The organism is Streptomyces sp. JN8 (assembly GCF_055808075.1).
In genome coordinates this window covers 168,483-280,891 of sequence record NZ_CM147852.1, presented here as the reverse complement: position 1 = coordinate 280,891, position 112,409 = coordinate 168,483, and the positions used below count along the sequence as shown (strand labels likewise).

At 73.0% G+C, this 112,409-nt stretch carries 102 protein-coding genes, 3 pseudogenes and 1 riboswitch (2 of these 106 cut by a window edge); of the genes and pseudogenes, 53 read left to right on the top strand and 52 right to left on the bottom strand.

All coding sequences use genetic code 11. The features are described from left to right. Positions 1–620 carry the 3' portion of a hemolysin family protein gene (locus tag ACY0MR_RS01350; protein ID WP_473558451.1) on the top strand. The gene continues 697 nt to the left of window position 1, outside the view, so 620 of the gene's 1,317 nt are visible here — the last part of the coding sequence; its start codon lies beyond the left edge, outside the window; it ends in the stop codon at positions 618–620. Further along, the gene (locus ACY0MR_RS01345) at positions 617–1,636 is read left to right on the top strand and encodes a hemolysin family protein (protein ID WP_388800399.1); all 1,020 of its coding nucleotides are present in this window, start codon (positions 617–619) and stop codon (positions 1,634–1,636) included. The genes ACY0MR_RS01350 and ACY0MR_RS01345 overlap by 4 nt, the downstream gene beginning before the upstream one ends. A 60-nt stretch (positions 1,637–1,696) precedes the next feature. Here the strand turns inward: ACY0MR_RS01345 and ACY0MR_RS01340 are convergent, their stop codons facing one another. Both ACY0MR_RS01340 and ACY0MR_RS01335 read right to left on the bottom strand, forming a co-directional pair. Further along, positions 1,697–2,248, bottom strand: coding sequence for a DinB family protein (locus tag ACY0MR_RS01340; protein WP_473558447.1), 552 nt, complete (start codon positions 2,246–2,248; stop codon positions 1,697–1,699). 185 nt (positions 2,249–2,433) lie between these two features. Then, positions 2,434–3,690 carry an extracellular solute-binding protein gene (locus tag ACY0MR_RS01335; RefSeq protein WP_361856633.1) on the bottom strand — a complete coding sequence of 419 codons (1,257 nt, stop codon included), beginning with the start codon at positions 3,688–3,690 and terminating at the stop codon, positions 2,434–2,436. Between the two features lie 397 nt (positions 3,691–4,087). On the opposite strand from ACY0MR_RS01335, the gene ACY0MR_RS01330 reads away from it, so the two are divergent. From ACY0MR_RS01330 to ACY0MR_RS01305, 6 genes and pseudogenes are all read left to right on the top strand, one after another. Further along, positions 4,088–4,624: a DM13 domain-containing protein gene (locus ACY0MR_RS01330; RefSeq protein WP_473558444.1), complete on the top strand. Its 537-nt coding sequence runs from the start codon at positions 4,088–4,090 to the stop codon at positions 4,622–4,624. Between the two features lie 257 nt (positions 4,625–4,881). Beyond that, a complete protein-coding gene (locus tag ACY0MR_RS01325; protein WP_473558442.1) occupies positions 4,882–5,541 on the top strand; it encodes a glyoxalase in 660 nt (219 codons plus the stop codon). Between the two features lie 38 nt (positions 5,542–5,579). Next, the gene (locus ACY0MR_RS01320) at positions 5,580–6,014 is read left to right on the top strand and encodes a YdeI/OmpD-associated family protein (protein ID WP_473558439.1); all 435 of its coding nucleotides are present in this window, start codon (positions 5,580–5,582) and stop codon (positions 6,012–6,014) included. A 306-nt stretch (positions 6,015–6,320) separates the two neighbouring features. After that, entirely contained in the window at positions 6,321–6,875 is a 555-nt protein-coding gene (locus ACY0MR_RS01315) for a hypothetical protein (RefSeq protein ID WP_388800413.1), read from the top strand. Between the two features lie 156 nt (positions 6,876–7,031). Next, positions 7,032–7,625 (top strand): annotated as a pseudogene (locus tag ACY0MR_RS01310) (ATP-binding cassette domain-containing protein); the annotation flags it as partial. Between the two features lie 222 nt (positions 7,626–7,847). Next, positions 7,848–8,948, top strand: a pseudogene (locus ACY0MR_RS01305) (SpoIIE family protein phosphatase); the annotation flags it as partial. Between the two features lie 33 nt (positions 8,949–8,981). On the opposite strand, the gene ACY0MR_RS01300 reads toward ACY0MR_RS01305, so the two are convergent. The 4 genes from ACY0MR_RS01300 to ACY0MR_RS01285 form a co-directional block, all read right to left on the bottom strand. Next, positions 8,982–9,209, bottom strand: a complete 228-nt coding sequence (locus ACY0MR_RS01300) for a hypothetical protein (RefSeq protein WP_473558436.1) — start codon at positions 9,207–9,209, stop codon at positions 8,982–8,984. Between the two features lie 44 nt (positions 9,210–9,253). Then, positions 9,254–10,177: a serine hydrolase gene (locus ACY0MR_RS01295; protein WP_473558433.1), complete on the bottom strand. Its 924-nt coding sequence runs from the start codon at positions 10,175–10,177 to the stop codon at positions 9,254–9,256. A 271-nt stretch (positions 10,178–10,448) separates the two neighbouring features. After that, positions 10,449–12,050, bottom strand: a complete 1,602-nt coding sequence (locus tag ACY0MR_RS01290; RefSeq protein WP_473558431.1) for an FAD-dependent oxidoreductase — start codon at positions 12,048–12,050, stop codon at positions 10,449–10,451. A gap of 148 nt (positions 12,051–12,198) precedes the next feature. Next, positions 12,199–12,708, bottom strand: coding sequence for a hypothetical protein (locus ACY0MR_RS01285; protein ID WP_473558428.1), 510 nt, complete (start codon positions 12,706–12,708; stop codon positions 12,199–12,201). Positions 12,709–12,898: 190 nt separating this feature from the next. Between ACY0MR_RS01285 and ACY0MR_RS01280 the strand changes: the two genes are divergently transcribed. Both ACY0MR_RS01280 and ACY0MR_RS01275 read left to right on the top strand, forming a co-directional pair. Then, a complete protein-coding gene (locus tag ACY0MR_RS01280) occupies positions 12,899–13,069 on the top strand; it encodes a hypothetical protein (RefSeq protein WP_473558425.1) in 171 nt (56 codons plus the stop codon). A 184-nt stretch (positions 13,070–13,253) separates the two neighbouring features. Then, on the top strand, positions 13,254–13,856 hold the full coding sequence (locus ACY0MR_RS01275) for a hypothetical protein (RefSeq protein WP_403314451.1): 603 nt from the start codon (positions 13,254–13,256) through the stop codon (positions 13,854–13,856). Positions 13,857–13,880: 24 nt separating this feature from the next. Here ACY0MR_RS01275 and ACY0MR_RS01270 read toward each other — a convergent pair whose 3' ends face one another. Then, positions 13,881–14,543: a hypothetical protein gene (locus ACY0MR_RS01270; protein ID WP_473558422.1), complete on the bottom strand. Its 663-nt coding sequence runs from the start codon at positions 14,541–14,543 to the stop codon at positions 13,881–13,883. Positions 14,544–14,664: 121 nt separating this feature from the next. After that, positions 14,665–16,794 carry an RICIN domain-containing protein gene (locus ACY0MR_RS01265; protein ID WP_473558419.1) on the bottom strand — a complete coding sequence of 710 codons (2,130 nt, stop codon included), beginning with the start codon at positions 16,792–16,794 and terminating at the stop codon, positions 14,665–14,667. A gap of 618 nt (positions 16,795–17,412) precedes the next feature. On the opposite strand from ACY0MR_RS01265, the gene ACY0MR_RS01260 reads away from it, so the two are divergent. Beyond that, the gene (locus ACY0MR_RS01260) at positions 17,413–19,956 is read left to right on the top strand and encodes a glycoside hydrolase family 9 protein (RefSeq protein ID WP_473558416.1); all 2,544 of its coding nucleotides are present in this window, start codon (positions 17,413–17,415) and stop codon (positions 19,954–19,956) included. Between the two features lie 401 nt (positions 19,957–20,357). Here ACY0MR_RS01260 and ACY0MR_RS01255 read toward each other — a convergent pair whose 3' ends face one another. The 3 genes from ACY0MR_RS01255 to ACY0MR_RS01245 form a co-directional block, all read right to left on the bottom strand. Continuing rightward, complete coding sequence (locus tag ACY0MR_RS01255; RefSeq protein WP_473558414.1) at positions 20,358–21,431, bottom strand: sugar ABC transporter substrate-binding protein; 1,074 nt, start codon at positions 21,429–21,431, stop codon at positions 20,358–20,360. A gap of 442 nt (positions 21,432–21,873) precedes the next feature. Next, positions 21,874–22,296 carry a hypothetical protein gene (locus tag ACY0MR_RS01250; RefSeq protein WP_404080848.1) on the bottom strand — a complete coding sequence of 141 codons (423 nt, stop codon included), beginning with the start codon at positions 22,294–22,296 and terminating at the stop codon, positions 21,874–21,876. A 341-nt stretch (positions 22,297–22,637) separates the two neighbouring features. Continuing rightward, positions 22,638–23,471: a class I SAM-dependent methyltransferase gene (locus tag ACY0MR_RS01245; protein ID WP_473558413.1), complete on the bottom strand. Its 834-nt coding sequence runs from the start codon at positions 23,469–23,471 to the stop codon at positions 22,638–22,640. Between the two features lie 61 nt (positions 23,472–23,532). On the opposite strand from ACY0MR_RS01245, the gene ACY0MR_RS01240 reads away from it, so the two are divergent. The 6 genes and pseudogenes from ACY0MR_RS01240 to ACY0MR_RS01215 all read left to right on the top strand — a co-directional run bounded on the left by ACY0MR_RS01240 (position 23,533) and on the right by ACY0MR_RS01215 (position 30,199). Beyond that, the gene (locus ACY0MR_RS01240; protein WP_388800443.1) at positions 23,533–24,168 is read left to right on the top strand and encodes a TetR/AcrR family transcriptional regulator; all 636 of its coding nucleotides are present in this window, start codon (positions 23,533–23,535) and stop codon (positions 24,166–24,168) included. 678 nt (positions 24,169–24,846) lie between these two features. Next, a pseudogene (locus tag ACY0MR_RS01235) lies at positions 24,847–27,183 on the top strand (AbfB domain-containing protein); the annotation flags it as partial. Next, on the top strand, positions 27,172–27,681 hold the full coding sequence (locus tag ACY0MR_RS01230) for an AbfB domain-containing protein (protein WP_473561644.1): 510 nt from the start codon (positions 27,172–27,174) through the stop codon (positions 27,679–27,681). The pseudogene ACY0MR_RS01235 and the gene ACY0MR_RS01230, both read left to right, overlap by 12 nt. Before the next feature lie 265 nt (positions 27,682–27,946). Beyond that, positions 27,947–28,666: a FadR/GntR family transcriptional regulator gene (locus ACY0MR_RS01225; RefSeq protein ID WP_388800446.1), complete on the top strand. Its 720-nt coding sequence runs from the start codon at positions 27,947–27,949 to the stop codon at positions 28,664–28,666. Next, complete coding sequence (locus ACY0MR_RS01220; RefSeq protein ID WP_473558409.1) at positions 28,663–29,496, top strand: sterol desaturase family protein; 834 nt, start codon at positions 28,663–28,665, stop codon at positions 29,494–29,496. The genes ACY0MR_RS01225 and ACY0MR_RS01220 overlap by 4 nt, the downstream gene beginning before the upstream one ends. Position 29,497: 1 nt before the next feature. Next, complete coding sequence (locus ACY0MR_RS01215; RefSeq protein ID WP_403314463.1) at positions 29,498–30,199, top strand: lysoplasmalogenase; 702 nt, start codon at positions 29,498–29,500, stop codon at positions 30,197–30,199. Between the two features lie 43 nt (positions 30,200–30,242). On the opposite strand, the gene ACY0MR_RS01210 is transcribed toward ACY0MR_RS01215, so the two are convergent. The 6 genes from ACY0MR_RS01210 to ACY0MR_RS01185 all read right to left on the bottom strand — a co-directional run bounded on the left by ACY0MR_RS01210 (position 30,243) and on the right by ACY0MR_RS01185 (position 39,196). Next, the gene (locus ACY0MR_RS01210; protein WP_388800452.1) at positions 30,243–31,355 is read right to left on the bottom strand and encodes a type IV pilus twitching motility protein PilT; all 1,113 of its coding nucleotides are present in this window, start codon (positions 31,353–31,355) and stop codon (positions 30,243–30,245) included. Further along, complete coding sequence (locus tag ACY0MR_RS01205; protein ID WP_473558407.1) at positions 31,352–35,230, bottom strand: hypothetical protein; 3,879 nt, start codon at positions 35,228–35,230, stop codon at positions 31,352–31,354. The genes ACY0MR_RS01210 and ACY0MR_RS01205 overlap by 4 nt, the downstream gene beginning before the upstream one ends. Further along, complete coding sequence (locus tag ACY0MR_RS01200; protein WP_473558404.1) at positions 35,227–35,751, bottom strand: prepilin-type N-terminal cleavage/methylation domain-containing protein; 525 nt, start codon at positions 35,749–35,751, stop codon at positions 35,227–35,229. The genes ACY0MR_RS01205 and ACY0MR_RS01200 overlap by 4 nt, the downstream gene beginning before the upstream one ends. Continuing rightward, positions 35,748–36,182 (bottom strand): type IV pilus modification PilV family protein, encoded by a 435-nt coding sequence (locus ACY0MR_RS01195; RefSeq protein WP_473558402.1) that lies wholly within the window; start codon positions 36,180–36,182, stop codon positions 35,748–35,750. Before ACY0MR_RS01195 ends, ACY0MR_RS01200 begins: the two co-directional genes overlap by 4 nt. After that, on the bottom strand, positions 36,179–37,390 hold the full coding sequence (locus ACY0MR_RS01190; protein ID WP_473558399.1) for a type II secretion system F family protein: 1,212 nt from the start codon (positions 37,388–37,390) through the stop codon (positions 36,179–36,181). The genes ACY0MR_RS01195 and ACY0MR_RS01190 overlap by 4 nt, the downstream gene beginning before the upstream one ends. Before the next feature lie 159 nt (positions 37,391–37,549). Beyond that, the gene (locus tag ACY0MR_RS01185; RefSeq protein ID WP_473558397.1) at positions 37,550–39,196 is read right to left on the bottom strand and encodes a GspE/PulE family protein; all 1,647 of its coding nucleotides are present in this window, start codon (positions 39,194–39,196) and stop codon (positions 37,550–37,552) included. 535 nt (positions 39,197–39,731) lie between these two features. On the opposite strand from ACY0MR_RS01185, the gene ACY0MR_RS01180 reads away from it, so the two are divergent. From ACY0MR_RS01180 to ACY0MR_RS01170, 3 genes are all read left to right on the top strand, one after another. Then, on the top strand, positions 39,732–40,082 hold the full coding sequence (locus tag ACY0MR_RS01180; RefSeq protein ID WP_388800470.1) for a competence type IV pilus major pilin ComGC: 351 nt from the start codon (positions 39,732–39,734) through the stop codon (positions 40,080–40,082). Between the two features lie 164 nt (positions 40,083–40,246). After that, positions 40,247–41,074 carry a prepilin peptidase gene (locus tag ACY0MR_RS01175; RefSeq protein WP_473558392.1) on the top strand — a complete coding sequence of 276 codons (828 nt, stop codon included), beginning with the start codon at positions 40,247–40,249 and terminating at the stop codon, positions 41,072–41,074. Positions 41,075–41,263: 189 nt separating this feature from the next. After that, the gene (locus ACY0MR_RS01170) at positions 41,264–41,812 is read left to right on the top strand and encodes a PadR family transcriptional regulator (protein ID WP_388800476.1); all 549 of its coding nucleotides are present in this window, start codon (positions 41,264–41,266) and stop codon (positions 41,810–41,812) included. Between the two features lie 141 nt (positions 41,813–41,953). Here the strand turns inward: ACY0MR_RS01170 and ACY0MR_RS01165 are convergent, their stop codons facing one another. Both ACY0MR_RS01165 and ACY0MR_RS01160 read right to left on the bottom strand, forming a co-directional pair. Continuing rightward, positions 41,954–43,942, bottom strand: a complete 1,989-nt coding sequence (locus tag ACY0MR_RS01165; protein ID WP_473558389.1) for an FG-GAP-like repeat-containing protein — start codon at positions 43,940–43,942, stop codon at positions 41,954–41,956. 287 nt (positions 43,943–44,229) lie between these two features. Next, the gene (locus ACY0MR_RS01160) at positions 44,230–45,456 is read right to left on the bottom strand and encodes a type 2 periplasmic-binding domain-containing protein (RefSeq protein WP_388800481.1); all 1,227 of its coding nucleotides are present in this window, start codon (positions 45,454–45,456) and stop codon (positions 44,230–44,232) included. Positions 45,457–45,741: 285 nt separating this feature from the next. On the opposite strand from ACY0MR_RS01160, the gene ACY0MR_RS01155 reads away from it, so the two are divergent. Then, positions 45,742–46,386: a hypothetical protein gene (locus tag ACY0MR_RS01155; protein WP_473558386.1), complete on the top strand. Its 645-nt coding sequence runs from the start codon at positions 45,742–45,744 to the stop codon at positions 46,384–46,386. Positions 46,387–46,454: 68 nt separating this feature from the next. Further along, positions 46,455–48,056 (top strand): prepilin-type N-terminal cleavage/methylation domain-containing protein, encoded by a 1,602-nt coding sequence (locus tag ACY0MR_RS01150; protein ID WP_473558383.1) that lies wholly within the window; start codon positions 46,455–46,457, stop codon positions 48,054–48,056. Positions 48,057–48,263: 207 nt separating this feature from the next. Here the strand turns inward: ACY0MR_RS01150 and ACY0MR_RS01145 are convergent, their stop codons facing one another. Further along, positions 48,264–48,965 (bottom strand): M24 family metallopeptidase, encoded by a 702-nt coding sequence (locus tag ACY0MR_RS01145; protein WP_473558380.1) that lies wholly within the window; start codon positions 48,963–48,965, stop codon positions 48,264–48,266. A 392-nt stretch (positions 48,966–49,357) separates the two neighbouring features. On the opposite strand from ACY0MR_RS01145, the gene ACY0MR_RS01140 reads away from it, so the two are divergent. The 4 genes from ACY0MR_RS01140 to ACY0MR_RS01125 all read left to right on the top strand — a co-directional run bounded on the left by ACY0MR_RS01140 (position 49,358) and on the right by ACY0MR_RS01125 (position 52,155). Beyond that, positions 49,358–49,756, top strand: a complete 399-nt coding sequence (locus ACY0MR_RS01140) for a TOBE domain-containing protein (RefSeq protein WP_361848862.1) — start codon at positions 49,358–49,360, stop codon at positions 49,754–49,756. Between the two features lie 376 nt (positions 49,757–50,132). Then, positions 50,133–50,366 (top strand): hypothetical protein, encoded by a 234-nt coding sequence (locus tag ACY0MR_RS01135; RefSeq protein ID WP_388800495.1) that lies wholly within the window; start codon positions 50,133–50,135, stop codon positions 50,364–50,366. A 93-nt stretch (positions 50,367–50,459) separates the two neighbouring features. Further along, positions 50,460–51,266 (top strand): molybdate ABC transporter substrate-binding protein, encoded by an 807-nt coding sequence (gene modA, locus ACY0MR_RS01130; protein ID WP_392864379.1) that lies wholly within the window; start codon positions 50,460–50,462, stop codon positions 51,264–51,266. A gap of 220 nt (positions 51,267–51,486) precedes the next feature. Further along, complete coding sequence (locus tag ACY0MR_RS01125) at positions 51,487–52,155, top strand: pyridoxine/pyridoxamine 5'-phosphate oxidase (protein WP_473558374.1); 669 nt, start codon at positions 51,487–51,489, stop codon at positions 52,153–52,155. 112 nt (positions 52,156–52,267) lie between these two features. Here the strand turns inward: ACY0MR_RS01125 and ACY0MR_RS01120 are convergent, their stop codons facing one another. Next, positions 52,268–52,687, bottom strand: coding sequence for a TOBE domain-containing protein (locus ACY0MR_RS01120; RefSeq protein ID WP_473558371.1), 420 nt, complete (start codon positions 52,685–52,687; stop codon positions 52,268–52,270). An 869-nt stretch (positions 52,688–53,556) separates the two neighbouring features. Here ACY0MR_RS01120 and ACY0MR_RS01115 point away from each other — a divergent pair. From ACY0MR_RS01115 to ACY0MR_RS01095, 5 genes are all read left to right on the top strand, one after another. After that, positions 53,557–54,411: a class I SAM-dependent methyltransferase gene (locus tag ACY0MR_RS01115; protein WP_451061301.1), complete on the top strand. Its 855-nt coding sequence runs from the start codon at positions 53,557–53,559 to the stop codon at positions 54,409–54,411. Positions 54,412–54,528: 117 nt separating this feature from the next. Then, a complete protein-coding gene (locus ACY0MR_RS01110; protein ID WP_404080806.1) occupies positions 54,529–55,737 on the top strand; it encodes a low temperature requirement protein A in 1,209 nt (402 codons plus the stop codon). 326 nt (positions 55,738–56,063) lie between these two features. Further along, the gene (locus tag ACY0MR_RS01105) at positions 56,064–57,953 is read left to right on the top strand and encodes a CASTOR/POLLUX-related putative ion channel (protein WP_473558368.1); all 1,890 of its coding nucleotides are present in this window, start codon (positions 56,064–56,066) and stop codon (positions 57,951–57,953) included. Between the two features lie 12 nt (positions 57,954–57,965). Beyond that, positions 57,966–58,526 (top strand): flavoprotein, encoded by a 561-nt coding sequence (locus ACY0MR_RS01100; protein WP_388800516.1) that lies wholly within the window; start codon positions 57,966–57,968, stop codon positions 58,524–58,526. A 42-nt stretch (positions 58,527–58,568) separates the two neighbouring features. Then, entirely contained in the window at positions 58,569–59,045 is a 477-nt protein-coding gene (locus ACY0MR_RS01095) for a hypothetical protein (protein WP_473558365.1), read from the top strand. Between the two features lie 210 nt (positions 59,046–59,255). On the opposite strand, the gene ACY0MR_RS01090 is transcribed toward ACY0MR_RS01095, so the two are convergent. The 6 genes from ACY0MR_RS01090 to ACY0MR_RS01065 all read right to left on the bottom strand — a co-directional run bounded on the left by ACY0MR_RS01090 (position 59,256) and on the right by ACY0MR_RS01065 (position 64,207). Beyond that, a complete protein-coding gene (locus tag ACY0MR_RS01090) occupies positions 59,256–60,449 on the bottom strand; it encodes a hypothetical protein (protein WP_473558362.1) in 1,194 nt (397 codons plus the stop codon). A gap of 148 nt (positions 60,450–60,597) precedes the next feature. After that, a complete protein-coding gene (locus tag ACY0MR_RS01085; protein WP_473558359.1) occupies positions 60,598–61,506 on the bottom strand; it encodes a S41 family peptidase in 909 nt (302 codons plus the stop codon). 100 nt (positions 61,507–61,606) lie between these two features. After that, the gene (locus tag ACY0MR_RS01080) at positions 61,607–61,960 is read right to left on the bottom strand and encodes a hypothetical protein (RefSeq protein WP_473558357.1); all 354 of its coding nucleotides are present in this window, start codon (positions 61,958–61,960) and stop codon (positions 61,607–61,609) included. Positions 61,961–62,149: 189 nt separating this feature from the next. Next, a complete protein-coding gene (locus ACY0MR_RS01075) occupies positions 62,150–62,380 on the bottom strand; it encodes a hypervirulence associated TUDOR domain-containing protein (protein WP_473558355.1) in 231 nt (76 codons plus the stop codon). A gap of 124 nt (positions 62,381–62,504) precedes the next feature. Continuing rightward, positions 62,505–62,849 carry a hypothetical protein gene (locus ACY0MR_RS01070; RefSeq protein ID WP_473558352.1) on the bottom strand — a complete coding sequence of 115 codons (345 nt, stop codon included), beginning with the start codon at positions 62,847–62,849 and terminating at the stop codon, positions 62,505–62,507. Positions 62,850–63,010: 161 nt separating this feature from the next. Then, positions 63,011–64,207: a S8 family peptidase gene (locus ACY0MR_RS01065; RefSeq protein ID WP_473558350.1), complete on the bottom strand. Its 1,197-nt coding sequence runs from the start codon at positions 64,205–64,207 to the stop codon at positions 63,011–63,013. A 393-nt stretch (positions 64,208–64,600) separates the two neighbouring features. On the opposite strand from ACY0MR_RS01065, the gene ACY0MR_RS01060 reads away from it, so the two are divergent. Further along, a complete protein-coding gene (locus ACY0MR_RS01060; protein ID WP_388800540.1) occupies positions 64,601–65,317 on the top strand; it encodes a hypothetical protein in 717 nt (238 codons plus the stop codon). Positions 65,318–65,372: 55 nt separating this feature from the next. Next, on the top strand, positions 65,373–65,996 hold the full coding sequence (locus ACY0MR_RS01055; protein WP_473558347.1) for a class F sortase: 624 nt from the start codon (positions 65,373–65,375) through the stop codon (positions 65,994–65,996). Between the two features lie 198 nt (positions 65,997–66,194). Here the strand turns inward: ACY0MR_RS01055 and ACY0MR_RS01050 are convergent, their stop codons facing one another. Together ACY0MR_RS01050 and ACY0MR_RS01045 are read right to left on the bottom strand one after the other, a co-directional pair. Then, positions 66,195–67,370, bottom strand: a complete 1,176-nt coding sequence (locus tag ACY0MR_RS01050) for a PP2C family protein-serine/threonine phosphatase (protein ID WP_473561642.1) — start codon at positions 67,368–67,370, stop codon at positions 66,195–66,197. A 284-nt stretch (positions 67,371–67,654) separates the two neighbouring features. Next, positions 67,655–68,263, bottom strand: coding sequence for a TetR/AcrR family transcriptional regulator (locus ACY0MR_RS01045; protein ID WP_473558345.1), 609 nt, complete (start codon positions 68,261–68,263; stop codon positions 67,655–67,657). Between the two features lie 119 nt (positions 68,264–68,382). On the opposite strand from ACY0MR_RS01045, the gene ACY0MR_RS01040 reads away from it, so the two are divergent. The 3 genes from ACY0MR_RS01040 to ACY0MR_RS01030 all read left to right on the top strand — a co-directional run bounded on the left by ACY0MR_RS01040 (position 68,383) and on the right by ACY0MR_RS01030 (position 72,016). Then, positions 68,383–69,885 carry an APC family permease gene (locus ACY0MR_RS01040; protein WP_473558342.1) on the top strand — a complete coding sequence of 501 codons (1,503 nt, stop codon included), beginning with the start codon at positions 68,383–68,385 and terminating at the stop codon, positions 69,883–69,885. 6 nt (positions 69,886–69,891) lie between these two features. Then, entirely contained in the window at positions 69,892–70,773 is an 882-nt protein-coding gene (locus ACY0MR_RS01035) for a carbon-nitrogen hydrolase family protein (RefSeq protein WP_473558340.1), read from the top strand. Between the two features lie 124 nt (positions 70,774–70,897). Continuing rightward, positions 70,898–72,016: a YihY/virulence factor BrkB family protein gene (locus ACY0MR_RS01030; RefSeq protein ID WP_473558338.1), complete on the top strand. Its 1,119-nt coding sequence runs from the start codon at positions 70,898–70,900 to the stop codon at positions 72,014–72,016. Here the strand turns inward: ACY0MR_RS01030 and ACY0MR_RS01025 are convergent. From ACY0MR_RS01025 to ACY0MR_RS01015, 3 genes are read right to left on the bottom strand one after another with little or no spacing between them, the layout of a single operon-like run. Next, a complete protein-coding gene (locus tag ACY0MR_RS01025) occupies positions 71,986–72,882 on the bottom strand; it encodes a sucrase ferredoxin (protein WP_388800558.1) in 897 nt (298 codons plus the stop codon). The two genes, ACY0MR_RS01030 and ACY0MR_RS01025, sit on opposite strands and share 31 nt — an antisense overlap. Positions 72,883–72,892: 10 nt before the next feature. Further along, complete coding sequence (locus ACY0MR_RS01020) at positions 72,893–74,098, bottom strand: cupin domain-containing protein (RefSeq protein WP_473558335.1); 1,206 nt, start codon at positions 74,096–74,098, stop codon at positions 72,893–72,895. Continuing rightward, positions 74,095–74,466, bottom strand: coding sequence for a BatC protein (locus ACY0MR_RS01015; protein ID WP_473558332.1), 372 nt, complete (start codon positions 74,464–74,466; stop codon positions 74,095–74,097). Before ACY0MR_RS01015 ends, ACY0MR_RS01020 begins: the two co-directional genes overlap by 4 nt. 269 nt (positions 74,467–74,735) lie before the next feature. On the opposite strand from ACY0MR_RS01015, the gene ACY0MR_RS01010 reads away from it, so the two are divergent. The 3 genes from ACY0MR_RS01010 (at position 74,736) to ACY0MR_RS01000 (ending at position 76,393) form a co-directional block, all read left to right on the top strand. Then, a complete protein-coding gene (locus ACY0MR_RS01010) occupies positions 74,736–75,338 on the top strand; it encodes a gamma carbonic anhydrase family protein (RefSeq protein ID WP_388800567.1) in 603 nt (200 codons plus the stop codon). A 126-nt stretch (positions 75,339–75,464) separates the two neighbouring features. Further along, positions 75,465–75,818 carry a hypothetical protein gene (locus ACY0MR_RS01005; RefSeq protein ID WP_473558329.1) on the top strand — a complete coding sequence of 118 codons (354 nt, stop codon included), beginning with the start codon at positions 75,465–75,467 and terminating at the stop codon, positions 75,816–75,818. 137 nt (positions 75,819–75,955) lie between these two features. Beyond that, positions 75,956–76,393, top strand: coding sequence for a glutaredoxin domain-containing protein (locus ACY0MR_RS01000; RefSeq protein WP_388800573.1), 438 nt, complete (start codon positions 75,956–75,958; stop codon positions 76,391–76,393). A gap of 126 nt (positions 76,394–76,519) precedes the next feature. Here the strand turns inward: ACY0MR_RS01000 and ACY0MR_RS00995 are convergent, their stop codons facing one another. Further along, positions 76,520–77,149, bottom strand: coding sequence for a TetR/AcrR family transcriptional regulator (locus ACY0MR_RS00995; protein WP_392864360.1), 630 nt, complete (start codon positions 77,147–77,149; stop codon positions 76,520–76,522). A 64-nt stretch (positions 77,150–77,213) separates the two neighbouring features. On the opposite strand from ACY0MR_RS00995, the gene ACY0MR_RS00990 reads away from it, so the two are divergent. Continuing rightward, complete coding sequence (locus ACY0MR_RS00990) at positions 77,214–78,824, top strand: FAD-binding oxidoreductase (protein ID WP_388800579.1); 1,611 nt, start codon at positions 77,214–77,216, stop codon at positions 78,822–78,824. Between the two features lie 188 nt (positions 78,825–79,012). Next, entirely contained in the window at positions 79,013–79,432 is a 420-nt protein-coding gene (locus ACY0MR_RS00985) for a hypothetical protein (RefSeq protein ID WP_361851020.1), read from the top strand. A gap of 6 nt (positions 79,433–79,438) precedes the next feature. On the opposite strand, the gene ACY0MR_RS00980 is transcribed toward ACY0MR_RS00985, so the two are convergent. Together ACY0MR_RS00980 and ACY0MR_RS00975 are read right to left on the bottom strand one after the other, a co-directional pair. After that, the gene (locus tag ACY0MR_RS00980; RefSeq protein WP_473558325.1) at positions 79,439–80,773 is read right to left on the bottom strand and encodes a cytochrome P450; all 1,335 of its coding nucleotides are present in this window, start codon (positions 80,771–80,773) and stop codon (positions 79,439–79,441) included. Between the two features lie 265 nt (positions 80,774–81,038). Continuing rightward, complete coding sequence (locus ACY0MR_RS00975; RefSeq protein ID WP_473558323.1) at positions 81,039–82,931, bottom strand: N-acetylmuramoyl-L-alanine amidase; 1,893 nt, start codon at positions 82,929–82,931, stop codon at positions 81,039–81,041. 277 nt (positions 82,932–83,208) lie between these two features. Here ACY0MR_RS00975 and gad point away from each other — a divergent pair, with 277 nt between their 5' ends. After that, a complete protein-coding gene (gad, locus tag ACY0MR_RS00970) occupies positions 83,209–84,573 on the top strand; it encodes a glutamate decarboxylase (protein WP_451060820.1) in 1,365 nt (454 codons plus the stop codon). A gap of 723 nt (positions 84,574–85,296) precedes the next feature. Further along, on the top strand, positions 85,297–86,163 hold the full coding sequence (locus ACY0MR_RS00965) for a lysostaphin resistance A-like protein (RefSeq protein WP_473558319.1): 867 nt from the start codon (positions 85,297–85,299) through the stop codon (positions 86,161–86,163). A 63-nt stretch (positions 86,164–86,226) separates the two neighbouring features. On the opposite strand, the gene ACY0MR_RS00960 is transcribed toward ACY0MR_RS00965, so the two are convergent. The 4 genes from ACY0MR_RS00960 to ACY0MR_RS00945 all read right to left on the bottom strand — a co-directional run bounded on the left by ACY0MR_RS00960 (position 86,227) and on the right by ACY0MR_RS00945 (position 88,153). After that, the gene (locus ACY0MR_RS00960; protein ID WP_392864355.1) at positions 86,227–86,766 is read right to left on the bottom strand and encodes a hypothetical protein; all 540 of its coding nucleotides are present in this window, start codon (positions 86,764–86,766) and stop codon (positions 86,227–86,229) included. 243 nt (positions 86,767–87,009) lie between these two features. Next, positions 87,010–87,276: a DUF4235 domain-containing protein gene (locus ACY0MR_RS00955; RefSeq protein WP_388800597.1), complete on the bottom strand. Its 267-nt coding sequence runs from the start codon at positions 87,274–87,276 to the stop codon at positions 87,010–87,012. After that, complete coding sequence (locus tag ACY0MR_RS00950) at positions 87,273–87,740, bottom strand: DUF3618 domain-containing protein (protein WP_473558316.1); 468 nt, start codon at positions 87,738–87,740, stop codon at positions 87,273–87,275. Before ACY0MR_RS00950 ends, ACY0MR_RS00955 begins: the two co-directional genes overlap by 4 nt. Beyond that, entirely contained in the window at positions 87,737–88,153 is a 417-nt protein-coding gene (locus tag ACY0MR_RS00945) for a phage holin family protein (RefSeq protein ID WP_361851036.1), read from the bottom strand. The genes ACY0MR_RS00950 and ACY0MR_RS00945 overlap by 4 nt, the downstream gene beginning before the upstream one ends. Before the next feature lie 354 nt (positions 88,154–88,507). Between ACY0MR_RS00945 and ACY0MR_RS00940 the strand changes: the two genes are divergently transcribed. The 3 genes from ACY0MR_RS00940 to ACY0MR_RS00930 all read left to right on the top strand — a co-directional run bounded on the left by ACY0MR_RS00940 (position 88,508) and on the right by ACY0MR_RS00930 (position 90,718). After that, positions 88,508–89,041, top strand: coding sequence for a DUF7822 domain-containing protein (locus ACY0MR_RS00940; protein ID WP_473558313.1), 534 nt, complete (start codon positions 88,508–88,510; stop codon positions 89,039–89,041). A 75-nt stretch (positions 89,042–89,116) separates the two neighbouring features. Further along, entirely contained in the window at positions 89,117–89,665 is a 549-nt protein-coding gene (locus tag ACY0MR_RS00935) for a GNAT family N-acetyltransferase (RefSeq protein ID WP_403314543.1), read from the top strand. A gap of 471 nt (positions 89,666–90,136) precedes the next feature. Beyond that, the gene (locus ACY0MR_RS00930; protein WP_392864353.1) at positions 90,137–90,718 is read left to right on the top strand and encodes a hypothetical protein; all 582 of its coding nucleotides are present in this window, start codon (positions 90,137–90,139) and stop codon (positions 90,716–90,718) included. A 37-nt stretch (positions 90,719–90,755) separates the two neighbouring features. Here the strand turns inward: ACY0MR_RS00930 and ACY0MR_RS00925 are convergent, their stop codons facing one another. Continuing rightward, positions 90,756–91,973: a PucR family transcriptional regulator gene (locus tag ACY0MR_RS00925; RefSeq protein ID WP_392039826.1), complete on the bottom strand. Its 1,218-nt coding sequence runs from the start codon at positions 91,971–91,973 to the stop codon at positions 90,756–90,758. An 87-nt stretch (positions 91,974–92,060) separates the two neighbouring features. Between ACY0MR_RS00925 and ACY0MR_RS00920 the strand changes: the two genes are divergently transcribed. Then, a complete protein-coding gene (locus ACY0MR_RS00920; protein ID WP_473558309.1) occupies positions 92,061–93,608 on the top strand; it encodes a flavin-containing monooxygenase in 1,548 nt (515 codons plus the stop codon). A 46-nt stretch (positions 93,609–93,654) separates the two neighbouring features. Here the strand turns inward: ACY0MR_RS00920 and ACY0MR_RS00915 are convergent, their stop codons facing one another. Then, a complete protein-coding gene (locus ACY0MR_RS00915) occupies positions 93,655–93,960 on the bottom strand; it encodes a hypothetical protein (RefSeq protein WP_392864351.1) in 306 nt (101 codons plus the stop codon). A 157-nt stretch (positions 93,961–94,117) separates the two neighbouring features. Here ACY0MR_RS00915 and ACY0MR_RS00910 point away from each other — a divergent pair, with 157 nt between their 5' ends. Next, positions 94,118–94,705 (top strand): GNAT family N-acetyltransferase, encoded by a 588-nt coding sequence (locus ACY0MR_RS00910; protein WP_473558306.1) that lies wholly within the window; start codon positions 94,118–94,120, stop codon positions 94,703–94,705. A 107-nt stretch (positions 94,706–94,812) separates the two neighbouring features. Here ACY0MR_RS00910 and ACY0MR_RS00905 read toward each other — a convergent pair whose 3' ends face one another. Next, a complete protein-coding gene (locus ACY0MR_RS00905; RefSeq protein ID WP_473558303.1) occupies positions 94,813–96,549 on the bottom strand; it encodes an amidase in 1,737 nt (578 codons plus the stop codon). 181 nt (positions 96,550–96,730) lie between these two features. Here ACY0MR_RS00905 and ACY0MR_RS00900 point away from each other — a divergent pair, with 181 nt between their 5' ends. Then, positions 96,731–97,690, top strand: coding sequence for a TetR/AcrR family transcriptional regulator (locus ACY0MR_RS00900; RefSeq protein ID WP_473558300.1), 960 nt, complete (start codon positions 96,731–96,733; stop codon positions 97,688–97,690). 172 nt (positions 97,691–97,862) lie between these two features. On the opposite strand, the gene ACY0MR_RS00895 is transcribed toward ACY0MR_RS00900, so the two are convergent. Continuing rightward, complete coding sequence (locus tag ACY0MR_RS00895) at positions 97,863–98,558, bottom strand: hypothetical protein (RefSeq protein WP_473558298.1); 696 nt, start codon at positions 98,556–98,558, stop codon at positions 97,863–97,865. A 343-nt stretch (positions 98,559–98,901) separates the two neighbouring features. Further along, positions 98,902–99,729 carry an SDR family NAD(P)-dependent oxidoreductase gene (locus ACY0MR_RS00890; RefSeq protein WP_473558296.1) on the bottom strand — a complete coding sequence of 276 codons (828 nt, stop codon included), beginning with the start codon at positions 99,727–99,729 and terminating at the stop codon, positions 98,902–98,904. 167 nt (positions 99,730–99,896) lie between these two features. On the opposite strand from ACY0MR_RS00890, the gene ACY0MR_RS00885 reads away from it, so the two are divergent. After that, on the top strand, positions 99,897–100,364 hold the full coding sequence (locus tag ACY0MR_RS00885; RefSeq protein WP_473558294.1) for a tetratricopeptide repeat protein: 468 nt from the start codon (positions 99,897–99,899) through the stop codon (positions 100,362–100,364). 51 nt (positions 100,365–100,415) lie between these two features. Here the strand turns inward: ACY0MR_RS00885 and ACY0MR_RS00880 are convergent, their stop codons facing one another. The 4 genes from ACY0MR_RS00880 to ACY0MR_RS00865 all read right to left on the bottom strand — a co-directional run bounded on the left by ACY0MR_RS00880 (position 100,416) and on the right by ACY0MR_RS00865 (position 104,706). Beyond that, positions 100,416–101,225: an ABC transporter ATP-binding protein gene (locus ACY0MR_RS00880; protein ID WP_473558292.1), complete on the bottom strand. Its 810-nt coding sequence runs from the start codon at positions 101,223–101,225 to the stop codon at positions 100,416–100,418. After that, entirely contained in the window at positions 101,222–102,256 is a 1,035-nt protein-coding gene (locus ACY0MR_RS00875) for a FecCD family ABC transporter permease (RefSeq protein ID WP_473561640.1), read from the bottom strand. Before ACY0MR_RS00875 ends, ACY0MR_RS00880 begins: the two co-directional genes overlap by 4 nt. Before the next feature lie 74 nt (positions 102,257–102,330). Next, positions 102,331–103,371: an ABC transporter substrate-binding protein gene (locus ACY0MR_RS00870; RefSeq protein WP_473558289.1), complete on the bottom strand. Its 1,041-nt coding sequence runs from the start codon at positions 103,369–103,371 to the stop codon at positions 102,331–102,333. Between the two features lie 66 nt (positions 103,372–103,437). Next, a riboswitch (cobalamin riboswitch) is annotated at positions 103,438–103,641 on the bottom strand. 771 nt (positions 103,642–104,412) lie between these two features. Continuing rightward, on the bottom strand, positions 104,413–104,706 hold the full coding sequence (locus tag ACY0MR_RS00865; protein ID WP_388801221.1) for a UBP-type zinc finger domain-containing protein: 294 nt from the start codon (positions 104,704–104,706) through the stop codon (positions 104,413–104,415). A 419-nt stretch (positions 104,707–105,125) separates the two neighbouring features. Between ACY0MR_RS00865 and ACY0MR_RS00860 the strand changes: the two genes are divergently transcribed. Next, the gene (locus ACY0MR_RS00860; protein ID WP_473558287.1) at positions 105,126–105,818 is read left to right on the top strand and encodes a methyltransferase domain-containing protein; all 693 of its coding nucleotides are present in this window, start codon (positions 105,126–105,128) and stop codon (positions 105,816–105,818) included. Positions 105,819–105,946: 128 nt separating this feature from the next. On the opposite strand, the gene ACY0MR_RS00855 is transcribed toward ACY0MR_RS00860, so the two are convergent. Together ACY0MR_RS00855 and ACY0MR_RS00850 are read right to left on the bottom strand one after the other, a co-directional pair. Further along, the gene (locus ACY0MR_RS00855; protein ID WP_473558284.1) at positions 105,947–106,936 is read right to left on the bottom strand and encodes an NEW3 domain-containing protein; all 990 of its coding nucleotides are present in this window, start codon (positions 106,934–106,936) and stop codon (positions 105,947–105,949) included. A 38-nt stretch (positions 106,937–106,974) separates the two neighbouring features. Further along, on the bottom strand, positions 106,975–108,417 hold the full coding sequence (locus ACY0MR_RS00850; protein WP_388800653.1) for a Gfo/Idh/MocA family protein: 1,443 nt from the start codon (positions 108,415–108,417) through the stop codon (positions 106,975–106,977). A gap of 282 nt (positions 108,418–108,699) precedes the next feature. On the opposite strand from ACY0MR_RS00850, the gene ACY0MR_RS00845 reads away from it, so the two are divergent. Continuing rightward, positions 108,700–109,119 (top strand): MmcQ/YjbR family DNA-binding protein, encoded by a 420-nt coding sequence (locus tag ACY0MR_RS00845; RefSeq protein ID WP_361848066.1) that lies wholly within the window; start codon positions 108,700–108,702, stop codon positions 109,117–109,119. Positions 109,120–109,167: 48 nt separating this feature from the next. Here the strand turns inward: ACY0MR_RS00845 and ACY0MR_RS00840 are convergent, their stop codons facing one another. Together ACY0MR_RS00840 and ACY0MR_RS00835 are read right to left on the bottom strand one after the other, a co-directional pair. After that, positions 109,168–110,157 (bottom strand): formylglycine-generating enzyme family protein, encoded by a 990-nt coding sequence (locus ACY0MR_RS00840; RefSeq protein ID WP_473558280.1) that lies wholly within the window; start codon positions 110,155–110,157, stop codon positions 109,168–109,170. 45 nt (positions 110,158–110,202) lie between these two features. Beyond that, entirely contained in the window at positions 110,203–111,600 is a 1,398-nt protein-coding gene (locus tag ACY0MR_RS00835; RefSeq protein WP_473558277.1) for a sulfatase family protein, read from the bottom strand. Positions 111,601–112,347: 747 nt separating this feature from the next. Between ACY0MR_RS00835 and ACY0MR_RS00830 the strand changes: the two genes are divergently transcribed. Further along, positions 112,348–112,409 carry the 5' portion of a hypothetical protein gene (locus ACY0MR_RS00830; RefSeq protein WP_404080682.1) on the top strand. The gene runs 829 nt beyond the window's last position, so only the first 62 of its 891 coding nucleotides appear in the window; the start codon lies at positions 112,348–112,350; its stop codon lies beyond the right edge, outside the window.

The window sequence follows — 112,409 nt, the reverse complement described above, 5'->3', positions numbered from 1 at the left end:
ACGCCACGCTCGACGAAGCCGTGGAGCTGATCGCCCGGCACGGCCACTCGAACTACCCCGTCCTCGGCGACCACCCCGACGACATCGCCGGAGTCCTGGGCGTGAACGAGCTCATGCGCCTGCCCGCGGCGGTCTTCGGCACCACGACGGCGGGCGAGGCCGCCAGGCGCCCGCTGCTGCTCCCCGACACGCTGCCGCTGCCGCAGGCCGTCGCGCAGATGCGGGAGCGCGACGACGAGTTCGCCGTCGTCCTGGACGAGCACGGCGGCGTCGCCGGCGTCGTCACCTACGAGGACATCGCCGAGGAACTGGTCGGGGACATCGCCGACGAGAGCGACACGGTGGTGACCCTGGCGGCCCCGGACGGCGACGGATGGCGCGTCGACGCCGGCCGGCGCCTCGACGAGATCGAGGACGCCACCGGCATCACGCTGCCCGAGGACGACGACTACGACACCGTCGCCGGACTGATCATCGACCGCCTCGGCCGCTTCCCCACCATCGGGGACCGCCTCACCGTCGACGACGTCCGCATCGAGGTCCTCAGCCTCGACCGCCACGTCCCCGACCGCGTCCGTCTCGCACGCGTCCCGTCTGCCGCCGAGGAGGCCCCGGCATGAGCTTCCCCATGGCCGTCTTCATCACCGTCCTGCTGCTGGTCGGTAGCGGCTTCTTCGTCGCGGCCGAGTTCGCGCTGGTCGCCGCCAGGCGGCACCGCATCGAGAAGGCCGTCGCCGAGGGCCGACGCGGAGCGAAGGCCGCGCTCGCCGGCATGCGCGAGCTGTCCCTGATGCTCGCGGGCGCCCAGCTCGGCATCACCATCTGCACCCTGGGACTCGGCTCCATCTCCAAGCCGGCGATCTCGCACGAGCTGGACCCCCTGCTGGTCGAGCTGGGACTGCCGACGACCCTCAGCTACGGCATCGCGTTCGCTGTCGCCATGATCGTCGTCGTCTTCCTCCACATGGTCCTCGGCGAGATGGCGCCGAAGTCCTGGGCCATCGCCCACCCCGAGCGGTCCGCGATGCTCCTCACACCGGCCTTCCGCGCCGTCGTCAAGGTGGTGCGACCGCTGCTCTGGATCCTCAACAAGGTGAGCAACGGCCTCGTCCGGATGTGCCGGGTCCAGCCCCGTGACGAGCTGACGGCCGTGCACAACCGCGAACAGCTCACGCACCTCGTGGAGGAGTCCGAGCGCCTCGGCCTCATCAACAAGACCGACTCCCAGCTCATCACCCGCTCGCTGATCGAACCGCAGACCCCCCTGGCGGAGTTCCAGACCCCGGCCGCGGACATCGTCACCGTGCCCGCCGACGCCGACCTCGACATGCTCCTCGCCCGGGCCTCCGAGGCCGACCGCTCCCGTCTGCTGGTCCGCGACGGCGACCACCTCCTCGGCTCCGTCCACGCCCGGGACGCCCTGGTCGCCCGTACCCGAGGACGCGTCCGCACGGCCCGCGACCTCGCCCGCCCCGTACCCGAACTGACCACGGCCACCACGGTGTCCGAGGCCGTCGAGCAGCTGCGCCGCCGCCGCTCCTCGCTCGCCGTGGTACGCGACGACCAGGGGACGCTCACCGGTCTGGTCAGCCTCGACGACCTCCTGGTCCGACTGATGGGGCCCCAGACGGTCTGACCGCGGCGGGTCCGCCCCGGCCTCCCCACCGGACGGGCGAGGACCCGCCCCGCCGGTGCCCTACCGAGGAGGGTCCTCACCCGTGAGCCCGTCGACGGACTCACGGATGAGGTCGGCGTGACCGGCGTGGCGGGCGTACTCCTCGACGAGGTCGAGGAGGATGCGCCGGAGGTTGGGGCGCTCGCCGTCGCTCGTGGTGAAGGCGCCGAGCTGGTCGAGCCCGCCCCTGGAGAGAGCCTCGTCGACGATGACGCGGGAGCGGGCGACCGATTCCTGCCAGAGGGCGAGCAGGCGCTCCGGGGTGTCGCCGGCGGCGGAGCGGTAGTCCCAGTCGGGGGTGCTCTCCCAGTCGACCTCGTCCCACGGGGCGCCGACGGGCGTGCCGAGCCAGAGCCGTGCGAAGTGGCTGTCCTCCACGTGCGCCAGGTGCTTGAGCAGCCCGCCGAGCGTGACCGTGGACGGCCCGAGGGACGTGTGGAGTCCGTACGAGTCCAGGCCGGAGCACTTCCAGGCGAGCGTGGCCCGCTGGCGTTCGAGTGCGCCGACGACGGCTTCCGCTTCGGTGCCGGCGAGGGGAGGTTCCGGCCATGCGTCGGCCGTGTGCTGGGTCATGATCGATGACCCTAGCGAACGGATCCGGGGGCGCGCCGAGGGCGACCTGCCACGCGGCGGATCCGTAGGAGGCGCCGCCGATCGGGCGGCCGACGCGGGAGGCGGAACCGGGGGAGGGGTGCGGCCGTCGCCGCCGGTTCCCTGGCGCCCTGACGACAGGGCCCCGACCGCTGCTCGTGCTTCGCCTACTTGTCCTTCGACGCCTCCTCGGCCTGCCGCGCTATGTCCTCCAGCACGGCCTTCGGCTCGGCGTCCGGCGCGACGGCCTTGCCTATGTTGCGCTTGATGGTGTTGCTGACCTGGAGCCAGGAAGGGTCGTCGACCGGGTAGAGCTCGGCCGTGCGCAGGGCGCTCAGGAACTGCTCGGCACTCGGGTCGTCGGCCGCGTTCTCCGACTCCTGGTTGGCGGTCACCGTCGACGGCAGGAGCTTGTAGCGTCCGGCGAACTCCTTGAGGTTCTTGTCCTCGTAGACGAAGTTCAGGAACGAACCGACCAGTTCGCGGTTGCCCTCGCGCTTGAAGGCCATCATCCAGTCGGCGACGCCCGCGGCCGGCGGGACCTTTCCGTCCCCGAGGGTGTCCGACACCGGCATGCGCAGCGTCCCGACCTCGATGCCCTTCGCCTTGGCCTCGTGGAGCAGCGAGGGGTAGCCGTTGACCATGCCGACGTCACCGCGCAGGAAGGCCGCGAAGGCGTCCTGCCGGTCGAGCTGCGCCGGGGGGACCGGGCCGGTGAGGGCGGGTGTGACCAGGTTGTCCTTGATCCAGCGGAACGTCTCCGTGTTCTGCTCGGAGGCGATGCTGTAGGCGCCGCTGCCGTCGGTGTACCCGCCGCCGTTGCTCAGCTCCCAGATCAGCGCCTCCGCGTGCGCCTCCTCGGGGCCGAGCGGGAGCGCGTACGGGTAGAGGACGTTCTGCTCCTTGAGCGCCTCGGCCGCCTCCTTCAGGTCCGACCAGGTCTTCGGGGGCTTGGCGCCCGCCTTCTCGAAGAGTTCCTTGTTGTAGAAGAGCAGCCGGCTGCTCGCCACGAAAGGCAGACCGTAGAGATTGCGCCGGATCGAGCCCGCCTCCGCCAGGGGCTGCAGGAAGTTCGACTCCGTCCTGATCGACATCACCTCGCTGGCCGCGTAAAGGCGGTCCTGCGCGACGAAATCGGAGTACGCGCCCATGAGAGCCACGTCGGGGGCGTTGTCCTCCGCGACCATGCGCGTGACCTCGCGGTCCACGTCGGCCCACGGGTAGAGCGTCACCTCGATCTTCTTGCCGGGGTGGGCCGCGCTGAAGGCCACGGACAGCTGGTCCCAGTACGCCTTGGAGCTGGTCGCCGGGCTGTTGCCGTATTCGGGGACCACGAGCCGCAGCGTCGTTCCGTCGCTCTCGGGCGAGCCGCAGGCCGTCACGAGGGAGCCCAGGATTCCGAACGCGGCCGCCGAGGCGGTCATACCGAAGAGTCTTCTTCGCACGGGTGTTTCCTCTGGATCTTTTGGACAGTGCGTCCGGAATTCTCTCCCGTACACGTCCCTCTTTCGCACTTTGTCGAACATGTGTGGCCTTAGCTCCAAGCGGGGCCATTCCCGGTGGTGTCTTCCGCTAGGAACAAGGCCCGGAACGATGCGCGTAGACCCTCCGTCATGTCCACCAGGGGCTACGGAGTGGAGCATGGACGAAGGGCGGTGCTTCAGGTCGGGCGACAGCCGGGCCACGTCGCCGCCCTCGGGGCGCATTGGCCCGGGCGGTCGGCATTCGGTTCAATGCGACCGGAACGCACCCGGCCTTCGGGTGCCACGCGGAGCGGGGAGACGTGGGATGAAGCGGGTACGTGGCAGCAGGCGCGGGCCGATGACGATCGCTCTCGTCACGGCACTGACGGCAGCCCTGGCCGTGGGGCTGTACTGGTTCCAGCCGTGGAGGCTCTGGCAGGACCGGACGGTCAGCGAAGCCCTGCCCGCCGCCACCCAGAAGCCGACCGCCGCCCCCTCGGGCGCCGGCTCCACGACCGCGGCGCCGCCGGCCGGGCCGGAGACCCTGACGGAAGGCTCCTTCATCAGCCATGAGCACGCCACCAAGGGCACGGCCAAGGTCGTCCGGCTCGCGGACGGCTCCCATCTGCTCAGGCTGGAGGGGCTGGACACGAGCAACGGACCCGACCTGCGCGTATGGCTCACGGACGCCCCGGTCAAGGAGGGCACGGCGGGCTGGCGCGTGTTCGACGACGGGAAGCACGTCAGCCTCGGCAAGCTCAAAGGCAACAAGGGCGATCAGAACTACGCGATCCCGGCCGGTCTGAGCCTCGGCGACTACTCCAGCGTCGCGATCTGGTGCGATCGCTTCGACGTGTCCTTCGGCGCGGCGGAACTCTCCGGGGCGACGGCGTAGGCGGAGGCGTGCGGGTGGGGAGGCCGGCGTACGCGGCCCGGCACCCCGTCGGGTGTACGCGGCGCGGCACCCCGCCGTACGTACGCGGCCCGGCCCCCGCCATGGGGAGCGGCCCGCCCCCGGTCCGTATGCGGCCCGCCCCCCCCGCGGTCCGTACGCGGCCCGGCACCCCGCCGTGTCTACGCGGCCCGGCCCGCCCTCTCAGGTGGTCAGGAATCAAGAAGCCCGGCCGCCGGACAGTCCCTAGCGTTGTCTGCATGGCAACCACCACTGACACCGCAGTCACCACGTCCCTCGTCTCCGTCACCCTCGAGGTGGCGGACCTCGACGCCGCCCGCCGCTTCTACCGCGCCTTCGGCGTGGACGCCTGCGTCGCCCTCCGGGCGTCCGAGGCGCACAGCACCGGATTCCGCGGCTTCACCATGGCGCTCACCGTCTCCGGCCCGGCCACCGTCGACGGCTTCGTCGAGGCCGCCGTGCAGGCCGGCGCCACCGTGCTGAAGCCCGCCGCGAAGTCCCTGTGGGGCTACGGCGGCGTCGTCCAGGCGCCGGACGGCGCGATCTGGAAGATCGCGACCTCGGCGAAGAAGGACACCGGCCCCGCCACCCGCGAGATCGACGAGGTCGTCCTGCTGATCGGCGTCGAGGACGTGAAGGCCACCAAGGAGTTCTACGTCGGTCGGGGCCTGACCGTGGCCAGGAGCTTCGGCGGCAAGTACGCCGAGTTCGCCCCCGGCCCCTCCTGCCCCGTGAAGCTGGCGCTCTACAAGCGCCGCGCCCTCGCCAAGGACCTCGGCGTCCCCGTCGACGGCACCGGCTCGCACCGCGTCGTCCTCGGCGGCTCCGCCGACGCCTTCACCGACCTGGACGGCTTCGCCTGGGAGCCCGTCGGGCCGCCCGCCCCCACGCAGGACTGACCGCCCCGTCCCGCCGGCCGAACGACAGGAGACAGACCATGAGATTCCACACCCGCGTCGAGCCGCCCGAGCCCATGCGGGGTCTGGAAGTCCCGCCCGAGGTGGTGGCCGCGCTCGACGGGGGTGCGCGGCCACCGGTGACGATCACGCTCAACGGCCACTCCTGGAAGAGCCGGGTCGCCATCCTGCGGGGCCGGCACCTGCTCGGTCTCAGCAACGCCAACCGGCGGGCCGCCGGTGTCGAGATCGGCGAGGAGGTCGAGGTGGAGCTGGAGCTCGACACCGAGCCGCGCGGCGTCGTCGTCCCCCCGGACCTCGCACAGGCGCTGGACGACGACCCCGTGGCCCGCGCCGCGTACGAGGGCCTCACCCCCGGTCGCAAGCGCGAGCACGTACGGGCCGTCGAGAGCGCGAAGAGGCCCGAGACGCGCCGCCGGCGCATCGAGCGGGCCGTCGCCGCTCTCCGGGGCTGACCCCGGGCGGCTCGCTGTCATCCGGATCATCGAGTCGGTCGACGCCCCCGCTGACCTGGATCTCCGGCTGAGGCCGCCGTTCCGTTGACGTCGGGGCCGGCGCACCCCGAGCGGACGCCCTCGCCCGCGGAGAGACGCCGCCGACCCGGCGGTGACGCACGCATCCCCGTGACGCCCGTCCGCGATCGGACCGGTCCGGCTCGCCCGGCCGGGTGTCCTCCGTCCGGACCGTCCCTGGGACGGGCGGGGCCCGGAGGGGAAGGGCTGAGGGGCATCCCAGCCCCGTCACCGTCGAGGAGTCCGCGAATGGCCCGCACGCTCGCCCTGATCCTGGCCGGCGCCACGGCGCTCGCCGTGACGCCCGCCGTCGCGGCCCCCGAACCCGGCGGCGCGGCCGCGGCCAAGGCGGTCACGTACCGGGCCACCGCCCCGTACCAGCAGCACGAGAACGGGGTGCGGGCCGGCTACAGACCCGACCAGTACTGCGTCCTCGACCGGGCCAACGGCACGGGCGCGCTGGGATACCCCCACTTCAACCACGCCTACGACAACTCGACCGACCCCGCGAAGCCCACCGCCCTCTTCTACGAGGACGACGGCAAGGGCGGCAAGCGGCTCGTCGCCGTGCAGTGGATGGTGTACGACCGCGACCAGGACCCGAAGACGGACGACGACCGGCCGAGCATGTTCGGGATGCCCTTCAAGGGCCCCAACCGGGGCAACTTCCCCGGGCAGCCCGTCCACTACGCCCTGCACCTCTGGCTGTGGAAGAAGAACCCCCACGGACAGTTCACGACGTACAACCCGGCGGTCCGCTGCCTCCCGGGGACGACCCGCCCGCAGCCGCGCCCGGCGCACTGACGGCCGGGCCGACCGGGTCGCTCCCGCCGGCCGGGGTGTGCCGCCGAACGGGGCGTTCCCGCGTGTCCCGTCCGTGCGGTTCACGGAGCCGGGACCGGGCTGGACAACCCTTGCTGGAGGTTCCCGGGGCGGGCAGCCGCGACCGGCGGCGACCGGGTGCGGACCGAGCGCGGCAGCCGCCGCCAACGGCGACCGGCGCGGGAGCCGCCGGATCCGACGAGACGCCGACAGGGTGGAGGTGGGCCAGTGCCCAGGGGGCCGTTGCTGTCCCTGCGCGGGATCACCAAGCACTTCGGCGGGGTCGTCGCCCTCGACTCCGTCGACCTCGACGTGGACCGGGGCCAGGTGCTCGGACTGGTCGGGGACAGCGGAGCCGGCAAGAGCACCCTGGTCAAGGCCGTCTCCGGAGTCGTCCCGCCGGACGGCGGGACCGTCGAGTGGCGGGGCGCCCCCGTCGAGCTGCGCCGTCCCGCCGACGCCCAACGGCTCGGCATCGCCACGGTCTACCAGGACCCGACGCTCGTCGACCGCCTGGACGTGGTCGCCAATCTGTATCTGGGCCGCGAGCTGCGCAGGTTCGGGGTGCTGCGGCAGATCGAGATGGAGAAACGGTCCCTCGCGCTCCTCGAACGGCTCGCGATCAGCCTCCCCGGCATCCGGACCCCCGTGAAGGCGCTCAGCCTGGGGCAGCGGCAGACGGTCGCCATCGCCCGGGCGCTGCTGGGCCGGCCCGAACTGGTCGTCCTGGACGAGCCGACTGCCACGCTCACCGTGGAGCAGACCTCGCGCATGCTCGACCTGATCCGTCGGCTCCGGGACCAGGGGCACGCGGTGATCATGGTCAGCCACAACCTCGACGACGTCCAGGCCGTCGCCGATCGCATCGCCGTTCTCCGGCTGGGCCGCAACGGCGGCGAGTTCGAAGCCCGGTACACCAGTCAGGAGCAGCTCGCGGCCGCCATCAGCGGCGGCCACCCCCTCGCGGTGACCCTCCAGCAGAGCCTGCTGCCACGCGGGCTGCCGGCGCAGGACGCCGTCGAGGCGGCCCACCGCTACCTCCCGGCGCACGAGGGGGTGGGAGGGGACTGGTTCGACGTGATCCCGCTGTCCGGCGCCCGGGTCGCGCTCGTGGTCGGTGACGTCGTCGGGCACGGGCTGCACGCCGCCGCCACCATGGGGCGACTGCGGACCGCCGTGCACAACCTGGCCATGCTCGACCTGCCGCCCGACGAACTCCTCACCCACCTCGACGAGGTCGTCGCCCGTATCGACGACCAGCAGACGGCCGGCGGCCGCGAGGACGCCGTCGTCGGCGCGACCTGCCTCTACGCGATCTACGACCCCGTCACCTGCCGCTGCCAGCTGGCCCGCGCCGGACACATGCCCGCCATCGTGGTGAGCCCCGACGGCACCCCCGACATCCCCGACACACCTGTCGGACCGCCGCTCGGGCTGCGCGGACTGCCCTTCGACACCATCGAGTTCGACGTCCCCGAAGGAAGCCGGCTCGTGCTCTACACCGACGGGCTGGTGGAGTCGCGGACCCGGGACATCGACGAGGGCCTGGACCGGCTGCGTACCGCGCTGTCGCACTCCGGGCACAGTCCCGAACAGACCTGCCAGGCCGTCCTCCGGGCGATGCTGCCGGCGGACTCGGCCGACGACATCGCCCTGCTCGTCGCGCGAACCCGCGCCCTGCCCGGTGACCGGATCGCCGAGTGGAACGTTCCGCCGGACCCCTCGGCGGTGGCCGTCAGCCGGGCGGCGGCCACCGCCCAGCTGCGCCGCTGGGGCCTGGAGGACCTGGTCCTGGGCACGGAGCTGATCCTCAGCGAACTCGTCACGAACGCCATCCGGTACGGCGGCACCCCGATCGGGGTGCGACTGGTGTACGCGGGGACGCTGATCTGCGAGGTCGCCGACGCGAGCAGCACGTCGCCGCGGCTGAGACTGGCCGCGGACACCGACGAGGGCGGCCGGGGCCTCTTCCTCGTGGGGCAGATCGCCCAGCGGTGGGGCACGCGGTACACGGGGAACGGGAAGATCATCTGGGCGGAGCAGCAACTGCCCTGATCGACGCGTCTCCTGGAGTCGTCACCGTGGCGGTCACGGCTCCCCCGCCCGGGACCGGTCCTGTACGGTCCCCAGGCGGGCGACCAGGGCGCGGTGGCGGACCCGCGCGTCCCGACGTTCCCCGGCCCGGACGAGCACCGCGGCTCTGGCGCACTCCCCGGCCTCGAACGGCGCCGGGCGGAAGAGGACGGAGGCCCGCAGGTGCCGGCGCCAGTCGTCCTGCCAGAACTCCACCGTCCAGCCCGGCCACAGCTCCGGCACCCGGTACACCCGGGGCGTGGCGGCCAGCGACCACCGGTCCGGCGTCAGCCCCTGGGCACCGGGACGTGCGCCTCCTTGACCTGGATGGGCGGGCTGTAGCGGGCCGATGCCTCCGACGTCGGGATCAGGTCCCGGTGGATCACCTTGGACACCGCCTGAATCGTGTTCACGCCCTGGCTCATCGTGCCGTTGCCGTCGGTGAGCACGGTGATGGTGTAGTCGTGGCCGCCGCCCTTGAACGCACCGACGCTGTGGACGCGCCAGCCGCGCGTGGAGCGCTGCAGCCAGCCGTTCTTGACGTGTACGGACACGGTGGAGGGCGCACCCGCGGGAGTGCCCCACTTCTGCGAGCTGACCACGCGCCCCATCAGCTTGAGGATGTAGTCACGGGAGGCGTCGCTCAGGACGCTGTTCCTGGCGGTGATCAGCGACAGCAGCTTCTGCTCGTCCGTCACGTTGATCTGCGTGAGCCCCCAGTAGCCGCCCGACCCCGGCACCGTCCGCGTCATGCCGGCAGCGGCCAGGAAGCCCTTCACCTTGGAGACGCCGAGCTGGTTCCACAGGGAGCTCGTGGCCGCGTTGTCGGAGGTGGTGATCATCGCCGTGGCGAGGTCGGACTCGCGCGTGGTCAGGCGCCGATCGGTCTTCTTCGCGTCCCAGAGGAGGGTGGCGAGGACGGTCACCTTCACGACGCTGGCCGAGTCGTACGAGGTCGTGGCGCGCAGGGTGCAGGTGGTGTTGGTGGAGCGGTCGCGCAGTCCGACGGCGACCGTGCCGCCGCGGGAGGCGAGCGCGGCGGTGATGTCCCTCTGCAGCTTGGCCGCGAGCCCCGCCTTGCCCGACGTACAGCTGACCTGCGGCGTGGTGGCGGCCGCGGCGGGTGCCGCGCCCGCGACCACGGGCACGAGCACTCCGGCGGCGGCCACCGCCGGAAGCACCCGGGCGCGCAGGGATATGTGGTGATTCATGGGGTCCCCCTGGAAACGAGACGAACGCGCTTACGGCGCACTCACCGTCTATGACTCGCGAGCGCCCGGATGGTTGTACGAGCCCGGGGGACCGGGCGCCGTCGCCGATGCCCGCCGCCGTGGCCGGCTTCGTGCACGAGACCCGGAACCGGGCATCCTCCCCCTCGCGCCCGAGGCCGCCGAACCGCGCATCCGCACCCTCCGTGGACGAGACCGGGAACCGCGCTGCCCCGCCCGTGCCGCCCCCGGCCGACGGCCTCGTCCGCGAGCGCTACCCGGCCGCGCGGTGTCCGTCCTGCCGCCGGCCCGCGAGCTCCCTCGGCGGCCCGCCGGGCGCCCCGAACCACTGCTCCAGCGCTTCCGCCAGGCCCGCCCGCCATGCCGCCTCCCGGGCTCCGATGTCGGCCGCCCAGGCGGTGAAGCCGTCGGGACGGACGAGGACCGCGGCCAGCTCGGGGCGGGACGTGCAACCGACCGTCAGGGTGTCGACGCGGTCGGCGTACCCGGTGGCGAGGGCCCGGACCTCCGCGTCCGCCGCGAGGTCGAGCAGGAGCGCCCGGCCGCCGTGGAGGTGGTCCGCGAGGCGGCTGCCGTCGGCGAGTTCCAGGTCCGGAGCACTGCGGCCGGTCAGCGGGTGCTCGCCCGGCAGCCTGTACCGGACGCCGGCGCTGTTGAGCTGCGCGGTGAGGTACGTCGTGCCCGCGACCGTGTCCGCGAGATCGGCGACGATCGCGCGCAGGGCCCGGGACCGGGGGTCCGGCCGCATGGCCGCGACCTGGGACCGCGTCCAGTCCAGGATCCGCGCGCCGACCGGATGCCGCTCGGAGGTGTACGTGTCCAGCAACCCCTCCGGTGCCCGGCCGGCGACCACCGCGGCGAGCTTCCAGCCGAGGTTCATCGCGTCCCCGAGCCCCAGGCTCAACCCCTGGCTGCCGAACGCGGAGTGCACGTGCGCCGCGTCCCCCGCCAGCAGCACCCGGCCCCTGCGGTACTCGGCGGCCTGGCGGGCGTGGTCGGTGAACCGGGTCGCCGTCCGCACCTCGGTGATCGTGACGTCCACCCCGGAGACGCGGCGCAGGCGTGCCTGGAGGTCCGCGGCGGTGACCGGCGCGCTGCGGTCGGACGGAGGGCCGTCGAACTCCACGGTGACGACGCGGCCCGGCATCGGCCCGTACGCGTACACGCCGGTGTCGGTCGCCGCCCAGCCGACGGCCAGGTCCTCGGCGCCGCTCATCTCCACGATCGCCTGGTGGCAGGTGATCTCCGGGTCCGTACCGGGGAACGCGAACCCCGCGAGCTTGCGGACCGTGCTCCGGCCCCCGTCGCAGCCCACGAGCCAGCCGGCGCGTACGGGCCCGTGGCCCGTCAGCACGGTGACGCCCTCGTCGTCCGCGTCGAAGCCGGTCACCTCCACTCCTCGGCGTACGTCGACGCCGAGTTCGGCCGCGCGTGCGCCGAGGAGCCGCTCGATGTCCTGCTGCGCCACGAGAGCGACGTCGGCGGCGGGCCCGGCGTCCCCGAGCCCGGGCTCCGTGCGGTCGACCAGGTCGGCGCGCAGCATGATCCCCGCGAAGTGCCCGACGAACCCGAGTCCTCGACCGGCCGCGGCCCCGCCGGCGTCCCCGCCGTTCCGCTCCCGCATGAAGGCGTGGAAGCGGTCCATCGACTGCTGCTGTATCGCGGCCAGCTCAGGGAGCATGCCCCGCCGGTACAACGCCTCGGCGCTCGGCGTGGTGATCGCCCCGCCCTTGATCGTCGGATCCACCTCGGTACGGCGCTCCAGAACGACCACCCGAGCCCCTCCGAGCCGCAGCTCGCACGCCACCATCAGCCCCACGGGCCCGCCGCCGGCCACCACTACGTCATCGTCCATGAAGCCCACTATGACGGAGGGTCAAAAAGCCTCCTGCGGCGCCCTGAACAGCCACAATGCGGGTGATGATGTCAAGGGGGGCCGTGAGGAGGGGGCTAGGACGGGTGCGTCCGGGGCGGGACGCGGGCGGGGACCCCAGGAGCGCGGATCAACCGAGCGCGTCCGCGGAGCCGCATGGAGCCGCGCGGTGCGAGGCGATGCGACGGGCTTCCGCCGTGACCTCGGCGTCGACCTGCTCGACGGCTCCGTCGCCGTACTCGAGGAGGTCGTACTCGTCGTCGAGGACGGCGAGGCGCTCGGTGAGGGGCAGGCCGTGCCCGTAGCGCTGATGCAGCCGGAAGGCGAACTCCCGCGGCGTGAGCTCGCCCGCGAGCATCCGGCGGGCGAGGGCCTGCACGGCAGCCTCGCGACCGGATCCGGCCCCGAGCGCGTGGAAGGTGAGGCCGAGTTCCGCGAGCGCGGGGGCCAGCAGGTCGTGGATGTCGTAGTCCGCCTCGCCACGCGTGCATGCGGCGAGCATCCGCAGTCCGGGGGTGTCCAGTCCGGCGACGAGCGCATCGCAGGCGACGGTGACGACATCAGCTGCACGTACCTCCCCCGCACTCCAGAGGGCGGCACAGTCGTGCAGGGCGATCGCTGCGGCTTCGGTCGACGTCACTCGACCATCATTCCGTCGGCCGGCCCTCCCGAGCGAGCGGATTCCACGTCCGCGTGCACGCCCGTCCGGGCAGGAACGCACGCGGACGCGCGCTCGGGAGAAGGCGACGGGGAAGCTGTGGCTGTACCCCGGCACGTCGGCCCGGACGCTCGGCGCGCGCAAGCTCATCGGTACCGGTGGCTGGAACTCGATGAACCACATCCTCGGTGTCGGGGACACCCCTGGCGACGGGCGCCTCGACCTGGAGGCGGCCGACGGCTCCTGGCTCCACCGGTACCAGGGGCTCGCCGGCGGCGGCCTCCGCAAGGTCGCGAGCTCGAACGCCTCCTTGTGGGCACTCGGAGACGCCGCCGCCTTCTGATCCACCCGTGAGCCGCTGACGCGCACGTGAGGGGCCGGGTCGGCCCGGGCGATCCGCTCGGGCCGACCCGGCTCTCCTCGTCAGGGGGCAGCCGCCGGAGACCGGAGGCCGCGGACCCATCCCTCGTACGTCGGGACGTCGGGGTGTGTATGGTCGGCTGATTCGACGATCACGGGGGAGTTTCATGTTCACGAGCAGGTCCGCGTCCAGTGCCGCACCGGCGGTCCCGTCCGCGCCCGCCTTCGTGCGGATGCGGAGCGCGCGAGGGCTGGCCGTGGTCCTGCTGCTCGGCGCGCTGAGCGTGTCCTGCGGCTCCTCCGACCAGAAGGACGACGGAGCCGCAGCGGGTTCCCCTGCCTCCGCGACCCCGAGTGCCCCCGCCACGGAGGGGGCGACTCCCACCCCGACGCCGAGCGAGGCCGGAGGCACGGACGTGCCCGAGACCGGGGACGCCACTCCCTCGCCGACGGAGTCCGAGCCCGTCTCGCTGGTACGCGACGCCTTCGCGGGCCTCCAGGCGACCCTGAACGAATCGTGCACCCCGGGCAACTGCGCGTACTTCCTCGGGCGCGTCTACGACGAACTGCACCGGCTGGACCGGGCCATGAAGGCGGACCCCAAAGGCCCCGGCCACTTCCCCGAGCCCATCCAGCACATCGAGAAGCTCGACGAGGAGCTCGGGGGCGACCGTTCCTTCGAGAACCTGAAGAAGCACCAGCCCCTTCTCCTCGGCACCCGGGACAAGATCAACACCTGGATGCAGGGCCACCCCGACGACTACCGCTGACCGTGAGATGACCGCCGGGCGTCCTCAGCGGCGTCCGCCTCGCCTGCGGCGGATCCAGATTCCGGCGGCGGCTCCGACGAGTGAGGCGACCGCGAGCCCGATGGTGGTCAGCCAGGGACCCCAGGTCCCCTCGTCCCGCGCATCGGTGGCGGTGTGCGACTCCGACGGGGAGCGGGAGGTGTCCGGAACCGGCGAGGACTGCTGCGGACCGTGAGCCGGCCGAGCGGGTGCCGCCGCTCCGGCGCCGCGAGGGCCCCGGCTCGTCGAAGGGGCGGGCGCCGACGGGTGAGACGCCGACGGTGCGGGCGTCGCGCGTACGGCGGCCACCGTCAGCCGCTGCTCGGCGTGACCGAGTCCGGGGTGGCCGGCCGCGACCGTGACCGTCCAGGTGCCCGCCGGCAGGGCCTCGGTGGTGGTCCAGTCGACCGGCCGGGCACCGCGGACGAGCCTCCAGGGGCCGACCGTACGGCTGCCGTCCGCACTGACGGCGCTGACCAGCGCGGCGACCCGCTCGTCCACGGGGTCGCCGTCGTTCTCCCAGGTCACCTCGGTCAGGACATGCCCGTCGCGGTGGCCGGTGATGACCACGTCCAGGTTGTCGCCGTGCGCCGCGGCGGGCTGGGGCGGGGTGAGGCCGAGGGCGAGCGCTGCGGTGAGGACGATCGCGGGTCGGGTGGCGGTGTGCATGGCGGTGCTCCGGTCCGAGAGGAGGAGAGGGAGGGGGCCGGCGAGGCGCCGGGCGGGCGAGGGCGGGCCGCCGTTCGGCGGCCCGCCCGAGGTGCGGCGCGGACGCGGCCGGTGGGCGGGGTCAGCCCGCTCGGCGGGCCGTCCAGGTCTGCGCCGCCCGTCCGTCCACACGCTGGAGGTCGAGCAGCCAGGCCCCGTAGTACGGGCGGTTGCTGACGGTGAGGGCGTAGGAGCCGCTGCGGTCGGTGAGGGTGACCGCGCCGTTCGCGACCGTCATCCGCCACTGCTGGGCCGAGGAGCCCGCGGCACAGGGCTGCTGGGCCACCCACATGCCGGGGGCGGGCGTTCCGCCGGGCTGCAGGCACTTGGCCGAGGCCGCCGACCGGACGCGTACGAGTCCGCTGCCCGCGTCGTCGAAGTACCACTGCTGCGGTTCGTACCCGTTGCTCTGGGCGGCGACCAGGACGGTGCCGTCGGCGCTGCGGCCGCCCCACAGCTGGGCGCTGAGCCCGGTGCTGCCGTTGGAGAGCAGATAGCGGGTGCCGGGCGTGGTGGTGCCGCCGGCCCCGGCGGTGCGGAAGGTCGTCGCCCGGCCCGGCCCGCTGTCACGGCCCTGGCCGTCGCGGACGGAGACGGCGACGGTGTGCGACGTGCCCGGACGCAGGTTGTAGATCCGCAGCGCGGTGCCCTGGACCCAGGTCAGGTGCCGGCCGTCGAGGAGGACCTGGTACCAGGAGGCACCGGTGACCCGCTGCCAGCTCACCACGACGGAGTCCGGCTGGATCTGACCGGCGGTCACGTCCGGCCCGCTGCCCGGCCTGGGCCCGGTCGGCGTGGGTGTGGGCGTCGGCGTGGCCGTGGGTGTGGTGGTGCGGGTGGGGCTGGGCGTGGGGCTCGGGGTGGGGTCCGGGCCGGTGCCGCCGCCCCTGGCCCGCATCAGGAACTGGTTGTCGGCGATGTTCCAGTGCGTGGCGAGGTAGCTGCCGGGCCGGGGGCTGGTGTGGAAGTAGTCGTCGTGGTTGCAGTCGAGGATGTTCTCGGACGCCCGGTTGGTGCAGACGTTGCGCATCTTCGGGTAGTACGGGCTGTCCGAGTAGCACATCACGTCCCACTCGTCCGTGCAGTGGGCGCCCTTGCTGGTGTTGGGCGCGCTGTTGTTGACCGCGCCCAGGTTGTGGCCGAGTTCGTGGGCGGCGGTGTGCCCGCCCCAGCAGCCGCTGTCCGTACGTCCGTACGAGGGGCCGAAGTTGCTCTGATTGGACTGCCCGGGCCGCTCGTCGCCGGCGAAGGTGCCGATGCCGCAGTAGACCTGCGCCTCGGCGAAGATCATGTACTTGCGGTCGCGGCGGTCGAGCCCCTTGGCGGCGAGCGCGCGGTTGGTGGCGCTGAACTCCGCCATAGCGGAGTCGGGCAGTTCGATGTTGAGGACGGTCGGCGTGCAGTCGGCGGCCGTCACGTACCGGATGTGGCGGACGCCGCCGGTCTCCTCGGCGCTGGCCGAGTAGATGAGGTCGGCGTCGGCGGCCCACTTGCGGAAGGAGGCGAGGTACTCGGAGTACCGGTCGCGTCCCGGGCCGTGGACGTACACGACCTGGACCCGGTTGCCGGTGCTGCCGTCGCCGTCGCACTGGACGGTCTGTCCGGCGGGGCCCGCGGCGGGGGTCGTGGTGCCCCCGGTGGCGGCCGGAGCGGCGGCCGTGGACGGGCTCGGGGAGGCGGCCGATCCCTGCGGGGCCCGGGCGTCGACGGCGGGTGCGTCCTGAGAGGGGCCCCGGCTCTTGCGGGGCGCGGGCTGCTGCGCGGCGGGCTTGGCCGGATCGGCCGCGGGTGCCACCGACTTGACCGCGGGCGGGGTGTCCTTCTTGATGTCGACGCCCTTGGGCGGCGCGTCGGGGCCGTGGGTGCACAGACCGGTGGCGGTCGCGTACACGCCGGCGCAGCGGTCGCCCTCGGGGGCCGCCGTGAGGCCGTCGTACACCATGCCCCGCGCCGGCTGGTTGGCCGGCTTCTCGGGTATCGGCTCGGGCTCCGTGCTCCTGGCCGGCGCGGCGGCGGGGACGGCGATGTCGGTGACGACGGGGGCGTCCAGGCGGGCGAGGGGAGTTCCGTCCGGTTCCGCGCGACCCGTCTCGTAGACGATCCCTCCGGCCATCACCGCTGCGAGTGCCATCGCGGCGGTGAGGCCCCGGAAGGGTCTGCGGGGCCTCTCCTCGCGGGTCCTGCGCTCCTTCGGCTTCCTATGTCTAGGCATGCACACCTCAACTCTCTGGTCGGAAGACTGGGTGCGCGGAAGCCTGTCAGAACCCGCCGGTGAAGAATTCGGACAAAGGGGAGAGCGTTCAAAGAATCCATTCCGTTACCTACGGTGCCGTATCTGATGAACAATCAATGTCCATAAAAACAAGGCCAGTTGGTTATGTCGCGATGACTTGGTCCAGGCCTTTTCGGTGGCGCCGTTATGTGATTGAAATAATGGACCGTGGTTATTGACGTGAATTCAGTGAAGGATTCACCTAATTTCTCACCTCGTGAATCCCTCCGATCACCACCCGTGAGCGACGCCCGCCGTGCCGACGTGCAGACCGCTGGGCGGACCGGCTTCGGCGACCCCGTTCGGGCGGTCGGCGCCCTCCGGGGCGGCCCCGAACCGCTGTGGACGCACGGGGCCTTCGGCGGGTCGGGGCGGTTCCGGCGGTGAGGGCCGCGCGGTCGGCCCGCCCTCTCGGGTGGCCCTCCGTGGGGATCTCGTCGGCCCCGGCCGTCCCTCCGGCCGCCTGTCGTGGACGCCGTGATCGCGTCGGTCGACCGCCTTCGCGTCAACGGGCTTTCCCTGCACGTCTCTTGACGAGACGCGCGGGCCGCTGGCTTCATGACGGATGGGAGCGCTCCCACCCTCCGCAACCCCCCTCACGGAAGGCCCCCACCCTTGCCTGCTGTCAGCCTTCGCAGCGCGTTACGCCGCGCCGCCCTCGTGCTCACCGGTCTCGCCCTCGCCGCCGGCTCCCCGACCGGTCACGCCTTCGCGTCGGACCCCGCCGGCGCGGCCGGCGGTGCCGCCCTCGCGGCCCCCTCCGACTTCCCGGTCCGCGTCAACCAGCTCGGATATCTCCCCGACGGCCCGAAGCGGGCCACCCTGGTCAGCTCGGCCACCGCTCCGCTCGCCTGGCAGCTCCGCGACGCCTCCGGCGCGCAGGTCGCATCGGGGACGACGGCGGTGAGAGGCGCCGACCAGGCGTCCGGCCAGTCGACGCACCTCGTGGACTTCGGCGGCTACGCCGGCACCGGAACGGGCTTCACCCTGGCGGTCGGCGGTCGGGCCAGTCACGCCTTCGACATCTCCGCCGCGCTGTACGACGGCCTGCGCGCCGACACCATGTCGTTCTTCTACCAGCAGCGCAGCGGCATCGCGATCGATGCCGGACTCGCGGGCAGCGCGTACGCCCGTCCGGCCGGACACCTGGGCGTGGCGCCGAACAAGGGCGACACGAGCGTCCCCTGCATGCCCGGGGTGTGCGACTACCGGCTGGACGTCCGCGGCGGCTGGTACGACGCGGGGGACCAGGGCAAGTACGTGGTCAACGGCGGGATCGCGACCTGGCAGGTGGTGAACTCCTACGAACGGGCCCGCCGCTCGGGCGGTGACCAGGCCCTCGGCGACTCGACGCTGCGTCTGCCCGAACGCGGCAACGGCGTGCCGGACGTCCTGGACGAGGCCCGCTGGGAGCTGGAGTTCCTGATGCGGATGCAGGTCCCGGCCGGGAAGCCGTCGGCGGGCATGGCCTTCCACAAGATGCACGACACCGAGTGGACCGGTCTGCCGACCCGTCCCGAACTCGACGACAGGGCACGAGAGTTGCACCGCCCCTCGACCGCGGCCACGCTGAACCTGGCGGCCGTGGGAGCCCAGTGCGCCCGGGTGTACGCCCCCTACGACCGAGCCTTCGCCGACCGCTGCCTGGACAGCGCCCGCCGGGCCTGGGCGGCGGCGGTGGCCCGACCCGACGCGCTCGCCCCCGCTTCGGACAACGCGGGCGGCGGGGCGTACGACGACACGGACGTCTCGGACGAGTTCTACTGGGCCGCGGCCGAGCTGCTCGCGACGACCGGGGAGAGCCGGTACCGCGACGCGGTGACCTCCTCCGCTCACCACACGAAGCCCGCGGACCCGTTCTGGTGGGGTGGTACGGCCACCCTCGGACGGATCACCCTCGCCACGGTCCCCGGCGTGGCGCTGCCCGCCGACGACGTGGCCCGGGTACGGGGCCTGCTGACCGCGGCCGCCGACGGGCATCTCTCCACGATGGCCGCCGGCGGCTACGCCGTGCCGATCCCCGCCACCGGCTACGGGTGGGGATCCAACAGCGCGGTCGCCAACAACGCGATCACCCTCGCCGTCGCGTACGAGATCACCGGAGCGCAGCGCTACCGCACGGGAGCCCTGGAGTCCCTGGACTACCTGCTCGGGCGCAACGCCCTGGACCACTCCTACGTCACCGGCTACGGCGAACGGGCCTCGGAGAACCAGCACCACCGCTTCTGGGCCCGTCAGAACGACGCCTCCCTGCCGCACCCGCCGGCGGGCTCGTTCGCGGGCGGGCCGAACGCGGGGCTCGAGGACCCGGTGGCGAAGGAGCGGCTCAGCGGCTGCGCCCCGGCCGCGTGCTACATCGACGACATCGGCTCGTACTCCACCAACGAGGTGGCCGTCAACTGGAACTCCGCGCTCGCGTGGCTGGCGGCCTTCGCCGCGGAGCGGCGCGTAACTCCGGAGACGCCCGCGGTGCAGGTGACACCCGCCGCGCCGGCCGTGCCCGAAGGGGGCACCGCGGCCGCGAGCGTACGCCTGTCGGTCGCACCCGCGCAGGACGTCACGGTGACGGTGGCACGCGCCTCCGGAGACCAGGACCTGACCGTGACGGCGGGCACGACGCTGGTCTTCACGCAGGCCGACTGGGCCACCGCGCAGCGGGTCGTCGTCTCCGCCGCACAGGACGGTGACACGGTCTCGGGCAGCGCGACGTTCACCGCGGGCGGCCCCGGCGTCTCGGCGGCGACCTTCACCGCGACGGAGGTGGACGACGACGCGCCGTCGCCGGGGGCGTCCTGCGCGGTGACGTACCAGGTGGAGAGCGCGTGGAGCAACGGCTTCACGGCCACGGTGAACGTGAGGAACACGGGCACCGCGGCGATCTCCGGCTGGACCCTCGGGTGGAGCTTCGCCGGGGACCAGAGGGTCACCGGAGCCTGGAACGCGACGGTGAGCCAGTCGGGCGGCGACGCGACGGCCCGGGACGCCGGGTGGAACGGCGTACTGGCGGCGGGGGCGAGCACGCCCTTCGGCTTCCAGGCGACGTACTCCGGCACGAACCCGGCACCCACACGCTTCACCCTGAACGGCGCGACCTGCACCTGAGGCCGTACTCCGCCTCCCCATCTCGGCTGGGGCCGAGGCAGCGTCCCCGCGGGCCGGCGGGGACGCTGCTCAGGAGGTGCCGGGGCGTAGGAGGGCTAGGCGCGGGCGGGCGGACGGGCGTGCTTTCTGGGAGGACCGCTCACATCGCGCCACAACCCCACCTCTGGACGGGGGAGCGCCTGGTGGGGGAGTGGCGGGGAGGAGTCCGAAGAGCCGGTGGGAGAGGCGCACTTGGGCCTCGGCCGGCCCGCCGTACCCCGTCTTCAGGTCTTGTACGAGGAGCCCCGCACATTCTCGGCTCCTCGTACCTGCCGTCCTCGGCCCTACGGCCCCACCCTTCGGGTTTCAGTCCCGTGCATGGGGCGGGCGGCCCGGTTGCCACCGCCGCCGTGCGTCCCGTGTCACTTGATGCCGAGCTTGGCGCACTTCTCGGCGAGATCGTCGGTGCAGAGGTCGTCGGCGGTGTAGATGCCTTCGGAGACGACCGTGCTCTGGATGTTGGTCTTGTCGACGATGACGGGGTCGAGGAGGTGCGAGGGGATGCCGTTCACCTCGCTCTTGGCGCGGAGCGGCAGGTCCATCAGGAGGTCCACCGCGACCTCGGCGGCCTTGGGCGCGAGCTCCAGGGGGCTCTTGTACACGGTGAAGGTCTGGGTTCCGGCGATGATGCGCTGGATGGCGGCCTTCTCGGCGTCCTGGCCGCCGACGGGGATGCGCTTGATCCCGGCGTTGTCGAGGGACGTGATGATGCCGCCGGCCATGCCGTCGTTGGCCGAGTAGACCGCGTCGATCTTGTCCTTGCCGAGGTTCGAGATCGCGGCGGACATCTTCTCGCCGGCGACCTTCGGGTCCCACTCGCCGGACGCCTCGAAGGCGATCCTGCCGACCTTGCCGTCGAGGGCGTTGTGCGCGCCCTCCTTGAACTGTCCGGCGTTCGGGTCCTTCTCGTCGCCGTTGATCATCACGACGTCGGCCTCGGACGCCTCGTCGCCGAGGGCGGCGAGGAGCGCCTCGCCCTGGAGCTCGCCGACCTTGGTGTTGTCGTGGCTGACGTAGGCGTCGGCGCCCGCGATCGCGCGGTCGTACGCGACGATCTTGAGGCTCTTGTTCTTGCCCTTGGCTTCCTTGACCCAGCCGGCGGCCTTGGTCGCGTCGACCGGGTCGAGCGCGATGACCCGCACGCCACCGGCGATCAGCTGGTCGAACTGCTGCTTCTGCTTGACGACGTCGGAGACCGCGTTGTTGTAGACGATCTCGCAGTCGAGGCACGTGCCTCTGACGGCCTCCTCGAACTTCGGTCTGTCCAGCGCCTCGTACCGCGAGGTCTTGTTCTCCGGAAGGAGCAGACCGATCTTGGTCGAGCTGCCCTTGTCGGCGCTCTCGTCACTGCCTGCGTCGCCGCCGCAGGCGGTGAGCGAGAGCGCCATCGCGGCCGCGGCCGCGGCGACGAGGGCGTGACGCGTCATTGCGTTCATCTGAGGGTTGCCTCCCTGACGAGGCCGCGACATTGCGGCCGAGGTGGCACGAAGTCAAGCCCGGCCGACATATTGGCGTCAAGAAGTAAACGTTTAACGAGATGGCAACGGTGTTCACCGTTATGTGGGTGAATGCAAGGGGGGTGCGTATGCTAGGGCGCCCACCGCCGGACGAGGGCGCTGCGGGGCGCGGTCCGCAGGGTCCGTGCCGCCCGGGAGGACGTGTCGGCGGGTGGCGGGACCGGCACTCCCCCGAACCTTTTCCGCCATCCTGAGACCGGCCCGGATACTCGGCAGGCCCACCGGCCCGGGAAGCCCGCTCGGTCACTGCTGGGCGGAGAGCCGGGCGGCGGGGCCGCGGAGGCTATGACGTCCCGGCGCACACCGACGAAGCCCTGCTCATCAGGCCCCGACCACCGTCACCCGTCGTCGGCCTCGGCCGTCACGGTCGGCGCGCGGGTGCCTCCGGGGCGGAGGAAGCCGGGTGGAGGGCGTGGAGGTGCGCCCGTCGGCGCGCGGCCCCGGTGATCCGGCCGACCGGAGCGAGCACCCGGCCCGCCATGACGTAGCCGAAGGCCGAGGCGACGACGGCCAGGCCGAGCAGGGCGACGGCGGACGTGCGGCGGAGGCCGTCCAGGGCCGGCTCTCGGCTCCGGGACGCGCACGCGCTCACCGAGTCGGACGCCGGCGGTCCGGACCGTGCCGCGTCCTGACCGGGACACGGGGTGCCGGCCGGCTGAACGGTGCTGCCCGGGCCGAGCGAGAACGGCAGGTCGCCGCCCTCTCGGATCGTCTGCGCGCTGAGCGTGGAGACGATCGCCAGCAGGAGACCGCCGACCAGGAACAACGTCCCGCCGTACAGCATCGTGAGACGCAGCCGGACCGGGAGCCGGGACCACCGCGGGGGAGTGCCCCGGCGTTCGGAGGAAGGGCTGACAGGGCCCTCCTCCGACGTCTCCGACGGCCCCACTGGATCCGAGGGGACGTTCGAGTGCCGGCTTCCGAGGCGAACAGGGCTGCGCACGTTGCTCCTTGATGGCAGGTGACCACTCTCCGGTCATGGTGCACGGGACGGGATGTGCCCTCGGTAAGGAGCGTGCGGGAGGCTGCGGTTCGTCGTCCGTCCCTCCGTTCCCGCTCCGGTGGTTCATCGTCCCCCGCCTCCCCGCGACGGGAGTCACCGCGACGGGAACGGGCGGGGACTTCTCAAGCCGTCGCCGTGACCATCCAGACGGCTCCGCCGATGCGAACGCCGTCCGGAGACTCGAACTCCCGCAGCGCATCCTGTACGTCGGCGCGGATGCGCGCGATCGTCTCCGGGTCGACGTCCCGGAGGTTGTGGCGGGTCGGGCCCATGGAGAAGAGGAAGTCGGCGGCGTCCTCCGCATCGGCGCCGAAGGCCATGGGCGCCTCGTGGGGTGCCACCTCCACGTCGCCGAATCCGCTGTCGGCGAGCACGCGACGGATGCGCTCGGGATCGAGGAGCGATCCCATGCCCGTGGAGGCCGGGGACGCCTCGCGTAGGTACGGCGAGAGCGCGGCCGTCGCGCGGGCGTAGGCGCCCTCCGGATCCGCGGGGTGGGGGCAGAGGAAGGCGAGGCGCCCGGCGGGCGCGAGCGTGCGCCGGAGATGGGAGAAGGCGGCGACGTGGTCGGCGAAGAACATGACGCCGCCGCGGCTGATGAGGACGTCGAAGTTTCCGTCGGGAAGCGGGTGCACCTGAGCGTCGCCCTGCTCGAAGGTGACGTTCCCCAGCCCTTCCGCCTCGGCGTCCCTGCGGGCCCGCTCCAGCATCGGCGCGGACAGGTCGATCCCCACGGCGTGCCCGTCGCGCGCCCGGCGCGCGGCCAGGCGGGTGGTCTGCCCGGTGCCGCAGCCCACGTCGAGCACCCGGTCCGTAGCCCCGATGTCGGCGGCGGCGAACAGAGGCGCGTTGAAGCAGCCCATCATCCCGTCGTAGCGCGCGGGGTGCTCGGCCCAGAGGGCACCCTCCCAGTCGTTCCAAGCCGCGGCCTGCTGACGGTTCGCGTACGTGTGCACAGATCGCCTCCCATGACTAGAGTCGGTCTCTAGAGTTCACCTCTAGATATAGGCTCCAGTCATGGGTGAAGGCAAGGGAAAGCAGGGCGGCAGGGCCCAGGAGACGCGGCGGCGGATCATCGAGGCGGCCGGAGTGCTCTTCGTCGAGCAGGGGTACGGGGCGACCAAGCTGCAGGAGATCGCCGACCGGGCGGGCGTGGCCGTGCAGACGATCTACTTCGTCTTCCGCAACAAGCCCTCGCTGCTCAAGGCGCTCGTCGACGTGGCGATCGCGGGCGACGACGAGCCCGTGCCGACGATGGACCGGCCCTGGTTCGCGGAGGTCGTGGCCGCGCCCACCGCGGATGCCGCCCTCGTCGCGCTGACCGCGGAGACCCGCAGGACGCTCGAACGCGTCGCGGCCGTCAACGAGATGGTCCGGGCGGCGGCGGCGACCAACCCGGAGATCCGCGCCCTGTGGCCCGACCGGGCCGACCCGCGGTACACGGTGATCTCGACGGCGGCCCGCTCCCTGACGGAGAAGCCGGGAGCCCGCCGCGGCGTGCCCGTCGACGAAGCGGCGGACATCCTCTATGCCGTCCTCAGCCCCGAGCTCTTCCTCGTCCTCACCCGTGACCGGGCGTGGCCGCCGGCGAAGTGGGAGCAGTGGGCGTACGGCACCCTTCGTGCGCAGCTCGTGGCCGACGGCGCGCTCTGATCAGGAGTCGTCGGGGCTGTCCGGTCCTGTCGTGACTCCGTCCTTCGTTCGTCGGTGTGAGGGGGCGTCGGACCGTCCACAGGTGGCGGTCGTGTCGTCCGCCGCGGTCCAAAGCCTTGTGCCTGACACTCCTTCCAACGTTGGAAAGCCTCCGTCAGCGAATGACAGCACGGCCTCCGCCGCCTGTCCAGACCCCGCGCGCCGGGCGCGGGGCTCCGCGCTCGGTGCGCGGGTCTCCGCGCCCGGGTCGAGCACGGTGTGGGGCGTGGCGGTGTGACCGCGACTGCCCACGTCAGGGCGGGCGGTCCGGTCTGCACGCGCGACCCGCAGCCCATCCGCACCCCGTCCGCGCCCCATCCGCGCGCCGCGCCCGGCGTGTGCCGCGCCCCATCCGTGCGCCGCGCCCGGCGTGTACCGCCACTCGCCGAGCGGTCTCCGGTGTCTCCTCAAGCCAATTGCCTGGAACGGCAGTTGAGGTTTCTTGAGTGTTTCCGTTGGTATCTGTTTCGTGCTACGTTCCCCGCACTTCGGCTCCGGGCCCCTGTGCCGGCGTCGTCGAGCGGGGTCCACAGCCCGCGTCCCCTTCGCTCGCCCACCGCTCGGACTCCCACCACCGCCCTGCCCGAACGGCCGCGCGGTGCGCCGGAGTCCGCGCGTCGTCCTGCACGAAGGAGTTCCATGCGACGCATCACCTCCCTCCTCGCGGTGCTGTGCCTGCTGGCCGGAGGCCTGCTCCTCACCGGCCTCACCGGCACGGCCACCGCCGCCGTCACCCCCAAGACACCACCCCTGACCACACCCTGGACCAGCCAGGTGTCCACGACCGCCCCCCTGCCCGAGTACCCCCGCCCGCAGATGACACGGCCGGACTGGCAGTCCCTCAACGGGGAGTGGCAGTTCCTCAACCCGCCGACCGACCCCTCGGGCAACGTCGACCGCAACGCCGCGCCGCCCGTCGGCCAGACCCTGCCCGAGCGCATCCTCGTGCCCTACCCGGTGGAGTCCGCGCTGTCGGGCATCATGCGCAACGACAACCGCGACCTCATGTTCTACAAGCGCACCTTCACCGTGCCGCAGAACTGGAACGGCAGGCGGGTGCAACTGCACTTCGGAGCCGTCGACTACGAGGCCACCGTCTGGGTCAACGGCACCCGCGTCACCAGCCACAAGGGCGGCTACGACCGGTTCGAGGTCGACATCACGCCACAGCTCAACGGCGGTACGAACGAACTGATCGTCCGCGTCTACGACCCCACCGACGGACGCGGCGAGAAGCAGCCCGTCGGCAAGCAGGTCAACAACCCCGGCGGCATCTTCTACACCCCCACCTCGGGAATCTGGCAGACCGTCTGGATGGAGCCGACCCCCACGTCCTCCGTCTATTCCGTCGACATCAGGCCCGACCTGGCGGCCGGCACCGCACGGGTCCGCGTCTTCACCCGCGGCGAAGTCTCCGGCCACACGGTGCTCGCCGAGGCCGTCTCCGGATCCACCGTGGTCGGCCGCGCCACCGGCGCCTTCACCGAGTTCTCCGTCCCGGTGCCCGACGCCCGCCGATGGTCCCCCGACGACCCCTTCCTCTACGACCTGCGAGTCACCCTGCGCAACGCCTCCGGCACCGCCGTCGACAGCGTCACCAGCTACTTCGGCATGCGCGAGGTCGGCAGGAAGCTCGTCAACGGGGTCATGCGCCCCACCCTGAACGGCGAGTTCGTGTTCCAGGTGGGCACCCTCGACCAGGGGTTCTGGCCGGACGGCCTCTACACCGCGCCCACCGACGCCGCCCTCGCCTCCGACCTGCAGAAGCACAAGGACCTGGGCTTCAACATGGTGCGCAAGCACATCAAGGTGGAACCGGCCCGCTGGTACTACCACGCCGACCGGCTCGGACTCCTGGTGTGGCAGGACATCCCGTCCACACCGGCGTTCGACGCCGACCGCACCCCCGCCCAGATCGCCCAACTGGAGACAGAGGCCCGGGAGATCATCGACGAGCACCGCTTCTCACCGGCCGTCGTCACCTACGTGCCGTTCAACGAGGGCTGGGGCGAATGGGACCTCGCGGCCACCCGCCGGATCACCACCGACCTGGAGAACCACGACCCGACCCGTCTGATGAACGCGCACAGCGGGTACAACTGCTGTGCCTCGAAGGGTGATCCGGGCACCGGTGACATCATCGACTGGCACGTCTACACCGGCCCCGACGCCCCCCGCCCCTCCGCCACCCGCGTCTCCGTCCTCGGCGAGTTCGGCGGCATCGGACTCCGCACACCCGGCCACGAGTACAGCCCCGACGGCCGGTTCTTCGCCTACGAGCAGGTCTTCAGTCGCGAGCAGCTGAACGACCGCTACACCGGCATGGTCCGGGACGTGCAGCAGCTGATGACCACCAAGGGCCTCTCCGCCTCCGTCTACACCGAGATCACCGACGTGGAGGGCGAGTACAACGGCCTGCTGAGCTACGACCGCCAGGTGCAGAAGGTCGACACCGGACCACTGCGTCAGGCGCACTCCGCCCTCATCGCCGCCTCGCGCAACCTCAACTCCGCCGTGCCGCTCACACCGGGCCACGTCCGCTCGTTCAAGGTGACCACACCCGGATACACCGACCGCTACCTGCGGCACGCCGACTCCCTCGCCCGCACCGACGTGCTGAGCCCGTCCTCCGCCGACGGCGCCCGGCAGGACGCCTCCTTCCGCACCGTGCCGGGACTGGCCGATCCGCGCTGCCACTCGTTCGAATCGGTGAACCAGCCGGGCCGCTACCTCCGCCACGCCTCCAGCCGCGTACGCATCGACGCGGACACCGGCGGCCCGTTCGCCGCGGACGCGACCTGGTGCGCCCGGACGGGCCTCGCCGCCGCCGGCACGTCGTTCGAGTCGCTCAACCATCCCGGACAGTACCTCCGGCACTACGCCGACAACGTGTACCTCGCCCGCAGCGGCGGTCCCAACGCCTGGGACACCGCCACGTCCTTCGCCGCCGACGCGACCTGGGCCGTGGACCAGCCGGCGCTCTGGCGCAGCTCCGTGCTGCTGCCCACCGACCGGCGGCAGTCGCTGCGCGTGACCACGTGGGGCCACACCGACCGGTACCTGCGCCACGCCGACGGCCTGGCCTTCACGGAGATCGTCGACGCGGGCAGCAGCGGTCTGCTCAGGCAGGACGCGACCTACACCCTGCGGCGCGGCCTCGCCGACTCCTCCTGCTACTCCTTCGAGTCGGTGAACTACCCGGGGCAGTACCTCCGCCACGCCGACAGCCGGGTGCGCAACGCGCCCGACGACGGCTCCGCGCTGTTCCGGGCGGACGCCACCTTCTGCACCAGGCCCGGACTCGGCGGGACCGGTGTCACCTTCGAATCGATCAACATCCCGGGCTCGTACCTGCGCCATTACGCGTCCCAGGTGTTCATCGCCTCGGGGAACGGTGCCGGCGACCAGTACAACCGGCCCCAGACCCTGGCCGCGGACAGCAGCTGGGCCGTAGCCGCCCCGTGGGCGCCGTGACCGGCTGAGCCACCGCGCGCACCGACGGGTGCGCGCGGCGCGACGGCCGAGGGGCGGCAGCAGAATCCGCCGGCAGAATCCGCCGGCAGAGACCGGCAGCCCCTCGGCCGTATCCCTCGCGCCGCCGCGCTCCGCCGCACTCCACCCCGCCGCACTCCACCCCGCGGCCCTCGACCGCGCCTGCGGAATCCTTCTCCAGAACCCCGTCGAATCAGAGTGGTCCAACCAGTTGACCACTGGCATTCCGTGACTGATTCTGTTCGCCATGCATCAGCGATCCATCCGGCGCGAGTCGGTATCCGATCAGCTCTACGCCGTCCTGCGCGATCAGATCCTCGACGGCTCCCTGCCCACCGGCTCCCCCCTGACCGCCGAACGCGACCTGGCAGCCGAGTTCGGCGTGAACCGCCACGCCGTACGCGAGGCGGTCAAGCGGCTGCAGCAGGCCCGCCTCATCGAGGTCAGCCACGGCGGCAGGACCGTCGTCCTGGACTGGCGGCACACCGCCGGGCTCGACCTCGCCGTCGGCATCGCCCGGGCCGGCGACGGACTCGGCCTGCCCGGGCTCGCCCGCGACGCCCTGGAGATGCGCGCCTGCATCGGCGCCGACGCCGCCCGGCTGTGCGCCGCCCGCTGCTCGCGCCGACAGGCCGAAGCCGTGGTGGAGGCCGCCGGCCGCTACGCCTCGACCGGACCCGACCTGGCCGTTCTGGGAGCGGCGGACATCGCCTGGTGGCGGCTGATCGTCGAGGGGTCGGGAAACCTCGCCTACCTCCTCGCCTTCAACAGCCTGGTCGGCGGCACCCTCGAAGTCGCCGACGGGCCCATCGACCTGCGGGCCGCCGAGCTCCTCGACATCGACGCGCACCTCCGGCTGGCCGCGCACATCGCGGCCCGCGAACCCGAACAGGCCGAACGCCTGGCCCGCGACCTGCTGTCCCGCAGCGTCCCGGCCGCCGTCGAGAGGGCGGGGGAGCCGACGTGATACCCGCCGTGATGTACGCGATACCGGCGTTCGTCCTGCTGGTGGCCGTCGAGGCACTGTCCTACCGGTTCCTCCCCGACGACGACGAGCGGGGCTACGAGGTCCGCGACACGGTGACCAGCATGTCCATGGGCGCCGGAAGCCAGGTCGTCGGACTGCCGTGGAAGGCCGTCGCCGTCCTCGCCTACGCGGCCCTGTACTCCGTCTCGCCCTGGGAGTGGTCGCCGTCGTCGGTCTGGACGTGGGTCCTGCTGTTTTTCGCCGACGACCTCGCCTACTACGTGTTCCACCGCGCCCACCACCGGGTGCGGGTCCTCTGGGCGAGCCATGTGGTCCACCACTCCAGCGTCCGCTTCAACCTCTCCACCGCCCTGCGGCAGAGCTGGACGCCGATGACGACCCTCCCGTTCTGGCTGCCGCTCGCCCTGCTGGGCATCCCGCCGTGGATGATCCTGCTCCAGCAGTCGTTCAGCCTCGTCTACCAGTTCTTCCTGCACACCGAGCGGGTCGACAAGCTGTGGCGACCCGTCGAGTACGTCTTCAACACGCCGTCCCACCACCGCGTCCACCACGGCTCCAACAACGCGTACCTGGACCGCAACTACGGCGGCATCCTCATCGTCTGGGACCGGCTGTTCGGCACGTTCGAGCCGGAGGGCGAACGGGTCGTCTACGGCCTCACCAAGAACATCACCACGTACAACCCGGTCCGGGTCGCCTTCCACGAGTACGCGGCGACCTGGCGCGACGTCCGCACCGCGCGCCGCTGGCGGGACCGGGCCGGCCACCTCTTCGGACCGCCCGGCTGGTCCCCGAAGGCCGAGGTGTGACGTGCCGCTGCTGATCGCGGTCTTCGCCGCCCTCGCCGCCGTCGACATCACCGGCGTGGTGATCGGCCTGCCGGTCCTGGAATGGATCGCCAAACCCCTCCTCGCCCCCGTACTCGCCCTGCACCTGTGGCGCGTCACCGGCCGACGCCACCGCCCCGTCCTCGCCGGCCTCGGCTTCGCGACGGCCGGGGACGTGGCACTGCTCGTCCCCGGGGCGACCGCCTTCGGGATCGGCCTCGCCTGCTTCCTCGGTGCCCAGATCTGCTGGACGACCGCCTTCGTCCGGGCGGGCGCGGTGGCGCACCTGCGCCCGAGGCGGGCGCTCTGCGTCGGCTACCTCGCCGTGTGGACCGCCGCCGTCGTCCTGCTCGCCCCCTCCCTCGACGCGGCGATGGCCGTCGCCCTGTCGCTGTACAGCCTTGCCCTGGTGGTCATGGCGGCCACGGCGCACGTCAAGGGCCCGAGGGCGGCATGGGGCGGCGCCGTGTTCCTCGTCTCCGACATGCTCATCGGACTCGGTGCGGCCGGGATCGACTTCGCCGGCCGCACCATGCTGGTGATGCCCACCTACACGGTCGCCCTGGTGCTCCTGGTGACCGCGTTCACCGCCGACGCCGGCACGGCGGCCGAGACCGACCACCGGGAGGGGGCGTCCGGCAGCCCGAACCCGGAAACGGGGGCACGGGTCGGGGTCGAGCCCTGACCACCTGTCCGCTCCACCGCACCCGACGGCCCGGCGCGGGCGGTCAGGTGCGCCCGGCCGGGACGGAGGGCCGCTGGATGTCCTCGGGGTGGGCCGTGCACAGCACGGCCTCCTCGTACGCGACCGCTCCGGCCGTCACGAGGGCGTTGATGCCGGCCTCCAGCGTCTGCATGCCGTCCCGGTGGCCGGTCGCGATCATGTTGCGGATCTGACGGGTCTTCCCCTCGCGGATCAGGTTCCGGATCGCCGGCGTGCCCACCAGCACCTCGAACGCGGCCGCACGGCCGCCGCCGATCCGGGGGACGAGCGTCTGGTTGAGGATGCCGACCAGCGTGTGCGCCAACTGCAGCCGCACCTGCGGCTGCTGCTCGGCCGGGAACACGTCGACGATGCGGTCCAGCGTCTGCGCCGTGTCGTTGGTGTGCAGCGTCGCGAACACCAGGTGCCCGGTCTCCGCGATCGTCAGCGCCGCGGAGATGCTCTCCGGGTCGCGCATCTCGCCGAGGAGCACGACATCGGGGTCCTCCCGCAGCGCCGAGCGGAGCGCGGCGGGGAACGAGTCGGTGTCGGTGCCGACCTCCCGCTGGCTGACCGCCGAGCGCTTGTGCCGGTGCAGGTACTCGATCGGGTCCTCGATGGTCAGGATGTGCACCGACCGGTGCGTGTTGACGTGGTCGACGAGCGCCGCGAGGCTCGTCGACTTGCCCGACCCGGTCGGTCCGGTGACCAGCACGAACCCGCGCGGTACACGCGCCCACCCGACGACGACCGGCGGGAGGCCGAGCTGTTCGGACGACGGCACGTCGAACGGGATGATCCGCAGCGCCAGGGCGGAGGCGCCGCGCTGCACGTACGCGTTCCCGCGGAGCCGGGCCCGCTCACCCCAGCTGAACGCGAAGTCGACCTGCCGCTCCCGGCGGAACCGCTCCGTGAGGTCGCGGCCCAGCACCCCCGTCACCAGGCGGTCGGCCTCCGGCTCCGTCAGCGCGGGCCCCTCGACCGGGCGCAGGGCGCCGTCGACGCGGAGGAACGGCGCCGAGCCCGCGGTGACCAGCAGGTCGCTGCCACCCCGCTCCCAGAGCTCGCCGAGCAGATGGTCGATCATCGTGGAACGCGGGCCGGACATGCTGGTCTCCCCAGGGGTGTGCGTACTCATGGCAGGACCGTCCACTGCGTGACGGTGCCCGTGTGGCCGTCGAAGGACACCGAGGCCCGGACGAGGGGGCCGGACAGCAGATCGATCCGCGCACCGCCGAGGTGCGCGCCCGCTCCGCCGCTCCCGGCGGTGACGGTGTGGGTCACCGTCAGCCCGGTCAGCTGTGAGCCCCGGGTCAGGCCGCACCGCGTCAGGTCGACCTGATCGGTCACCGGCCCGCCGGTGCCGAGGCGGACGGGCAGGTCCGGTGAACCGGTGCCGGTGCAGGTGCTGCCGGGGAAGTCCACCGACAGCCGGACCGACTCGACGTCGCCGTCCTCGTGGTGCGCCACCTGCAGGACGGCGTGGTCGAGCGGCGCGGTCGTGGCCGGTGTCCGCTGTGCGTAGCCGCCGAGCGTGAGGGAGGCCCGTCCGCCGCCGGGGACGGCGGCGTCCGTGACGTCGACCGGAGCGCCGGGGGCCGGCGAAGTGAACCCGCTGAGGTCGGTGACCGAGGCCGGTTCCGTGCTCGCGGCCGGGTACGTCGTGAACAGCACGGGTTCCGGGGGGATGCCGACCACCGGGCGGAGGTGTCCGGGAGCGGGGCGGATGTCGAGGGCGATGGTCCGGGCGATGATGCCGCGGGTGACGACCTGGGAGGCGACCCGGCTCATCGAGAGGTCGACGGCGCCGGTCGGTGCGTAGACGGTGCCGTTGACCACGAGGCGGCTGTGCCGCGTGCTCGTGTCGGCGTCGTCGGTGGACTTCAGGACGGGGCAGTCGCCGCCCGTGACGAGGCAGCCGGACAGGGCCCGCACGGACGGGGCCCGGAAGACGAGGTCGAGGACGACGCCGTCGAGGCGGACGGCGGCGCCGGTGCTCCCCGTGCCGAGTCGGGCCGCGAAGTCGACGGCGAGCGCGGACAGCTGGTCCTCCTCGACGACTCCGCAGGCGCCGAGGTCGACGATGTCGACGCCGAGCGTCCGCGGACGCGCGGGCAGCTCGTGGTCGGTGTCGCAGGCGGTCCCGGTGCCGCGGACGGTCAGCGCCGCCGTGGGCGGCTCCGCCGGGGTGGGCGGGTCCGTCGGCGTCGGGGGATCCGTCGGGGCGGGAGGCTCCGTCGGCGGGGGCGGTGCCGGGCCGGTGTCGTCGCCCTGGTGCGAGACGCGCAGGGCGGCCCTGTCGATCACGGCTCCCGCCGGCAGCGGCAGCCGCTCGAACGCGTCCAGCCGGATCGATGCCGAGCGCGCGGCCTCGGTGAGGCTCGCGTCGGCCGTGGTGCCGTCGATCGCGCGGGCGTTCGACGGGGCGGGGAAGTGCGCCGCGTCGGGTGCCGCGGTGCTGGTCGCCTGGGTGGGCGGTACGGGGAGCGGCGGGCGGTGGGCCAGTTCCAGGGTGATGCCGTCGAGGTGTGCGGTGGCGCCGGCGCTGCCGTCGCCGAGCGTGGCGGTGTGGGTCACGACCAGCCCCGACAGCTGAGCGGGGTCGGTCAGCCCGCAGCCGGCCACCAGGTCCAGGGTGTCGGTGCCCGGTGCGTCGTGACGCGGGGCGAGTCTCCGCGGGACGGTGCAGGAGCGGGGGAGACCGGGTCCCGTCAGGGTGACCGTCGCCGTCGGGGGTGGTCCTCCCGCCGCCCCGGGCTCCTCGCGGTGCGCGATACGCAGTACGGCGCCGTCCAGGACGGAGCCGGGCGCCACCGCGGGGGAGTCGAAGCCGCCGAGGGCGATGACGGCGGTCGGCGCGGTGTCCGGGTCGAGTACCGCGCGCGCCATCCGGGCTCCGTCGATCTCCCGGGCGTCCGCCGCCGGGGCGAACGTCGTCGACTCCGCGGTCGTCGCCGGCCGGGGCGGCGGAGGGTCGTGGACGACTTCCAGCCAGATGCCGTCCAGGGAGTCGGCGCCCGTGACGCCGTCCGCCGCCAGCCCGACCGCGTAGGTCGCGGTCAGGCCCGCCAACCGGGCGGGGTCGGTGACGCCGCAGGCCATGAGGTCGACGCGGTCCTCGCCCGGCTCGGCCCGCGCGGTCAGCGGCAGCCCGTGACAGCCGCCGCCACCGGCGGGGGTGACGTCGAGGGTGGGGGCCGCCGCGTCTCCGGTCTCCCGGTGGACGACCCGCAGCACGGCGGAGCGGATCCTCGCGTCGCCGGGCAGGGGCGGTCGGCCGAAGCCGGCCAGGGTGATCGACGCCGTCGGGGCGGCCCGGGTCAGTTCGGCGCCGGCCACCGACGGGGTCGGCTGCTCGCCGATCTCCAGGGCGTCGCGGGGGTCGGTGCCGGTGGCGGTGAAACCGGTCGACGCGGTCACGGCGGTCGGCTTGAACGTGGTCGGGGTGCGGTAGGCGACCTCGATCCAGAGGCCGTCCAGGCGGGCCACGGCGGCGGCGCCGTCGGTGTCGAGGGCGGCGGTGTAGGTCACCGCCAGGCCGGTGAACCGGGACGGGTCGGCGAGTCCGCACGGGCCCAGCAGGTCGATCGGCGCTGCCGTGGCCAGGCGCGTGCGCCGAGGCAGCGCCTCGGTGCGGCAGGTGTCCCCGCCGACGGCGGTGGTGACCTTGAGCGCGCCGGGTGCCGTCAGGTCCCCGTCCTCCTGATGCCGCACGTGCAGCGTCGCGGCGGTGACGACCGAGCCGGCCGGCACCCGCGGGGCGAAGCCCGCCAGTTGGAGGGAGGCGGTCCCGCTCTTCGCCCGGTCGAGGGAGGCGCCGGCGGTGCAGCCCGCGGTGTCCGTCGGCCGTGGACAGCCGGGCAGGGTGGGTCGTTCGCCACCGGTCAGGGCGTGGACGGGGTCGGCGAAGCCGTCGTTCGCCCGCACCTCCGTCGGCCGCAGCGTGTGCGACGGCTTCGGCGGCTGGACCCCGTACACCGCCACGCGCTGGGCGCCCGGGGTCACCGGGGCGCACAGTTCCGCGTGCCCGCGGTCGACCTGGAACCGGCTGCCGCCGCCCATCATGAGCTCGACGCCCGCGGGCCGTGTCGTGTCGCAACCACCCGGGACGGGGACGGCGGGCCGCGCGACCGCCTCGGGGTCCCAGCCCGTCGGCGTGCCGCCCACCACGCTGACCGTGGGATCGTCGACGGTCCAGACGGCGGTGCCGCCGGTGAAGGTGAAGTCGAAGGAGAAGACGCCCGGTTGCAGCCAGACGACGACGTTCGGGCAGCCGCCGCCGGTGAGGCGGCTCAGGGCGCGGGCGTCGTCGTAGTACCCGGGCCGCAACCGCACCAGCCAGCGTCCGGGGGCGGGGCACGCCGGCACCGTCCGGAGCACCGGGACGGCCGTGGCGGGCGGCGCGTGGTCCGGGTCGGCGCCCACGGCCTCGTCGGCGGGGGCCGGCGGCGAGTCGTCGGCGCAGCTCCTCGCGTACGGCGGCTGACCCTGCGGCAGCCGGGGCTGTGTCACGGCGGGCGAGCAGTCCCCGACGGCGGACACGTCGCCCGACACGACCATGGAGCCGCCGGCACCGGTGGTGATGTCCGAGCGGGAGAACACGGCGCCCTGCACCCGCAGGCCCGGGGCGGTCACGTGGATGCCGTCCCCCGCCGCCTCCCCCAGGCTGCGGAGCGCGTCCTGGGGCCGGGTCGCGCGGGCGTTCGCGGGAGTCGCGTTGAGCGGGTCGCAGTGGACGTTCATCCGGTGGCCGTTGAGCGGCGGGGCGGTGTAGGTGGCGCACGGGTTGCCCCGCGAGAAGTCCTCGATCGCCAGCTGCGTGGCGCCGTCCGCGCTGTAGGCCCGCTCGCCCTGGCCGGCGAAGGTGCCCGTCGCCTTCAGCGCGGTGGCGGCGAAGGACAGGACGGTCACGGTGACCAGGCCGAAGACCACTAGGAAGGCGAGCGCCAGGATCAGGGTCGCGCCCTGTTCGTCGCCGCGCGGACGCGTCCGGTTCGGGCGGCGGCCGGTCATGACGAGCCCGATCGTCGGACGGCGGTGAGGGCCGTCGGGGGAGTGGCGGGGTCGCTCTGCACGGTCAGCGTTACCTCCATGGGTGAGGGGCACGAGGTCTCGGCACCGCAGCGCAGCGTCACCGGGAGGGACGACGCGGCGGGGTCGAACCGGCCGAGGGGAGTGGTGACGACGTCCCCGCCCGTACACGTCACCCGGTCGAGGGCGCCGGTCGGGCGGTCGTAGGTGTAGACGACGTCGGTGCCGGAGCGGCTCAGGCGGACGATCACGTCGGTGATGCCGCACGCGGGGCCGGTCGTGACGCCGTCGGCGCTGTGGACGTCGCCGTAGAAGTAGCGGTTGAGTGTGGCCGCCGCACTGGTGGAGGCCACGCGTGTCTGGGTGCCCGCGGTGAACCGGAGCCCGAGGATCATCGCCTTGGACAGGAGCGTGCCGACGAGGCCGCCGACGACGATCGTCACCAGCAGCTCGGTCAGGGTGAACCCCGACTCCGGCCGTCGGGTGGGGCGTGGTGTCGTCATGACGGCATCGACTCCCGCTTGACCACGTCGAGCGCCGCGTCCCTCACCGGGCGGGGGCCGGTCGTCCGTACGGTCACGGTGACCTTCTGCACCCCGGTGTCGGGCGTCGGGCACGAGGGCCCGAACGCGCCCACCCCGTCCCAGTACGCGACCTCGACGGTCACGGTGTACCCGGGCGGCGGCTTCGGGGCCGCGTAGCCGCCGGCACAGGAGACGTACGGGGCGCCGACGACGTTCTCGGCGGCGCTGCGGACGAGCGAGTCGGCGGTGGTGAGCTGCTGCTGCCGCACCGAGCTCATGATCGTCGTGCCGAGTCCGCCGAGGACCGCCACGAAGGCGGTGCCCAGGAGCACCACGGTGACGAGCGCCTCGACCAGCGTCTCGCCCTCCTCGCCGCGGCGGCGAGGCAGGCGGCGCGTCCGGCCGGTCACGGGACGTCCACCTGGCTGTAGACGCCGTAGATCGCCGAGAGGAGGGCGACGGCCACGAATCCGACGACGACTCCGACCAGGATGACCACGGTCGGTTCGAACAGGCTGGTCAGGCGCTTGAGTTTGTGCTGGAGTTCCTTCTCGTAGAACTCCGACACGTTCTCCAGCTGGTCGTCGAGGGTTCCGGTCTCCTCGCCCACGCGCATCATCTGGGTGACCGCTCCGGGGAAGAGACCGGTGCGGGCGATGGGCCGGGAGATGCCGCCGCCTTCGAGCATCTCCGTACGGGCCCGGTCGATGGACCGCTCGTACACCAGGTTGTTCGCCCCCGCGCCCGACAGGGTCAGGGCCTCCGGGACGGGAACGCCGGTCTTGATCATCGAGGTGAGGATGCGGCAGAACCGTTCGATCACCATGAAGCGGACGACGTCGCCGATCACCGGCGTCGCGAGCAGGAAGCGGTCCCGCAGGAGCCGTCCGCGTTCGGTCCGCAGACCCGCGGTCAGTCCCACGACGACCGCGGCGAGCACTCCGAGCAGGACCGGGTACCAGGCCGTGACGAAGTCGGTGAAGCCGAGCAGGATCCGCGTCGGCAGGGGCAGTTCCGCGTCGAAGGACTCGAAGAACGCCTTGAACCGGGGCAGTACGAAGACGACGAGGACCAGGACCACGGTCAGCGCCAAGCCCATCACCAGACTCGGATAGGTCAGCGCGGAGCGGACGGTGCGGCGGCCCTCGACGTCGCGGTCGATGTAGCGGGACAACTGGGCCATCACCACGTCGAGTTCACCGGTCGCCTCCGCGGAGCGCAGGACGGAGACGTAGAACGGCGGGAGCGCCTTGCCGTGCGCGGCCATCGCCCCGGCGAAGCTCTCGCCGAAGCGGAGCGAGTCCATGACGTCGCCGATCACCTCGCGCAGCTTCCGGTCCTTCGTCTCGGCGCGGATGATCTCCAGCGCGTCGAGCAGGGGCACGCCGGCCTTCACGAAAGTGGCCGTCTGGCGGGAGAAGTTGCTCAGTTCGACGGGATCGACCTTCTTGGCGGTGATCTCGAACCGCAGCAGGCCGCGGCCCGCCGCCCTGACCGACTGGACGGTGTACCCCTGCCGGACCAGGCTGTCGGTCACGCCGTCGACACTGGAGCCCTTGACTGCGCCGGTGGCCCGCTCTCCGTCCGGGCCGATCGCGACGTACGTGAACGCGGCCATGCCGATGCTCTCCTGCTTTCCGGGGACGGTGCTGAAGTGGTCTGGATACGGGGGTGGGAGGCCGGCCGGTACGGGGACGAGGTACGGCGGGGAGAAGCCGCGCCCGTCCGGCGGACCGGCGGCTCCGGGTGCGCGGAGCCGGAGGGGGAGGGCCGGGTCCTAGACGACGTACACGCTCGACATGATCTCGGCGATGGTCGTGGTGCCCGCCTCGACCAGGCGGACGCCGCCGTCGAGGAGGCTCTCCATGTGCTGCTCCCGGGCTGTCCTGCGCAGGGCGTCGATCGGAGCCTTCTCGACGAGCAGGCCTTTGACCGCATCGCTCATCACGAGCAGTTCGAAGACGCCGATCCGCTCCTGGTATCCGGTCCGGGAGCAGAAGTTGCAGCCGCGGCCCTGCCAGAACTCCGTGTCGGCGGATCCGCCGGCCCCGGTGAAGAAGGCCAGTTCGTCCACGCCGGGCCGGTAGGGCTCACGGCACTGGTCGCAGATCCGCCGGACGAGTCGCTGACTGACCACCCCGGCGACGGTGGAGGTGATCAGGAACGGTTCGATGCCCATGTCGGTGAACCGGTGCAGCGCCGAGCAGGCGTCCGCCGCGTGGATGGACGACAGGACGAAGTGCCCGGTGAGCGCGGACTCGACCGCGATCCGTGCCGTCTCGGCGTCCCGGATCTCGCCGACCAGGATCACGTCGGGGTCCTGCCGGAGGATCGAGCGCAGCCCGGTCGCGAACGTGATGCCCGCCTGGTCGTTGATCTGGATCTGGTTCACCGACGGGACGACGTACTCCACCGGGTCCTCGATGGTGGTGATGTTGCGCTCGCTCTGGTTCAGCTCGCCGAGCGTGGCGTAGAGCGTGGTCGTCTTCCCGCTTCCGGTCGGTCCCCCGCAGGCGACCATCCCGTACGGGGAGCGGAGCAGCGACGCGAACCGCTCGTACGTCGCGGCGGGCATGCCGAGCTGGCCGAGCCGCAGCAGGGTGCGGTTGCTGTCGAGGAGCCGGAGGACCGCCTTCTCACCCCAGATGGTGGGGGTCGTCGCGACCCGGATGTCGACCGACCGGCCGTCGATCTCCGTGGCGATCTGGCCGTCCTGCGGGCGCCGCCGGTCGACGATGTTCATGTTCGCCATGATCTTGATCCGGCTGACCACGGACGGTCCCATGTTCTCCGGCAGGCTCAGCACGTCGTGCAGCGCACCGTCGATGCGGTACCGCACCCGGACGCGGTCGCCGTGGGGCTCGACGTGGATGTCCGAGGCCCGGTCGCGCAGGCCCTGCGTGAGCATCAGGTCGACCAAGCGGACGACCGGCGCGTCCTCGCTCACGACCCTGGTCCCGGAGGCCGCGTCGCGGCCGGACTCGGTCGCCTCGAAGGCCTCGACCAGGCTGCCGACTCCGGCCAGTGCCCGGTAGGCGCTGTCGATCGAGCGCCGGACGTCCGAGGGGGCCGCGATCGCGAGCCGCACCCGGTCGGGCGCCACGGCACGGCCGAGTTCGCCGAGCAGGCGCGGGTCGCCCGGGTCTCCGGCCGCGACGAGCAGGGTGCCGTCGGTCCGCTTCACCGCGACGACGCCCAGAGAGCGGGCCAGCGCCTCCGGCACCCGGGCCGCGGCCTCGGGGTCGGGTTCGCTCTGGCCCAGGTCCGCCACGGGGACGTCCAGTTGGACGGAGAGCGCCTCGACGAGCGACCGCTCGTCGACCATGCCGAGTTCGACGAGCAGGGCGCCGAGCCGCTTGCCGGACGCCGACTGCTGGAGGAGGGCCTCGTCGACCTGCGCCGGGGTGAGCAGCCCGCGCGTCACGAGGAGTTCCCCGATGCGGGGTCGGTCGTGGGCCGCGGGCGATGTCGGGCCGCCGTCGGAGGCCGTGTCCGCGGGAGCGGTTCCTGCCGGGTTCGGTACTCCCGTCGCGGACGAGGACGCCATGGGGGCGGTGGAAGCCGTCCCGTTCCGTGCTCCCCCGGGCGGGGTGGTGCCGTCCTCGCCCACAGGGTCTGTCGTCGCCGCGCGGCGACGGAGAAGCCGGCGATTCGCCAAGGAACCCACCCCTATCGTGCAGCCGGAGAAACGGCCGTTCGCGCCCCCTGATCGCATGAACGCACCAGGGGCGGCAGCTTGTCAGTCATTGATTAGTCAGCCGGATACTACTTCATGTCGCGAGTGCCCCCACGGCCGCCGGCGGCGAGGTGTTCGTGAGGGTCACCCCTTGTGTGTGCCGTCGTGGGCTACGTAGTCTATGGCTGATTACTCAATCAGTGACCAATGCGGGGCGCGCTCGCGGCCTCGCCGTGGATGGAGAGAGATGTTCACGTACCTGCAAGGCAAGGCGCGTCGGCGTGTGCGCGCGCTGAACGAGACCTCGGAAGCCGGCTTCACCCTGATCGAGCTTCTCGTCGTCATCGTGATCCTGGGCATCCTGTCCGCCATCGTCGTCTTCTCCGTCCGCGGCCTGAACGACAAGGGCCAGGGCACGGCATGCGACACCGACAAGTCCACGATCCGAACCGCCGAGGAGGCGTACTTCGCCAGCGAAGGCCGGAACGCGTACGGGACCATGAAGCAGCTGGAGCAGGAGGGGTTCCTGTCCGAGGTCTCCCGCTGGTACGACGCCAAGCCGAGTGGTGACACGTACGTCATCACCCCCCTGGAGAAGCTCGAGGACGGTCGCCCGAACCCCTGCACGGCCTGACGCGCCCGCAGTCCGCGCCCGACGCCGCCGGCCGTCGGGCGCCGCCGCGTCCCCCGGCAGCCCGCGGACCGCGGGTCGTGGACCGCGGCCCGGCGGACCACCGCCCCACTCCGACACCTCGAACCGCCCGCCGCCCACCCGACACGCACCACACGATTGCCGAGATGCCTTCCGTATTCGTCGTCCTCACAGGTCTGCTGGGACTCGCGGTGGGGTCGTTCCTCAACGTCGCCGTCTCCCGGGTCCCCGCCGGCCGCTCGGTCCTGCGGCCCCGCTCCGCGTGCCCGCGGTGCGCCGCCCCGATCACGGCCCGGGACAACATCCCCCTCGTGTCCTGGGTCCTGCTGGGCCGCCGCTGCCGCGCGTGCCGGGTCCCGATCCCCGTGCGCTACCCCCTCGTCGAGGCGCTCACCGCCGTCCTGTTCGCCGCAGAGGCCCTGCGCTTCGGGCCGTCCGAGGCGCTGCCCGCCGCACTGGTCCTCACCGCCGGGCTCGTGGCCCTGGCCGCGTGCGACGCCGAACACCTCCTGCTCCCGAGGCGGCTGCTCTACCCGACCCTCGCGCTCACGGCCGCCTGCCTGCTCGGCGCCGCGGCCGCCACCGGCCAGTGGCAGCGGCTCGGGTCGTCCGCCGCGTGCGGAGTCGGCGCGTTCGCCGCCTTCTTCGCCCTCCACCGGACGCGGTCGGGCTGGCTCGGCTTCGGCGACGTCCGTCTGGCGGGTCTGCTCGGCGCGGGCCTCGGCTGGTCCGGTCCCCTGCACCTCCTCTTCGCGGTGCTGTCCGGCAGCGCCGCCGGATTGCTGGTGGGCGTCGGGCTCATGGTGACGGGGCGCGCCACCCGCCGGACCCGCCTCCCCTTCGGCCTGTTCCTGGCCGCCGGCGCCATCGCCGCCCTCCTCGTCGGAGAGCCCGTCGTCCACTGGTACGAGGGCGTGATCGACCCCTCCGCGACGAGTGCGCCGCCGCACGTCCCCGTCCGCGCCTGGCCGTGACCGCCACCGGTCGCCGCCGCTCCGCCCCAGGTCGGCCCCGGAGGGGCCTGCCGGACCGATCGGTCCGGCAGGCCCCTCCGGGCGATCCGTCCGGCTTCCGGCGATTCGCTCCCTGCGCGTACCCTCCGGCGTTCACGGGCCAGGCGCAGGGGATCGCGAACACCACCGCCGATCCTTACCCTGGTCACCATGAACGCACCTGACCTGCCCCTGGCCGAGTGGATCGTGCTCGCGCTCGTGGCCGAGCGACCCAGCCACGGCTTCGCCATCTCGACCCTGACGGCGGAGGGGGCGGACATCGGTGAGTTCTGGTACGTCTCGCGGCCCATGGTCTACCGGTCCCTCACACGGCTCGTCGAACGCGGACTGATCACGGCGGTCGGCGCCGAGGAGGGCAACCGGGGGCCGCAGCGCATGATCTACGCCGCCACGCCGTCGGCGGAGGCGACGGTCGGCACGTGGCTCGACGAACCCGTCAGCGAACTGTTCGACGTCCGAGCCGAGCTCACGTGCAAGCTGCTGCTGATCCAGCGCCGCGACGCCAGCCCGGCGCGGCTCGTCGAGCGCCAGCGGCTCGTCCTCGACGAGATCGAGGAGTCGCTGCGCGCCAAGGAGCACGCCGCGGGCGACCACATCGCCCGCGCGAGTTACGCGCTGCGCCAGGAGCACGTCCGCGCCGCGCGCGGGTTCCTCGACGCCGTGGACGTGGAGAGCCCGCGGCCTGCCGTCAAGGGCTGACGGCCCGCGCGTCCCCTTCGTCCCGACCTCGCGGGTGCGGTCACGACCCCGCGGGTCCGGCAGCGGGACGGGCCCGGCGATCACGTGGGAGTGATCGCCGGGCCCGCGCCGCACCTCAGCGGAGGTGTGTGGGTGACGCCTCTAGGGCACTTCGACGACGGTCTCGCAGGACCCGCCGGGCGAGACCGCGTCCGTGCCCGGGAGCGGCGGACCGCCGTGGCCGTCGCCGGCGCAGACGTCCGTACCGGAACCACCGGCGAGGACGTCGCTGCCGGCGCCGCCGACCACGACGTCGTCGGAGCCGCCGCCGGAGAGCGCGTCGTCCCCGGCCCCGCCGCGGACGCTGTCGGTGCCGTCGCCGCCGCTGACGGCGTCGGCCCCGTCCCCGCCGTCCACGGAGTCGTTTCCGCTCCCCGCCGACACGGCGTCGTTCCCGCCGAACGTGCAGATCGTGTCGTGGCCGCCGTTGCCGCTCACGCTGTCGTTCCCGTTGCCGGTGACGATCACGTCGTCGCCGCTCGTCCCGGTGACGGCCCCGTTGCCGACGATCGTGGCGGCCAGGCCGCGGCAGCCGGCGGCGACGCCGATCGTCACGGTCGCGACCGCCGAGTCGGCCGTACCGTCGCTCGCCCTGTACGTGAAGCCGTCACTTCCCGCGTAGGCGCTGTCGGGCCGGTAGACGAAGGAGCCGTCCGGGGCGAGGGCGAGGCTGCCGTGCGCCGGTCCGGTCACGACCGTCGCCGTCACCGGATCGCCGTCGGGGTCCGTGTCGTCGCCGAGGACCCCCGGCGCGCCGACGACGAGCGGGGTGTCCGCCCCGATGTGCGCGTACCCGTCGTTCTCCGCCCGCGGAGCCCGGTTCGTCGAGTTGAACAGCACCGACGCGTCCTGGGTGAACGTCGCCGCGCTGTTGTTGTTGGCCGTGACGACGTCGACGCGCCCGTCGCCGTCGAGGTCGGCCGCAGCCGTGGCCTGCGGGGAGCGGCCGCCGTTCAGGCCGAACGCGAGCGGGGTGCCGAACGTCCCCGTGCCGTCGCCCTCGAACACGAGGACCTCGTGCGAGCCGGCACTGGAGACGACCAGGTCGGCGTGTCCGTCGCCGTTCGGATCCGCCACGGATGCCGAGCTGAGGTTCGCGCCCGCCGGCAGGACGCTTGCCGTGCCGAAGCCGCCCGCGCCGTCACCGAGGAGGACGGCGACGCGCCCCGGTGCCCCCGGCGCGACGAGGACGGCGTCCGGAGTGCCGTCCTCGTCGACATCGGCGAGTGCGAGCCGGGACGGCAGCGCCACTCCGGCGGGGACGCCCGACGCCGTGCCGAAGCCACCGCCTCCGTCGCCGAGCAGGACGGACAGCGTGCCGGTCGACGCGTTCGACGTCACGAGATCCAGGTGTCCGTCGCCGTCCAGGTCGGCCGTGGCGATGCTCTGCGGCGCCGTCCCGCCGCTCAGCCCGAGCTGTGCCGCGGCGCCGAACGTTCCGTCGCCGTTGCCGAGGACGACCGAGACGTTGTTCGTGTTCGTGTTGGACGTCGCGAGGTCCGGCGCGCCGTCCCCGTCGAAGTCGCCCACGGCGACGTCGGTCGGGAAGCGCACGACACACGGGTTGTCGCCCGTGGTGTCGCACCCGGGAGCCGGGTTCAGCTGCACGGGCGTTCCGGCGCCCAGCGTGCCGGAGCCGTCGCCGCGCCACACCAGGGCGACGTTCCCGCGCGCGTCCTGGCTCACGACGTCCTGGTGGCCGTCCCCGTCGACATCGCCGACGACCGCCGAGCCCAGGAACACGCTCGACGCGGTCCGCGGCGCCGCGTACGTCGCGACCGGGTCGAATCCCCCGGCGCCCGTGCCGAGGAACACGCCGAGTCCCTCGGAGCGGATCGCCGTCACGAGGTCCGGCGTCCCGTCGCCGTCGAGATCGCCGGTCGCCACGGCGAAGCTGCCGCGGCCGTTGTCGTCGAGGTTCACGGCCGGGGCGAAGGCCGTGGTCGCGGTGCCGGCCGCCGCGGCCGGACCGGAGGTCAGTGCGAAGGTCGCCACCGCGAGGACGAGCGCCGGAATCCGGCGTGACCGCCGGGGGGTGACCGCCGTCGGGCGGCCGTCCGGCGTGAGGCGCCGGCGTGGGGATCTGTGCATGGGGAAGGGCCCTCCTCAGGCCCTGGAGAATCATGGGGGCGATGACAGGCGGCCCTCGCGCACGGGAGACGACGACAGGCCCCCGCGTACGAGAGACGACGACAGGCGGCCCCCGCGTACGAGAGATGACGACAGACGCCCCCGCGTACGAAGTCGGGCGGCCGTCATCCCGTCAGGGGAGTGCCGAGGGAGGCGCCGACGCGGGTCGGCGTACCGGGACCGCCGGCGGGCGACACCCGTGCCCGAGCGACGGTCCCCTGCTCGCTGCCCCCGGCCCTGCGGGGTGCTCAGTAGCCGTACGCGGCCAGCGTCGACTGGATGGTGGTGTCAGTGTCCCACGTGTTGTTGAACAGGTCGCCCCAGGCGGTCGCCGCGCCGGCGTTTCCACCGGTCAGGGCGACGCCGTACTGCTCGATGTCGCCGTAGCCGGAGTACGTGCTCGGGTCGACCTCGGTCCACGTGTTGGGGTCGTTCGCCGTGGTGCCGTTGAGCGAGCTCGACGTCCAGCTCACGTTCACGACGTTCGACTTCGCGACGAGACCCAGCTGGGTGTTGCCGCCGGCGTTGGCCGTCACCGCGCCCCGCACCTGGCTGATGCCCGACTCCAGACGCACCTTGCACGCGGTACCGGCGCTGTCGCACGCGCTGCCGCGGAAGACGTTCTGGCCGGCCCCGCTGTCGACCCAGGAGAAGCCGTTCTGGGTGAGCGCCTGCTTGGACGCCGCGCCGAACGGCGCGGAGGCCGGGTCGGCGACCGCGATCCGGTTCCCGCTCGTCCCGAGCCAGGTCACCACGTCCGGGATGGTCGTGGGCGCGCCGCCGGACACGGGCGACGCGTCACACCGGGGCGACTGGGCCTTGCCGTTGCCGCTGCCGTTGGCGTCCGCGCCGAGGGCCAGCGGTGGGCTCGCGGCGTTGGACGGGTCGTCACCCTTGGTCGAGCCCGCCCAGCTGCCGCTGCAGCTGTAGATCGCGAGCCGTCCGATGGCCACGAGGTGCTTGCTCGTGTAGTCGCCGTTGCACTGGACGGTGCCGCTCGCCGTGCACGTCCCGCCGTCCGAGGTCGGGATGACGGCGTCCACGTTCGTCTCGTCCGCGGACAGGAACGCGTCGATGTGCAGTGGCCCGTCGACGCAGTTGTTCGAGGTGGACGGGTTGCACGTGGTGTAGGGTCCGGCGCTCTTCAGCTGCTGGCGCAGGCTCCCCGACGTGATCCCCCGCATCGTCGACGTGTCGATCGCCGGCTTGTTCCAGAACCCGCCGACCTGCGACGCGTTGTTCGCGCTGAACGGGGTGAACGACTGGAGCGACGCGATCTGGCCCTTCATGTCCTTCACGGCCGGATACATGTTGTTCGCGATGCCGACCTCGGAGTCGGTGGTGGCGAAGGCCGTCGGCGCGGCGGCGACGAGCGCCGTCGCGAGGGCGGCCACCGTGAAGGCGTTCCGCAGGCGACGCGTCGCGGTGCGGCCGGACCGCGGAGCGCTGTGAGCGCTCCTGAACCATCTGTGCATTCTGCTGCTCCTCGTGGATCCGAAGGGTCGGCGGCTGCCGCACGCGTCGCCGGCAGGGTGAGGGAAAGCCGGACAACAGCCGGGCATCTGCCAGGTTTCCGGCATGGCGGTGCCGCACTTGCGCTGATGATGCTCACCTGACGGCCCGGTAGTCAATGGTTGACAACCGAAGGGGGCGTGGATGTAATGCACGCATCCAGCCTGCCGAGGGCCGGCGGGAGTGTGCCGTCGGTCCGCGGCAGCACGCACGGAAGGGGCTGGCAGCACGATGAGTAGAGGCGTGTCATGGCAGAGGTGAAGGGACCGTCGCGCCCGCGCGCGGTCAGGTGGGCCGCGGCGGCCCTCGTGGTGGTCGCGGTGGCGGTCGCCGTCGTGGTGTTCGCGCGGGGCGGCTCGGACCCGGGCGCCCGGGCCCGGGGCCCCGAAAGGGAATGGTGCACGCCGGGCACCCCGCGTACCGCGCTCTGCCCGAACAACGAGGTGTTCGACGCGAAGGAGTACGCCGCCCACGGCGACGCCTTCGAGTGCGCCGTGTTCGCCAGCCAGGCGGACGCCCAGGCGGTGCTGCGGACCGACCCGCGCGACCCGAACCACCTCGACGACGGAGGCGGCGTCGCGTGCCGCGGACTGCCGGAGCCGCGCGACACCGAACCGGTCGCCCGCATCGCCCAGCGGTTCACCTGCGGCCCGGACGACAGCCGCAGCGCGCTGTGCCCGCAACCGCGGCGGGAGTTCGACGCCCGCTACTTCCTGCGCTACGCCAACGACGCGTACGACTGCGCCGACTTCGCCCGCCAGGCGGATGCGCAGGCCGTCCTCCGCTTCGCGCCGGCCGACCCGAACCGCCTCGACCCCGACGGCGACGGCGTCGCCTGCCCGGACCTGCCGGGACCGAAGGACGCCGAGCCCGTGCAGCGGGCGGCGCCGTGACGCGGCGAGGGCTCGCGCGTGTGCTCGGGCGGAACGTGACCCATCGAACGGAAGAAGCCCCGACTCTCATGACATCGGACCATCGCCCGCTCTCCTCGCGCGTCAGACGCGAGGACGGATTCACTCTCGTCGAGTTGCTCGTGGTCATCGTGATCCTGGGCATCCTCGCCGCCATCGTGGTGTTCTCCGTCAGGGGCATCGGGGACAAGGGCCGGAGCAGCGCGGTCGCGGCCGACGCGGCCACCCTGCGCACGGCGCAGGAGTCCTACTGCGCCCGCCACGGGCACTACGGGACCGTCGACGACCTGAAGGGCGACGGGCTGATCTCCGGCGATCCGGTCTACAACGCGATCGCCGTCGGCGAGGAGAACAAGTGCGGTCGCGGCGCGAAGTCGTCGTTCACCCTGTACGACACCGCGCCGACGAAGACCGGCAAGGACGCGATCCCGGTGGCCGCGAACCCGACCGACCTCGCGGTCGACGAGAAGGCCGACCGCGTGTACGTGGCCTCCGGCGGCAGCACCAGCGGGACCGTGACCGTGATCGACGGCAGGACCGACGAACCCGTCGGTTCCCCGATCGACGTCTCCAGCGCGGTGACGAGCCCGACCCGGATCGCGGTCGCCCCGGCCACGGGGAAGGTCTACGTCGGAGGTGCCGGCGGCGTCGCGGTCATCGACACCGTCAAGGGCAACCTCGTCACCAAGGTCGGCGGATTCGACGCCGGCGTCAACGGCCTGGCGGTCTCCCCGGAGAACGGCGACGTCTACGTCGGCGGCGGCTCGCTGGCCAGTCCGGTCGTCGCCTACATCCCGTCCGGCGGCACCACGGCGACGGCGATACCCCTGCCGGCGGCGGGACTCGTCAGCGCGGGCAACGGCATGGACTTCTCCTTCGACCCCGAGCGCCACGCGGTGTACCTCGCCAAGAGCAACCTGGGTACGGGAGAGGGCCTCGATGCGAGCATCGGACTCTTCGCCATCTCGTCGCAGACCCACCAGGCCCGGCTCGTGTCGCGCTTCCCGACGAAGTCGGGCTGCGGCACCAACGCCGGCAACGTCCTCGTGAACACCTCCGTCCGCGGGAGCGCCGTCGTCGATCCGAACAGGAACCTCGTCTACCTCCTCGCCAGGCGGTGCGTCCCGGACCCGCAGAACCCCACGGGATCGTGGAAGTCCGTGGCCACGACCATCGTCATCGACCCGCGCGACGGCAGTTCCACCCCGATCGACGACCCGGGAGGCGTCGCGAGCTCTCCCGTCTCCGCCGTCTACAACGCCGCGGCAGGGGCCGTCTACGTCTTCTCCAGCGTGGGAGGCGGGAACCCCCAGTGCGGCACCTCCGCGGGGCGCATCAGCCGCGTCGTCGGTACGGAGGCCGCCGGGCTGGCGCCGGTCTGTCAGGTGTCGGGCGGCGGGAACGCGGCGCGCAAGATGGCCGTCGCGAGGAACCTCAACAGGATCTTCGTCGCCCAGCTCAAGACCGACACACCGGGGGGCGTGAGCTCTCCGGGCGGGCTCGGCGTGGCCGACGGCACCACACTCCTGACCCAACCCCCGCTCGGGTCACGTCTGTTCGGCATGCTGGCCGTGAACAACGCGAAGGCGAAGGTGTACGCGGTCGATCAGGCCAACGGGTCGGTCGCCGTGTTCCGGCCGAGCTCCGACTAGGGCCGTACCGGACCGGTCGGTCACCCTCCCGCAGGGGCGGGTGACCGACCGGGCAGGAGCACCGACGCGCATCGCCGGTCATGCCGGTCACGCCGAAGGCGACGTGACCGGTGTGAAGTCGTGAAGTCGTGGCGACGTGACGACGTAAGGGCGGCGGAAAGACCACGGCCGGCCCGAGGTTCCTCGGGCCGGCCGTGGTCGGTCGGTTCAGGCGAGGTCGAGCAGTTCCGCGTGGACGGCCGCCCGGCCGCCGCACTCGTCGACCAGGGAGACCTGGAGGATCCAGTGGGCCCGCCACCCCTCCTCCAGCGTGCGACGCAGGGGCAGATCGTTGTCGTGACCGATGAAGGACTCCCGCCGCATCGCCTCCGCATACCCGGCCGGCGCCGTACCGGTCAGTCGGCCGCAGTGCCACGAGCCCATCCGCCGTCCGGCCCCGGCCGCCAGGTCGCGTACCCGCGCGTGGAGCTCGCGACCGGTGAGGGAGCCGTCGGCCCGGAAGGCGGCACGGGCGCCGGCGGCCACGACGGCGAGATCGTCCAGGAGGCGACGGCCCGAGAGGTCGTCGCCGAGGGCGACGGTCCGGGCGAATCCCGTCTCGTACGGCGCCAGCAGCGGCTCGAAGTCCAGCACGACCAGGTCCTGCGGGCCGATGACCCGCCCCGGCCATCCTCCGCCGACCACGGTGTTCGGGCCCGAGCGGACGAACCTGCGGCCGACGAGGCCCGCCCGTACGCCGAAGAGCTCCCGGGCGATCAGGGCGATCCGGTTGTCGACCTCCTCCTCGCTGCGTCCGGGCCTGATCACCTGCGTGGCGATCACCTCGCCGTACAGGTGCTGCGCCATGCGCTGGCCTTCGATCAGGCGCAGGGCCCGCAGCCCCATGTCCATCCGGTCCAACGTCGTCATCGTGCGTCCTCGCTGTCAGCCCATGCCCGTGCCGCTCTGTCGCCGGGCCCGTCGACGCCCGGGGGCCGTCCGCACCGGTCACGGCGCGGCGGAGCGGGCCCGAAGCGCGAGGAGAGATCGACCGGCGCGAAGGGGGAGCCCTGAGCACGCGGCCGAACCTAACAGCGGGCCCCGGCGCGGCATCACCGGTGGATCATCCAGTGCTCGGCCCGACGCGGGGCGCTGCGCTGGGTGGTCGTACGAGGACGGACGGTAGGGCGATGTCCGGGGCGGGTCGCGGGACGTGAGGCGCCCCGTGCCGTCCGCGGGTGCCGCGCGTCGCCCTTCGGCGGCCGCGACCTGGGGCTCGTACGCCGTGACGTGAGGGTGCGGGTGTGGCCTAGAGTGCGGGTGTGGCGTCGTACAGCATCGGGCAGGCCGCGCGGTTGCTCGGAGTGAGTTCGGAGACCGTCCGCCGATGGGCGGACGGCGGCAAGCTCGGCATGGAGCGGGACGGTGCCGGCCGGCGGGTGATCGAAGGCGTGGCCCTCGCCCGCTTCGCGCAGGAGCGCGGTGCCGGGCTGCACGCCGTACCTGAGGGCGACGTGCCCACGTCGGTGCGGAACTCCTTCGTGGGCATCGTGACCGGCGTGCGGGTCGACGACGTGGCGGCCCAGGTCGAGGTGCAGGCGGGGCCGCACCGGCTGGTCTCGCTGGTGACCCGCGAGGCGGTCGAGGATCTCGCGCTCGACGTCGGGGTCACGGTGACGGCCCGGGTGAAGTCGACCAGCGTGCACATCGACCTGCCCTGACACGACACGACACGACACGACACGACACGACTCGACCCGGATTGAACACACGGCCAGAGCGGTTCCCCACCTCGGAGGCGTGAGGTACGCAGGCCTTCCCGGCTGTCCGGGAGCGGCAGCCCGCAGGCCTTCCCGGCCGTCCGAAGGCGGCAGCCCGCAGCCCCGTGGACCTGCCCGCCGTCGGCGGAGACGACCACCACGCGTGCACGTACCGTGGCCGGAGGCGACGCCGACGTCCGCCGTGCCCCCGACCCGCTCGGGCGACGAACGCTCCGTCCGGCACGCTTGTCGGTTCCTCTAAGTGATCTCGCATCCGCGATGGAGGGTCCCACGACGTTGTTGCAAGTGAGATCCAAAGCCGCCTACGGTGTCGCATATGCAGTCCCACACGATCGGGCGGGCCGCCCTCCTTCTCGGCATCGGGCCGGACACGGCGCGACGCCCGACCGACGTCGGCCGCGTCGCGAACCACCGCGGCGAGAGAGGCCGGCGCGTGAGCGACGGGACGTCGCTCACGGCGATCCCGGCCATGGAGCAGCGGGGACTGGAAGTCGGCATGCAGGCCACCGCCCGCGTGAAGTCGACCAGCGTGCACGACGAACGCACCTGACCACCCCTCACGCAGGACGCACCACACCTCGGCCGTCGGCGCGGCCGGTCTGTTCACCCGTTTCCCCTTCCTCTCCAAGGAGTCCCGACCCTCATGACCCTCACCCCGACCAGACGCCGGACCGCTGCCGCCGTACTGACCGCCGCCCTCCTCGTCCCGCTCGCCGCCTGCGGCAACGACGAGACGAAGAAGGACGCCAACGGCTCGACCGCCTCCGGCTCCGCCGCCGCGCCCGCCGCGAACCTCACGGTCCTCGCCGCCGCGTCCCTCACCGACGTCTTCAAGACCGCGGGCGCCGCGTACGAGAAGGCCCACCCCGGCACCAGGCTGACGTTCTCCTTCGCCGGCTCGCAGGAGCTGGTCGCCCAGGTCTCGCAGGGCTCTCCCGCCGACGTCCTGGTCACCGCCGACACCAAGAGCATGGACAAGGTGAAGGCCGACACGAGCGCCCCGGCGATCATCGCCACGAACCGCCTCGTGATCGCCACCGGCGAGGGCAACCCCTTCAAGGTCGACGACCTCAAGGACCTCGCCGACACCAAGCTGAAGGTCGTCCTCGCCGCCCCCGAGGTTCCGGCCGGCAAGTACAGCAAGCAGATCCTCGACAAGCAGAGCATCACGGTGAAGCCGGTCTCCCAGGAGCCCAACGTGCGCGCCGTCCTGAGCAAGGTCGAGCTCGGCGAGGCCGACGCGGGCCTCGTCTACAAGACCGACGCCGCCAGCGCGGCCGACAAGGTCGACGCCGTCGAGATCCCCGACGACCAGAACGCCGTCGCGAAGTACCCGGCCGCCACCTTGAAGGACTCGAAGAACGCCGAGGCCGCCGAGGCGTTCGTGGCCTGGCTGTCCTCGCCCGAGGGGCAGAAGATCCTGCAGGACGCCGGCTTCCAGAAGCCGTAACCCTCGGGATGCGCGCACGTGGAGGGGCTGCCCGGCCCGGGGGACCGGGCAGCCCGTCCACATCGTCATGGGGCGGTGCGACACCCGCGGCCGATGCCTCCTCCCAGGGCGGGGCGCAACGCCCGCGACGATCCGCGCCACCGTGGCGCATCCTGCCCCCCGGCCGCCACTGCCGCCGGGACCGCGAACGTTCCGCTCCGTCCCCGAGGGAGAACCGCCCGTGCCGGAGACCGGCCCCTCGACCGTGCGCGACTGGCTGCGCGGCATCGAGGTCTTCGCCCGCCCGCTGCCCGTGTTCGAGCCGGAGACGGCGCCGGCCGAGCCCTCCGAGCTGTTCCTGACCTGGCTCACCGAAGCGGTGGACGCCGCCGTCCCCGACCCGCACGCCATGACCCTGGCCACGGTCGACGAGGCCGGGGACCCCGACGCCCGCGTCCTGATCCTCAAGAACGCGGACTCCGCGGGCTTCCAGTTCGCCGCGCACGCCGCCAGCCCCAAGGGCGTGCAGCTCACGGCCGTCCCGCGGGCCGCACTCACCTTCTACTGGGCGGAGTTCGGGCGTCAGGTCCGGGTCCGCGGCAGGGTTGTCCCCGACGCGCCGGAGCGCTCGGCCGCCGACTTCCTCGCCCGCGGGCCGGTCGCGCGGGCCGAAGCCCTCCTGGGCAGCCAGAGCCGCTACCTCGCGGACCCCGAAGCGCGCGAGCGTGCCCTGGAGAGGAGCCTGGCCCGGGTCGAAGCCGAGCCGGAACTCGTCGACCCCGCCTGGACCCTGTACACCGTCGTGCCGGACACGGTGGAGTTCTGGCAGGCGGCCGCCGACCGCGTCCACGTCCGTCTCCGGTACGAGCGGGAGTCCACCGGCTGGCAGCGGCGACGCCTCTGGTCGTGAACCGCCCCGGCGGTCCCACCCGCAGGGCGCCGGACGGTCGCCGGCTGCCGCGTCCTCACCGGCGCGCCGGTGCGAGCCGATGCGGGTCGGTGAGGCGTGAGTGAGGCGTCGATCAGGCGGCGGAGAGCGAGATCTCCGTGGACTTGATCAGCGCAACGACGGAGGTGCCGGCCGCCAGGCCGAGGTCCTCGACGGCGTCCTTGGTGATCGCGGCGGTCAGCTCGCCGCCCTCGACGGAGACCTTCACCGAGCCCATGGCGGCACCGGTGGCCACCTCGGTGACGGAGCCCGCGAGCTGGTTGCGGATCGACAGCCCCTCGACCGGCCCCGTCGCCAGGGCGACCTCGGTCGACTTCACCAGGGCCTTCACGGCGGTGCCCTCGGCCAGCCCCAGATCCTTGACGGCGTCCGCGGTGATCGCGGCGGTGATGTCCTGACCGCCGGCCAGACGCACCCTCACCGAGGCCATGGCCTCCCCGGTGGTGACGGAGGTGACGGTGCCGGGGAGCTGGTTACGGATGGACAGGGTCATGGAACACGCCTCACAGAGCTGGAGAATCGCAGAAGTCACGTTTGTGACCTGCTTCGTCGCCGACGCTACCGGAAAGGGAATGGAGCGCGGTTTGACACGTCTCATCCACCAGTCGAACGGGCGTATTCTGCTTGCTGATTCGGCAGATCTGCGAAAGCTGTGACAGCGGCCCGGGAGGATTCACTGACCTGCGGATACGTCGTCGACTCGGCGGGCATTCCGGATTCTCCGACGATTACTCGTGAGTCAATCTCCCTTGCTCGCCCTATCTGTTGGATCAGGTGCGCGGCCACGCCTCCGAATTCCGCCGCAGCTGCAAGGAATCGGGGTCGAACGTCCCGCAGGGACCGGTTGGATGATCGACCGTGAGGATCCCGGCCGGGAGGACCGATTTCTGTGGCCGGATCCAATCGCCCTCACCGCGCGGTGGCTGCTTGACTGTGTCGCGTCGCAGCCGAGGCGGAGGAGTGGCTCTCGCCGCGCTCGGCGATCGACCGGAAGGGCCCTGCGTGTTGTTCGCGGTGTTCCGCACGCAGGGGCCCTTTGGTCGGCGCCCGTCCCGGAGTCCGCACCGTGCGGCCGGGCCGGGCGGCCCGCGCCCCCGAGTGTCCCCTCCGGTCCTTCCGGGCCCCGTCGAGTTCCTCGTACGAGCCGGGCCCTCGGTGAGAGACGTCGACATCTCCGAGCCACAGACGCAGGCCTGTACGGGTGATCATCCAGGCATCTGTGAATGCGTTGTGCGCATAACCTCGCAGCTGCAAGATGGAGGAGCGAGGGTGGTGTCCCGGGCATCCCGAACGCACCGCCCGGGGCGGTCCCGTGCCTCCCGCCGTATCCGTAACTCCTGCTCACGAGGCGAGGTCGGACAGATGACGACACGTACCGACGACATTATGGCCGTCGACACCGACCACAGCGCCGTGGACACCGACCACAGCGCCGTCGGCTCCGGCCGTGCCGCCCTCGACTCCGGCCACGTGGACCACTCCGGGGTTCCCGGTCGGTCCGGCGACCGCCGCCGCCCGGACGGGCGCATCGCCCGGTTCGTCGCCCGAACCCTGGGCGACGCCCGTACCGTCCTCAACGTCGGCGCCGGCACCGGCTCCTACGAGAACATCGGCGGCATCGTCACCGCCGTCGAGCCGTCGGCCGCCATGCGGGCCCGGCGCCCGGACGGGCGCGTACCGGCCGTGAACGCCGTCGCCGAGGAGCTCCCCTTCGCGGACGGCACCTTCGACGCCGCCATGACGCTCTTCAGCGTCCACCAGTGGAGCGACGTCACGGCCGGCCTGCGGGAGACGCGCCGCGTGACCAGCGGCCCCGTCGTCGTCCTCACCTGCGATCCCGCGCTCGTCCGCGACTTCTGGCTGTACGCGTACGCACCCGCCGTCCTCGACACCGAGGCCCGCAGGCACCCGTCCGTCGACCGGATCGCGGCCGCCCTCGGCGGAACCGTCACCGTCGAGGCCGTCCCGATCCCGCTCGACTGCACCGACGACTTCAACGAGGCGTACTACGGCCGCCCCGAGATGCTCCTCGACCCCGTCGCCCGGCAGGCGTGCTCCGCCTGGAGCTTCGTCGACGACACGGCCCGCGAGCACTTCGACCGCACCCTCCGCCGCGACCTGGCCTCGGGCGCCTGGGACGAACGCCACGGCCACCTGCGCGACCGCCCGACGTACCAGGGCTCCCTCGTCGTCATCGGGTCGACTCCGGAAGGGTGACCGCCGGTCCACCCCCCTCCGGGCGTCCGAGGAGACCTCCACGACCGCGGACGGCCGCGTGGCACGCGGCCGCGATCCGGCCTGAAGGAAGCCCCCTCTCCGGCCGATCACACGAGTATGTCTTCCGATCCCGAGGGCTCCGCCGCGACGCCCGCCGAGACGACCGCCGAGTCGGAGCGCCACGCCTCCTGGCTCGAGCTGTTCTTCGACCTGGTCGCCGTCGCCGGCATCGCCCAGCTGGCCCACCTCCTGCACGACGATCCGGACCGGGGCGACCTGGGGCTCTACTGCCTGCTGTTCCTGGCGTTCTGGACCGCCTGGATGTGCTTCACCACCTACGGGAACGTCGCCGCGAGCAAGGCGCACACCCGGACCATCCTCCTCGGCATGTTCGGGCTGGCCGTCATGGCCGCGGCCGTGCCCGGGATCGAGTCCGACCACGGACGGGCCTTCGCGCTCGCCTACGTCCTGGTGCGCTTCCTCGCGTCAAGGGTCTGGCAGGCCCGCGGCGAGGTCGTCGTCGACTGGCCGACCGCGCAACTCACGGTGGGCGTCCTGCCCTGGCTCGTCTCCCTGTGGGCGGAGACCCCGACCCGCTACTGGTTGTGGGCCGCCGGTCTCGCCATCGACCTGGGGCTCACCTTCGTCCTGTCGCGCAACCGGCTCCTGAACCGGGCCACGGAGGAGTGGCAGGACCGGCACGGGAGGCGCGAGCGCCCGTCGCGGACGCGGCCCGTGGCCGCCCGCTTCGACCCCAGGCACCTCGACGAGCGGCTCGGGCTGTTCACCCTCATCGTCATCGGCGAGAGCGTGGCCCTCGCGGTCGAGGCCGCCTCGGAGGCCGAGTGGGACGGTCGGCTGGGCACCCTGGCCGTGGGCTCCTTCGTCCTTCTCCTCGCCCTCTGGGCGCTCGCGGTCCGCCGCTCGTGCGGCGTGCCCCTGCTCGGCTTCGGGGTGCTCGCCCCGCGCTTCGCGCTCCCGCTCCACTGCGTGGCCACCGGCGCGCTCGCCGCGCTGGCCGCGTCCCTCGGCGGAGCCATGGAACACGCCGAGGGACCGCTGCCGGCGAAGGTGCGCTGGCTGATGTGCGGCAGCATCGCCGTGTTCCTGGCGGTGGGCCTCCTCGGCGGGGCTCTGTCGGGGCGCGGACTCCGGTGGACCCTGGCGGTCGGCGTCCCCATCGTCGTCGCACCGGTCGTCCTGGCCTCCGTCACGAGCGACGGACATCCGGGCGCACTCGTGTGGATCCTGGTGGTGGTGGCCCGCTGGCCCTGGTTCTACGACAGACGCATCGCGCACGCTCCTGTCTCGGACCGGCGCGTCTGAGCGGAATCGACGCCGAAGGCCTCGCGTCCGCCGGGCCGTTGTCGTGCCGCCCCGCGCCGGCGGTGCCGGTGCCGGTGCCGTCGCTCCGGCCCGGGCCGTCGGCTCAGACGGCCGCCGGTCGCCGGCGGTTCCGTGCCGGAGCACGGGGTGGGCCCGGCGGCGCGCGCCGGGACGCGGGGCGCACCCGTACTCCTGCCGGGCACCGGGCGTGCGGGGAGCGCGACGGGGCCCGCGCGTCGAACGCCTGACTCCCGGCCGCCTGCCCGAAAGGATGAACAGCGCCCGTTGACGGCGTTTCTCCCCGCCGCCGCCGTCACCCTGCTGACGTGCGCAAAGAGCTCGACCACAGGGTCCCGTCCCAGCGGCCGTCCCCCGGAGCGGAGATCCCCGCCCCACCCGCCCCGGGCCCGACCGGTCACCGGACCGTGCCCCTGCTGCGCGACCGCACCCGGTACTGGGTCGACCGGACCGTCGTGAAGGGCATGACCGCCGTCGCGGGCTGGCTCGCGCTGGCCTGCCTGGCCGTGGTCGCCCCCGCGAGCGCCCTCCTCGTCTGGACCGACAGCCGCTCGCCCGACACCCTCCAGGGGAAGGTGGAGACCGTCTGGCGGACGGTCGGCCAGACCCTCCGGCTCGGCGGCGAGGTCGGCCCGCCGCTGCGGATCGTCCTCTCCGTCCTGCTGGCCCTCGTCTCCCTCCTCTACGTCTCCACCCTCGTCGGCCTCGTCACCACGGCGATCACCGACCGGCTGACCGAGCTCCAGCGCGGGCAGTCGACGGTCGTCGAGCGCGGTCACTCGCTGGTCCTCGGCTGGTCGGAACAGACCCCGACGCTCGTCGCCGAGCTGCTCGCCGCCCACGCACAGCGGCGCAGCAGCGCGGTCGTCGTCCTCGCCGACCGCGACAAGCTCGACATGGAACGGGAGTTGAGACCCCTGCTCGTCGCCGCCGGAGGCCGACGCGTCCGGCTGCTCTGCCGCCGGGGCCGCCCCGCCGACCCGGCGGCCCTCGCCCGGGTCAGCCCGGCGGCCGCCGCGGCGGTCGTGGTGCTGCCGCCGGACACCCCCGAGGCCGACACCCAGGTCGTCAAGACCCTGCTCGCGCTGCGGGCCGTGGTCGGCGACGCCCGGGCCGTACGGGTCGTGGCCGCCGTCCGGCAGACCCGGCACGTCGCCACGGCCCGGCTCGCCGCGGGACCCGGCGCCGTCGTCCTCGACGTCGACGGCATCACGGCCCGGATCCTCGTCCAGTGCCTCGTCGAGCCCGGACTCTCCCGTGTCCTGGAGGACCTGCTCGACTTCGCCGGCGCCGAGCTGCACGTCCACCGCGTGCCCGGGCTCGTCGGCCGGACCTTCGCCGAGCTGAGGGCGGCCTGCGCGGACGCCTGCGTCGTGGGCCTGGTGCGCCCGGACGGCTCGCCGCTCCTCAACCCGCCGCCGCGCAGGGCGCTCGGCCCCGGAGACGCCGTCGTCGTCCTCGCCCAGGACGACACGCCACCGACCTGGACCACACCCCCGGCGACCCCCCTCCCACGACCCGCGTGCGCTCCGCCCGCGCCCTCACCGGACGACCGCACCCCCGCCCGCCGCGTCCTCGTCCTCGGCTGGAACCGGCGGGGCCCCGACGTCGTCGACGGTCTCGCGCGCAACGGATGGGAGGCGGTGCGCCAGACGACGTTCCCCGCCCCCGACCCGTCCCGTCGGCTCCTCGTCCTCGGCGGTCCCGACGGTCACCTCGACCCCGACGAGTACACCCTGGTCACCCTCCTCCGGCTCCGCGCCGCGGAACGGGAGTCGGGCCACCGGAGCCCGACGGTCGCCGAACTCACCGACGCCCGGCACCAGCCCCTCGCCCCGGCCGGCCCGCACACGGACCTCGTGGTCGGAGGGAGGCTCGTCGGTCTGCTGATGTCCCAGGTCTCGCAGACGGCGGAACTCGCGGCGGCCTTCGACGAACTCTTCTCCCCGGTGGGCAACGCGGTCCGGCTCCGGCCCGCCACCGACTACGTCCCGGCCGGGACCGAGGCGTCCTTCGCGGCGCTCGTCGAGGCGGCCGGACTCCAGGGCGCCACGGCCCTCGGGTACCGCCCCGGCGACTCCCGGATCCCGCTCCTGAACCCGCCGAAGACGGCCGTGCGGTGCTGGACGCCCGAGGACGTCCTCATCGTCGTCACCGCGTCCGCAACCCTCCAGCCCACGAGAGGTGATCGCATGTGATCGGATGTGAGCATGCGTAATCGGACCTTGTACCTGTTCAGCTCCGCCGCCCCGCCCGTCTTCGACATCGCCCATGCCATCGAGGACGCGCAGGCCGACGGTTGGGACGTCTGCCTCGGTCTCACCCCCACCGCCGCCCGCTGGCTCGGCGCCTCCCTCGACGGCCTCGCCGTCCTGACCGGCCATCCCGTCCGCTGGGACTACGAGTTGCCCGGACGGCCCGACGTATGGCCCCAGGCGGACGCCGTCCTCCTCGCGCCGGCCACCTTCAACACGCTCAACCAGTGGGCGCTGGGCCTCACCGAGAAGTTCGTCGTCGGCGTCCTGTCCGAGAGCCTGGGGCGGCGGATCCCCCTCGTGACCATGCCGTGCGCGAACTCCGACTACGTACAGCATCCCGCCTTCGAGCGATCGGTGGAGACCCTCCGCGAGGCCGGAGTGACCGTCCTCTACGGCGAGGGCGGGTTCCTGCCGAACCAGCCGGGTACCCCCGTGGTCTTCCCCTGGGAGACGGCGCTCCGCGTCGTCACGGCAGAGGCGTACGACCCGGACCGCGGCGACCGGGCCAGGTGACGGCCGACCCGACAGGAGCCGTCGGCGCTAGCGTGTACGACCATGGCTGACATCTTCGAACTCATGATCACGCTGGATCTGCGCGACGAGTTGTCCGAGGACGAGCTCGCCGAGCTTCGATGGCACCTCGGGCTCGGCCCCCGGCCGGAGACCCTCGGCATCGTGACCGCGTTCCCGAACGTCCACGTCGGCGACGACGGCGTACCTGTCGTCGAGGACGATCCCCAGCCCCTGCTCGGTCGTCACGGCGCGGGGTACAAGGTGCGGGGCCCTCTCGTCTCCGGTCTCCTCCGCCGGGAACGGACGGGAGCGGGGACGTGGGCTCTGACGAGCCGGCAGGAGATCCACCCGGACGAGTTCGACCTCACCGGTGAGCTGCTCGGCTGGCTCGCGGACAGGGCCGCCGACGGCCACCGGGGCCCCGACGGCGGTGTCGAGCTGGGTTGGATCCGGTTCCACGAGTCGAGCCGGGCGGAACCGCTGGTCGCGCGCGACGGGGCTGTCGCGTGGCCTTCGTGACCCGGCTCCCAGTGCCCCGGCCGCCAGTGCCCCGGCCTCCCGGTGACCGGCCCGCCGCCTCGCGACGGGCTGCCCGGACGGGTGCTGGGACCGCGGCCCGGCGGCGCCCCCGCGCGGAGCGAAGACGCGCGCCGGGCGTCGCGGGCAGCTCCGGCGTTCACGGCCGAGGAGACGCCCCGAGCCCGAGGCGGTGAGAGCGCCCCCTCGCTCTCACTCTCCGTGCGGACGCTGCGGGGCCTCCGGTTCCGGCTCCGCGGGGGCCGGGCCGCGGAGGCGGGAGAGCGACTTGGTGAGGGCCTTCCACGGCGACGGGTCGTCCTTGGACGTCGTCGGCGACGCGGGCCGGGGGGCGCCGCCACCGCGGGACGCGTCGGCGAGGGCCTCCAGCGCCGACTCGGCGGCTTCGCGGTACAGGTCGCAGGAGGCCGTCATGGCTTCGAGGGCCTTGGCGTACCGGGTGACCATGGCCCGGGCGTGGGCGAGCTCCTCGTCGGGCGTGAGGAGGTGCCATCCCTGGCGCAACCGCGTCAGAGCCTGCTCGGCCTCGGGGGGCAGAGGCCGGGGGAGTGCCGCCAACTCCTGGATCCTGGCCAGGAGCACGGTGGGTTCCGTGCCGTCCAGGAAGACGTTGGGGACCGTGAAGTGCTCCCCGTCGTAGTCGAACAGCCGCGGTGTCGGCGGCAGGACGACGGCGCCGCCGCGCGGGATGCCCACACCCAGTTCACGCTTCATCACGAAGTCGGCGATGAGCGCCTGGTCCGGCGTGGCCCGGTGCTCGACCACCCGGTGCCGCAGGCTGGGCGGCAGGAACGCCGTGATCGGCCGGCGCCCCAGGGCGTCCGGCGTCATCGCCTCGTGGATCACCACGTGGACGGCCCAGCTCTGCCGGGTGCAGGCCCGCAGCAGACGACGCAGGTCGTCGTCGTCCTTCGGCAGGTGGTTCGCCGTCCGCAGGCGCACGTCCGGCAGCGTCTCGTGGTCCCAGGGGACCTGGTCGCTGTCGGGCCAGAAGACGGTGGCCGGCGAGGGCCAGCCCGGCTCCCACGCCCGCTCGGCCTCGGCGGCGAGAACCCAGCCGACGCCCTCGCCCTTCGCGCGGCGCGACTCGGGATCGAACGTGGTCAGCTGTGCGCGCACGGTGACCTCGTCGGCGACACGCCAGCGGGCCTCGAAGACCCGACGGGCCGACGGGCCGGGATCGGCGGTCTCGTCCCGGGGGTACAGGTCGGTGGACCGTGCCGCCTCGACGGGATCGAGGTCCAGGAAGTCGTCGATCACCCGGGCCGCCTTGAGGGCGAGCAGGTTGCGCCGGACGTCCCGCTCGGGCTCCGGCCCGAGGTGACGCCCACGCCCGAGCCAGGCGGTGTCGGGGACGGTGGTCGATGAAGTGCTGTTCTTGTCCATGGAACCGTTCGGTGGGCGATCAGGGCCCGACCAGTATGGTCCGTGACCCGAGCGAGGGTAGGGGTACCCCGTCGATCCGACGCCGATCACCCACGAGACCGACGGCGCCCGTGCCACGGCCCGCCGCCGAAGGCCGGTCGGCGTGGGGCTACGCCCCCGTCGTCGCGGCGCGCGCCAGCGCGTGCGCCGTTTCGAGGGCGTCGGTGGCGGCGCACGGGACGTCCGGCTGTACGCCGGTGCCCTCCCAGTTCGCCCGCGAGACGGGGTTGACGGCGCGACCGACGGGGATGGTGGCCTCCAGGTGCGGGTGCACCGTCCAGCCCTTGCACGGGTGTGCACCGCCGAGGGTGGGTTCGCCGACGATCGTGGCCCGGCCGAGCTGCTGGAGGTCGTACGCGAGTTCCTCGGCTGCGGAGAAGGTGCTGCCGCTCGTCAGTACGTACAGCGGCTTGCTTCCGCCGAAGCGGGCGCCGGGGACGTGCGGCAGGCTCCAGGACTGCTCACCGTCCTCCCTGTGCCGCCAGTGCATGGTGTTGAGGTGGGTGCGCCGGTCCAGGAGGTAGCTGCAGACGAAGGCGACCGAGTCGGGGTCCCCGCCGCGGTTGCCGCGGAGGTCGATGACCAGCGACGGGGCGCGGGACACCAGGGTGAGCGCCGCGGCCAGCGGCTCGGCCGCCCAGTCCAGGGGGAACAGCATCGGCCCCAGTTCCAGTACGGCCACTCCTCCGTCGAGCAGCTGCACCCGGGGCGCACCGCCCAGCGACGCGTCGAAGTCCCGGCGCATGGCGGCCAGGGTCGCCGCCCCCTGCTCCGGCGACACCGGCTCCGCGTGGTGCTTGAGCCGCAGGTGCCGGTCGGCGTTCACGGACTGCAGGTCCGCGGTCACCAGACGGGCGAGTTCCTCCGCGCCCCCGGCGTCGTAGGCGCCTTCCGCAAGGCGCCGCCGCAGCAGGTCGGCGACCTGGTCGGCTGTCTCGGGGAAGACGTAGTGCTCGGCCACCAGCCTGGCCGTCTCGTCGATGACCGGCGCCGGTGAGAGGGTTGTCGAGGTAGTCACGGGAAGGGAGTAGAGCACCGCTCTCTCGGGCTGGTCAATGACTTTCGAGGCGCCCGGTGCTCATGATCGTCCGCCGTCTCCCGTGACCGGCCGTCGTGCCTCAGTGGAACTCATGGGTCACCTGGATCTCGCCGACGATGTGGGCGTTGAAGTCGTCCAGCTCCACGGCCGGAACCCACAGCTCCAGGATCGTCCGCCCGCCGGCCTGCTGGACGGGATACCTGCTCAGGAAGTGCGACTCGACCTCGAAACGTGTGACGAAGCCGGCGCCGCTGTGCTTCACGTTCCAGTCCCGCGCGATCCTGATCGCGTAGTCCTCGTTCAGGACGGGGTAGAAGATCGGCTGCTCGGGCAGACGGGGCGGCCAGGCACGCCGGTTGAGCCCGCGAACCAGCTCCAGCTCCTCGGGCCCGGTAGGGCGCCACAGGGTCGTCGTCGCATTCCGGCTGGTCATCTTCCGCATCGCTTTCGGGACGTGGACCGCGGGGTCGGCGGTCCGCTGGGAGAGACCGGACGATACCGGCAGGGCGAGCGGGGCGGCCACGGGATTTCGACGTCTTCCGAGGTGAACGTGTCCTCGGGTCGGTCGAGGTTCGGCGAGTGGGCCCGTTCCGGCCGCGCCCGGCCGAGACGGGCGGGACGCTCACCGACTGCCGCCGCGCCCCCTCTTGCGGAGGGATTCCGGCTTGTGGACCGCGGTCTTGCCGGTCTTGTCGCTCTCCACCTCGTACTGCGGACCCTCGGCGGAGGCGTCCACCGTGCGGCCGGCGGCCTTCGTGCGTTCGTCGATCTTCTTCTTCACCGTGCCTTCGACCCTCTGGCCATGGCTCGACCAGGTGACATCGTCTCCGGGGGACAGCTTCTTCTTCGTCATCACCGCTGCTTCCGTCGCGTCGGCTCCGGCTTTCGGCGCCTGCCTCGCCACTGTCCCTGCCCCGGACCGAGCCCGCACGTCGGCCGCGCGGGAGCGATGCGCCCGGGGCGAGGGCGTTCCGTGCTCATTCCTCGCTCGTGTCGTCCGGGTCCGATGCCCCGTCGAGGGTCTCCAGGCCGCGGGTCCAGCGGGTGCGGCGGGCCCGGGTCGACTCGTCCCACCAGGGCGTGCCGCGTTCGCCGAGGGCGACCTTCGCCGTGTGCACCCGGTCCCGGGCGGCGCGTTCGGCCTCGGAGTCCTGGGCGCGCAGGGCAGCGGCCACGCCGCGACGCGCGGTCATGAGGTGGGAGCGGAGCCGGGCGGCGACGTCCTCGGGGATGGCGGGGTCCGTGGCCCGCCAGCGTCTGCCCTTGATGACGACATACCGTCCGTCGGGGGTCAGGGCGGGGGGTGGTTCGTCGGCGGTCACCGTTCCAGCCTGGCAGACGGACGCCGCCGCGCGAGGCGGCGCCGCGGCGGGGGAGTGGCGCGCCCGTCCTCGTGCAGCGGCGACGGCGCCCGTACCCCTGGTGGTGACCGGGGTCCGGGCGCCGTCGCGCTGGACGTGCCGATGCCTGCGGGAGGCCGGGACTACAGGCCGCCGGTGTAGAGGAGCTTGTTGGGCGTGTTGGTGCTGAGCTTGTTCAGAAGGCCCTTGGTGGAGTTGCCGTCGAGCCACTGCGCGACCTCGGCGGGGTCGGCCGTCGGGTGCTCCGCCTTGTAGAGGGCGACGACACCGGCGACGTGCGGGGCCGCCATGGAGGTGCCGTTCAGTGCGACGGACCCGCCGCCCAGCTTCGCCGACACGATGTCCTGGCCGGGCGCGAAGATCTCGACGCACCGGCCGTGGTTGGAGAAGGACGTCTCCTCGTCCCACCGGTTGGAGGCCGCGACGGTGACCACGCCCGTCGCCGAGGCGGGCGAGACGTTGCAGGCGTCCTGGGCGTCGTTGCCCGCGGCGATGACGGGCAGGACCCCGGCGGACGCCAGGGCGGTGGCGGCGTTGTTGAGGGCCGTGGACCTGGCCCCGCCCAACGAGCCGTTCAGCACGGCCGGGTGGCGGGCGTTCTTGGCGACCCAGTCGAGTCCGGCGATCATGCCCGAGTACGCGCCGCGGCCGTCGCAGCCGAGCACGCGGACGCTGACCAGACCGGCCTTGCGGGCGACTCCGTAGGTGTTTCCGGCGACGGTGCCCGCGACATGGGTGCCATGGCCGTTGCAGTCCTGGCCGGCGCGCCCGTCACCCATCGCGTCGAAGCCGGCGACGGCCCGGCCGCCGAACTCGGCGTGGGCGAAGTCGATGCCGGTGTCGAGGATGTAGGCGGTCACGCCGGAACCGTTGCCCCGCGTGGTGAAGTCGTTGTCGAGCGGCAGCTTCCACTGGTCGATGCGGTCCAGGCCCCAGCTGGCGGCCGGGCTGCGGGGGGCGGTCGACGCGGTCGGACGGGGCGGCGTGAGGACGACGGCGTCCTCTTCGACCGACGCCACACCCGGCGTCTTCCTGACCGTGTCGAGCTGCACCGCGGTGAGCGGCGCCGCGAACCCGTTGATGGCCTTGTCGTAGACGAACGTGGGCGCCAGGCCCAGCTTCTTCGCGGCGTCCGCCGCGTCCACGGTCGTGTCGAGCGTCACGATGTACTGGCCGGGCACCGCGTTCGCGGCGGTGGTCAGCGGCGCGGGGGTCGGGTCGGGGGCCGCGGGGGACGGGGCCGCCGTCGCCGTCGGGGCGGCGAGGGCCAGGGCGGTCACGAAGGCGCTCGCGAGAGCGAGTCTGGTACGTGTGTTCACGTCGTCGAGCGCATCACGCGCGAACGATCAGTGGCTAGGACTTTCGTCGCGATTCAGGCGGATGCCGGAAGAGTCACCGCAATGCCGTCCGCCGAAGCGGTGGCGGCGGACCCGAACGGGCCGGGGGGCGGGATCCGACCGTCCGGCCTGACGGGCAGTCGGATCGCGGCGCAGGCGCGTCACCTGCTCGGATCTCGCCGCGGCCACCTGCTCGACCCCTCGAATCGACCGCCCGAATCCTCGGCGGGAGGGGTCGGTTCCGACCCCTTGTGAGCCAGTCAGGTGGTTCCCCCGCGATTCGCGCGGCGGCCTCCCGTGAAATCGCCGTTCGGTGCCATCTGATGAGCGGCGTCTCACCAGTATGACAATCATCTCGCCTAGAAGGAGTTCCTCGTGACTCTGTCCAGCACCCTCCGTCAGACCGGCATCCGCGCCGGCGCCACCGCGGCCGCGGCGACCGCCATCGCCGGCGTCGCCCTCGTCGGCGCCCCGGCCGCCTACGCCGCCCCCGGCGACAGCGGCGACCTCAACGTCCGTTCCGCGGGCTGGCATTCGCGCGGCCAGGACGGTGTCGAGGTCTGCGCCTTCACCCTCGTCGCGAGCAACTTCGAGTCCTTCCCGGCGGTGCCCTGGACGATCACCGAGCAGCCCCCGACCGTGCCGCCCGGCGACACGCTCGTCAGCACGCTGCCCCTCGTCAACGGCGCCGCCCGCAGCGAGCGTTACCTCCTCCCGGAGGGCACGTACCAGCTCGTGTGGACGGTACCGTCCGGCCCCAAGAACAGGACCTTCAAGATCGACTGTGACGGCCGCGCCGCGGGTCAGGGCGGTCCCAACCGCCCGGCCCGCCCGAGCGGCAGCCCCGCCGCGGAGATCAACGGCGGATCCGGCAGCGACAACGGATCCGGCAGCAACTCCGGTTCCGGCTACCAGCAGCCGTCGGGCGCCGTCCCGGCCGGCGGCGGCGGTGTCCCGGACCTGGAGACGCTCAGCGCCGAGGAGGACTCGTCCTTCGGCACGGCCGCCGCGCTGACCGCCGGTGCGGTGGGTGTCGCGGCGCTGGTCGTGGCCCGCCGGTCCGCGGTCCGCCGTGCCCGCGACAAGGCCTAGTCAGTACCGCCGACGCACACGGCGGCGGGGGCCGAGTCGAGCGTGCCGGCTCACGATGACCCTCTCGGTGACGTTCGCGTCGCTGGCGGGCCTCGTGTCGGCCTGCTCGGACTCGACCGAGGAACTCGGCCCCCCGGCCGTCGCCGTCCGCGCGGACGATGCCGCGGGCGGCGGCACACCGCCGGCCCGACCGGCCGTGCACGAGCCGCTGCCGCGCTCGAAGCCGGTCAAGGTCGCCGTTCCCGCCCTGTTCATCGAGGCACCCGTCACGGGCCTTCGCCTCGACGGGCAGGGCCGGCTGGGCGCACCACCGCTGAGCAAGCCGATGACGGCGGGCTGGCACCAGACGGGCCCGTCTCCCGGCGAAGCCGGAACGGCCGTCCTCGTCGGGCATCGTGACACCCTCACCGGGCCCGCCCTCTTCCTCAACCTCAAGGCGCTGCGTCGAGGCGACACCGTGACGATCACCCGCGCCAACCACCGGGCCGCCGTGTTCACCGTGGACGAGGTGAACACGTATGCCAAGGAGGCCTTCCCCGACCGCAAGGTGTACGGGTCCACCGGCCGTCCGGAACTCCGGCTCATCACGTGCGGCGGCCGCTTCGACAAGCGCCACGGCTACGCGGCCAACGTCATCGTCTTCGCCCACCTGACCGCGGTGCAGAAGCAGGCCACCTGAGCAAGGTGTGTCCCGCGCTCCGGCCGGAGCGCGGAGCAGCCCCTCCCGGATTCCGTCCCCGACGTGTGTCGGTGGGGACACCCCCGGGTGGGGCTGGGCCGCGTTCGGGCGGCGGGCGGGTGCGTACCACCGCCGGGCCCGTACCACCCGATCACCTGCCCTTCCGACCCCGCGCCGCCCGGCTCCCGCCGCGGCGTGTCAGAGGCGCAGGATGACCAGCGCGGTGTCGTCGGTGGCGCCGCCCGCCGGGAGCAGTTCCAGCAGGAGGGCGTCGGCGAGACGTTCGGGATCCGCCGCCCGGTGCCGGGTGAGGGCGTCGGCCAGACGGCCGAGACCGACGTCGATGTCCTCGCGGCGGCGCTCGATCAGACCGTCGGTGTAGAGGACGAGCGTGTCGCCCTCGGCGAACGCGGCGGAGGACTGGGGCCGGGGGACGTGTTCGGGGCGGGCGCCGAGCGGCGGGTCGGTGGCCCGGTCGAGGAACTCGACGGTGCCGTCCACGCGGAGCAGGGCCGGCGGCAGGTGCCCCGCGCTGCTGTACGTCAGGGTGTGGGTGTCCCAGTCGACGCAGGTCTCCACGGCGGTGGTGTTCTCGGCGCCCTCGATGGAGCGCGCGTACAGGCCGAGGACCTCCAGGGCCTGGGCGGGGCCGTCGGCCACGCGGGACGCGGCGGACAGCGCGCTGCGGAGCAGCCCCATCACGCAGGCGGCGCGCAGACCGTGCCCGACGACGTCGCCCACGGCGACGCCGATCCGGTCGCCGGGCAGGTCGACGAGGTCGTACCAGTCCCCGCAGACGTTGAGGGCGCCGACCGCCGGCCGGTACCGCACCGCCGCACGGTGGTGGCCCACCGGATCCGGCGCGGGGAGCATCGCCTCCTGCAGCGCGAGGGCCACCTCGCGCTCGCGGGCATGGGCCTCGCGCAGTCGGTCGTTGACCTCCTGAAGCTCCCTGGCCCGGGTGTACAGCTCCGCTTCCAGGACGCGGGCCCGGCTACCCTCCGGCCCGCCGCGGGCCCTCATCAGCTCGGTCACCTCCTCCACCCGGTGGACCAGCAGCTCCACCCGGCCGTCCGACCCGACGACCGGAGCGTTCACCGGGCTCCAGTACCGCTCCTCCCACTCCCCGGGCCGGTCGACGGACTCCACGTCGTAGCGTTGCAGCGCCATCGTGTCGCGCTCGCCGGTGGCGAGCACCCGCCGGAGCGACGCCTCCAGGTTCCGCGCGCCGGTGGCGGTCGGATCGTCGGGGTTGTCGGGGAAGACGTCGAACAGGTACCGGCCGACCAGCTGCTCCCGGGTGCGGCCGGACAGGCGTACGTACTCCTCGTTCACGTCCGCGTACGCCAGGTCCGGCGTCAGCAGGGCCACCATGCCGGGCAGCGCCTGGAACACCGCCGCGTAATCGATCTGCGCCACCGTCGCCACGACTGCCTGCCCAGTGCTCGACAAAGCCTCTTGGTCCCACGATAAGAGCCGGACGGATCCGGCGCGGTTCGTGGCCGCGCCACGAGGGCCACGCGACCGCCCGGCAGGGGGCCGCGGGTGCGGGCGGGCCCGGGTCCGCCGGCCGGTGCCGGTGCCGGTGCGCGCGTGCTCACGCGGGGTGACGCGCGCGGAGGAGCCGTCCAGGCCCCCGCCGCCGTCCGTGTCCCCGCTCAGCCGCGGTCGCCCGGGTCGTGGCCGGTGACGGCGCGCGCGTACGCGTGCAGAGCCGTGATCACCTCGGCGCGGGTCCGTCGCCCTGCGAGGATCTCCATCTGGTAGCCGTCCTCCATGGCGACGAAGCTCGCGGCGAGCAGCCGCGGCGGGTCCTGTAGCGCGAAGTGCCCCTGGGCCCGGCCGAGGACCAGGACCCCCGAGTACACGGCGATCTGGCGTTCCGTGAGGGCGCTGTCGAGGGCGGCGGCCCGGGCGTCGCGGAGGCAGCGCGGCCAGTACTCGAAGAGGAGTCGGGTCAGCGCGTCGTCGGGGCCGCCGGCGACGCCGCCCGCGATGCAGGCCCGCAGCTGGTCGCGGGCGTCGGAGAAGCGCGTCGCGGCCTGCTCCCGCTCGTGGCTGTAGCGCTCGATGGCCTGCTGGTACGTCTCGTGGACCAGGGCGTCGAGATCCCCGTAGTAGAGCACCGCGGCGGGGGTGACCCCGGCCTCCTCGGCGACGTCGCGCAGCCGTAGGCCCTCCAGACCGCGGGCGAGCAGGGCGCGCTGCACCGCCTTGCCCAGCTCGGCCCGACGGGCCTCCTTGCCGCTGCCCTTCCTCGCCGCCATCCCGGCCCCCTTCCCGATGTGTTGCAGCCGAATTTAACAGATGTGCTCCGGGTCTTGACGGCCGGGACTCCCACTTCTTAAATCTGCGTTTAACAAAACTGCGCCCCTCAGGAGCCACCATGACGAACCCGATCGACACCGAGGCCAGAGCCGGCGCCCCGCCCGCCACCGTCGGCAAGGGCCTGCGGCAGGGCACCGTGGGCCTGGCGGCCGCCGTCACGCTCGGCCTCGCCTCGGTCGCCCCGGCCTACAGCATCGCCGTCACCCTCGGCTTCGTGACCCTGATCGTCGGCGACCTCGCCCCGGCCGCGCTGCTGACGGGCTTCGTCCCGATCCTGCTCACCGCCTTCGCCTTCCGTGAGCTGAACCGCGAGATGCCCGACTGCGGTACCACCTTCGTGTGGACCACCCGCGCCTTCGGGCCCGTGGCCGGCTGGCTCACCGGCGGCTGGGTGGTCCAGGTCGCGACCCTCATCTCCATGACGGCCCTCTCCCAGGTCGGCGCCACCTACCTGCTCCACCTGATCGGACTGCCCGCGACGGCCGCCGGCGGAACCGCCGTGACGATCACCGCCGTGGCCCTGCTGGCCGTCGTCACCGCGATCGCCCACCGGGGACTCCACCTCGCGGCCTCCGTCCAGTACGTGCTGCTCGGTCTGCAACTGACCGCCCTGCTCGGGTTCGGCACCGCCGCCTTCCTCCGCGAAGGCGCCGCGACCCCGTCCCTGGCCTGGCTCGACCCCCTGGCGTTCCCCGATCCCGGGTCCTTCGCCGAGGCCGTCCTGCTGTGCCTGTTCATCTACTGGGGCTGGGACGCGCTGATCACCGCGAACGAGGAGACCCGCGACGGCGACCGCGTCGCGGGCCAGGCCGCCGTCATCTCCACCCTGGTGCTCCTGGGCACCTACCTCTTCACCGCCTTCGCGGCGATCAGCTTCGCCGGAACGGCGGCCACGGGCACCGGACTGGGCAACCCGGACAACGCCGCCGACATCCTGTCCACCCTCGCCCCGTCCGTGCTCGGCACCGCGCCGGCCAAGGCCATGGAACTGGCCGTGTGCGTGTCGGCCACCGCGGCCCTGCTCACCTGCCTCGTCGGCTCCTCGCGCAGCACCCTGTCCATGGCCGCGCACGGCGCCCTGCCCCGCTCCTTCGCCCGCATCCACCCCCGCCACCGCACCCCCTCCTTCGGCACGCTCTTCTTCGGAGGGGCGACGGCCTGCCTGCTCGTGCTGCTCACGCTCCTGTCCCGCGACTTCCTCGGCGACGCCATCCTCTGCGTCGGTCTGCTCATCGCCTGCTACTACGGCACCACGGCGCTGGCCTGCGCCTGGTACTTCCGCAGGCGGCTGCTCGACTCCCCGCGCGACCTGCTGCTGCGCGGCGTCCTGCCCGTGCTCGGCGGGCTGGCGATGCTGGCCGCCTTCGCCCGCAGCGTCCACGACATGTACGACCCGGCCTACGGCAGCACGTCCTTCCACGGCATCGGCGGCGTGTTCCTCCTCGGCGCCGGCTCCCTGGCCACCGGCGTCCTGGCCCTGCTGATCGCCCGGACCCGCTTCCACCGCTTCTTCCGCGACGGCCGCACCACGGTCGCCGAACCCGCCACCACCGAGGACTGACACCCCATGCGCACGCTCGTCATCGCCGCCCTCCAGACCACTCCCGTACCCCACGACCCCGAGGCCACCTGGCGACGCTTCGCCGAGCAGGTCCGCGCCACCCGCGCCACCTTCCCGCACGTCCAGCTCGTCGTCGTCCCCGAGCTGCTGCTCGCCGCCGAGGGTCCGCTGCTGGGCCCGGCGCCCGAGGGCTGGATGGAGCACGCCGCCGTCACGATCCCGGGCCCGCTCACCGACCGGATCCGCGCCCTGGCCGAGGAGACCGGCCTCTGGCTGGTCCCGGGCAGCCTGTACGAGCGCGCCGAGGACGGCCGCGTCCACAACACCGCCCTCGCCGTGTCTCCCGAGGGGGAGATCGTCGCCCGCTACCGCAAGGTCTTCCCCTGGCAGCCCTACGAGAAGGCCGCCCCCGGCGACTGCTTCACCGTCTTCGACATCCCCGGCGCCGGCCGGGTGGGCCTCGCGATCTGCTACGACGGCTCCTTCCCGGAAACCGTCCGCCAGCTCGCCTGGCTCGGGGCCGAAGTCGTCGTCCAGCCCACGCTGACCCCCACCCGCGACCGCGAGATGGAGCTCGTCTGCGCCCGGGCCAACGCCTGGACCAACCAGGTGTACGTCGTCAACGTCAACGCCGCCGACCCGGCGGGGGTCGGCGGCAGCACCGTCGTCGACCCGGAGGGCATCGTCCGTCAGCAGGCCGGCCCCGGCGAGGAGGTCCTCGTCGACGTGCTCGACCTCGACACCGTCACCCGGGTGCGCCGCTACGGATCCGCCGGAATCAACCGGCCCTGGAGCCAGCTCGCCCGCTACGGGGAGTCGATCAGGCTCCCCATGTACGAGGGCGGGACGCTCCGGACCCCCGACTGGCTGAAGGACGAGGCCGTCTAGTCGACGGGAGCGGGACGTCCGGCCCCACAGACGACGGCCCCGGCGGGAGGGGACACCCGCGACGTGCGGGTACCCGCGCCCGTCCCGGCGGCATGGAACGACCTCCGGCGGTAAGTCGCAGTCCATGAAGGCAACGACGAAGCCCGAGCCGGGGCACCCGCGGCCCGCCACCGGAGACTGCGCCACCGCGGGGCCGTCCGACCAGGTCGCGGAGCGGGCGCCCGACAGGCCCTCCCAGCTGGCGGGGGACTCCTGGAAGGCCGTACTGCGGGGCGTCGTCAGGGAGTTCGGGAAGGACGAGCTGACCGACCGCGCGGCGGCGCTCACCTACTACGGCATCCTGGCGATCTTCCCCGCCCTCCTCGCCCTCGTGAGCCTCCTGGGCATCGCGGGGGAGTCGGCCACCCAGGAGGTGCTCGACAACCTCCGGAGGCTCGCACCCGGCCCCGCGCGCGATGTGATCACGGACGCGGTGGAGCAGCTCCAGGGGAACAGCGGCCTGGGGTCGGTCACGGCGCTCGTCGGACTGGTCCTCGCCGTCTGGTCCGCCTCGGGGTACATCGGCGCGTTCATCCGGGCGTCGAACGCCGTCTACGACATGCCGGAGGGCCGACCCGTGTGGAAGGTCCTCCCGCTGCGCTTCGGCCTGACGGTGGCGCTCATGCTCCTGCTCGTCGCCAGCGCGCTCATCGTCGTCCTCACCGGCGGTCTGGCGCAGCAGGCGGGCGACTCCCTCGGGATCGGCGCCACCACGATGACGGTGTGGTCGATCGCGAAGTGGCCGGTCCTGGTGCTCCTCGTCACCGCGATGATCGCCCTGTTGTACTGGGCCGCGCCGAACACGAAGGGCCGCGGCTTCCAGTGGATCAGCCCCGGCAGCCTCCTCGCGCTCGTCCTCTGGATGATCGCCTCCGCCGGCTTCGCCTTCTACGTCGCGAACTTCGGCTCGTACAACAAGACGTACGGCACCGTGGCCGGCGTGATCGTCTTCCTCGTCTGGCTGTGGATCACCAACCTGGCCGTTCTCCTGGGCCTGGAGTTCGACGCCGAGATGAGCCGCCAGCGCGCCATCGCGGGCGGCCACCCCCGGGACGAGGAGCCCTACGTCGCCCCCAGGGACACCCGGGCGTGGACGGACGAGGACTGTCCGGATCCGCAGCAGGGGGACGAGGACTGCCCGGACCCGCAGCGGACGGCGGGGGACGGGACGGGTCAGCCGGGGCGGAGCGACGTGACCTCGTAGGAGACCGCCGAGCCGGGGGAGACGCCGCGGCAGGTCAGCCGGTGCGGCGGTGCGCGATGCGCCCGGATCTCGACCTCGAAGGCGGACAGTCCGGCGAGCCGCCCGGCGACGTGGATGCGCCAGCGGTTCTCGTCGCGGACCGTCTCCTCGATCACGTAGTCGTGCCGTCCCGACGGACCCGTGTGGTGGAGCACCGCGGACAGGGCGGCCTGCTGGGGCGGGACCAGGTCGGTGTACCCGCGCAGGTGGTCGGGGCGGATGCGGTCGGCCAGGTGCTCCTCGACCACCGCGACCGCCGAACGGGCGTCGAGACCGCCGTAGTAGACGCCGTCGGGCGCGACGAGGACGTTCGCGGCGAACCGGTCGCCCCCCACGTGCGTGCACTCCCACACCATCTCCGGCCAGACCTCGCTCAACGCGCCCGCCACCGGACGGCCCCGGACGGCGCAGCAGGGATCGTGGGGGCCGTGGGTGCAGACGAGGACGACGGGAGGGCGGCCCGGCTCGCCCGGCCCTCCCAGCGCGGTGACGACGTCCCCCAGGTCCCTGTCGTGGTGCCAGGTGCCCCACGCCTGCCGGTGCGCGCCCGCACCGTCGTACCGGAGGACCGCCCACCGCGGGGGCACGTCCGGCCGGCTGCGCCCGTGACGCCTGATCAGCAGTACACGGGCGCGCTCCGCCCGCGCCGCCGCGAACACCCGCGCCTTCACCTCGGGCTCGATGCCGAGGCCGTCGAAACCGTTCGACGGCCAGCCCGCGCGGTACTCGATGAGGACCCAGGCCGAACCGTACGGCGCCGTGCCCGCCATCGGGTCGCCCCGCAGGCGGGCGGCGTCGGCGCAGAAGAACCGGGCGGGCGTCGTCATCGGGCCCGTCTCATGACGCGGCGGGCACCAGCACGCCGGCGCGGAGCAGCCGCTCGACGAAGGGGAGACCGAGGGCGCCGGCGGCGTGGGTGCCGCCGTCGAGGATCCGGAGCACCGACGCGAGGTCCCGCTCCGGGAAGTCGAGCCACCCGACACGGGTGGCGAGACGCCGGCCGAGCAGCCTGGCGTCCAGCGCCGCGCGAAGCCGCACCGGGGTGTCGGGCGCGAGCCCCTGGAGCACACCCAGCTGCGCCAGCGGTCCCATGGGAGCCGGGCGCGCCTGGCCGCGGCGGGTCGCGTGGAACAGGGGAGTGGGGTCCGCCTCGTCGAGCGCCGCGGCGAGACGCCGCCGTACGAAGGACAGCGCCTCGCCCGGGCCTTCCACGCCCAGCGGAAGGGAGCCGCGCATCTCCGGGTCCTCCCGCAGCAACGCCAGTGCGGCCTCGGCGAGTTGCTCCGCCAGCGCGTGCCGCGTCCACGTGTGGACCCCGAGCGTCAGATGGATCGACACGTCACCCAGCGCTTCGGCGGCGTGCAGCCAGCCGCGCGGCAGGTAGAGGACGTCACCGGGTTCGAGCACCGTGTCGAGGTACGCCTCTCCGAGCGCGGCCTCGGCGACCGCGGCGCGGTGAGCGGTCCACGGCTGGTCCCGCAGCGGGTCGGGGTGCACCGGCTCGTGGACGATCCACCGCTTGGCGCCGGTCACCTGGAGGACGAACACGTCGTGGACGTCGTAGTGGTCGTCGAAGCCGCGGTTCTGCGGCGGCGTGACGTAGGCGTTGGCCTGCACGGGGTGGCCCAGTTCCGTACCGAGCCGGGAGGCGAACTCCATGACCGGCTGCCAGGTGCGCTGCAGTGCCTGGAGTACCAGCGTGCTGCCGTCGGCGAAGCTCCGCCACAGGGCCGTGTCGTCCAGCTGGTCCGCAACGGAAGCGCCGACTCCCCCCGGGGACGTGTACGACGACTCGGGGGCCGTCGTGCCGCCCTTCGCGACGCGGAGGAACGGGGTGCGCAACCCGCGCCGGGAGACCAGCTCGTCCACGGCGGCGGCCGAGAACAGACCCGAGAAGTCACCGGCTCCGCGGGTCAGCAGCGGAGTGCGCCCCCAGACGTCCCGGGCGAACTCCTCGCGCCGGATGCCGATCAGACACGACTCCAGGACACGCCCGCCGGAATCCGCGGTCGTGTCCCGAAGCGTCGTGGGGACGGTGCTCAAACGCCGCCGCCGGTCCTGCCGGCACCACCGTCGGCTCCTCCGTCGGCGCCGCCGTCGCCACCTCCGTCGGCTCCTCCGTCGGCGCCGCCGTCGTGCACGCCGGGCTTGCCGGCCGCGCCGCCGTCCGCCGGACCTTCGGCACCGCTGTCGGCACCGCCGTCAGAGCCGCCGTCAGCCCCGCCGTCGGCGCCGCCGTCGTGCACGCCGGGCTTGCCGGCCGCGCCGCCGTCCGCCGGACCTTCGGCACCGCTGTCCGCGCCTCCGTCGGCTCCTCCGTCGGCGCCCCCGTCGTGGACGCCGGGCGTGCCGACGGCGCCGCCGTCCGCCGGACCTTCCTGCTGGTTCGGGTCCTGCTCGGCGTGCGCCATGGTTCCTCCTGAGGAAGGGACGATCGATGAGGGGAGGTCCGGATCCGGACCCTCTGTCCACGCTCACCCACCCAGGGGGCAGCGGCAACCGGAGCGGCCGTCCGGGCGAGCACCGGGCCGGCGGGCGGCGGAGATGCGGTCGAGGGGCCGCCGACGGCGGGCGAAGGGCCACCGAGGCCGCGGCGAGCCGCCGTGCGCGCGCCGAACGTCCGCCGCGCCCGCTCACGACGGGCAGACGCCGGCCCTCGGGTTGCGGCATGATCGCGGGCATGCTGATCGCCCATGAGGGTCGCTCCCCGTCCGTCCACCCCACGGCCTACGTCGCCCCGACCGCCACGCTGTGCGGAGACGTGCGCGTGGGGGCGGGCTGCCGCGTCCTCTTCGGCGCGGTGCTGACCGCCGAGGGCGGACCGGTGGAGCTGGGGGAGAGCAGCATCGTCATGGAGAACGCGGTCCTGCGCGGTACCCGGCGCGATCCGCTGACCGTGGGACGGCAGGTCCTGGTGGGCCCCACCTCCTACCTGAGCGGCTGCCGGGTCGAGGACGAGGTCTTCCTGGCCACCGGAAGCCGTGTCTTCAACGGGGCCCGGATCGGTGTCCGCTCCGAGGTCCGGATCAACGGCATCGTGCATCTGCGCACCGTCCTGCCCGCCGACTCCCTGGTCCCGATCGGCTGGGTCGCCGTCGGCGATCCCGCGCGCATCCTCCCGCCGGGGGAGCACGAGGAGATCTGGTCGGTGCAGAAGGAACTGGACTTCCCCGGCTACGTCTTCGGCCTGGAGCGCCCGCCCGCCGGCGAGAGCCTCATGCCCGGCATCGCCGACCGCTTCGGCCGCGGCCTGGCCCGCCACCGTGACGACGAACCGATCTGATCACCACGGACACGCGCAGGCGCAACCTGCTCCGGGCGTCGGAGACTTCGCCCGGTGCGGCCTCGTTTCAGGGCTCTCGAATCCGGGGGGCGCCCCCTTGTCGGAGCCGTGTGAGAGCCTCCGGACATGAGCTACAACCTGGCTGTCTGGGATGGCGATCGACCGGCGGACGACAAGACCGCCGGCCGGGTCTTCGACGAGCTGTACGACCGCTACGTCGTCGGGGCGGGAGAGCCGCCGACCGCACGGATCGCGGCCTACGTGTCCGCGCTGCTCGAACGGTGGTGCGACCTCTCCGAGGACGTGGAGGGCACCTCGCCCTGGTCGACGAGTCCGCTGCTCGGTGAGGCGAGCGGTCCGCTGATCTACTTTCCCCTGCGGTGGAGCATGGCCGAGGAGGCGTCGACCCATGCGGCTGCCGTGGCCGAGTCGATGGGGCTGATCTGCTTCGACGCGCAGCAGGGCCGGCTCAGGCCGTGAGGAGGCCGTCCGGCGCTGCCCGGCGGTGGACCGCGGGCCGGGGCGGCGCCGACGAGAGAGGGCGGTCAGCCTCTGCGTGCGGTGGGGGACCGGACCATCCTGACGGCGGTCTCCGCCGGGCCGATAGCCTGCGTCGCATGATGCGTGTGTGGGTTGTGCCGGTCCTGCTCGTGCTCTGCGGTTCGGCCGTGGCGACCGGACTCCTGCGCAAGGAACGTCCCGGCGAGGCGGTGGCGCTGCTCGTGGTGTTCCTGCTGCTGGCCGCGACGAACTCTCCCGTGCTCTTCCCGAGGTCGCTCACCGCCCCGGAGGCGCAGCGCCGCAGCGCGGAGGACGGTCGGCCGATCGTCTACTGGAGGCCGGGCTGCCCGTTCTGCATGCGGCTGCGCATGAGGTTGGGGCGCAGCGCCCGGAAGATGCACTGGGTGAACATCTGGCGTGACGCGGCGGGCGCGGCGGAGGTGAGGGCCGTCAACGACGGCAACGAGACGGTGCCGACCGTCGTCATTGGCGGTCGGCCCTACACCAATCCCGACCCGGCCTGGGTACGGGACCAGCTCGGTCGTTCCCGCTGACCGGCTGCGCCGGCCGGGTCGCCGCCACCGTGCCGGACGTCCGTCCGGTGACGTCGGTGTGGTGGACGTCGGTGTGACACCGGCATCGGACGTACTCCCCGCGCTCCGGTGCCGTCGATGTCCGGGTCAGGTCGTGGGGGCGGCCGCGAGGGCCGCGGCTACGGCGAAGAGGCGCGTGCAGCGCCGGGTCATGGCCTCCGGCGTCTCCTCGGGATGCTTGACCCACCAGCGGACGAGGGTGCCGACCAGATCCGTCCAGACGTGCCGGAGCGCGTCCGCGTCCAGGGGGTCGGTGGAGCCGGAGGCGCGCAGCAACTCGGCGGTGCCGTCGGCCGCGAGGGCGTCGACGGCGGCCCAGTAGGCGCCCGCCGCCCGGGCGGCCTCCCCGCCGGGCGGCAGGGTGCGGTCGTAGAGCACGAACCAGGCCTCCCGGCGTCCTTCCAGTGCGGTGAAGAGCGCGCGGAGCACCCGCAGGGGTGTGCCGGGGGTTGCGCCCGCCTCGCCGATCGCCGTACGCATCGTGTCGAGGAGCTCGTCCCCGATCGGCGTCAGGCAGGCGACGTACAGGTCCTCCTTGGTGCCGAAGTACTGGTGCAGCAGCGTCTTGGTGACCCCGACGCGTTCCGCGACGACGGCCAGGGAGGCAGCGGCGAAACCGCGGTGCGCGAACTCCTGCGTGGCGGCCTCCAGCATCTGCCGGCGACGCAGGTGCCGGGGGACGCCCTTGGTGCCGGCCTTCGATCGAGGGGTTGCCATGCGCGAATATTATCAGTAAGTAATTTACCCCTTGGTAAATTCACTCGCTGTCCCTGGAGCGCCCATGCCCGGCACGACGACGCAGTCGACCCCCTCCGCCCCCGTCCGCTCCTGGTGGGGCTGGGGATGGGAGAGCGCCCACCCGGACGACGCCGAGTGCACGGCGATGGGCGCCCTGCTGCCCGGGACCCTCGCGCGCCCGCTGCCCGTTCCCCGCGTCGCCGATCTGGGCATCGGGGCCCCCGCCGTCCAACCCCCCGCGAGCCTGGAGCGGCTGATCGGCACCGACCCGGCCCGGCGCGCGGCGCACGCCATGGGCAAGGCCTACCGGGACGTCGCGCGCGCCCTGCGCGGCCGCCCCGGCCGCATCCCCGACCTCGTCGCGTTCCCCAGCCGGGAGCGGGAGGTGACCGACCTCCTGAACTGGGCCGGCGAGCACGGAGTCGCCGTCGTGCCCTTCGGCGGGGGATCCTCCGTGGTCGGCGGCGTCGAGTACCGCGGCGACCGCCACCGCGCGGTGCTCTCCCTCGACCTGACGAGGATGAACCGGGTGCTGGAGGTCGACTCCGAGGGCAGGGCCGCCCGCATCCAGGCGGGCACGCTCGGACCCGGCCTGGAGAACCAGCTGCGGCCGCACGGTCTGACGCTCCGGCACTTCCCGCAGAGCTTCGAGTTCTCCACCCTCGGCGGCTGGCTCGCGACCCGGGCCGGAGGCCACTACGCCACCGGCCGCACGCACATCGACGACTTCGTCCAGTCGATGCGGGTCGTCACCCCCGCCGGCACCTCGGAGTCCTGGCGGCTGCCCGCCTCGGGCGCGGGCCCCTCGCCGGACCGCCTGTTCCTCGGATCCGAAGGCGCGCTCGGCATCATCACCGAGGCCTGGGTACGGCTCCAGGCCCGCCCGGTCCACAAGGCGTCCGCCTCGCTCGCCTTCACCGACTTCGGAGCCGCGCTGGAGGCCGTACGCGCCCTGGCGCAGTCCGACCTCGCCCCCGCCAACTGCCGGCTCCTCGACTCCGGCGAGGCCGCGCTCGCGGGCGCCGCGAAGGACGGCTCGTCCGTCCTCGTCCTGGGCTTCGAGTCCGCCGACGCCCCGGTCGACACCCGGCTCGCCCAGGCCGTCGACCTGGCCCGCTCCCACGGCGGGCGGCACGAGCCGCCCGCGGCCCGCGGAGGCGGCGCCCGCGGGGACGAGGCGGTGAGCGCCTGGCGGTCGGCGTTCCTGCGCATGCCCTACCTGCGGGACGGCCTCGCACGGATGGGCGCCGTCGCCGAGACCTTCGAGACGGCCGCCACCTGGGACCGCGTCCCCGCCCTCGTCGAGGACGTCCGCAGGACGGTCGGCGAGGCGGCGCTCAAGATCTCGGGACACCCGGCCACCGTCAACTGCCGCCTCACGCACGTGTACCCCGACGGGGCGGCGCCCTACTTCACCGTGCTCGCCGCGGGGCGCCCCGGGGACGAGGTCGCCCTCTGGGACGAGCTGAAGACCGTGGCGGGCGAGGTGCTCCAGCGGCACCGGGCCACCATCACCCACCACCACGCCGTCGGCCGCGACCACCGGCCCGGCTACGACCGCCAGCGCCCGGAACCGTTCGCCCTGGCCCTCCGCGCCGCGAAGGGAGCGCTCGACCCGCACGGCATCCTCAACCCGGGGGTACTGGTGGACTGAGGCACGGCCCTCACCCCGCCCGTACCGGGACTGCCCCCGCCGCGCCCGGACAGGCGGCGGGGGAGTGGGGCAGCTCCCGGTACGGGCGGCGCGCCGGGGGCGCCGGGTGACCGGACGCCGACCGCCCGCGGAGGCACCGGGCCGCCACGACGAGGCGCCCGCGGCCGGTCGGGGGGACAATGGCCCTGATGATGACTGTGCTGATCGCAGGCCTGCCCGAGGGCGACGAGCTGGAGTCGGTGCGTGCCCGGGTCCACTCCAGCCCGCACTTCCGCATCGTCGCCCACGCCTTCGAACCCCACATCGCGCTGGCACAGGCCCGCGTGCTGCTGCCCGACATCGCGGTGATCACCCGGCACCTGCCCCGCCCCGAGGCCGACCTCGCCCGCTACCGCCTCCTGCGGGACCTGCGCGCCTTCGACCCGCCCACCGGGATCGTCCTGCGCCGCGACGCCGGCGAACCCGACCGCCCGCTGGGACCGGGAGCCGAGCCCGTCGACGGAGCGATCCACGAGATCCGCCGCGGGGAGACCGACGCCCTCTGGGACGCCCTGGTCACCATCGGCCGCCGTCGCGCGAGCTGCGACACCGACCCGACGGGACTCTGACCCGCTTCAGGACGGCCGCCGCGGCAGCACGACCGGGACGCGCAGCGGCGCGCGGAACGAGAGCAGCCCCAGGGTCGGCGTAGGGGCCGCGTCATGCGCGAGCCGGACGGACGGGAGGTGGCGGGCGGCCGCCCGGAGGGCCACGGCCGCCTCCGTGCGCGCCAGGGAGGCCCCCGGGCAGCGGTGGCGCCCCACACCGAAGGCGAGGTGGTGGCGGACGTCGGCGCGGCCGGGGATCATCCGCCCGGGGTCGGTGAAGACGTCGGGATCGGAGCCGCTGCCCATGAGCATCAGCAGGAGACCGGCACCGGCGGGGAGCGCGACCCCGCCGAGCTCCACGGGGCGGGCGGTGACCCGGCGCCACGAGGTGACCGGCGGCTCCCTCCGCAGGACCTCCTCGACCCACTCCTCGGCCAGGCCCGCCTGCCCGGCCGGCCGCGGCCACAGCCCCGGTTCGGCGAGGGCGCGGTGCAGGACGGTGGAGATGAGCTGGCCGGTCGTGGACTGCCCGGCGACGAAGACGAAGAAGCACGCGCTGACCGCCGTCCGCGGGTCGAGCAGACCGCCGTCGGGCAGGCGGTGGCGGGCCAGCGCCCCGACGAAACTGTCCGCGGGCGTGGACCCGTCGCCGACGAGTTCCGTGAGCCAGGTGTGGAACTCCGCCACGAGATCGGCCAGTTCGAGCTGACGGTCCGCCGAGGGGCGCCCCCAGAAGAGCTCGAGCGAGGCATCGCTCCAGCGGACCAGAGTGTCCGCGTCAAGCCCCTGGACGCCGAGAAGCTCCATCATCACCCGACAGGGCAGGGTGTGCGCGAACGCCCGGAACAGGTCGCTCGTCCCGGTGACGTCGAGCTCCGCCCGGACCGTGCCGAGCAGCTCGTCGGCGATCCGCTCGATCACCGGAACCGCAGCCTCCACCCGGCGGGCGTTGAAGAACCGCGTGACGGCGCGGCGAAGCCCGGGATGAGTGTCGGTCGCGTTGTTGGCGAGGGCGGGACCCAACCGGAAGCCCGCTCGCGCGAGCCGGCGCAGCGCCGGCACGCCGAGGGGCGTGACCGCGTGCTGGGCGTTGTCGGGGAGGAACGCCGCCGGCTCGAGCAGGACCCGCCGGATGTCCTCGTACCGGCTCACGAGCCAGAGCCCGGTGGCGGCGTCCCGGTACACCGGGGCTTCGGACCGCAGGCGGTCCAGCCAGGGGTACGGGTCCTGGACGAAGCCCTCGCCGAACAGGTCGAGCAGCTCCAGCGGATCCTCCGGGCCGGACGGCGGCGCCGCGTGAGCGGAGGGGCAGGTGCCGACCGTGCCCCGAGGGGCCGTGGCGGCGCGGGAGGCGGTGGTCACGGTGGCGGACGCTAGCACGCGAACGGGTACGTACCGGTCGGCCTGTGCTCCGCGTCACCCGACACCGGCGTCGTGCGGGACGCGGACCCGATACGGGGTACCCGCAGCCGCAGCCGCAGCCGCAGCCGCAGCCGCAGCCGCAGCCGCAGCCGCAGCCGCAGCCGCAGCCGCAGCCGCAGCCGCTCAGGCGTTTGGCCGTCGCCGTGCGCGCCGACGGCGTCGCACCGCGGGGCCCGCCGCCCCGATGCCCGGGCCTGCCGCTCCCTCAGTCCGTCTCCGCCGTGCTCACGGTCGCCAGGCGGCGGTTGTACTGGATCACTTCGTACGTCTGGGCGCCGGTGACCACGGCTTCTGACCGCGAGGGCGTGGCCGGGAAGAAGTCGTCCGCCCGCACCGACGCGGCGGCGGCCACGTACGCCTGCCCCCGGGGGAACGCGTACATGGAGAACGGCGTCTGCTCCGACGCGGGCAGACCCCGCGGGTACTCCGCGGCACGCGGGTAGGCCGTGGTGTAGACGGAGACCGACGTCATCCCGCCCGCGGGACGGACGATCCGCGCCTGCGGAGCCGGACGGGTGTTCACGCCCCCCGGGTTGTGGATCCACCCCTTCCGCCCGCCGAACCAGATCGCCGTCCAGTCCCCGCGCACCTCGGCGACCACGAACTCCTGCCCCCACATCGCCGTGGAACCCCAGTCGTCGATGCGGTCGCTTCCCGCCGACCCGTCCGGGCGCAGAGCGAGGTCGGGGACGAGCGGAGCGCCGACGCGCGGCTCGGTGCGCACGTAGACGAAGTTCGACGGCTGCGTACGGGCCCGGCAGGTCGGGGCGCACACCGTCACCGTCTGCGCGTTCTCGGCGTAGGCCGGGGCGATCGCGACCGCCTGACCGACGGCGAGGGGAGCGGCCGTACCCGTACGCTCGGCCGCGTGCTCCCGGGAGGTACCGGCGTGGAGGAGGGACATGAACCTCTCCCAGTCCCAGTAGGGGCCCGGGTCCCAATGCGCGTCCGGTGCGCGGGACGGCCTCGGCGGCATGACGTTGTCGTGCCCGATGACGTGCTGCCGGTCGAGCGGAACCCCGAACCGCCGCGCCAGGTAGACGACCAGCTCGGCCGTCGCCGCGTACTGGGCCGGGGTGAACCAGGTGGGCCCCTGGGCGGCGTACCCCTCCAGCTCGATGCCGACCCCGTGCAGGTTGGTCCAGTAGTTGCCGGCGTGGAAGGCGATGTCCTTGGTGGCGACCATCTGTGTGGCCGCGCTGCCGTCGGCCTTCAGCACGTAGTGGGCGGAAGCCCCGCTGGCGGGATCCTGGAACCAGCTGACTCCGCCGTCGTAGGACCCTTCGAGGTCGTGGATGACGATGTAGTCGACGTCCAGACCGTTCGAGTTCCGCCTGGACACCTGGTAGTTCGAGGCGGCGGCGGGCACGAATCGGCAGTTCAGCGTGCGAGGGCACTCCGACACCGCCGCGTCCGACGTCCGCAGGCCGAGCGACGCCAGCTGCGACCTGGCCGGACGCACCGACGGGGACTTCGCGAGAGACACCTTCTGGCCATCCTCGCGCACCCGCTCCTTCCCGCCGCGGATCACCGCGAACACCCCCTCGGCGAACCTTTCGGCCGTGGCCGTGTCGGCCGCCTGGCTGTAGCGCGCCACGGCCCCGTACCAGTCGCCGGGGTCGGCCGACGCGGTAGCGGTGGCCCGCCGCTGGTACGAGGCGAGCAGAGCGGCGCCTCCGCGGAGGTTCTGCCGCTCGTCCCGCCTGACGGCGGCGGGCGCGACGCCGATCAGCGCCGCGGCGGCCTGCACCGTGTGCTCCGAGGGGTCGTCGGTGCCCGTGGAATCCACCGGCCCTTCGCCCGGACGATGCGCGTACCCGTGCCCGGACGTCGTGTCCGTCAGATGCATCGGACCGTAACCGCCCTTGGTGCTCGGCCGGCCGTCGTGGTGCTCCCACCACGAGGACTCGTGGCTGACGCCGAGCAGTACCGCCTTCGGGACCCCGAACTCCGCCGCGGCCTGCTCCGCCGCCCGCTCGAAACGCCCCGGCGTCGCGCCGGAGGGCTGGGCGGTCCCCGCGGTGGCACACCCCCACACGAGGGCCGCCGCGACGCCCGCGGCGCCGGCGCTCCGGCGCGGCCTGAGTCTCCTGGTCACACCATGTCCAATCCGCCGTGGGGGTACGGGTACGGCCGACGAGCGGCCATGACGACCCTTCGTGACGACGGTCTCCAGGTCCCCCCGACACGCCCGTCCCGCCCCGCCCCGTCACCGCACCGGCGCAGCGGTCCCGCTCCGGGGCAGCGGTCCCGCACCGGGGCACGGGAGGCGTCCGCGCGCGCGGGATCGGCGCGGACGCGGCCGGCGGCGCCCGGCGGCTCGGCCTCGGCGTGTCCCTCGGGTCGGCCTGTGCGAGGACTGTTTGAATCCCGGCATGACCAAGCGTGACGACGAGGCTCTGTTCGGTAATCGGTTCCTAACCGTGCCCGCCCCCTCGGAGACCTTCCCCGCCGAGGGAATGTCCGCGACGGACGCGATGCGGCTCGTGGACGTCGACCTCGCGATGGAGGGCGATCCGCAACGCAACCTCGCCACCTTCGTCACGACGTGGATGGAGCCGGAAGCGCAGCGGCTCATCGCCGAGAACCTCCACCGCAACTTCATCGACCATGCCGAGTACCCCATCTCCGCCGAGATCGAGCAACGTTGCGTGCGTATGCTCGCCGACCTCTTCCACGCGCCGGGCGCCACCGCCGGCTGCCGTACCCAGGGCTCGTCCGAGGCGATCATGCTCGGTGGGCTCTCGCTCAAGTGGAAGTGGCGTGAGCGCCGCCAGGCGGCGAACCTGCCGACCGACCGGCCCAATCTGGTCTTCGGCGGTGACGTCCACGTCGTCTGGGAGAAGTTCTGCCGCTACTTCGACGTCGAACCGCGGATCGTGCCGCTCGCCGAGGGCAAGTACACCATCGGTCCCGAGGACGTCGAACCCCGTCTCGACGAGAACACGATCGGCGTCGTCGCCGTGCTCGGCACCACCTTCACGGGCCACAAGGACGACGTCGTCGGGATCGACGAACTCCTCCGGAACGTCCGGGAGAAGCGGGACCTCGACATTCCCATCCACGTGGACGGCGCGAGCGGTGCCTTCGTGTGGCCGTTCCTCTACCCGGATTCCCCGTGGGACTTCCGCCTCGAACAGGTCCGCTCGATCAACGTCTCGGGCCACAAGTACGGCCTGGTCTACCCCGGCATCGGCTGGCTGATCTTCCGTGAGGAGGCGGACCTCTCCAAGGACCTCGTGTTCTACGAGAACTACCTGGGAAAGACCGACTCGACGTTCACCCTGAACTTCTCCACCGGGGCGTCGATGGTGCTCGCGCAGTACTACAACTTCGTACGGCTCGGCCGTCAGGGCTACACCTACGTCATGAAGGTGATGCAGGAGAACGCGCGCGTCCTGGCGGACAACCTGCGTGCCGGCGGACGCTTCGAGGTCATCGGAGCCGATCTCGAACAGTTGCCCCTCGTGGCCTTCCGGCTCTCCGGCCGGCACGCCTACGACGAGTCCGACATCGCCTGGCAGCTCTCCGCCGAACGCGGGTGGATGGTCCCGGCGTACACGCTCCCTCCCGACGCCGAGCGCGTGAAGATCCTGCGGGCCCTGGTCAAGGAGACCCTCAGCCGCGAGCAGGTCGACCGCCTGAGCCAGGACATCGCCGACGCCTGCCGCACCCTGGACGAGAAGGGCGCCACCCACGACGCGGAACGAGCCCGGGTCAAGCGCGGCACCGGATACTGACGGGCCCTCGGCCGCCCTCCGCGCACGATCGAGCCGGGAACGACCGGGCACCAAGGGGCAGTCGGGTTCGGGAACGGACGGCGGGACCGACATCCGTGTGAGGCACGGCAGTTCCTCCTCCCCCGGGGAGTCGGGGCCCTGGGCGTCGCCGGCACGACGGGAGCGCAGGGCCGACGGGTCGTCGTGCGGGGACGCCCTGCGCCCCGCACCGTCCGCACCGCCCAGGTCGTGCCCGTCACCCGCCGCGACCGGGGTTCCGCGCCGGCACGGTCCGACGGGACCGGGGCGTCTCCCCGGAGTCAGCCTGTGAAAGGCTTGCACCCCGCGCACCCACCGGGCTCGGCAGCGTGAACGGTCCACGGTGCGACGGGTCCGCCTCCGCGCGGAAGGCCCGGACGCCCCGCCACGGCGGGGCCGTCCGCCGACGACGAGTTCGGCGCACCGCCCCGCCGTGGCGGGGACGACCGCACCACCGCACGGCAAGACCCCGGAAAGCAGACGATGTCCGACCCCATACCAGGACCTCCCCACCACGCCCATCGGCCGTGGCCGCCTCCCGCGCAGGGCCCGCACCCCTGGCACGGTCCGCCGCCCGGCTGGGGCCCGCCGGCTCCGCCGCCGCGAGCGCCCGGGCCGGTCGCGGCGCCGCCGGGGACCGCGTACCACGAGCAGGCACGCAACGGACGACAGCGCGCCTGGGCGCGTGTCGGGGAGTTCTTCCTGGTGCTCGCGTTGATGGTGGCCACGATGATCGGCGTGTTCGTCGTCGCGGCCGTCGTCGGCACCCTGGCGGGACTCAGATGGGCGCCCGCCGACAGCGACGAGATCTTCGCCGATCCGCTGCTCGACAACGCGGTCCTGCTGGTGAGCCTGGCCCTCTGGATTCCCGCCGTGCTGGTCGGCGTGCGCGTGTGCGGGAAGCGGCCTGCCGGAACGCTCGCGTCCGTCACCGGACGCCTCCGGTGGGGATGGCTGGGACGGAGCCTGGGCCTGGCCGCGGCGGTCCTGGTCGTCCAGAACCTCCTGCTGGTCGCCTGGAGTCTGTACGCGGACGGTTCGGAGGCGGTGACGGGCGAGACCCCCGGTTGGGCCGAACTCGCTCTGAGCCTGCTCGTGCTGTGGGCGCTCGTGCCGTTCCAGGCCGCCGCCGAGGAAGTCGTCTTCCGCGGCTGGCTGGTCCAGTTCGCCGGCGGAATCCTCCGTACACCATGGCCGGGCATCGCCGTCTCCTCCGTGCTGTTCGCCCTCGCCCACGGGTACGGACAGCTCTCGGGGTTCCTGCTCCTGTGCTACTCGGCGGCCTGGTGGGCCTGGCTGACGGTGCGTACCGGGGGATTGGAGGCGGTCATCGCGGTGCACACGGTGAACAACCTGATCGCCTTCTCGCTCTCCGCCGTCTTCGGGGAGCTGGCCGACGACAGCACCGCGGCCGACGCGCCCTGGGAGGCCCTGGTCAGCGAGCTGGTGTTCGCTCCGGTGTTCTGCCTGCTGGCTGCCCGACTCGCCGCGCGGCGCGGCATCGCCGCACGCACGCCGGGCCTCCCGGCCGGAGAGAGCGCACTCGCGGTCGACGGGAAGCACCAGGGCTGACGCGGTGCGCCGGTCCCCGGCGAGTGGACGCGGACGCCGGGTCCGATGCGGCGGCCGCGGCGCTCATCCCGCCGTCGGGGCGACGCCGGCAGTCGACCGGTCGAGCAGTGCCGGTCCGACATGGGGACAGCGGGCGGCCTGCGTCAGCGCGGGAATCCGCATCCGGCGCAGAAGGTCCCGGGTGCCGCGCTGGTGGAGCGTGCTGTGCCACGCCAGCCCGGGGTGGCGGGAACGCAGGTGCGACAGCGCACGAGTGCCGAGACCGGTGCTGCGGAAGCGGTCGTGGATGACGAGGTCGGTGATGACACCCTGGGAGCAGGGGACGCAGATCCGGTACTGGACCTCGCCGACCACCTGACGGATGTGGACGAGGAGCAGGCACTCCTCGCCGAGGTCGGGGCCGGGCACGGGATCGGGATCGTGCGGGACGTGCGTGGACAGGAAGTCGATGGCGCGGTAGGCGAGGATCCGACGGCGGAGGCGGCTGGTGAGGCGCCCGCGGCGCGAGTGCTTGGCTCCGGTGCCGCCGGACGGCTGTGTCGTCACGGGGGAGGCGAAACCGAACAGACCGCTGCCGGCGGGACGCGCGTGTTGTCCGTGCATGACTCTCGTGTGCCCAGGCGGCGGAAGGATACCCGCGCCGGGATGCCGTGGAAGGCGGGCCGCTCCTCGGCCTGCCCCGGGAGTGGCCGCGCGAGCCCAGGAGTCGGGTGCGGGTACGGGCCTGCGGACGCGACCGTGCCGACCCCGGGGACGTGGGGCCGGCACGATCACGAACGGTGGCGTCGGCGCGGACGCGTGCGGTGCTCCTGACGCGGCGCCGAGTCGAGCGCCGGTTCCGGCGGCTCAGCCGGGCCAGGTGCCGGTGACCCGCCGGGTCGCCGCCGCTCCCGCCCGGTCGACGGCGGCCTTGACGACGGCGAAGATCGCTCCCTGGAGAGCCGCCGCTATCAGGACCTCCTTCCAGGTGCGGTGCTCGTCGGTCGCGTTGGGTGCGTCGTCCTGGTGACCGATCAGCTTCCACGCCTGCTTGAAGGCCGCACCCGCGATCAGGCCGCTCCCGGCGCCGAGCGCCAGGCCGACGGGCTTGTAGGCGATCTTCGACGCCTTCATCGGCGCCGCCGGGTGCGACGCAGGAGCAGGAAGACGACGAGCGCGGCTGCCGCGGCGACCAGCGGGGTGCGGTTGGCGCGCGCCACGACGACGGCCTGGTCGGCCTTCTCGCGGACCTGGTCCGGTGTCTTGTCGGCCGCGAGCTGCCCGGCCCGGGCGGCGGAGTCGCGTACCTGCGCGGCGGCGTGTGCGGCCTTGTCGAGGACCGGATCGGGAGTGCTGTCCTTGACCAGCCGACCGGCCTGCGAGGCCTTCTCCCGCAGCCGGTCGGTCACGACCGCCGCCTTCTCGGCGGCCTGCTCCTGGAGGGCGGCCGCCTTCTCCTTCGCCTGGGTCTTCACGTCCGCCTTGGCCGCCAGGGCCTCGACCGTCCGACCCAGTTCCTCGCGGGTGTGCTCGACCTGCCTGCGGAGGTTCTCGGGAGTGGGCGAGGGGTGCTGGTCGCCGTGTGAGGGGGTGTTCATCGGTGTGCTGCCTCCTTGATCTCGGCCACGTCGGCCTTGACGCTGTCGATCGTCTGCTCCGGCGCGGGCTTGCCCGCCTTGGCGATCTGGCTCCTTCCGGCCGCGGCCATCGCGGCCGCGACGGCCGCGAGCAGGGCGGCGGTGATCAGGGCGGACGCCCAGAGCGGCAGGAGCAGGGCGAGGGCGGCGATGACGGCGGCGACCGCGGCCTGTGCAGCGAGGATGCCGACCAGGCCCGCGCCGCCGAACAGTCCGCCGCCCATGCCGAACCGTTTGCCCTTCTGGACCATCTCCGCCCGGGCCAGCTGCATCTCCTCGCGGACCAGGGTGGACATCTGCTCCGAGGCCCGGGCCACGAGGTCGCCGACCGGTTCGTCGGTGGCGCGGCCCGGGGAATGTCCCACAGTGCTCATGCTTGCTCTCCTTGCTTCCCGCTCCTGCGACGTGCGCGCCGGCTGCGCGATGACCGCCGTCCCGTCCGCCGTTGCTGTGCCGCGCCGGGTGGGCGGGGGCCGGTGGACCGCGACGCGGTGGACGGACGAGGGTGGTCCGCACCACGAGTCGAGCGGCCATGGCGGCCCCTTCGGCGAGTTCGCAGCTGCCGTCAAGCCGCGCCTACCCCGTAAGAAGCGGACCACCCACCCGGCTGTGGAGCGTCGCGGACCGCGGTGGCACGCGCGGCGCAGGACGCCGAGTCGCCCACGGCTGCCGGCCCTCGACGGCCCGCGGATCGGCCGTTGTCGGTGCTCGGTGTTAGCGTCGCGACCATGGCTGACCGTTCGTATCTCTACTCCGCAGACACGATGCCGACCGGGACCGAGGTCCCCCGGCAGATCCGGTGCATATCCGAGCACAACGGGGACGTCCCCCTCGCGCACAAGCTGATGGTGGGGCGCGGCACGACCGTGGTCCCGTCCATGATCTGGAACCCTCCGATCGGCATCGCCGGGGACTACGCCGAGGGCGCGGCCCTGCTCCGCGACCTCCTGCACGCCGTGGGCAAGGGCCTTGAGGACGATGCGGAGTTCGCCGCGTGCGTCGCCCGGACCACGGCCCACCTGGAGAAGCAGCAGGCGCGGTACTTCGTCCTGGAGACCGGGGAGATCATCTCGATGACCGGTGACGACCCGGTGGCCGGCGTGCGCGAGCTGGTCTCCGTGGACATCCCGCACGCCGTCGCCCAGGCGGAGGCGGCCATCGCCGGCGAGAACGACGCGTGGCTGGTGTCGCTCCGGGCCGACTGGGAGCGGCACTTCGGGTCCTTCTACAGCGAGGCCCTCTACTTCTCCTTCTCCTCCTGAAGCGAGGGTGCCGAGCGGCGGAGGCGGGCTTCCGCCCCGGGGGTTTCCGGCGCGGCCTGCGGTAGGTTCCGGGCCATGACCGCACCCGGAAGCCCTGCCTGGCCGCCCGCCCCGATGTCCACCGAGCGGCTCGTGCTCCGCGAGAGCGAGGCCCGGGACCGTCCGGGCTTCGTCGAGCTGTTCGCTTCGCCGGAGGTGGGCGCCTACCTCGGGGGCGCCCAGCCACGCGACCGTCTCGAGCGGACCATGCCCGAGGTTCCCGGTCGGCGCACCGGCTGCTTCGTGGTCGAACGCGACGGAGCGATGATCGGCATGATCACCCTCGACCCGCGCGGTGCCGAGCGCCGTGGGCACGTGCGCCCCGAGGCGGGCGAGGCCGAACTCGGTTATCTGTTCCTGCCGGAGGCGTGGAATCGCGGTTTCGCCTTCGAGGCGTGTACGGCGGTCCTCGACTGGTTCACCCGCGCGCGTCCCGGCGAGCCCGTGGTCCTGTCCACCCAGAGCGCCAACGTCCCCGCGATGCGCCTCGCCGCCCGCCTGGGCTTCACCGAAGTCGAGCGGTTCGAGGAGTACGGAGCCGACCAGTGGTTCGGCGTCCGCGCCCCCACCGCACCGGGCGCATAGCGGCGCCCCCGGGGCTGGTCGCCCGACACGTCCCCCGCAGCACGACGCGGCCCCGCCTGCAGCGCAGCGGCAGGCGGGGCCGGAGCGGATCCCCCGACGGGGGTGGCGGGGAGGCCGTGCGCACAGCATGCACCTGAATCAAGCCACGGGATAGAGGAGTGGCGAAATTCGTATGGCTAGCGACGCCAGCCCCCCGCCCCCGGGGCTGCCCGCCCGGGCCGGCCGCCTCCAGGGTGCGTTCCCACCGGTGCCCGCTCTTGTCGATGGTCACCAAGATCGGACCGCTGGAGAGCGCGGCCTTCTCCCGGACCTTGCGGCCGTTCCACTCGTACACGGGCCGCTCGGCGGCGTGCCGCAGGCCGCTGGGACAGTTCCGCCGAGGAACACGGCACGGGGCCGCCGTCCAACGTCTCAGCGCGCTCCGGTACCACGATGACCGCCCTCCCCCGACCGGCGCGATAGCGTCCCCTCATGGGTGTGTACATGGTGAGTCTCGGTGCCGAGGACTGGTTCGGTGCCGGGGAGGACGGGTGGGGCGAGGTCGCCTCGGCTCTCGACGCCGAGCTCGTGCGGCGAGGCCTGCCGCCGTACAAGGACGTGCCCCCGGTGACGCGCTTCGCGCGCGGGTCGGGGCTGACCTTCGAGGAGAAGCTCGCCCGGCCCATGAACGGGTTCACCGCCCTGGGCGAGAGGCGGTTGACGCCGGAGGAGTGGGAGATCCTCTGCGGCTGGTCCGTCCTGGTGCCCGTCCCGCTCGACGAGGAGATCTGGCTGCCCGTCGAATCCACCGACTTCGACTCCATGATCGCCGGCGCCCCTCAGGTACGGGCGATCGCCGAGAAACTGGCGGAGGCCGTCGCTCTGCCTCCCGAAGTCCCGGCGACCTGCGACAACCTCGACCTCAGCACATGGTTCGATCAGCACGCGGTCACCCTGGCCGGCACGCGGCCCGGCCCGTGGAGCGAGGACCTGGACGCGGCCTTCTACGTCGCGCTCTTCCTGCGCGCGGCCCAGCACTCCATCCGGCGTGGCTGCCCCATGATCTGCAGGTGAGCGCGACCCCGCTCCACCGGCGTCCGGCCCGCCGCCCTCAGGGGCGGCCGCGCCACTGAAGGACCTTGAGCGCGGTGCCCACCTCGATCGTGTGCTGGGCGAGGGGGCGCGGCAGGAGCCGGTCCGCGCGGGAGAGGCGCCGCAGGAGCGTGTTGCGGTGCGTGAAGAGGCGGGCGGCGGCGCGGGTGGCGTTGCACTGCTCCTCGATGAAGACGCGGAGCGTGTCGACGAGTTCCGGGGACGCGGACTCCAACCCGCCGAGCGTCCGTGCCACGAAGCGCTCGGCGCGCTCGGGGTCGCTGGTGAGCAGGGCGACGAGTTCCACCTCGTGGTGGAAGGCCAGCCGGGTGGGCGAGGTCAGCCGGGCCAGCATCTGCTGGGTGGTCAGGGCGTCGAGATGACTGCGGCGGAAGCCGTCCACCCCCGCGGCGGTGGAGCCGAGCGCGACCCGCACGTCCGGCAGGTGGTCCAGTGCGGCGCGCGCCGCGTCTCCGTCGGGCCGGCCGTGGACCCACAGCCAGCGCGTGGCGGCGCCGGCGATGACGCTGAGGGGCCGCAGCTGGCCGGCGGCCTCGGCCAGGGCGTCGGCCGCGCGGTCGAGTTGGCCCAGATCGGCGTCGGGAACGTCCGTCCAGACGATTGCGGCGGTGTGCGTCGGCTGCAGCCGGTAGCCCAGCCGGCTCTCCGCCCGCTGCCGGGTGATCGGCGCCCCCTCCAGCAGGAGCGTGACGGTCTCGCGGCGTTCGGCGTGGGTGCCCCGGGTGAGCTCGTCCCGCTCGGCGCTCATCCGCGCCGAGACCGTGCGCACGGTGTCGTCGACGAAGGCCGCGATGGAGCGCAGCGACACGTCGAGCAGTTCGCGCAGTTCCTCCGGATCGCTGGTGAGCGTGCAGGCGATCTGCGTCCACATCCGCACGGCGACGCTCTCACCGACCCGGTAGGCGTCCAGGGCCGACTCGTCCAGTCCGCGGCGGATCATGTCCCGGGCGACGGCCAGCGGCTCGTCCGTGTCGTTGGCCGGGACCGGCTCGCCCGGCGCGCGGACGTTGGACGCGGCCCAGAACAGCAGGTTGGAGCGGTTGGTGAGGCGGGTCCCCGCGGCCAGAACGGGATCGGCCGCGATCTGCCCCCTGGCCGCGCCGGACAGGGTCGCCGCGTCGAGCTCGGCGAGCCAGTCGGGGGAGGGGGTGAGTGCGATCTCGGCACCCCGGCGGATCAGTTCCCGGATGCGCGGGGAGGGCGACGGCCACGACATCCGCTCATCGTAGCGGTGCAGATCGTCACCCCTCCTGCCGCCCATGGTGCACTTTGCACGTTGTCGCCGATCCGCGACTTCAGCAGCATGGACGCAGCCGTCCCTCGACACCGCCCGGAGCCGCCCGTGTCCCCGTCCTCTGCCAGGCCCGCCGCCGAGCACCTCGACGTCCTCATCGTCGGTGCCGGGATCTCGGGCATCGGCGCCGCGCGCTACCTGACGACCGAACTGCCCGCGAAGAGCTTCTCGATCCTCGAAGCCCGCCAGGCGTCCGGCGGGACCTGGGACCTGTTCCGCTACCCGGGCATCCGGTCCGACTCCGACCTGCACACCTTCGGCTACGAGTTCAAGCCCTGGCGCGACGAGCAGTCCATCGCCGACGCCCCGCGCATCCTCGCCTACCTGCGGCAGGCCGCCGCCGAGAACGGCATCGACGCCCACATCCGCTACCGCCGCAAGGTGCTCGGCGCGTCCTGGTCGTCCGACGAGGCACGCTGGACCGTCGAGGTCGAGCGCACCGACACCGGCGAGCGCACCACGCTGACCTGCGGCTGGCTCTTCTGCGCCGGCGGCTACTACCGCTACGACGAGGGCTTCACCCCCCACTTCGAGGGCCTGGACCGCTTTCCCGGACCCGTCGTCCACCCGCAGCACTGGCCGGCGGACCTGGACCACGCGGGCCGACGCGTCGTGGTGATCGGCAGCGGCGCCACGGCCGTCACCCTCGTGCCGGCGATGGCGGCGTCCGCCGCCCACGTGACCATGCTCCAGCGCACGCCGACCTACGTCGTCCCCGTCCCCCGCGCGGACCTGCTCGCCAACACGTTCAGGAAGTGGCTCGGCGAGCGACGCGGCTACGCACTGTCCCGACGGAAGAACATCGCGCAGCAGCGCCTGGTCTGGCGCTTCTGCCAGCGGTTCCCGAAGACGGCGCGGCGACTCATCCGATGGATCAACGCCCGTCTGCTGCCGCCCGGTTATCCCGTCGACGAGCACTTCAACCCGCCGTACGACCCCTGGGACCAGCGGCTCTGCGCCGTCCCCGACGGGGACCTCTTCCGCGCGATCCGGGAGGGCCGGGCCTCGGTGGTCACCGACCGGATCGCCCACTTCACCGAGCGCGGAGTCCTGTTGGAGTCCGGCCGCGAGCTGGAGGCCGACCTGGTCGTCACCGCCACCGGCCTGAACGTACAGGCCTTCGGCGGCATACGGCTCACCGTCGACGGCCACGAGGTACGGCTGCCGGACACCCTCGCCTACAAGGGCATGATGCTCTCCGGCGTCCCGAACTTCGCCTTCGCCATCGGCTACACCAACTCCTCCTGGACCCTGAAGATCGGCCTGCTCTGCGAGCACTTCTGCCGGCTCCTGGCCCACATGGACGCCCACGGCCACGACAGCTGCCGACCCGAGCCCTCGGACCCGGGAATGCCCACCCGCCCGCTCCTGGACTTCGGCGCCGGCTACATCCGACGGGCCGTCGACGCGCTGCCCCGCCAGGGGGACCGGATGCCGTGGCTGACCTCCATGGACTACCGCGACGACGTCAAGCTGCTGCGCTCCGGCTCCATCGCCGACCCGGAACTCCGCTTCTCCCGAGCCCGGGCCGGAGCCCGTACGAAGGCGACGGCCTGAGCCGGGCGGACCGCCCGGTCCGCCTGCTGCCGCGCACCGATCCTCCTCACGACCTGCCGTCCCACAGCCCCCGCCGTCTCAGCCGACGCTGTCGGAGACGCTCCGCGCCCGCGGCGACCGAGAAGAGGAGCCCGAGGAACAGACCGCCCAGAACGGCGATCGGAACGTTGCCGGCCTCGTCGTCCGGAGACACCAGGAGGAGGAACAGAGCGAACGGGACGGCCAGGAAGAGGCCGAGGCGGATCGGACGACGGGCCACCCGCCGCTGCAACCGGGTCGGACGTCGCTCCCCGCCCAGCGCTCGATCCAGAGCCGAGAGCAGATCCCCGAGAAACCGTCGAAAGTTCGCCACGTGGGAAGAATAGAACAGGCCCCGCGGCGGCTCGGCGGGCAAGGTTCCCCGGCCGCCGCCCCGCGGTGCACCGGCGTACGCGGCCGATCGCCCGTACCCGGTGCGCCGCGGAAAAACCGATGGTCGGGGGCGGACCGTACGCGGCAGGATGCTCCGCATGACGCTACCCACCCCCGAACTGCGCACCGACCGCCTGCGCCTGCGGCCGTTCACCGACGCCGATGCCGCCCCGCTGTACGCGCTGCAGAGCGACGCCCACGTGCTGCGCTACTGGGACTCGCCGCCGTGGACCGAACGGGCCGAGGCCGAGCGCTTCCTGGCGACCTGCCGGACGATCGAGAGCGAGGGCAGAGGCGCGCGGGTGGCCGTCGAGCGGGTCTCCGACGGCTCGTTCATCGGCTGGTGCGGCCTGACCGGCTGGAACCCCGACTTCCGCAGTGCGTCCCTCGGCTACGCCTTCGAGGCCGCCGCGTGGGGCCACGGCTACGCCACGGAGACCGCGCGGGCCGTCCTGGCCTGGGCCTTCGACGCCCTGGACCTGAACCGGGTCCAGTCCGAGACCGACACCCGCAACCTGGCGTCCGCCCGCGTGCTGGAGAAGGTCGGGTTCGTCCGGGAGGGGACCCTCCGGGAGGACTGCGTCGTCAACGGCTACGTCTCCGACTCCTGGGTGTTCGGCCTCCTCCGCCGCGAGTGGCAGGCGACGGCCGGTGGGACCCGGGGCGACGCCGTGCGCCGGGCGTGACGAAGCGGGGACCCGTCACGCACGTGCGGCGGTGACCGCCCCGCGTCCCTGATGCCGAGAGGCACCGGTGCACGACAGGCCTACACCTGCCGTGCACCGGGGTCGCGCTACTCCGCCGCCAGGCGAGGGGTGCGCGGGGGCACCGTGCGCCGGTCGCCCGTCGCCTCGAAGGCCGCGGCGAGGGCGAGCAGTTCGTTGTCGTCGTAAGCGCGACCCGCGAAGGTGAGGCCCACGGGCATGCGGGTGTCGGCCATGGTGCCCATGGGCACGGTGACGGTGGGGATGCCCAGGTGGCGCGGGACGAGGTTGCCGTTGGCGACCCAGACGCCGTTGCGCCAGCCGAGGTCCGCGGACGCGGCGTCGGTGTCCATGTCCGCGGGGCCCACGTCGGCGACCGCGGGGAAGACCACCGCGTCCAGGCCGAGTTCGTCCATCCACTGCTCCAGGTCGACGCGGCGGGTCTCCTCCAGGCCGCGCAGGCCCTGCTCCAGGAGGGGCATGTCGGCCAGGGAGGCGTAGGGGCGTTCGCGGACGAGGCGGGGGTAGTCGCAGATGGTGTCGTCGAAGCCGTCGTAGCGGTCGGGGAGTTCGCCCTCCTGCTTCGGCCAGATGAGGTCGCTGTCGACGTCGGCCAGGGTGGGGAGCGCGGGGTCGCCGTTGGCACGGAGGAAGTCGTCCCAGGCCCAGGCGGACAGGTCCTCGATCTCGAAGGTGAGGTACGCGCGGCTGACGAGGCCGCGGGTGAACAGCGAGGGTGCCCCGGGGCGGTCGGACTCGTAGTGGGACACGACGGGGAAGTCGACGTCGACGACCTCGGCCCCGGCGGCCTCCAGGTCGCGGCGGGCGGCCTCCCACAGGTCGATCACCGACGGGCGGGTGTCGACGCGCTGCCCGGTCTGGCCGCCGATGCCGCCCTCGGGGTTGGTGCCGGCCTCGGGGTCGGCGTTGATGTACATGCGGGGGACGCCGACGCGCTTGCCGGCGAGGGCGCCGGCTGCCGCCTCGGCGTCGGCCGGCGCGAGGGCCGGGTAGGAGGCGGGGCGCACCTGCGAGGGCGAGGGCAGCTCGACCCAGGGCTGAGCGCGCCACAGGTCTCCGCGGGTCTCGGAGTCGTCCGCGACGAGGACGTCGAGGAGTTCGAGGAGGTCCGCCATCGTGCGGGTGTGGGGGACGACGACGTCCATGGTCGGTACGAGGGGCCAGTTGCCGCGGACGGAGATCACGCCGCGGCTGGGGGTGTAGGCGCAGAGCGCGTTGTTCGAGGCGGGGGCGCGGCCAGAGGACCAGGTCTCCTCGCCGAGGCCGAAGGCTCCGAAGGACGCCGCGGTCGCGGTGCCGGAGCCGTTGGAGGAGCCGGAGCCGTAGGCGCTGGTGAGCCAGTCGGCGTTGTAGGGGCTCTCGGCGCGGCCGTACACACCGCGCTGCATGCCGCCGTTCGCCATGGGCGGCATGTTGGTCAGGCCGATGAGGACCGCGCCGCCGGCACGCAGCCGCTCGATCGTGAAGGCGTCCTTCTGGGCGACCAGGTGCTCGAACGCGGGGGAGCCCGACGCGGCGGTGAGCCCCTTGGCGAGGTAGCTGTCCTTGGCCGTGTACGGGATGCCGTCCAGCGGCCCCAGGGTCCGGCCCTCGGCGCGGCGCGCGTCGGAGGCCTCCGCCTCCGCCCGGGCGTCCGGGTTCATGACGACCATCGCGTTCAGGGCGGTGGCCGTGCCCGGCCGGTCGTAGGCGTCGATCCGGGCCAGGTAGGCGTCGAGCAGCTCGACCGCGGTCGTCTCGCCCTTCTCCAGCGCTGCGCGCAGGTCGGCGATGCTGGTCTCCACGACATCGAATCCGCGTGGCATGTGGGTGTCTCCCGGTGGTGAGCAGGGCGCGCGGGCCGTCGGCCGCGGAGGCGCCGGGGCGACCCGGGACAGGCGGCCGCCGCAGCACTCTCATGTTAACTAGATTTTCAGTCTAGACTAGGGGTCTAGAATTCCGGAACCTACACTGGGGACCCGAACAGCCGGAACCGAAAGAGAGCCCATGCCGACGCCCCAGACCGGGCCTGCACGGCCCGACGACCACCCCTCGCCCCAGAACGCGCCCGGGCCCGTCGGCGCCGCGCCGACCGGACCGGCAGAGGGCGCGACCGGGCCGGCCGAAGGCGCGGCGGAAGCGGCGGACGGCATGACCGGGCGGGCGGAAGGCGCGGCGGAGGCGACGGGCGGCGAGACCGGGCGGACCCAGGGCGCGGCGGAAGCGACGGCCGGCGAGGCCAGGCGGACGGAGCGTGCGGCGGAGGCGACGGTCGGCACGACCACGCCCCGCCCGGAACCGGCGATCGGCCCGGCGGACCTCGCCGCCGGCGGCTCCCCGCGATCCGCCGGGCGGGCCCCGTACGCCCGCAAGCGGCAGCCGAGCGGCGACGAGGCACGCGAGCGGGCCATGCGCGCCGCGATCAGCGTCATCGCCGAGAAGGGCACCGCGGCCCTGCGGATGTCGGACATCGCCGCCCGGGCCGGCATGAGCACCGGCCACATCCTCTACCACTTCGGCAAGAAGGACCGGCTCCTCCTCGAAGTCCTCGCGTGGAGCCAGGCGGACCTCTGGGCCGGCTACCAGGAGGCGGCCGACCGGGCAGGAACGCCGGCCGAGAAGCTCGACCTGTTCATTCGCTTCTACCTGCCCCGCCACTCGGGCGACGACCGGTACGCCCTGTGGACCCAGGTCCTGGCCCAGCGCCATGACGAGGCGGGCCGGAAGATCCTCACCGAGCTCCTGGACGGCTGGGACGAGCGCCTCGACGTGATCCTCCGCGAGGGCGGGGAACGGGGAGACTTCGTCGCCGTGGACCTTCCCGAGTTCACGATCAGGGCCGTGGCCATGCTGAGCGGCCTCGCGGAGGACGTCATGTTCGGCCGCTCCCGCTGGGAGCACACCTCCGCCCACGCCTTCGCCCTCACCGCCCTGCTGCGCGAGCTGCGCCCCGCCGAGAAGGGCTGAACGCGAGGGGCGCGACGGGCCGGGCGGGCACGTGCCGAACGATCCAGTCCGTCCCTCCGGCCGGGCCGCCGGTCGCAGATCGCGTGCCGCCCGTGCTCCGGCCCCTCCCGAGGACGACCGGTCCGAGGAGGTGACGTCCCGTACTCCTTGGCGGTGCGGACGAGCGCGCCCGTCAGTCGGCTGCGACCGCGGAGACGTGGCGTCGGCCGTCGGACGCGGAGTCCCAGTCGTCGCAGTACTGGATGTGCATCTCGCGTGCGTTCCCGAGGGTGCCGTCGTTGCCGTGGAACCTGGAGCAGTAGTGGGAATCGCCCGGATGAGCGAGCGCGTGCCCGGGGCCGTTCTGAGCGACATCGAGGAAGTTTCGGACGGTGTCCCTGAAGACCGGGGCGCTGCCGGTCATGAACAGGGTCTCCGCGTGGAGGTGCTGGTGAAACAGGTCCCGGTTCTCCCGGTGGTGCCGTGTTCCGTAGTCGATGCCGTCATCACCGGGATCCCCGGCCCACGGCAGGGTCACGGTCCGCGGCCGTCCGCGGTCGAGCCGGTTGCGGAGCTCCTTCCAGCGTGAAGGCGCGAACTGGAGCGAGTGGTGCATCACCACGAGGTCGAGCTGCCGGTGGCTGTCGTCGCCCTCCCGGCCGGCGGGGGCGTGGTCGCGTCGCATCGGGAGGTGGACCAGCGAGCGCGGGGACGAGGCCGCCACCTCCCACAGTGCGCCGATGCGCTGGGCGGCATCCCGGTCGAGGTAGGCGTCGAGCCACCGGTCGCGGTCGATGAGCACCGCGTGCGCGAGCGGGCGGGCAGGTCTGATGACCTTGAACTCGGTGGATCCGAGCCGTGCCCGGTGGATGGTGAGGGCCAGTTTCATTGCTTCCCCGAGACGTGACGGCTGACATCGGCTGCGCAGCAGCCCGTTCGCCGGATCCGATACGACGGGAAGTTAACAGAGACCCGTTCTGACCTGCGACGGAATATCGCCGTCGGATGCCCGCCGAGTCCAGGACGGCGGCCTCGGGGCCGATCCCGCGCAGGTCTCACCGGCCGCCGTTCTGTGCGGGTCTGTCCGGTCGCCGCCGAGGCGCGGAGCGACGTCGTCACCGGCCCGTCCCCGTACGGAGTGCTGCGAGCCGGAGCGCGACGACCGCGGGCCCCGCGGCGGAGGCCACGCAGACGGCTGAGCCGGCCGGCGACCCCCCGACGGTGACGGCGGCTCAGCCCCGCGGAGTCCGCGGCTGTAGCTGGAAGCCGAAGCCGAGCGTCCCGGGGTCGAGTGTGGTGGCGCCGCCGTCGACGGTGAGCACGGCGCCGTTGACGAAGGAGGCGGCGGGCGACAGGAGCCAGCAGATCGCCTCCGCGACCTCCTCGGGCCTGCCGGGCCGGCCGGCGGGCAGGGCCCGGGTGACCTCCTCGTACGCCGCTTCCACTCCGTCCGCGCCCGGGTCTCCCAGGTGTGCTTCGTGGGCGAACCGCGTCATGCGACGGTCGGCCATCTCGGTGCGGATCCAGCTGGGGCACACGGTGTTGGCGCGCAGCCCGGCGCCCGCGTAGTCGACGGTGAGGGAGCGGCACAGCTGGAGCAGCGCCGCCTTGGACGTGGCGTAGGCCGCGCTCCCCGCCCCGCTGAGCAGGGCGGAGACCGACGCCACGGCGACGACCGCGCCACGGGCTTCGAGAAGGTGGGGGAGTGCGGCGCGCAGCAGCAGGAACGGGCCGGTGAGGTTGGTCCGCATGACCTCGTCCCAGTCGTCCAGGGTCACCTCGCCCACCCCGCCGCCCCGTCCGATGCCGGCGTTGAGGACCAGACCGTCGAGCCGCCCGTACGAGTCGACGACGGTCTCGACGAGCGAGGCGACCGCGGCGGGGTCGCCGATGTCCGAAGGGACGGCCAGCGCTCCGGTCTCCTCGGCGACCAGCCGCAGCGGCTCGGGCCGCCGCCCCGACACGACCACCGCGTGACCCGCCCGGGTCAGGGCCCGCGCGGTCGCGGCCCCGATCCCCGTGCCGCCCCCGGTCACCACGTACACCCGCTCGTCCGCCATGAACGTCGCCTCTCCACGCCTCGTCAGCCCTTGCCCCGTGAAGATCATCTCAGGGAAGGGCCGCCGGACCCGGAACGAGGCGGCGACCGCGCACGGCCCGCACCGGCGCGTCCGTCGTGCGCTGCCCGGACCTGGTTCGGCACGGACGCCGGGACGAGGCGATCGAGGTGATCCGGACGCTCGCCGAGCGGCCCGGCGGTGCGGAGGACTGGATCGTCCGCACGCTCTGCACCCTGTACGCCGACGACGGCCGTCCTCAGGACGGTCTCGCCCACCTCGACGCCCTCAAGGCCCGCCGGGAAGGCCGGGAGGACTGGGAATTCTTCTGGATGAGACTCCCCCTCATGGCCCGGTGCGGCCGTCTGGACGAGGCGATCGAACAGGCCCGGGCGCACCCGGAGGGCGACACCTGGTACGCGGCCCGCGGACTGGCGCACGTGCTCACCGAAGCCGGTCGGGACGAGGAGGCCGCCGCGCTCCTGGACCGGCATCCGTCGGGCGGCGGCCCGTCGCGCGCCGAGCTGCTCATCGACCAGGGCCGCGTCGAGGAAGCGGTACGCATCCTCCAGGAGCCGCCGGTCAAGCCTCCCACGCCCGCCCGGGACGACCCCTTCTCCACCGAACCGCCGTTCTGACAGCCCCGAGGAACCCACCGGCCGGGGCCTCGTCGGGCCGGCGTCGCCCGTTCACGAACCCGAGGACGCCGTGCCGAGGAAGCGGACGTGGGGGCGGTCGCCGGGGCCCGGGAAGGACACCACCGCCCGGACCCCGTAGACCTCCTGAACGAGTCGCTCCGTGAGGACGTCCGCGACCGGCCCGGCCGCCACCACCCGCCCCTCGTGCAGCACCACCACGTGATCGCAGTACATCGCCGCCAGGTTGAGGTCGTGCAGCGCCATGACGCAGGTGAGGCGCAGACTCGACACCAGGGCCAGGAGGTCCAGTTGATGCTGGATGTCGAGGTGGTTCGTCGGTTCGTCGAGGAGGAGATCGCGCGGATCCTGGGCGAGCGCACGGGCGATCTGCACCCGCTGGCGCTCGCCGCCGGAGAGGGTGCGCCAGGTGCGGTACGCCCGGTCGGCGAGCCCCGTGCGGGCGAGCGCGGTCCGTACCGCCTCCTCGTCGGCGGCCGTCGCCGGCGACCAGGCGCGGCGGTGCGGAATGCGGCCGAGGCGTACGACGTCGGTCACGGTGAGGTCGACCTGCGTGTCGGCGTGCTGCTCGACGACCGCGAGTCGCCGTGCGAGCACCCGGCGCGGAACCGTGCTCAGCGGATCGCCGTCCAGGGTCACGAGCCCGCTGTCCGGGGCGAGCACTCCGGCCAGCACCCTCAGGAGGGTCGACTTCCCCGAACCGTTCGGTCCCAGAAGGCCGGTGAGCGTGCCGGGGCGCGGCGCGACGGTCACGCCGTCCAGGACGAGAGCGCCGCCGGCGGTACGGGAGACGCGTGCGGCGTGCAGCCCGGAGGTGCCGACGTGCGTGACCGAGTCGGTCATCGGGTGCTCCTGGTGCGGTACAGGACGAGGACGAACGCGGGGACGCCGACCAGGGAGGTCACCACGCCCACCGGCACCTCCTGCGGGTCGAGCACCGTACGCGCGAGGGTGTCGGCCCACACCAGGAAGACCGACCCGGCCAGTGCGGTCAGGGGCAGCAGCCGGGCGTGGCCGGGGCCCACGAGGGCACGGATCGCGTGCGGCAGGACCAGGCCGACGAAGCCGATCGCGCCGGCGGACGAGACCAGGACCGCCGTCAGCAGGGCGGTGACCGAGAGCAGGACGAGACGGGTCCGCGCGACCCCGACGCCGAGCGTCGCCGCCGCGTCCTCGCCGAACGCGAAGGCGTCCAGCGTGCGGGCGTGTCCGCCGCAGACGACGAGTCCGACGGCGAGGACGGCGGCGCACACCCCGACGTCCGTCCAGTCCGCTCCCGCGAGGGAGCCGAGCAGCCAGAACAGGACCCCTCGGGTGGTCTCGGCGTCGGCGGCGGTCATCACGACGAACGAGGTGAGGGCCGAGAAGAGCTGCATCGCCGCCACCCCGGCCAGCACGACGCGGTCGGTCGACCCGCCCAGCGTGTGGCTGAGGACGAGCACCAGGGCGAAGGAGCAGAGCGCGCCGAGGAACGCGCCCCCGGTCACGGGGAGCAGGCCCCCGCCGGCGCCGAGGACGATGACGGCCACCGCACCGGTCGAGGCCCCGGAGGAGACGCCCAGGACGAACGGGTCGGCGAGCGGGTTGCGCAGCAGCGACTGGAGCACCGCGCCGCAGACCGCGAGGCCGGCGCCGCAGACGGCCGCGAGGAGGGTACGCGGCAGCCTCAGCTCCCAGACGATGCCGTCGCGGATCGCGCTCAGGCCGGACGGGCTCCCACCGAGGTGGGCGGCCACGACGGACCAGGAGTCCGAGACGCGGATGTCGGCCGGACCGATCGTGAGGGCGACGGCGACCGAGGCGCACAGCAGGACGACCCCGCCGACCGCGGCCACCGTCGCGAGGGCGCGGGACGTGCGGACGGAGGCGCGCACGGACCGACCCACCGCGGCGGGCCGGTCGGCGTGATCACGGTCCGGCGGGTCCGCCGTCTCCAGCCCCGGCCGGGTCACTTCGCGAGACCGTACGTCTTGAGCGCGGCGGAGACCTTCTCGATGCCCTCGACCGTGCGGATGGTGGGGTTCATGGCCTGACCGCTGAGGATCACGTACCGCTTGTTCCGCACCGCCGTCATGTTGCGGGTGACCGCGTGGGACTCCAGGAACTCGATCTTCTTCGCGGCGCTCTCCGCCGACTGCGCCCTGCGGGTCAGATCGGCGATCACCAGCACGTCGGGATCGCGGTCGGCGACGGTCTCCCAGTTGATCTGCGGCCACTCCTCCTTCGTGTCGTCGAAGACGTTCCTCACGCCGAGCGCCCCGCTGACGATGCCGGGAGCGCCGCAGCAGCCGGCCATGTACGGTCCCTGGGAGTCGGAGAACCAGTAGAGGACGGACGCGTCGCCGAAGTCCGCGCCGGCCGTGGCCTTCCCGACCCGGGCGCGGAGCTCGCCGATGAGCTTCTCCCCGCGCTCCGGCACGCCGAAGACGCGGGCGAGGTCCCGGATCTCGCCGTACACGGTGTCCATGGTCAGTGGCCTCGTCCGCACACCGTCGCCACCGCCGCCGTTGTCCTTGCCGACGCAGTCGCCGGGGGAGAGGTAGGTGGGCACGCCGAGCTTCGTGAACCGCTCCCGCGGGGCCACGCCGCCCTTGCCGAGGGTGTACAGGAAGGACGCGCTGACGAAGTCCGGTTCGACGTCGAGGACCTTCTCGAAGGAGGGGTAGCGGTCGGCGAGCCGGGGCACGGTCGCGTTCGCCTTCTCCAGCCCGCCGAGGACCGGATCGGTCCAGGTGGCGGTGCCCACCATGCGGTCGGCGAGACCGAGGGAGAGCAGGATCTCGGCCGATCCCTGGTCCAGGGCGACGGCCCGGCGGGGGACGTGGTCGAGCTCGACCCGCTGTCCGCAGTTGTCCAGACGGACCGGATGGCCGGGCCCCGCCTGCTTCGCCTCGGGCTTGGCCGCCCCGGTGGTGTCGCCGCAGCCGGAGACGAGGGCGGCAGCGGCCACGAGCAGCACGGCGGCACGGGAACGGTGGGCGAGGGGCACAGGAGGAGTCCTCTGCGTCAGGGCTCATGCGCGGAGCCTGTCGTACGGTGCTTCCCGGACGACGGCACGCCGTCCGGGGCGCCAGCAGGTCTTCGGACTCGGGGTCGTCCGGACGGAACGCCTTCCCGGGCCCGTCGGGACCCAGTGGCCGCTGCTCCGCCCGTCACCCTCACCGCTGCGCGTCAGCTCCGGATTCCCACCGGATTCCCTGACCCGCGCACATACCGTGTCGATACGTACAGGGGTACGACTGGCCCGGGCAAACTACCACAGGGCGATCTTGGACCCGGCAAGCCGCCCGCCGGAGGGAAGGCCGGCTGAGGGCCGTCCGGCCGCCGCTCTCGCCCGCGGACGGCCGGCCTTTCGATCTCGAACCGGCAGTCGCCGAACGGAGGGCGTACCTGCGCACGCCCGTGCCGCCGCCCGGGTGCACCTGTCCTCGCGGGCGCATGAGCGGGATCTCTCCGGGCAGCCGAGTGGGGGAGGAGAACAGCATCCCTCCCTACCCGGTAAGGCGGTGTGATCATGGGAAGCGACGTACGGACCGGCCGTCCGAATCTGCCGGACCCGTCGGATCCGGAACTGGCGCCCCCCACGCGTCCCGTCCCTCCCGGCCCGGCGGGGCCACCGCCGGACCCCGGTCGCGAGCCCTGGCACGCGGGGACGACGGAACTGGGCACTCCGCCGCCCGATCCGGTGCCCCCGAACCCCACCCCGGCCCCCGGCCCAGGTCCCGGCCCGCAGCCGGGTCCGGTCCCCGGCCCGGTGCCCACGCCCGGCGGGCCCGACCCGGTACCCCCGGCTCCTCCGCAGCCCGGTCCGGACCCGCAGCCCGGCGATCCGCGCCCGGAGCCCGGCCCGAACCCGGGGCCCCTGCCCGGGCCCGTACCGGCACCGGGGCCGGCTTTCTGACGGCTCGCGCCGCCTCGGCGACCGGCATCGCGCCGGGGCGGCCCCCCCCGGCTCGCCCGGGCGTACGCGGCGGGGTACGGCCGTCCGAGGACGCCACGCCCGCCCGCCCGGCTCCCGTCCGCAGGCGGCTCACCGGACGAGGTAGACCTCGTCCTCGTAGCACCAGGCCCAGTCCTCGTCCGCGGACAGAGTCAGCGCGACCGGGTGCCCGGTCCTGTCGTGATGCCGGTACGCGTGCCGCCCCGGCGAGCTGTCACAGCAACCGACGTGTCCGCACGTCGCGCACCAGAGCAGCCGCCGCCAACTCCCACCCGAGGAAAGGCACTCGGCGCAGGCATCGGCCGGCTGATCCGGCGCGACGGGGAGGGTCGCGGCATGGCCGCAGGCGCGCCCGCCCTCCGGGCGGCCCCCGTCGTACGCCACGGCCCAGGAAGGCCGGGGTGTGTCGCGATGCCGGTCGGGTCGTGCGTCATCGTCGGATCGGTCCATCGCCCGATTCTCCCGCACCCGAGGGAGGAAGCCCTGCCGAGCCGCCCCGGCCCCGCGGTCCCCACCCGTGAGCCGTCGCGGGGCCGCGTCTCGCCGGTCGGCGTGCACACGATGCGTTGTATGTACACATTCGTCTAAACTGGGCGATGAGTGCCTGCAGGGCACACAGGTGACGTGTGCCGGTGGCGGGGACAGTGCGAGGTCCGGGCACGAAGAGCGCCGGACCTCGGAAGCCGACGCGACAGCGGCGACGGCTCGGCAGCCGACAGGGGTAACCCGTGGACGGACTGAACGAATCCCAGGCTTCCACCCGCCTGATTCGTCTCCACCAACAGGTCGCTGCGCTCCGGCTGATGCCGCGCGCGTGCCGCCGGCTCAACGACACCATCGATCTGATCCGCCTGCGCCTCGACGTCCTGCCCGAGGGCCTGTACCAGCCGGTTCCGGGCCTGCCGGTGCGGAAGGCCCGGCGCGCGGCCGGCAGCAGGTCCCGCTGGACGGCGATGGAGCCGGTCGTCGCACGCCTGGGAGTGAGGACGGCCAAGGACATCGGCTCGAACGCCGGCTACTTCCCGATCAAACTCGCCGGGCTCGGCATTCTCGTGGTCGCGCTGGAAGCGGATCCGAGGTTCGTGCGGACCACGACGACGGCCGTACGGCGCAACCGCCTGGACAACGTCGCGGTGATGGCCTTGGAGTTGCGCACCGACACCCTCGGCCTCCTGCCGACCACCGACTGCACCCTCCTGCTGTCCCTCTGGCACCACCTGGTCAAGGAGCTCGGCCTCGAAACCGCCACGCAGCTGCTTCGAGGCCTCTGGGACCGCACCGACAAGGTGCTGTTCTTCGACACCGGCGAAGCCGAGATGCCCGACTCCTTCGGCCTTCCCCCTATGACGCCCACACCCGACGCCTGGCTCACGGAGTACCTGCGGGAGAGCTGCGCGGGAGCGCGCGTCGAGCACCTGGGCCGCCATCGCGCCTTCGACGCGGACGGCCTGCCCGCGGAGCGCGCGCTCTTCGCCGTCGTACGGGAGCCGCGGTAGCGCGTACCCGCCCGGAGACCGCGGACGTCCGGGCCGGCGGGGCCGGAGGGCCGCCCGCCGGACGCCGACCGCCCCCGGACCGAAAGGCCCGGGGGCGGCTGCCGCGGAGCGTGGTCACGCGAGGGGCGTCAAGGGGCGATGGCCATGTCGAAGACATGGATGCCGCTGTTGTCCGGCAGGACGACGAAGTCGACCTGCTTGGCCGCGTCGAGGGGGATGGAGTGGGCGAACACGCGGTAGGCGATGCCGGCGTTCCCGTACCCGCTCGGGCGGTTCCGGCCGTCGGACGACGCGACCAGCGTCGCGCCGTGCGCATCGGCGGGGGAGAAGGACCAGTTGGGGAAGCCGAACGAACCCTTGGCGGAGGTCCCGTCCCGGTAGTACACGGTGGCCGTTCCCGTCGCACCGCTTCCGACGCCCGACCCGAGGAAGACGAGCCGGCTGCCCTGCCCGTTCAGCGTGACCGCCTGTCCGGCACTCGCCACGTTGTCCTTCGTACCGCTCGGCACGTCCGGCCAGGTCAGCTTCGCGCCCAGCGCGCTCACGGACGCGCCGCGGGTCAGGCCGACGGCCGCGAGCTTCTGAGCGGAGAAGCTGTTGCCCTCGCCGTCGTAGTCGCCGGGCGCGGTGTCCGACTCGTCGGTGACGGCGACCCCGTTGTAGGCGGCCTTGAGATCGGCCAGCGGCTCGCCCGAGCGCTGGGACAGCGTGCCGGTGGCGGACCCGGCACCGTCACCGCCCTGGTACGTCGCGGCAGCGGTGAACGTTCGGATCGTGAACCCCGGTCGCTGCTCCGGAACTTGGATCCTGAACTCGGTGACGACGGACTGGCCGGCGGACAGGGCGCCGCTCACGGTGCGTTCGGCCGGCTGCACCGACCAGCCCACCGGCCCGGCGAAGGACACCTTGAGGGACCGCATGCGGTCGGGCCCCGCGTTCTTGACGGTCACCTTCACCGCCGAGATGGCGGGCCCCTGGAGGTCGACCGGTGAGACGGCCACCTCCGTCCTCGCCGCGGCGGGCGCCGGTGCGGCCGCGAGGACCGGCGTGGGGACGAGAAGTATCGCCGCCGCGGCGGCCCCGGCTCTGAGCAGGCTGATCACTCGGACTGGTCGCACGGTCTGTCTCCTTCGCGAGAGTGCGGGAAGCGGGATGGTCAGCCGACCGGAGGCATGTCGGAGGCGCGCGAGTCCAGGCCCATCCGCAGGTTGACCCAGGAGCCCCGGGTGAAGTCGGGGATCTCGACCGGACGGCCGCCCGCGGCCAGGGACTTGACGCTCAGCGGCACGGGGGAGCACCAGGCGGCCGAGTCGTAGACGTCGATGTCCGGGACGAGCCCGGCCCGCATCAGCTGCACGGTGCGCCACTGCAGGACGTAGTCCATGCCGCCGTGACCGCCGTTGTTCGCCGCGTCGTCACCGATCTTCTTCCACAGCCAGTGGTCGAACTCCTTGCGGTAGGCGTCGGCGGCACGCCAGGAGTGACCGCCGTGGTCGGGTTCGACGTAGATGCGCCCGCCGCTCGTCGCCATGACGCCCGCGTAGTCCTCGAAGATGCCGCGGCTGCCCGCGAGGGTGTTGATGCGGCTGTAGGGGCGCGGCGAGCTGACGTCGTGCTCGGCGCGGATGACCCGCCCCTTGGCGGTGTCGATCAGGCAGGTGACGAGGTCGCCGTTGACGTACGTCTCCCGCCACGAGGGGTGGGACCGGGGGACGAAGCGCTCGCGGTAGTCGGCGAGGCCCCTCGGCGCGGTGGCGGTGGCCCGCAGCACCGTCATCCGGTCGCCGCGGTTGATGTCCATGGCGGCGGCAATCGGAGCCAGCCCGTGCATGGCGTAGAAGGACGCGGTGCTGCGGGTGTGCCAGAGGCGGCGCCAGGAATCGGTGTAGTACGTGTCCGAGAAGAGCAGCTCACGCAGGTCGTGCAGATAGCCGCCGTGGCCGTTCGTGATCTCGCCGAACAGGCCCTCGTGCGCCATCTTCAGCATCGCGAGCTCGTTGCGGCCGTAGCTGCAGTTCTCGGCCAGCATGAGATGGCGGCGCGTGCGCTCCGAGGTGTCGACGAGGTCCCACAACTCGTCGAGCTCGGTGGCGATGGGCAGTTCCACGATGACGTGCTTGCCCGCCGACATCGCGGCCTTGCCCTGCCGGTAGTGGAACTCCCACGGGGTGGCGATGTAGACGAGGTCGATGTCGTCGCGCTTCAGCATCTGCGCGAAGGACTCGTCCGAACCGCCGTACTCCGCGGGGCGCGGCTTGCCGGTCGCGACGAGCCGGTCCGCGGTGCGCTTGGCGCGATCGGCCCTGATGTCACAGACGGCGGTGACCGTACAACCGGGGACGACGGACCAGCCCTCGGCCATGCCCGAGCCCCGGTTGCCCAGGCCGATGACACCGACGCGGACGGTCCGGTGCGCGTCGTACGGCACATCGATCATGGACTTCTGCCCGGGCCTGCGCTTCGGCACGGACGCCGGCACGGCGCCGGCCGCCTGCGCCACCGGGGAGGCCTGGGCGCCCCCGACACCGGCTGCGACCGCCCCGGTCGCCAGAGCTCCTCCCAAGACCAAGCGGCGTGAGACTGCGGGGATGTGAGGCATGCGGAGACGCTCCTCGTCCGTATCGGTGAGTGATCGGCATCACTGACGCCCAAGACTCTGGCGGGGGTAACGCGGGCATGTCAATAGATGCTCGTTAGGGCCTCCTTACGAACAAGAACGAGCATCGTGGCCGCGCGTGGGTGCAGCCGCCCGCAAGGGACCCGTCCGCCCCGGCGCATCGGCGGGGACGAACGGGCAGGTGGCACGGGCGGCGGGCGCGGCGGCGAAGACCTGCGGCAGGGCGGCCGGCACGGACGAGGAAGGGGCCGTTAGGGTCGCCGTATGTCGAGTCCTGGAGACGTGCCGCCGGAGATCCTGAACAGGCTCCGGTCCATCTGCCGGCAGATGCCCGAGTCCCACGAGGAGCCGGCGTGGATCGGGGTGCGCTGGCGGATCCGGGCCAGGACGTTCGCGCACGTCTACGCGCCGGACGTGGAGCGCTCCCCGGTCTACGCGCCGTACGCCACCGAGGGGCGGGAACCGGTCGTGATGACCTTCCGGGTGCCCGACGACGACCTCCTCGGCCTGACCGCCCCGGGATTCCCGTACTTCCGCGCCGACTGGGGCCCGAACGTCGTCGTCGCCGTCCTCGGCGACCACACCGACTGGACCGAGATCGCCGAACTGGTCACCGACAGCTACTGCGGCATGGCCCCGAAGTTCCTCGCCGCCCGCGTACCGAACCCGCCCCCGCTCGACTGACCCGGCGGCGCGGACTCTGGCGGGTTCCAGCCTCGGGCCGACGTCGGCCTACGCGTCCGCCGCCACCCGGAAGCCGATGTGGCCCGTCGACGATTCCGGAGTGTTGGCGGTCCTGGCCGAGCAGCGGTAGCGGTTGCAGTAGGAGGCGTGGCACAGGTGCGAACCGCCCCGGAGGGCCTTGGAGGGGGAGCCGGCCGCGAAGGCTCCGGCCGTCCACTCCCAGACGTTGCCGACGGCGTGGTGCAGGCCGTGGCCGTTGGGCGCGAGCGACCGTACGGGCGCCGTGCCGACCCTCGCGGCGGGGCGGTCCGGGAACTCCCCGCGGAATATCACGACACGGTCCGGAGTCGGCGGCTCGTCGCCCCAGGGGTGACGAGCCTGGTCGAGACCGCCGCGCGCGGCGTACTCCCACTCCACCTCGGAGGGCAGACGGCTGCCGGACCAGGCGCAGTAGGCCTGGGCGTCGTTCCAGGAGACATGGGTGACGGGGTGGTCGAGCCGGTCGTCGGAACGGGAGCCGGGCCCCTCCGGCTCCCCGTGCCAGGCGCCCGGCACCGCCAGCCACCAGTCCGCACCGGGCACCGGCTCGGCGCGCTCCCGCGCCTCCGCGCCGACGGAGCCGCGGAAGACGAACGAGTAGCCGAAGCGCTCGGCGTCCGTACGGTAGCCGGTGGCCCGGACGAAGGTGCGGAACTCGTGGTGGCTGACGGCCGTGGCGGCGATCCGGAACGGCGCCACCACCACCGTCCGGACGGGACCCTCTCCGTCCTCGGGATACACGTCCTCGTCCGCCGTCCCCATCCGGAACGCACCCCCGGACAGGGACAGCAGAGGAGCGAAGGCGGCGACCTGCCGGACCCCGGAGGCGTCGCCGCCGCCCTGCGCGCGGGACGCTCCGAGGACATCATCCCCGCCCTGCGCCCCGGCCACCGCGGGGACATCGCTGCCGCACCGCGCCCCGGCCCCCTCGCCGAGCAGGGGGAGGACGTTCCGTTCGCGTCCCGCCGGGCGGCCGGGGGTGCAGCATTCGCGGCTCATCGGTGCCTCTTTCCTCGGATCTCTCCAGCGCTCTCGGAGCGGTGGTCAGGCGGTGCGGTCGGCGGCGAGCGCGGCCGCGAGCCCCGGGATTCCGAGAGCCTGCTCTTCTGCGGGAGTGGCCTGGTGGAGGCTGTTCCGCAGCTGGTACGGGTCCGCCTGGAGGTCGTAGTACTCGCGGAACCTCACCTGCCCGGTGCCGCTCACGGTGCCGGCGGCGTCGGTGTGGAGGTCGTAGTACTCCGTGTACTGGCGGTCCTTGGTCACGTACGAGGACCACGTGTCCTTGGGATCCGCCCCGGTGCCCTGCTTCCACCACTCGATGAGCAGGTGGTCGCGGGAGTGGGAGCCGAGGAGCGAGCGGCCGTCGTGCGGGGTGTCCGGGGTGATCCCGGCGGCGTCCAGGACGGTGGGGGCGATGTCGATGTTGGCGACGATGCGGTCGTCGGTCGTACCGCCGCCGAGCCCGCCGCCGGGCCAGGACAGGTAGAACGGCACCTCGTGGGCCGGCCGGTAGGGGACGGCCTTGCCGGTCAGGCCGTGGTCCGCCCAGTTGAAACCGTTGTCGCCGATGTAGATCACCAGGGTGTTGTCGAGCTGTCCCAGGGCCGCCAGCTTGTCCCGCAGGGCCTGGACGGCGTCGTCGACCGAGCGGAGGGTCCGCAGTTGCTTCGCGCGTACCGTGCGGCCGTCCTCCAGCGTCTGCGTGCCGTTCCGGACGTACGCGGGCTTGTCGCTGCGGTCCCCCTCCGGGACGGAGGGGCGTCCGTCCCAGGCGGGCACGTCGGTGCCGGCGTACTTGGGCTCCGGGGTGAACGGACCGTGGGAGGCGTACGGGGTGACGTAGGCGAACCAGGGGCGGGTGTCGGTGCGGGACTTGTCGATGAAGGCGAGGGCACGGTTCTTGATCACGTTGGTCGTGTAGCCGGAGATGGTCTGCACGGTTCCGTTGACGTTGAACGTGCCGTTCGTGTACGAGGGCCGGAGGAGCGCGAAGTCCTCGAAGTGCGGCGGGTTGTCGGCGACGTCCCAGGCGTTGAGGTACTTGCCGAAGAGCCCCGTACGGTAGCCAGCCTGCTTCAGGTGCCGCTGGAGCGTGGTGCGCTGGTCCAGCGAGTGGGAGGCGCTGTTGTTGCGGACGCCGTGGTTGTGGGCGAAGCGCCCGGAGAAGACGGAGGATCGCGAGGGGGCGCACAGTGGGGTGGTGACGTGCCCGTTGGTGAAGCGCACACCCTGCCCGGCCAGCCAGGCTACGGTCTTGGGCGTGGCCCACTCGGTGTGCTTGGGCTGGTCGTCGGTGACGATCAGCAGCACGTTGGGCCGCGCGGCCTCGGCGGCGCGGGCGGGTGCGGCGGCCGCCGCGGGCAGGGCGGCGCCGGCGGCCACGGCGGCGGCGGTGCCCAGGACTCCACGACGACTGGGACCGGACGATCTGGATGTGCTCATGACAAAGGACCTCTCGTCTGCGGGGGGTGAGGCGGGCAGAGGGCTCGGGAAGGGAGGCTATGGGGGTGCCGGAGCGCATTCCATGCATGCAGTACTAAGGGTTCGTTGCCGGGGTGTTGCGGGGCGGCCGAGAGGCCGGGTGTTCGGTGGGGTGGCGGGACGCCGGTGGCCGTCTGGGGCTCTGCGGAGGAGGTCGGGGAGGGGCGCCGGGCGCTCGCCGGGGGGAAGGGGGCGGGGAGGGCCAGGAGCCCTGGAGGCTCACGGCGCCGGCTATGGACGCCGCTTCATGCGTTCCTGCCACCCACCTGGGGGGCGCGAGGACGGCGACGAAGCGACGAGGAGTCAGTCGTAGAAGAAGAGCTCCAGGTGCATCCATGGGGACAGGGTTCCACGCCGGAGGAGGCAGGGTTCAACGGGTTCGCCGCTCAGCGGATCGCCCCCAGCCTCGCGAACCGGTCGATCCGTGAATCCATGAATGTCTCTACGCATACCGGCTGAGCAAGCAACACCCCACCTTAAAAAGGAAATGCCTGAAAGTGATTATTCTGCGACCGTCTTGAAAAGATGTCCATTGTGACCGCACTTCAGACCAGAACCGGACAAGGCGAGGGAATGCCGGTGATCTCCTGATCCGCCGTGCTGAGTTGAGCGACGAAGCCGAGGAGAGGAATCGCCGTCCCGTCGGATGCTCGGATGCAAGATACATCCATAGTGCTAGCCTCATCCCACCTACCAGGGGGGTACCAAGTGAAGAAGCTGATGAGTTTCGCGTCCGCGCTGGCGGTCGTGGCCGGAATCGCGATGACGTC

Bases quoted from the DNA above. Each gene is read 5' to 3' on its own strand.
- ACY0MR_RS01345 (WP_388800399.1), top strand. From the start codon at position 617: ATGAGCTTCCCCATGGCCGTCTTCATCACCGTCCTGCTGCTGGTCGGT.
- ACY0MR_RS01340 (WP_473558447.1), bottom strand. From the start codon at position 2,248: ATGACCCAGCACACGGCCGACGCATGGCCGGAACCTCCCCTCGCCGGC.
- ACY0MR_RS01335 (WP_361856633.1), bottom strand. From the start codon at position 3,690: ATGACCGCCTCGGCGGCCGCGTTCGGAATCCTGGGCTCCCTCGTGACG.
- ACY0MR_RS01330 (WP_473558444.1), top strand. From the start codon at position 4,088: ATGACGATCGCTCTCGTCACGGCACTGACGGCAGCCCTGGCCGTGGGG.
- ACY0MR_RS01325 (WP_473558442.1), top strand. From the start codon at position 4,882: ATGGCAACCACCACTGACACCGCAGTCACCACGTCCCTCGTCTCCGTC.
- ACY0MR_RS01320 (WP_473558439.1), top strand. From the start codon at position 5,580: ATGAGATTCCACACCCGCGTCGAGCCGCCCGAGCCCATGCGGGGTCTG.
- ACY0MR_RS01315 (WP_388800413.1), top strand. From the start codon at position 6,321: ATGGCCCGCACGCTCGCCCTGATCCTGGCCGGCGCCACGGCGCTCGCC.
- ACY0MR_RS01295 (WP_473558433.1), bottom strand. From the start codon at position 10,177: ATGAATCACCACATATCCCTGCGCGCCCGGGTGCTTCCGGCGGTGGCC.
- ACY0MR_RS01290 (WP_473558431.1), bottom strand. From the start codon at position 12,050: ATGGACGATGACGTAGTGGTGGCCGGCGGCGGGCCCGTGGGGCTGATG.
- ACY0MR_RS01280 (WP_473558425.1), top strand. From the start codon at position 12,899: ATGAACCACATCCTCGGTGTCGGGGACACCCCTGGCGACGGGCGCCTC.
- ACY0MR_RS01275 (WP_403314451.1), top strand. From the start codon at position 13,254: ATGTTCACGAGCAGGTCCGCGTCCAGTGCCGCACCGGCGGTCCCGTCC.
- ACY0MR_RS01270 (WP_473558422.1), bottom strand. From the start codon at position 14,543: ATGCACACCGCCACCCGACCCGCGATCGTCCTCACCGCAGCGCTCGCC.
- ACY0MR_RS01265 (WP_473558419.1), bottom strand. From the start codon at position 16,794: ATGCCTAGACATAGGAAGCCGAAGGAGCGCAGGACCCGCGAGGAGAGG.
- ACY0MR_RS01260 (WP_473558416.1), top strand. From the start codon at position 17,413: ATGACGGATGGGAGCGCTCCCACCCTCCGCAACCCCCCTCACGGAAGG.
- ACY0MR_RS01255 (WP_473558414.1), bottom strand. From the start codon at position 21,431: ATGAACGCAATGACGCGTCACGCCCTCGTCGCCGCGGCCGCGGCCGCG.
- ACY0MR_RS01250 (WP_404080848.1), bottom strand. From the start codon at position 22,296: ATGCTGTACGGCGGGACGTTGTTCCTGGTCGGCGGTCTCCTGCTGGCG.
- ACY0MR_RS01240 (WP_388800443.1), top strand. From the start codon at position 23,533: ATGGGTGAAGGCAAGGGAAAGCAGGGCGGCAGGGCCCAGGAGACGCGG.
- ACY0MR_RS01225 (WP_388800446.1), top strand. From the start codon at position 27,947: ATGCATCAGCGATCCATCCGGCGCGAGTCGGTATCCGATCAGCTCTAC.
- ACY0MR_RS01210 (WP_388800452.1), bottom strand. From the start codon at position 31,355: ATGAGTACGCACACCCCTGGGGAGACCAGCATGTCCGGCCCGCGTTCC.
- ACY0MR_RS01205 (WP_473558407.1), bottom strand. From the start codon at position 35,230: ATGACCGGCCGCCGCCCGAACCGGACGCGTCCGCGCGGCGACGAACAG.
- ACY0MR_RS01200 (WP_473558404.1), bottom strand. From the start codon at position 35,751: ATGACGACACCACGCCCCACCCGACGGCCGGAGTCGGGGTTCACCCTG.
- ACY0MR_RS01190 (WP_473558399.1), bottom strand. From the start codon at position 37,390: ATGGCCGCGTTCACGTACGTCGCGATCGGCCCGGACGGAGAGCGGGCC.
- ACY0MR_RS01175 (WP_473558392.1), top strand. From the start codon at position 40,247: ATGCCTTCCGTATTCGTCGTCCTCACAGGTCTGCTGGGACTCGCGGTG.
- ACY0MR_RS01170 (WP_388800476.1), top strand. From the start codon at position 41,264: ATGAACGCACCTGACCTGCCCCTGGCCGAGTGGATCGTGCTCGCGCTC.
- ACY0MR_RS01165 (WP_473558389.1), bottom strand. From the start codon at position 43,942: ATGCACAGATCCCCACGCCGGCGCCTCACGCCGGACGGCCGCCCGACG.
- ACY0MR_RS01160 (WP_388800481.1), bottom strand. From the start codon at position 45,456: ATGCACAGATGGTTCAGGAGCGCTCACAGCGCTCCGCGGTCCGGCCGC.
- ACY0MR_RS01155 (WP_473558386.1), top strand. From the start codon at position 45,742: ATGGCAGAGGTGAAGGGACCGTCGCGCCCGCGCGCGGTCAGGTGGGCC.
- ACY0MR_RS01150 (WP_473558383.1), top strand. From the start codon at position 46,455: ATGACATCGGACCATCGCCCGCTCTCCTCGCGCGTCAGACGCGAGGAC.
- ACY0MR_RS01145 (WP_473558380.1), bottom strand. From the start codon at position 48,965: ATGACGACGTTGGACCGGATGGACATGGGGCTGCGGGCCCTGCGCCTG.
- ACY0MR_RS01135 (WP_388800495.1), top strand. From the start codon at position 50,133: ATGCAGTCCCACACGATCGGGCGGGCCGCCCTCCTTCTCGGCATCGGG.
- modA (WP_392864379.1), top strand. From the start codon at position 50,460: ATGACCCTCACCCCGACCAGACGCCGGACCGCTGCCGCCGTACTGACC.
- ACY0MR_RS01120 (WP_473558371.1), bottom strand. From the start codon at position 52,687: ATGACCCTGTCCATCCGTAACCAGCTCCCCGGCACCGTCACCTCCGTC.
- ACY0MR_RS01115 (WP_451061301.1), top strand. From the start codon at position 53,557: ATGACGACACGTACCGACGACATTATGGCCGTCGACACCGACCACAGC.
- ACY0MR_RS01110 (WP_404080806.1), top strand. From the start codon at position 54,529: ATGTCTTCCGATCCCGAGGGCTCCGCCGCGACGCCCGCCGAGACGACC.
- ACY0MR_RS01100 (WP_388800516.1), top strand. From the start codon at position 57,966: ATGCGTAATCGGACCTTGTACCTGTTCAGCTCCGCCGCCCCGCCCGTC.
- ACY0MR_RS01095 (WP_473558365.1), top strand. From the start codon at position 58,569: ATGGCTGACATCTTCGAACTCATGATCACGCTGGATCTGCGCGACGAG.
- ACY0MR_RS01090 (WP_473558362.1), bottom strand. From the start codon at position 60,449: ATGGACAAGAACAGCACTTCATCGACCACCGTCCCCGACACCGCCTGG.
- ACY0MR_RS01080 (WP_473558357.1), bottom strand. From the start codon at position 61,960: ATGACCAGCCGGAATGCGACGACGACCCTGTGGCGCCCTACCGGGCCC.
- ACY0MR_RS01075 (WP_473558355.1), bottom strand. From the start codon at position 62,380: ATGACGAAGAAGAAGCTGTCCCCCGGAGACGATGTCACCTGGTCGAGC.
- ACY0MR_RS01055 (WP_473558347.1), top strand. From the start codon at position 65,373: ATGACCCTCTCGGTGACGTTCGCGTCGCTGGCGGGCCTCGTGTCGGCC.
- ACY0MR_RS01050 (WP_473561642.1), bottom strand. From the start codon at position 67,370: ATGGTGGCCCTGCTGACGCCGGACCTGGCGTACGCGGACGTGAACGAG.
- ACY0MR_RS01045 (WP_473558345.1), bottom strand. From the start codon at position 68,263: ATGGCGGCGAGGAAGGGCAGCGGCAAGGAGGCCCGTCGGGCCGAGCTG.
- ACY0MR_RS01040 (WP_473558342.1), top strand. From the start codon at position 68,383: ATGACGAACCCGATCGACACCGAGGCCAGAGCCGGCGCCCCGCCCGCC.
- ACY0MR_RS01035 (WP_473558340.1), top strand. From the start codon at position 69,892: ATGCGCACGCTCGTCATCGCCGCCCTCCAGACCACTCCCGTACCCCAC.
- ACY0MR_RS01030 (WP_473558338.1), top strand. From the start codon at position 70,898: ATGAAGGCAACGACGAAGCCCGAGCCGGGGCACCCGCGGCCCGCCACC.
- ACY0MR_RS01025 (WP_388800558.1), bottom strand. From the start codon at position 72,882: ATGACGACGCCCGCCCGGTTCTTCTGCGCCGACGCCGCCCGCCTGCGG.
- ACY0MR_RS01015 (WP_473558332.1), bottom strand. From the start codon at position 74,466: ATGGCGCACGCCGAGCAGGACCCGAACCAGCAGGAAGGTCCGGCGGAC.
- ACY0MR_RS01010 (WP_388800567.1), top strand. From the start codon at position 74,736: ATGCTGATCGCCCATGAGGGTCGCTCCCCGTCCGTCCACCCCACGGCC.
- ACY0MR_RS01005 (WP_473558329.1), top strand. From the start codon at position 75,465: ATGAGCTACAACCTGGCTGTCTGGGATGGCGATCGACCGGCGGACGAC.
- ACY0MR_RS01000 (WP_388800573.1), top strand. From the start codon at position 75,956: ATGATGCGTGTGTGGGTTGTGCCGGTCCTGCTCGTGCTCTGCGGTTCG.
- ACY0MR_RS00995 (WP_392864360.1), bottom strand. From the start codon at position 77,149: ATGGCAACCCCTCGATCGAAGGCCGGCACCAAGGGCGTCCCCCGGCAC.
- ACY0MR_RS00990 (WP_388800579.1), top strand. From the start codon at position 77,214: ATGCCCGGCACGACGACGCAGTCGACCCCCTCCGCCCCCGTCCGCTCC.
- ACY0MR_RS00985 (WP_361851020.1), top strand. From the start codon at position 79,013: ATGATGACTGTGCTGATCGCAGGCCTGCCCGAGGGCGACGAGCTGGAG.
- gad (WP_451060820.1), top strand. From the start codon at position 83,209: ATGACCAAGCGTGACGACGAGGCTCTGTTCGGTAATCGGTTCCTAACC.
- ACY0MR_RS00960 (WP_392864355.1), bottom strand. From the start codon at position 86,766: ATGCACGGACAACACGCGCGTCCCGCCGGCAGCGGTCTGTTCGGTTTC.
- ACY0MR_RS00955 (WP_388800597.1), bottom strand. From the start codon at position 87,276: ATGAAGGCGTCGAAGATCGCCTACAAGCCCGTCGGCCTGGCGCTCGGC.
- ACY0MR_RS00950 (WP_473558316.1), bottom strand. From the start codon at position 87,740: ATGAACACCCCCTCACACGGCGACCAGCACCCCTCGCCCACTCCCGAG.
- ACY0MR_RS00945 (WP_361851036.1), bottom strand. From the start codon at position 88,153: ATGAGCACTGTGGGACATTCCCCGGGCCGCGCCACCGACGAACCGGTC.
- ACY0MR_RS00940 (WP_473558313.1), top strand. From the start codon at position 88,508: ATGGCTGACCGTTCGTATCTCTACTCCGCAGACACGATGCCGACCGGG.
- ACY0MR_RS00935 (WP_403314543.1), top strand. From the start codon at position 89,117: ATGACCGCACCCGGAAGCCCTGCCTGGCCGCCCGCCCCGATGTCCACC.
- ACY0MR_RS00930 (WP_392864353.1), top strand. From the start codon at position 90,137: ATGGGTGTGTACATGGTGAGTCTCGGTGCCGAGGACTGGTTCGGTGCC.
- ACY0MR_RS00925 (WP_392039826.1), bottom strand. From the start codon at position 91,973: ATGTCGTGGCCGTCGCCCTCCCCGCGCATCCGGGAACTGATCCGCCGG.
- ACY0MR_RS00920 (WP_473558309.1), top strand. From the start codon at position 92,061: ATGGACGCAGCCGTCCCTCGACACCGCCCGGAGCCGCCCGTGTCCCCG.
- ACY0MR_RS00910 (WP_473558306.1), top strand. From the start codon at position 94,118: ATGACGCTACCCACCCCCGAACTGCGCACCGACCGCCTGCGCCTGCGG.
- ACY0MR_RS00905 (WP_473558303.1), bottom strand. From the start codon at position 96,549: ATGCCACGCGGATTCGATGTCGTGGAGACCAGCATCGCCGACCTGCGC.
- ACY0MR_RS00900 (WP_473558300.1), top strand. From the start codon at position 96,731: ATGCCGACGCCCCAGACCGGGCCTGCACGGCCCGACGACCACCCCTCG.
- ACY0MR_RS00895 (WP_473558298.1), bottom strand. From the start codon at position 98,558: ATGAAACTGGCCCTCACCATCCACCGGGCACGGCTCGGATCCACCGAG.
- ACY0MR_RS00890 (WP_473558296.1), bottom strand. From the start codon at position 99,729: ATGGCGGACGAGCGGGTGTACGTGGTGACCGGGGGCGGCACGGGGATC.
- ACY0MR_RS00880 (WP_473558292.1), bottom strand. From the start codon at position 101,225: ATGACCGACTCGGTCACGCACGTCGGCACCTCCGGGCTGCACGCCGCA.
- ACY0MR_RS00860 (WP_473558287.1), top strand. From the start codon at position 105,126: ATGCCGCGCGCGTGCCGCCGGCTCAACGACACCATCGATCTGATCCGC.
- ACY0MR_RS00850 (WP_388800653.1), bottom strand. From the start codon at position 108,417: ATGCCTCACATCCCCGCAGTCTCACGCCGCTTGGTCTTGGGAGGAGCT.
- ACY0MR_RS00845 (WP_361848066.1), top strand. From the start codon at position 108,700: ATGTCGAGTCCTGGAGACGTGCCGCCGGAGATCCTGAACAGGCTCCGG.
- ACY0MR_RS00840 (WP_473558280.1), bottom strand. From the start codon at position 110,157: ATGAGCCGCGAATGCTGCACCCCCGGCCGCCCGGCGGGACGCGAACGG.
- ACY0MR_RS00835 (WP_473558277.1), bottom strand. From the start codon at position 111,600: ATGAGCACATCCAGATCGTCCGGTCCCAGTCGTCGTGGAGTCCTGGGC.